Genomic DNA, 115,343 nt, shown 5'->3' with positions numbered 1-115,343 from the left:
CGCCACGGCCAGCAGCAAAAACGACAGGGGTCGCAGGCGTTGCCCTGGCGTTTTCAACTGTTCAATCAGCGTCAGCCGTAAATTATTACGCCAGATCAACAGGAGCGGCATCAGACTAACCAGTACCATCCACAGCATAAAATGGGTGCCAACCACTTCTTTCGACAGATCGGTATCCGTGGTCATCACCGAAGCAATAATGCCGTAGCCAATCACCACGTTAAAAAAACACATGTAATAGCTGGCAGCAACGGAAACCAGTAGCAGGATTGTCGCAGCAATGCGCCAGAAAATTTTCCCCCCCAGCGACAGCAAGCGCAACAGGAAGAAGGTCAGCAGTACAACCGCCACCACTTCTGTCGGAGCAGAAAGCCACTTTAACGCGCTGGGAGGAGTGACAAGGGAGTCAAAACGACGATAAAACACCGGGATATTGAGGAATATACCGATATAAAATGCCAGCAGAAATGACAGCTTCTGCTGGCTCAGTGACTTTATATAATTCATGCAACCTTTTCCCGGTGTAACTTAAACGATTTCCAGAAAAACCTGAGCGTTTATCAGACACTCCTGTTAAGTCTGCGTTCGAATCAACGGCGTTTTTTCAGCCGCGAGTGAATATTCAGGAAGATGCCGAGAACCGGAGAAAACCTTTCTCAACAGGCCACATAGTTAACCATATTAACGGAAATTAATCCGCTTAATCGTGTAATCAGTGCCAGCTGAGGATGTCATTGGGTGAGATACGCAGGGCAGCGAACGCTGCCCTGGTGAGGGCTTACTGTCAGTTAATGATATTCAGCGTCACATCAATATTGTTACGGGTAGCGTTGGAGTAAGGGCAAACGATATGGGCTGCATCAACCAGTTTTTTCGCTTCCGCTGCATCCATTCCTTCCAGATGAATATTCAGCTTCGCTTCAATACCAAAACCGGTTGGCAGTGGACCAATTCCCACTTCACCTTCAATATAGGCATCTTTTGGCATGGTAATTTTGTCGCGGTTAGCCACAAACTTCATCGCACCGAGGAAGCAGGCAGAATATCCGGCGGCGAACAACTGCTCCGGGTTGGTAACATCACCACCCGCACCCCCCATCTCTTTCGGCACGCCCAGCTTTACATCCAGCACGCCGTCAGAAGAGGTGGCGCGACCATCACGACCACCGGTCGCTTTTGCTTTTGCCTGATAAACAACTTTTTCTAAAGACATGGTAAGGCTCCTTCAGTCTTACTTGGTTTACGCGATTAAATCGTGTGCGATTTATATTAACTCAGTTTAAGTATAGAACTTTGTTCAACAATCTGCCGTCGGTTAGCCGTTAAGATGGTCGCGAAGCGTTTCAAGCTGCTGCCTGAGCAATTGCAACGTCGCCACATCGCTGGCGGCAGCACAGGTGACCGCTTCCGGGATACCCGTGGCCTTACTGCGTAACCGCTGGCCCTGCTCCGTGAGGGTCAAAACGACTTGCCGCTCATCTTTTCGGGAACGCTGGCGGTGAAGTAACCCCGCACTCTCCAGCCTTTTCAGCAACGGCGTCAGCGTGGCCGAATCCAGAAAAAGACGATCGCCAATCTGCGAGACCGTAACGTCATCACGTTCCCACAACACCAGCATCACGAGGTATTGTGGGTAGGTAATGTCCAACTGGCTCAATAGCTGCCGGTAGAGTTTATGCAGCGCCAGATTGGCGGAATAAAGCGCAAAGCAAAACTGTTGATCGAGCAACAGTGGCGCATCTTGTGCTTCTTTGTCATCTTTATCTGTAGTCATGCGTCAAAATATAAATAGCTCACTATATAATAGCAAGAAATTTATTCTGGAGGGAAAGGTGATGCATTCACTGGAAGATCGTGCCCGACGCTATGCTACTAAAGCGCACGCTGAGGCAGGCCAGCGTCGCAGGTACACCGACGAACCCTATATTGTGCACCCGGAGGCCGTGGTTGAACTGGTCAGAAGCGTGCCACACAGTGAGGCGATGCTTGCCGCCGCCTGGCTGCACGATACGGTGGAGGATACGCCAGGCACGCTCGGTGATATCCGTGCTCACTTTGGCGATGAGGTGGCAAATCTGGTCGGAATGCTGACGGATAATCATCTGCCAGAAATTAAAAACCGCGCCGCGCGCAAGGTTGAGCATTTTCGCCATACCGCGCTGGCCTCTGCTGAAGCACAGACCATCAAACTGGCGGATATTATCGACAACACCCGCTCGATTATTCAGTTTGATGCCGAATTTGCCCGCGTTTATCTGGTTGAAAAGCGTGTGCAGGTTTCCCTGCTCACCGATGGCGATGCCGGCCTGTGGCAGCAGGCGTCCACCATTATCGAAAAGGGCATTACTCAGCTAACGCAAGCCCCTTACCATATTTCCGCAGACTGGTTTACGCGCCAGCAGCAAAGATATGCGCTGGCTGACTAAGCCGCTCACGCACAAAAACCCGGCGTAACAACCGGGTTTCCAGCAGGCGGCGGTTAAAAACGTCCGCTAATGACATCCTTCTCGCCCTGAAGGACGGGGTTTTACAGCGAACCCAATACACCAACGCAGGGTTTATCAGGATTGCTTGTAAAAAATATCGCCGGACTCAGCCCTGATGATTTTGCCATCGGCCTGACTGAACAACACATAGTTGCCCCCCATATAGGTCCAGCTGGTGCCTTCGTCAGGTTTCGGCAGGTTACGGGTTTTCCAGTCAACGATTTCATACTTTTTAGTACGGTAGCGATCGGGTATCACGCTGCCGATAGTGAAATGCTGGAAGTCAGCATAAAAAGATTTAATTTCGTAAGGATTAGCCGGATCGGGGCGCTCCTGAGCGTCGCTGTCGGGATTCTGCATAGCCTGTGCCTGCGCGCCTGTTGACGAGCCTTTAGGGGTATCAGGATTGGTTGCCTCCGGGTTGCCGCCACTCTGATCGTCTGCCACCGCCGCAGGAGATGTGGCCACGGGCTGAGCCTGCTCACCTTCAGCACTGGCGATAAGTGGTACCGCGCCCATCAGCATGGCGGTGATCAAAACATACTTCGACTTGCTCATAGTTTCTCCAAATTGCACAGTGCCTTCCCGAAGGCGTATTCGCTGAATTCTACAAAATAATACGCTAAGTTTTTACTTTTTTGCTCACCAAAACACCGGAGGCGACATTGGCAGAACATTCCGCTGTAGAAGATAAAGCGTTCAGGGCCGAAAGAAACGCAAAAATTGTAAAGAAAGGCAGAATAAGCCTGAAATGACGCGTTGTCAGCGAATGCTGTGTGCGGGGCATCTTCTGGCAGCAGTACATACGCCACCGCCACAGATACCCGGCCCCTTTTTGCAGGAAGCAAGGGGCAAGGCTACCGTGGGATATGCCAGCGGCTCTGCAGATATTTTACTGCCTGTTCCGTCTGCGGTTGGTTTAAGTAAGCCTGCCGGAACAGTATCGCGCCAGAGACATCCGGCAGGCTGTCATTGACATCCAACTGCCTTTTCAGTTCAGGAACGCCTCCTGCAATACTCCAGTCTGGCTCTATGTCTGAGGGCGTACCCACTTTGTATAACGCGATGCCGATATATAAACGGGTATCCGTATTTCTCACCACATCCGACCACCATTTTGCCAGTATGTCATACCTGACAATTTTACGTCCGAGCGGCCAGTATAACTGCGGTGCGATATAGTCCAGCAAGCCCAGTTTCACCCACTGCCGGGTATCAGCGTAAGCGGTATCATAAGCAGGTCCCCCCCCCAGGGTATCCGACCCCAGCGGGTCATCCACCTTGTTTCGCCACACGCCCGCCGGACTGATACCTAATTCGACATGCGGTTTCAGTGCCCTGACTGCCCCGGAAACCTGCCTGACCATCAGCAAAGTATTGTTCCTTCGCCAGCTAGCCTTATCGGGAAAACCTTTGCCGTACTGCTGCCAGGTGGACCAATCCTGCAAAGGAGACAGTGGCGTTTCGTAGTAGAAATAATCGTCAAACTGGATCCCGTCAACAGGGTAATTTTTTACAATCTCAGTGACCACGTTGGTGATCCAGTTACGCACTTCGGGGATGCCGGGATCAAGTACAAAGCGCTCGCTGGCGGTACGTATCCACTCAGGATGAAGCGCATAGACACTGGACGGCGAAGTATGCAACGTATTCTTCAGGGCGGCTGCGCTTTCCGGGTGATTATTGAGTGACACGCGGTAGGGATTAAGCCAGGCGTGTACTTTAATCCCTCTTTTGTGGGCCTCGCTCAGCATCAGGGCCAGCGGATCATAGCCTGGGTCTTTGCCAATAACGCCGGTTAGCACGGCTGACCACGGCAGGATAGCGGAATGCCAGAGTGCAGTGCCATCCGGCTTCACCTGGAAAAATACGGTGTTAATACCGGTTTTAACCATCTTATCCAGTGCGTCAGTCAGCGCCTGTTTCTGCATCGCGATCCTGGCATTATCCGTTGCCGCGTTCAGGGACGCCGCCGGCGGCCAATCCAGTCCGGCAACCGTAGCAAGCCAGACTCCTCGCATGGGTTGTGGCGTTGAGACAGGCTGTACCGATTCAGGCAGTTGCACAGGTTTGGCTGGCTCAGGCGCCGATGAGCAACAGACCAGCGTCAGTAAACTCACCGTCAGCACCACCCGACGTAGTATTTTTGCCGTGGGCAATATTCGTCTCCTTTTTTTGCACGCTGCTCAGGTTGAGCGATATTTCTCGATCAGGGCACAAACAATAGCTTCAGTTTCCGCGTCAGCATTGCCGCTGATATCTGTCGGCCTGAAGTGCATCTGGAACGCAGTGATGTTTTTGCGCGTTTCCTCATCCAGCATGCCATTTTGCGGAATCTGGTCATAGCCATACTGTTTCAGTAGTGCCTGAAGGTTTTTAACATCCACGGGCGCGTATCCATCACGATCCGCCAGATAACGGGCGACAACATCCCGATCGGGCCATGCCCCAACGCCGATTGCTGCCAGTCGTTCCCAGGGAAAGAGTTTACCGGGGTCCTGTTTTCTGAGCGGGGCAATATCAGCATGTCCGACCACATTATCTGGCGTGATCTGATAGCGGTGAACGATATCTTTCGTCAACGCGGCAATTGCAGCAATCTGTTTTTCACTGAAAGGATACCAGGTACGCCGACCATCCAAATCATCCGTAAAGCCACGATTAACGATTTCGATACCAATCGAACTGTCGTTGAAATTACTCCTGCCATTCCAGTTGCTGACGCCAGCATGCCAGGCACGTTTATTTTCATCAACCAGTTGCAGAATCACAGGTTTGCCATTTTTAAATGTCGGGTCGTTCTGGATAAGATAATGCGCACTGACGTTCTCTTGCGTCAGTACGTTCAGAGAATGCTCATTATCCAGCGCTGTATAGTGCATTACCAGAAAACGCACCCTTTCATTCTGACCCACTGCTTTGGCAGCATGGCTGGCAAAATAACCGTCACGTTCCTCGATTATTGCTGGCTGTGTGGCACATCCGGTTAGCATTACTGCCAACACAGCCATCGCAATCGCCTTTCTCATGTTATTAATTTGTAATAAAGAAATGGATTGCCGCATAAAAACTCCCTTTATTTTTCCGAAAAGACCTTTTTGAACTAATTAATTTTGCAACGTCATCATATTTTATCCCTGCTTAATATTAAAAAATAACCCCCTTTATATATAAAATTTAAAAACAAAGTCACTTTTTTATTTCAGAGAAAACGCCATCAAAAACAGTAACAGCCCGTAAAAGATAAAATAAAAAACAGAAGAAAACCACAATAACAATGCAACCTAAAAGCCCCCCAGGATTAAATAAGTGTTAATTTATACTGACCACATATAATCGCACTAATCATAATAATTCCCCTGACGCATTCAGTTCTTTATATCCCAACTAAATAAGTGTTCCGAATAGTAAATCACATTGAGGGAACTCAGCCCGGATTGCGCGAATCTTTTCAATCGCCAAACCAAAACTAATCACCAACCGGACTGAGCAATGCCGATCATAGCACCCATACCCCGCAGTGAACGACGCCTTATGCAGAAAACGGTTCATAAAACCCGCGATAAAAACCACGCACGCAGGATGATTGCCATGCTGATACTCCCAGCGATGTCGCCAGGACGCTCTGCAGCGCACGTTCATCCGTCGGGCGATGGATTAACTGGTTCACACTTTACGGGCCGGAAGGTCTTAACTCGCGCTCACCAGGGCATGTGCGCCGCTGGCCATTTGGATCCACACCGGGACAAGAAAATGGCGGCAATCAATGTGGCACTCGCCAATTATTGTGCGGAGCATCCGGTATTTTATGAGGACGAGATGGACATCCACCTGTTCCCCAAAATCGGTGCAGACTGGCAGAGCCGTGGTCAGCAAAAGCGGGTGGTAACGCCCGGACAGAATGAAAAACATTACCTTGCCGGAGCGCTTCATACCGGTACTGGCCGGGTCAGCTATGTGGGCAGCAGCTGTAAAAGATCAGCACTGTTTATCAGCCTGCTGAAGCACCTGAAAACCACATACCGACGGGCAAAAACCATCACGCTGATGGTGGATAACTACATTATCCATAAGAGCGGAGAAACGCATCGCTGGCTGAAAGCGAATCCGAAATTTACGGTCGGTTTATTCGCCGTGGGTCAATTATATTGAACGATTGTGGCTGGCGTTACATGAACCCATAACCCGTAATCATCAGTGCCGCTCAATGTGGCAGTTGCAGGGCAAAATAGGCCACTTTATGAAAACAGCCTGTCCCTTTCCGGGAGGAAAGCATGGTCTGGCAAAAGTGTAGCGATATCAGGATCGCTTATTTAGGTATTTCCTGCCCCAGTATCAGGGAAAAGTATCACTACCATTAAGACAGCGCGTTATTGCCTGTGCGGATCGCACTGTGCCAGCGTCAGCTGATTATCAGTACCTCGGAAGTGTACTGGTCCCTCAGTGACAACAGCATGTCCCATTTTGACCTTATCGCGCTTTCGTTTCGCTGGCATCATGGCCTTACCCCCAGCGTTCAGGAGCCAGTAAATGCCATCAACGATACTTTTAGTGATTGACGCACAGCAATCCTTTTACCATCGTGGTTACCAGCAAGCCGCTGAAACACCAGCATTCGAACGCAGTTTAAGCGCACTGGTTGCTGGCTGTCAGAGGTGCCGTATCCCGGTGGTGGATGTGTTTCATGTGGAAGACCAGGGGCCGTTTTCACTGGCATCAGGATGGGTACAGCGATTGCCTTTTCTCACTCATCAGCCAGCAAAAACGGTCTACAAACGCGTCCATAATGCACTGACGGAATCAGGTCTGGAGCCGTGGTTACGCGAACAGCAGGTAAAACACCTGATTATCAGTGGACTGCGCACCGAACAGTGTTGTGAAACCACGGCACGGGTGGCGTCCGATCTGGGCTATAAGGTGACCTTTGTCACCGAAGCAACCCTGACGTTCCCCATTACGCACAATCATCTGACGCTGAGTATCAACGACCTGCGTCACCGTACTGAAAGTGTGCTGATTAATCGCTTTGCCGAAATCCGTCACGTTGACGAATGCCTGAAGGAGCTTGCCTGAGATGAAAACGCCAGTATGGTTTGTCACACTGCCCGGCGTAATGACGCTGGATCTTACCGGACCAGCAGAAACCCTGAAGCTGGCGGGCGATACCTTTTCACTGCGCTATATCGGCCCGGACGAAAAGGTGATGACCTCAACCGATATGATGATCGGCGGTATTGAGCCACTGCCGGAAAATTTGCCTGACGGCAGCCTGCTGGTGATCCCCGGCGTGTTTGATTCCAGCATCTGGTTTGACACGCCGCAGGCCGTGTTGGCCCGACACTGGCTGATGCGAATGCAACCCGCCATTCACGCCAGGCAGATAACCTTACTGTGCATCTGCTCCGGCTCTGTACTGGCCGCGCAAAGTGGCCTGCTGCACGGCATTCAGTGCACCACCCATCACGACGTGCTTCCCCGACTCAGCGCCGCAGAACCCACGGCGATAGTGAAGGAAAACCGGATATTTGTTGAAGATCGTGGAATATGGACCAGTGCCGGGATCACCACCGGCATCGACCTGTGCCTGCATCTGATCAACCGCCTGTGTGGCGCACAGATGGCGCTCAATGTGGCAAAAGAAATGGTGGTCTGGTTTCGTCGCTCTGGCGAAGATCCTCAGCTGTCACCGTGGCTACGCTACCGTGACCACCTGCATCCTGCCATCCATCGTGCTCAGGATCTGCTGATTGAACAGCCGGAACTGGGCTGGCAGTTAACTGAACTGGCGGCGCGGGTACATGTCAGCACCCGCCATCTGGCGCGTTTATTCCGGGTGCATCTGGGCATCAGCGTCCGGGAGTATCATCAACAGCTCAGGCTGGCGATAGCCCAGCAGGGATTACAGCAGGGCGAAAGCACAGAAAAAGCCGCCCTGGCAGCCGGATTTTCCTCTGCCCGTCAGCTGCGTCGTGCGCTGGAGCGCTGGCCAAACACGGCAACATCATCAGACACTCAGCTCACATAACGGCCGCTATCCAGCCGTCTTAGCCCGACAGCCAGTAACAAACTTCCCAGCAAGGTGAGGGTAAACACCAGCGGAATATCCAGCCACGGGCGGGTGGTGTTATCCAGATGGTGGGTTCGTATAAAGTGAATAAACAGCGCATGAAAGCCATAAATGGGCAGCGAATAGCGGGAAACCGTGGCCAACACCGGTAAAGAGCGCTGATTGAACATATTTTTAAACAGAACCAGCAGGCTGATGGCGGCAACAAATACCGTTGGGCCACAATAAACATACCATGTATCGGCAAATGCACCGTTTACGGCCATTTGCCTGCGGGTGCCCACGGCGATTACCACGACGCAGGCCATAAAGACTCCCCCCGCCAGCCAACTCAGGCTTCGTCTGTTGGTGTCCATGATACCAATGGCCCGACCAAACAGCGCATAAAGCACGTAATAGAAACTGTCACCGCTGAGCCAGAGATTCAGCGGCAGCCAGTGAAATGAACCAACCGACTGGTCAACGGTGTTGGGGTTGGCCAGCACCGCCAGGAAAAGCGTCACCACGGCCAGATAGCGTGCCCCCACGGGTTTGACCTGAATCAGTGGAGAAAGCAGGTAAATAATGATGATGGCGAAGAAAAACCACAGGTGGTAGAACACCGGCTTTTGCAGCAAATAGCGTAAAGACAGCCCGGCGTTAATGGGCGTCAGCCAGTGGATATACGCCAGGGCAACCGCACTGTAAAACAACAGACAGAGTATAATGCGCAAAAAATGACGCCGCTGGGCGCTTCGCTCACCAAAAAACAGATAGCCGGAAATCATAAAGAAGACAGGCACACAGACGCGCGACGCGGAATTCAGCAGGTTCGACAGACCCCAGCTGTGTTCTCCGATCAGCGTGCCGCGAGTCACGTACCAGGTGGTGGTATGGATCATAATCACCATCAGGCAGGCCACCCCACGCAAATTATCTATCCAGGCAATCTTATCCTTCATTACGTTTCCAGTGCGTTATCCCGATAGCTATGAGGGTAGCTTTTCGGAAAATATTCAACAACATCGGGTCACAGAAATTCGAAAAGATAACCATGACGGAAGAGATGCCAACTTAGCATTGACGGCAGGCTGACTATCCGGCGGTCAAAGGGTATACTGACGCCCACTTTTAAAACCGCTTAGCGTGCGAATTCAACATGCAAAAGTTTGATACCAAGACATTTCAGGGACTGATTCTGACCCTACAGGATTACTGGGCACAGCAAGGCTGCACCATTGTGCAACCGCTGGACATGGAAGTGGGTGCAGGAACGTCTCACCCAATGACCTGTCTGCGCGCTCTGGGGCCAGAGCCGATTGCCGCCGCCTACGTGCAACCTTCACGCCGCCCAACGGACGGCCGCTACGGCGAGAACCCGAACCGCCTTCAGCACTATTATCAGTTTCAGGTCATTATCAAGCCATCACCGGACAACCTTCAGGAACTGTACCTTGGCTCCCTGAAAGCGCTGGGGATGGATCCCACTGTCCATGATATCCGCTTTGTGGAAGATAACTGGGAGAACCCAACGCTCGGCGCGTGGGGTCTGGGGTGGGAAGTCTGGCTGAACGGGATGGAAGTGACACAGTTCACCTACTTCCAGCAGGTTGGTGGGCTGGAATGTAAACCCGTTACCGGCGAAATCACCTACGGTCTGGAGCGCCTGGCGATGTATATTCAGGGTGTGGACAGCGTATACGATTTGGTGTGGAGCGACGGCCCGCTGGGCACCACCACCTATGGCGATGTGTTCCACCAGAACGAAGTTGAACAATCCACTTACAATTTCGAATACGCCGATGTCGATTTCCTGTTTACCTGCTTCGAGCAGTACGAGAAAGAGGCGCAAAGCCTGCTGGCCCTGGAGAAACCATTGCCGCTGCCAGCCTACGAACGCATCCTGAAAGCAGGCCACACCTTTAACCTGCTGGACGCACGTAAAGCCATCTCTGTAACCGAGCGTCAGCGCTATATTTTGCGCATTCGCACCCTGACCAAAGCCGTAGCTGAAGCCTACTATGCGTCCCGTGAGGCGCTGGGCTTCCCGATGTGCAATAACAAGAAATAAGAGGCAGCCATGACTGATAAAACTTTTCTGGTGGAAATCGGCACCGAAGAGCTGCCGCCAAAAGCGTTGCGTAACCTTGCCGAATCCTTTGCTGCTAACGTTACCGCCGGGCTGGACGCTTCCGGTCTGAGTCACGGTGAAATAAGCTGGTATGCCGCGCCGCGCCGCCTGGCACTGAAAGTCGCAGACTTAAGCACCGCACAGCCGGATCGTGAAGTGGAAAAACGTGGCCCGGCCATCGCCGCCGCGTTTGATGCCAATGGTGTGGCGACTAAAGCCGCCGAAGGCTGGGCGCGTGGCTGTGGTATCACCGTTGACCAGGCGGAACGCCTGAGTACCGACAAAGGTGAATGGCTGCTGTATCGTGCTCAGGTGAAAGGTGAAAACGCCCGTGAACTGCTGCCCGAGATGATCGCTACAGCGCTGGCGAAGTTGCCGATCCCGAAACTGATGCGCTGGGGCGATTCCGATGTGCAGTTCGTTCGTCCGGTGCATACCGTCACGCTGCTATTGGGTGACGAAAGCATCCCCGCCACAATCCTGGGTGTTGATTCCGCACGCACCCTTCGCGGTCACCGTTTTATGGGCGAGGCGGAATTCACCATCAATGATGCCGATCAATACCCGCAGATCCTGCTGGAGCGCGGCAAAGTTCAGGCGGATTACGAAGTACGTAAAGCACAGATCAAAGCTGGTGTTGAAGCCGCTGCACGACAGATTGGTGGCGTTGCCGATCTCAGCGATGGTCTGCTGGAAGAGGTGACTTCACTGGTGGAATGGCCGGTGGTGCTGACGGCCACGTTTGAAGAAAGATTCCTCGCGGTGCCCGCCGAAGCGCTGGTCTACACCATGAAGGGCGACCAAAAATACTTTCCTGTCTACGACACGACGGGAAAACTGCTGCCAAACTTTATCTTTGTCAGCAATATCGAGTCAAAAGATCCACAGCAGATTATCGCCGGTAATGAGAAAGTGGTGCGTCCGCGTCTGGCAGATGCGGAGTTCTTTTTCAATACCGACCGCAAAAAGCGTCTGGAAGACAACCTGCCGCGCCTCGAAACCGTGCTGTTCCAGAAAGAACTGGGGACGCTGCGTGATAAAACCGATCGCATTCAGTCGCTGGCTGGGTGGATTGCCGGACAGATCGGTGGCGACATCAATCACGCAACCCGCGCGGGCCTGCTTTCCAAGTGCGACCTGATGACCAATATGGTGTTCGAATTCACCGATACCCAGGGCGTGATGGGAATGCACTATGCGCGTCACGACGGTGAAGCAGAAGACGTTGCCGTCGCCCTGAACGAGCAGTACCAGCCACGTTTTGCCGGTGACGATCTGCCTTCCAATCCGGTCGCCTGTGCGCTGGCGATTGCGGACAAGATGGACACCCTGGCAGGGATCTTCGGTATTGGCCAGCATCCGAAAGGCGATAAAGATCCGTTCGCGCTGCGCCGCGCCGCGCTGGGCGTGCTACGCATTATTGTTGAAAAAAATCTGTCACTGGATCTGCAAACGCTGACCGAAGAAGCGGTGCACCTCTATGGCAGTAAGCTGAGCAATACCGGGGTTGTCGATGACGTCATTGACTTTATGCTGGGCCGTTTTCGCACCTGGTATCAGGAAGAGGGTCACAGTGTGGACACCATCCAGGCGGTTCTGGCGCGCCGCCCTACCCGTCCGGCAGATTTCGACGCTCGCATGAAAGCGGTTTCGCACTTCCGCACGCTCGACGCGTCAACCACGCTGGCGGCGGCAAACAAACGTGTCTCCAACATCCTTGCCAAATCCAGTGAACCGCTGAATGAGAGCGTGCAGGCTTCACTGCTGAAGGAGAATGAAGAGATCCAGCTGGCGACTTACGTGTCGGCATTAAGCAGTAAGTTAGCCCCCTGGTTTGCGGAAGGCCGCTATCAGGATGCGCTGATCGAACTGGCGCAGTTGCGTACCGCCGTGGATAACTTCTTTGAGAAAGTGATGGTGAATGCAGAGGAGCGCGAAATACGGATCAATCGTCTGACGCTGCTGGCAAAGCTGCGTGAACTGTTCTTGCAGGTAGCGGATATCTCACTGTTACAGTAAGCAAAATATCTGCTCTCACGCGGACCCTGGTTTAACGGGTGGATGCTTATCCACCCGTTTTTTTACGCTCAAATCCAACCACGTGATAGCACCTTCGCTATAAACCGTCATCGGATAACCATCAAAATTCGTCGTCCCATCGATTTCAGTTCTGTCATTTAATGCAGCAGCTTACGGACCATTTTGAACGACCACCAGGAGAGGCCATCATGGCGAGAACTGTGGGAACTGTGGGAACTGTGGGAACTGTGGGAACTGTGGGAACTGTGGGAACTGTGGGAACTGTGGGAACTGTGGAGACGATAGCAGGCTATCAGCGACAACGGCAGCGAGAAGAAGGAACAAATGCGCCAACGGATCGGTCTTAATAAGGCTGAATTAGCCGGGCGTGGCAACCAGCCATACCCGGACAGACTAACAGATAAAATTACCCGGTGTGGGCGGCTTACTCAAAAAGCGGCACTGGCCGTTAACATCCCAGCAATTCACGGCTAAGGCAAGGATTCGATTGGATCAGCTGTAATAGCTTCTGCGCACTGCGCGAAGGTTTGCTGCGCATGGCTTCCCAACTTTTCACCGAAGAGGCGCTGACGCCACAGGCCCTGGCGAATTCATCAATATCCATACCGGTAATTTCACGGATGCGCTTTGGCTCGGCGATCGACACTTCTGCTTTTAATGCAGGCGTCGCCTGGATAACTTCTCTTGCTAACACAATATGTTCAAGGCTGGACAGCAACTCACCCATTGGATCTGTATGTTCCATATAGCACTCCTCATAAAGTCACGAAATGTGAAAAGCCAGAGGTATGAACCTGAGACTCAGGCTCGTAATACTGACGAACTTCAGCCTGAGAGCTCGCGGAAGAGGCAGTGCAGGGGGGTACGCCAGGAACTTAAGTATTAGATCAAAACAAGTGATTTGCGTCATATTTTTTGACTATTTTTCAACCTTGCTTTCGGGCCAGCGCTTATCTTATTAAAAGCCATACCTTTTGCGGCCGGACCTGCTTAACGGCGGGAAGCATTCCCGCCACCGACACAACGGATGTATCAGCCAGAGAGATAAAATATCCGATGGGCGGCATTCGATGGCATGAATAAAATTCTTCACGCCTCTTGCATCGATTCCCGTATCCTCGCATTGAGAGTTGGACTATTCTTTCAGGCGCGGCACTGACCGCCCATATTGCTCGCACGCTTTTCCATTACAGGAGTTACTTCCGATGACGACAGGCATTTCGCGCGTCTGGACACGTTTTTTCGTGCCGGTTCTCGCACTGTTTTTGGTTTTTCAGCTAACCGGCTGTGACAACAAAGACGCCGATCAACGCAAAGCGTTTATCGATTTTCTGCAAAATACCGTGATGCGAAGCGGTGAACATCTCCCCAGCCTGAGTGAAAGCCAGAAGCAGAATTTTGGCAATTACGTCAAGGACTACGCCATCATCTATGATTTTTCACAGCAGGTGAACCGTGCGGTGGATTCGGGCATAAAGCCCGTGATGGACGAATTAAACGCCATTCGCACCCCCCAGGATTACCTGACCCACCGTGATTCACTGCGCCAGACAAGCGGCTCACTGGGCGTACTGACTCAGCAGATCCAGACGGCGAAAACGCAGGCCGACAGCAGCAAAGCAGCGCTGAAACAGCCGGAAGATCTGAAAACGGTCTATGACAACGTGTTCAACAGAGTGGTGACCCAACCCGCCAACTCACTGCAACCTCTGCTGCCTGCCTTGCAGACGTTGAGTCAGGCGGCTGTCCAAACCGGTGATTTCCTGCAACAGCAGGGAACGCAGGTGACATTTAACGGTCAGACTATCCAGTTCCCCAGCCAACAGCAGGCCGACCAGTACAACGCGCTGATGAGCACCCTGTCGGCTAATGCTCAGGTACTGAACCAGGCGCAGAGCACGCTTCAGGCGGGATTCCAGTAATCCGGCAGGGCCGGAGCAATCCGGTCCCGCCCCTTTCACGGCCGCCAGTTCCCACGCTACCAACGGTTAATCACTGTGGACGATGGTACGCCTGGTCGGTGTTGAAGCTGGCTTAACGAATACACCACGCGTAAGGTATGACCACCACGGATGAAAAAACAAGGAAGGTACCACTATGGACGGACTCCTCTTTCCCTGCACGATATTCAGCACGCAAAAAAGGACAGACGACTACGGCGCTGAAGATATGCGCTGCGGTGATTTAAATGAGCACCAGCTAAAAACGCACTATCATCTGCCGGATATCTCTACCAGAGTTAACCCATACACTTACCAAAATCACCCCTTTCACCCAGCCACACTCTCGCTTTTATGGCTCACGCGGCGAAGGCACGAAGATCACTCGCCGGGAATGTGCCAGGATGTTGTTTGATGAGTTCCGTCATCTTTCACAGGCATTTTCTGTTTATGGTCCTTACAGACATCTGATCAAACAGATGATCACTCATATGCAGAACAATAAGGGCACGCCCTTCACCAGCATGTCTCTGGATGCGGCGTTGAAGGAACATATTTTAAATGACATGAGAGATAGCAGCTTCTTACTAAGGTTGAAAAAAGCTATAAAGACAAATATTGACTGGGATAATAAACTTTTTCTGGTAAAAAATAAGCAAAAATTAATTGATGCTATTCTGTATAGCAAACTACCTAAGTTTAATCGCTTTCAGGATAATTTTAACGGAATGGGTATAACCGTTCATGATACCTGGGCAACACAAGTTACCATTAAAAAAATACAGATTAATAATGACCGCTATCACGCGCTGATTCATTACAAGGTTCAGGATCATTTCGGTCTGGATAGTGATAATATTTTAAACTTAAAATTTAATCAGTTCCGTTTTTTTCGTATCTGGTTTGTTCTGCAACGATACAATCAGTTGGCTTTCAGACCTTTTATGACCAATATGCAAGCCACCGTTGAAATCACCGGAGAACGTAATGAAAAATAAAAAAATCCTTACGACATTATTTATGATCGGTGGCTTTACTTTCAGTTACTTACTTTGGTCTCTAATGCGCCCGGTTGAGATTGTAGCAATCCATCAGCAATTTGATACTTCATCAATACTGGTTAATAATTTCCCTCTTACTGACAGGGGTAAAATAAATTGGTGGCTAAATAATAAAGATATCTTAAAAGAAAAATATAGAATTCCTCAGGCAGACAGTAATGAGAGTTTCACTATGATCTTTTGGAAATTTGGCGAAGGCTATAAAGAAGAGGGAAAATATGACCGACTCTGCTTTGATGATATGAAAACAAAGAAAAACTGCATTGAAAAAGATCCGGTTTTCTCGGTCAACAACAGTAAAAACAGGGGGATCATATTTACTGTATATGACGGGACATACCATTTAAAAGAAAATGGCGAGATCATCAGCGTCAGGGATCAATAAACTGACAGACGCCCAGGGTTTCAGCCCTACCATTGATCAACTTTTAAAGCGGGCATAGCGATAATTAACAGACCGTAACGGTGCGATCGTCTCTGGTAATGGCCAACAGAACCGGCAGTTGAAGATAATTTGTGACGAATATCGCATATTTATAACAAAGCCAACAGAAAATATTGTGATGTAAATCACACTAAATCCTTTTTCTGTTTGTTTATTAATCAACAATATTATATTTATTACATATAAATGTGATGAAAATCACTAAAAACCCCCTGTCCCGACCTACCATATAGTGATCTGAATCCCACTTTATCTGCCAACTACGCAGGGAAAAATTCGCGTGTTAGAGTCCCCCTGCATACAGTGATATTGGCGGTAGTTTTCGCCGTAACGTTCCAGACAAAAATCAACGCGCTCTCTTATTGGTCAGCGCGTACTAATAAGGGGTGTCTTTTATGTCCTCATCAGATATCAGGATCAAGGTACAGAATTTTGGTCGCTTTCTGAGCAATATGGTGATGCCGAATATTGGGGCGTTTATCGCCTGGGGTATCATTACCGCGCTGTTTATTCCTACCGGCTGGTTGCCAAACGCCACCATGGCCAAACTGGTCGCCCCGATGATCACCTATCTGCTGCCGCTGCTGATTGGCTATACCGGTGGTCGCCTGGTCGGTGGCGATCGTGGTGGCGTCGTCGGCGCAATCACCGCCATGGGGGTGATTGTTGGGGCGGATATGCCGATGTTTCTTGGCTCAATGATTGCTGGTCCTCTTGGTGGCTGGGCGATCAAAACCTTTGACCGTAAGGTTGACGGTAAAATCAAAAGCGGCTTTGAAATGCTGGTGAACAATTTCTCTGCCGGTATCATTGGCATGCTGTTGGCGATCCTTGCCTTCCTCGCTATCGGCCCACTGGTGGAAGGTCTGTCGCATATTCTCGCCGCAGGCGTAAACCTGATGGTGCAAAACAACCTGCTGCCGCTGACCTCCGTCTTTGTGGAACCGGCGAAAATTCTGTTCCTTAACAATGCGATTAATCACGGTATTTTCTCGCCACTGGGGATCCAGCAGGCCAGCGAAGCAGGCAAGTCCATCTTCTTCCTGATCGAAGCCAACCCCGGTCCGGGAATGGGCGTGCTGATGGCTTATATGTTTTTTGGTCGTGGCAATGCCAAACAATCCGCAGGCGGCGCGGCTATCATCCACTTTCTCGGCGGTATTCATGAGATCTACTTCCCCTATGTGTTGATGAATCCACGTCTGATCATCGCCGTTATTCTTGGCGGCATGACCGGTGTGTTCACCCTGACCTTACTAAACGGTGGTCTGGTATCACCGGCTTCTCCGGGATCCGTGCTGGCCGTTCTGGCAATGACGCCAAAAGGCGCTTACTTCGCCAATATTGCGGCGATTTTCGCCGCTTTTGCCGTCTCCTTCGTTGCCTCGGCGCTCCTGCTGAAAACCAGCAAAGCCAAAGAGGATGACGATATTGAAGCGGCCACCCGCCGTGTTGACGAGATGAAAGCCAAGTCCAAAGGACAAACCGCATCAGCACACGGAATGAACAGCGACCTGAGCCACGTACATAAAATCATCGTTGCCTGTGATGCCGGTATGGGGTCAAGTGCCATGGGCGCAGGCGTGTTGCGTAAGAAAGTTAACGACGCCGGTTTGAGCGATATTTCCGTGACTAACACCGCTATTAATAACCTGCCGGGCGATGTGGATCTGGTGCTCACCCACCGTGACCTGACCGAGCGAGCCATGCGACAGGCACCCCATGCTCAACATATTTCGCTAACCAACTTCCTCGACAGCGCCCTTTACACCGATCTGACGTCCCGTCTGGTGGAGGCTAAACGCTCTGCAGGTCACCGGGAAAAGGTGTCTGCCGCGCTCAGTGACAGCGATGACAGCAGTCAGGATCACCTCTTCAGGCTGACCGCCAGCAATATCTTCCTTGGCAACCACGCGGCGGATAAAGAGCAGGCTATCCGTTTTGCCGGTGAACAGCTGGTTCGCGGTGGTTACGTCGAACCTGACTATGTACAGGCGATGCTGGCGCGAGAGAAACTGACATCAACCTATCTGGGCGAATCCATCGCCGTGCCACACGGCACCATCGAGGCAAAAGATCGCGTGCTGAAAACCGGTATCGTGTTCTGCCAGTACCCACAGGGCGTTCGTTTTGGTGACGATGACGATGACATTGCCCGTCTGGTGATAGGGATCGCCGCACGCAACAATGAGCATATTCAGGTGATCACCAGCCTGACCAACGCGCTGGATGACGAAAGCATCATCGCCAGACTGGCCAGCACCACTGACGTTCAGGAGGTGCTGGATCTGCTGTCCGGTCAGTCCCACGCTTAAGCAGATAAAACGTAGCTCCCCAGGGCCGGGCATGCCCGGCGCTTTCTTCGGGCCGGATTTGTCCGGCTTTATCGTTAATATGGGAAAAAAATCATGCAAGCTCTTCATTTCGGTGCCGGAAATATTGGCCGCGGTTTTATTGGCAAACTACTGGCGGACGCCGGTATTCAGCTGACCTTTGCCGACGTTAATCAGGTGGTGCTTGATGCGTTGAACCTGCGCCATGAATATCCGGTGCATGTGGTCGGTGAGCAGACGCAGGTGGATATGGTGCGTGGCGTGAATGCGGTGAACAGCGCCAGCGATGAGATTATCGCACCGATCGCAGAGGTGGATATTGTCACCACGGCGGTGGGTCCACAAATCCTGGAACGCATCGCCACGGGTATCGCGAAAGGTCTGATCGGCCGCTACGATGCCGCTAATCCCCGTCCGCTGAATATTATCGCCTGCGAAAACATGGTGCGCGGCACCTCGCAGTTAAAAGGCCATGTGATGCAGGCATTGCCGGAGCAATATCACGCCTGGGTTGAGGCTAACGTTGGCTTCGTTGATTCTGCCGTGGACCGCATCGTGCCACCTTCACAAGCAGGCAGCGACCCACTGGAAGTCACGGTAGAAACCTTTAGTGAATGGATCGTCGATAAAACCCAGTTTAAAGGCCCACTGCCGGATATCCCAGGCATGGAGCTGACCGATAATCTGATGGCCTTTGTTGAACGTAAACTGTTCACCCTGAATACCGGTCATGCCATCACTGCCTATTTGGGGCAGCTGGCAGGGCACAATACCATTCGTGATGCCATTCTCGATGAAAAAGTGCGTGCAACCGTGAAAGGCGCGATGGAAGAGAGCGGTGCGGTACTGATCCAGCGCTACGGTTTTACTGCCGACAAACATGCTGCCTACATCCGTAAAATCCTTGGTCGCTTTGAAAACCCTTACCTGAAAGATGATGTGGAGCGCGTTGGCCGCCAGCCGCTGCGAAAACTGAGCGCGGGCGACCGGCTGATCAAGCCCGTTCTTGGCGCGCGGGAATATGGCCTGCCGCACGACAACCTGGTCACTGGCATTGCCGCAGCCCTGCATTACCGTAGCAGTCAGGACCCTCAGGCGCGGGAGCTGGACGATCTGCTGGCCCGTCTGGGCGTGCAGGCCACACTGGCACAGGTATCAGGCCTTGAGGCAGACAGCGACGTGGTGGCCGCTGTGGTTAAGGCTTACCACGCTATGGCATAATGCTGGCGCTTCGGGCTGACGGGCGAACGGACAGGGTGCGGCTCAGCCAGCCATACCCTTCAGCGCGGTGGAACCGCAGGTTTTAGTACGATATGCAGGCGCTCATGGAACAACCACAGGCTTTTGAAAATCGGGTGCTTGAACGCCTGAACACCGGACGGACGGTCAGAAGCTTTCTGATCGCGGCAATGGAGCTGTTAAGCGAGGCAGTGAACCTGCTGGTCATTCAGGTCTTTCGCAAAGATGATTATGCGGTCAAATACGCCGTGGAGCCTTTGCTGCTGGGAAATGGTCCCCTGGGAGAACTGTCGGTCCGACTGAAACTGATTTATGGCCTTGGGGTGATCAACCGCAACGAATACGAAGATGCCGAGCTGTTAATGGCGCTCCGGGAAGCGCTGAATGACGATGGTAGCGAATACCGCTTTACCGATGACGAACTGCTTGGCCCTTTTGCTGAACTGCACTGCGTTACCGCCCTCCCCGCGCGCCCGGACTTATCCGGCGATGATACTGAGTTAAACACGATGCTCCAGCAACGCTATCAGCAGGTGGTACGCTCCACCCTGGTGCTGTCGCTGACTGAGCTTATCTCGCGCATCGGTCTCAGGCAGGCTTTTAAAAAGTAGCCAATGTGCTTTCCCTCACCATGTCGCTTTCGTGTATCCTTGCAGGAATAAATTCCATCACGGTAACGACAATGAAAGAACAAGTTCAGGCAGAAATCAGAAACCTCAGCGACAAGCTGGATGCCCTGACGCGCAAAGAACCTATGCTGCTGGAGTCCGGCGATGCTGAGAAGCTGGGCGAGCTGCTGAAAGAAAAAGAAAAGCTGGTGAATGAACTGGAGCGTTTACGCAACGCCCGCGAAGATAAGCTGAGTAAAGAGGCACAGAAGCTGAAACAGATGCCGTTCAGTCGCGCCATCACTAAAAAAGAGCAGGCCAATATGGGGGCACTGAAAAAAAGCGTGCGCGGGCTGGTGGTGGTTCACCCGATGACCGCGCTGGGCCGTGAGATGGGCCTGAAAGAGATGACCGGCTTTGCCAAAAGCGCGTTTTAATTTTCGCGGCAGTTAAACGCAACATGCCCGCCTCTGCGAAGGCGGACTTTTACTGACAGCTGGCTGATGAAACTTCACTCATTACCCCCCCCAGTTCCTGTCGGCTGCTTTTATGGCCGGGTGTGGATCACATCTGCAGCAACAGGAGGCCCGTCATATGGAAACCCTGCACTTTAATCAGACAGCAATCCTGTGCGAGGGGTGGAATGGGCAAAACCTGATGCAGGTGAACAGAAGCTCACAGCAATGATCGCGTCATCTGTTAATGGCATGGTGGTAGCCGATATACCTGGCAAGCGGGCAACCTGCGACATCTTCGTTTTACGCACCTGAATATGCCCGTCTTCTGGCATCAGAGAGCCACGATGCGGAATCCGGCCACAAAAGAATACGCGCGCGATTTTATCGTAATGCTGTCAATCAGATAAGGTGAGCCTGGGTTTTATAAGGCTTGTTACCTGCGGAAAGACATCAGAACAGCACCCGTTATTTTCTTCTGTGAGAGAGTGAATTCAGGGAGACAGATGCCCAGTAATAACCGATCTTTCAGCTTACTCATCGGGACAGCGGTGCCCTGTCAGTGACAGGCCACCGCGGCATAACAGGCTGAAGTCGCGCCGGATGGGAAAAGGGATGCTTCCCGCCGTCTCTCACGACGCGCCTGTGGTCTGTGAGATGAAGAAGGTATCGTTACCCGCTCGCACAACGCGGGCGTGAATAACTCGCTGACCGGGCTGACGCTCCCTTACTTCTTCGCGTATTTCGCTTCCAACGTGGCAAACCACGGTGCTACGAAGTCAGTGGACTCGCCCCAGCCCGGAATGATTTTATTCAGGCTGGCAACGTTAACCGGTTTGGACTGTCCGGCCAACTGCGCCTGAGAAATCGTTGCTGCTTTAAACTGATAGGTCGCCGGGGTGGTTTCGCCCGCAATCTTCTTCGCCACCAGGCGCATATTGATGGCACCGATCAGCTTGCTGTCCACCGCAACGGTCTGTTTCCACGGGCTGTTTTTCTCCTGCATCAGTTGCAAATCCTGATTGGAGACATCAATGCTGTAGAGTTTGATCTCGGTACGACCATTCTCCTGCAACGCTTTATAGGCACCCTGCGCGAAGGCATCCCAGGCCCCCCAGATAGCATCAATCTGGCCTTTGGGATATTTCGCGAGGATGGCACCAATCTTATTGGCGGTGTCACCCTGAACATCGGAGGAAACGGCGCCCACCGACTCCAGTTGATGGATGCCCGGATTATCCTTCAGCGTTTTCTCATAAACCACCTGCCGGCGCTCCATCGGAGGGAAGCCCGCCACCCACAGCTTTATAATGTTCGCCTTGCCGTTACTCTCTTTGATGAGTTGGTTCAGGGAGAGCTGAGCCAGGGAAACATCGTCCTGTGCGGTGGAGGTTACCCCCGCAACCGGCTGATTAATTGGGGTGTCAAAGACCGATACTTTAATACCCGCATCAGCAATACGCTTTACCAGCGCGGTCGAATAGGGATCTTTACCGTGCGACAGAATAATGCCGTCATATTTCTGGCTGATGGCCTGATTAACAAAATCCTGGAAGCGCGCATCGTCACCATTACTGAGGAAGGTGCTGACTTTAAAGCCCAGTTTGCGTCCCTGCTGAATCGCACCGGCAACAAACTGCGTGGTGTTATCGTCGGAGCCGAGGTTGCGGATCACCGCGATGCGCACCGGGCCCTGGTGGCCAGCAATGGCCGCGGGTACAGCCGCAGAGTCGGCAAAGGCAGGAACGGCGGTCAGCAGACTGATAGCCAGCAACGATGTGGTCAGTTTTTTCATTGTTATTTATACCCTGTCAGACGGTGTTAAACACTCAGCGACGCTGAATGTAAGTGATAGCCAGCGCAACAGCCAGCACCAGGCCTTTGATGATATCCATCGCATAGTAGGGAACGGAAAGCATCACCAGGCCGTTCTGCAACACGCCAAGAATAATGGCACCTACCAGCGTTCCCAGCGCATTCGGTTTACCCGAACCCGCAAGGGAAAAACCAATCCACGCGGCAGCGACCGCATCCATCAGATATCCCCCGCCCGCATTAACCTGAGACGATCCAATCCGGGATGCCAGCAGAATACCGCCGACCCCGGCCAGTAAAGAGGCCAGTAAATAGGCCAGCACGCGATAACGGTTAGTACGGATACCGGAGAGACGGGCCGCTTCCGGGTTGCCGCCAATCGCGTACATCCGGCGACCGTGTTTGGTCAGCGACAGGCCAAGCTGGACCAGTACGGTGACCACCAGCATGATAATAACGATAGTCGGCACCTGCCCCAGCAGGGAAAAGTCCGCCGGGATCGTGCCTTCAGCCATGTCACCACTGGGTAGCACCATGTTTTCCGTGATCGAGCCGCCGTAGCTGTAGGTCATCGCCACCCCCTGTACCACAAACAGGCTGGCTAATGTGGCTAACATGTCGGGAATTTTAAGCACCACAATCAGAAAGGCGTTAAACAGACCCACCAGTAAACAAAGCCCCAGCGTGATGATAATTGCTGCCGGAGTGCCGTATCCGTACCAGACGAACAGCGAAATCACCAGCGCGTTAGCCAGCGAGGCGGTGGAGCCAACGGACAGGTCGAATCCGCCAATGGTCAGCGAAATGGATACGCCAACGGCGATCACCGTCACAATGGCAATGGAGCGCAGGATGTTAATGATGTTGGCAGGCTCAAGAAAGCTGTCCGACGCGAGGCCAAACGCCGCAATAAGTGCCACAACGGTCAGCAACATGCCCCATTTGTAGAGAAATTCAAACAGCTGGTGACGCACAGACGTCGCCTTGCGGGTAAGTTCTTTGCTGCTCACGCAGGCGTTCCTCCGGTGGAATAAAGTAAAAGTGTTTCTTCATCAACGCTGTGTGCAGCCATTTCCGCCACGATGCGCCCGTCCCAGAGCACGCAAATGCGATCGCACAGGCCAACCAGTTCGGCAAATTCGCCGGAGGCATAAATCACCCCTTTTCCCTGACGGGCAAGACCATCAATCAGCGCAAACAGATCCGTTTTAGCTTTAATATCAACTCCTTTTGTCGGCTCATCAAAAATCAGCACGTCGGCGTCGTTGCGCAGCCATTTACCAATAGCCACCTTCTGCTGATTTCCGCCGGACAGGCGTCGCAGGATCTGCTCAGGTCCGGTGGTGCGCACTCCCAGCTTGCCTATCACCTCTTCCGCCCAGCGCCACGCCTGGCGATGGCCAAACAGGCTCCAGCGCGAAAAACTGTTATCGGCAGTGACGCTCAGGTTCATCACCACCGACTCATCAATAAAGACACCCTCTTTGCGCCGTTCTTCAGGGATCAGGGCCATACGATCCGCTACCGCCGCAGAAGGAGACGTCGGCTGCCACGGCTTACCATGCAGCTCACCTTTGTCGATGCGGCTGTTACTGGCACCAAACAGCGCTTTGCACAGCTCGGTCTTGCCCGCACCAGCCAGCCCGGCGATGCCCAGAATTTCGCCTTTACGCAGGGTCAGTGAAATATTGTGTAACAGCGCGTCATCGTGCAACCCTTCCACGCTGAGCAGCATCTCATCGCCACACGCGGGGCGGCGTGGCGGATAAATATCCTGCAACTGATGCCCCAGCATCTTTTCAACAATCTGCTCACCGCTCAGTGCGGCCATTGGTCCGGTTTCAATCAGGCGGCCATCGCGCAGCACCGTCAGCTGGTCACAAACAGCGCGCAGTTCGTGGATACGGTGAGAAATAAAAACCACGCCAATGCCACTACTTTGCAGGCGGCGTACCACGGTGAACAGGCGCTCACTTTCATGCTGGTCCAGCGGGGCGGTTGGCTCATCAAGAATCAGAAAGCGGCAGTGATGTGACAGTGCTCTCGCCAGCAGGATCTGTTGCTTTTCCGCCAGCGTGCACCGCTCAATACGTTGGCGCACATCCAGTACAATATCCAGCTGGGCCAGTAAGGCTTTGGCCTGTTGACGGATCCTGGCGCGATGAAAAAGCTGGCCACCGTCAGCCAGGCGATCCAGCATGATATTTTCTGCCACGCTGAGGCCAGGCACCAGCGCCACATCCACTTCCTGTTGCACCAGATGAATACCAAGCTGTTTGGCATCACGCGGAGAGCGAATGGACACCGGCTGGCCATCCAGCAGGATCTCGCCGGTGTAATGGTCATACGCGCCGGAAAGCACCGCCATCAGCGTCGATTTACCGGCACCGTTAGCCCCGGTCAGGGCATGGACTGAATGACCGCTAAGGCTGAAATCCACGGCACAAAGCGCTGAAAAACCGCCAAAAGCGATGGAAATGTGACGCATTTCAAGGCGATTAAGCGCGGTCATGGGCCTGTTTCTCTTACATTATCGACAACGGTGTCACACATTTTTTATGGAATTGTCACAACAGGCAACAAACGAAAGGGCATAAGCTAACACAAAATATTATTAGCCATCCAGACGCCCAGGTATTTAAGCAGCTAAAGCCAGTCAGTTGGCTTGCGGCAGCATAAACAGAGGTAAAAAAAGATACGGGCAGGATTTCTCCCGGTGGCAGGCGGGCAAAAAAAACCGGCGAAGCAGATTTCGCCGGTTATCGCTGAAGCTTAAAATTATTTGGCTGAAGCAAAGCGCGCAGCGGCTTCGTCCCAGTTAACCACTTCCCAGAATGCCTTAATGTAATCAGGACGTTTGTTCTGGTATTTCAGGTAGTAAGCGTGTTCCCACACGTCCAGACCCACGATCGGCGTACCGGACACGCCGGAGATGGCTTCACCCATTAGCGGGCTGTCCTGGTTGGCTGTGGAAACCACCGCCAGGCGGTCGCCTTTTTTCACCAGCCACGCCCAGCCGGAGCCAAAACGGGTCGCTGCCGCTTTTTCGAATTCCGCTTTGAATGCATCCACGCTACCGAAATCTTTCTCAATGGCCGCTTTCAGATCGCCACTCAGAGTGGTGCCGGTTTTCAGGCCTTTCCAGAAAAAGCTGTGGTTTGCATGACCGCCCGCGTTATTGCGCAGCACCGTTTTTTTGTCGGCCGGAATCTGGTCCAGTTTAGCGATCAATTCTTCAACCGGCAGGCTGGCGAACTCGGTTCCTTCCAGCGCGGCATTGGCGTTGTTGACATAAGTCTGGTGATGTTTGCTGTGATGGATTTCCATCGTCTGCTTGTCGAAATGTGGTTCCAGTGCGTCGTAAGCGTAAGGCAGGGATGGCAGTGAATAACTCATGTTCATCATCTCCATAATGGTTGGCGGTGGCGATATCGCCCCGCGTAAGCAGTCGGGTCATTATAGTTAAATAAATGTTCCCGGAAAGGGTAATCAATGCCCCGACCTTTATAAGGATATACGTTCAACAGACATCGCTCAGTAGCTGGCAGCAATGAATTATCCGGGAAAAGTGCTGACCATAACTTCACGACGCGGTTAAATTTTGAACGCTGCCTTGCAGAAAAGGCGCGCCCTGAACGCGCCACATGCGGCTCCCGACAGGGCACGGCCAGATAACAATAAATACCGCGATTTAACCCCGGTCATGCCTGTAGCCTGTACCATCAACCAATCGGTACCTGCGTCTTTTTTCTTTTTCTTTTCAGCATATCCCTGACGGCAGGTTCAGCGTATTTGGTGATAATCAGTGCCAGCAAATAAATGCCGATCACCACCGGAACCGGCATCAACATCATCAAATAATCATTATGAATATAATGTTGAAACTTAATCAGCAGGGCAATCATCAGATTTTCATGGATAAGATAGAGCGCGTAGCTGACAAAACCCACGGCGGTCAAAAATGACACGGAAAGCACTTTTTCTAGCCGGGTGGAGTAGAAGCTGGTAACAAATAAAATAAATGCCATCGCCAATGGGATTAGCACAGACAGCCCGGCGGTTTTGATGTAATAACTCAGATTAATAACCACCGCCAACAGTGTTAATACATAATAAAAGGCTTTATCCCGGTGATGCATTCGTTCATAAACCAGACACCCAACCATAAACCATGAATAATGTATAAAGCCAAACTTGGAAATAATATCAGCCAGCAAAGGATGTCCGGTCATTTTAATCGCGGATGCAGCGGATAAAGCCAGCATCGGCACAATCAAAGCAGGCAGGCAATATTTCCTTCCGACAGCATAATACACACCACCGATAATCAGGTAGAAAACGGCTTCGACATATAATGACCAGAACGACCCTTCCAGAGATTTAAACTCCAACCCACTGATCATCGACAAGGTTTCAGGGTTGGTAAATATCATTCCCGGAACCATGCTCATCAGCCCAGGGCTGCCTGCTGGTCTCTCAGGGAATAAGCCTGCCGTGCAGTAAACCAGCGTGCTGACAATAAGCATTGCAGGGAACAATCGCAGCCATCTTTTATGCAGAAATGATAAATAATTTTCCGACTTATCAAGCGTCATGAAAATAACAAAACCAGAAATCATAAAAAAAAAGCGGAACGCCAAGATAGCCAAATTCAAACAGCGGGAAATGCTTTGTCATGTTGACGTAATGCAGTTTTTCCGGCCATCTTGCCCAGGCATGAAAACCAATCACCAGCAGGATCGCCAGGCCTCTCATTCCATCAAGATGTTGAATTCTTTTCCGCAAAAAAATACCTCACCGGATTGTCAGTTACTGTAAATAACCTTCACGGTATCACCAGGGAAATGCTAAGTCCTATAAGCCTTAATCCTAAATAAAGACGGAACTGAAAATGATGCAGAACGCATGGTGCAGCTGGGCAGGGATGGTAATGGGAGGCAGTGCATTGCTGTTGGCGTTAACGCATTTTATGGTCGGTCCTTTCTCACCGCGACCTCCGCTTGAGACACGCGTTGCAACCAAAGTCGTCGCCATCAAAAATACCACTATCGCGGCATTGCAGGGAAAAGAGGTGATATCAGCGCCACTGACGCCCGCCTGGGACAGCGATCGTATTCTCTCTGCGGCAATCGCCGCACTTGCGACCGGCGCGATCATCCTGGGTATATCTGGCAGGCTGTTGCGTCACGAAAACTCAGGCGCCGCTACGCTGGCTGTCATGTTGGGCATCGCCACCGTTGCCTTGCAATTTGCGATAACGGCACTGGGTGTCATCCTGTTGCTGATCCTGATTGCGGGGATTTTTAGCGGATAACATCACCTCAGAGCTGAACAGAATTTCAGCGCTGAGGCGAATGATGGCGTAAACCAACCGGCGCTTATTTCCCCAAGGCGGCGAGGGATTTGTCCAGTGCGCTCACCAGCCAGTCAATGTCGCTCTCCTGAAACGCCAACGGTGGACGCAGTTTCAGGACATTGCCGTACGGACCAGCCACCGAGGTCAGCACATGGTTTTCACGCAGTTTTTCAGTAACATCAAGCGCCAGCGGTTTGTCCGGCGTTTTGCTCGCTTTGTCCGTGACCAGCTCAAAACCGATAAACAGGCCCGCACCACGCACATCGCCCACGCATTCGTATTTCTCTTTCAGCGTTAACAGTTCAGCCAGCAGTTTTTCCCCCACCATCCGGCTGTGCTCCTGAAGGCCTTCCTCTTTGATCACTCTCAGCACCGCCTGCGCCGCCGCCATCGCCACCGGGTTACCGCCAAAGGTGTTGAAATAAGGAATATCATCGCTGAATGCCGCCAGCACGTGGCTTTTCGCCAGCAGGGCAGAAACAGGGATACCGTTACCCATCGGTTTGCCGGTCGTGACGATATCAGGCACCACACCGTGGCGGGCAAAGCCCCAGAAAGCCTCTCCGGTGCGGGCAAAGCCAGGCTGGACCTCATCCGCGATAAAAATCCCACCGTTTTTATGTACCACATCGACTGCCTTTTTCAGGAAGCCTTTGGGTCCCGGAAGCACGCCGTCCGAGGAGAAAATCGAGTCGGCAAGAAAACCAGCGAATTTAATACCGTGTGCCGCCATATCGTCGATCTGTTTCTGGATTTCACCCGCAAACCAGTCGCCCAGATCCGGCGCATTGACGCGATAATGATCGGGTGGTGATACCAGTCTGGTGGTGGCTGCCAGCGGCTGTCCGCTGCCCAGCGCCGGTGACACACCGGAGGTTAAATCGCTGGTACCATGATAGGCTTCCTGGCTGACGATGATCCCGGTGCCGCCGCTGTAGGCACGCGCCACGCGAATTGCCAGGTCATTCGCTTCCGACCCGGTACACATGTACATTGCCCGATCGATTGCCGACGGCATGGTTGCCAACAATGCATCTGAGTAGTCGAGGATGCGCTGATGCAGGTAACGGGTGTGGGTATTGAGCTGCTGCATCTGCTGGTAAACCGCATCGATAACCGCCGGATGACAGTGACCGATACTGGCCACGTTGTTATAGACATCAAGATATTTATCACCGGCCGCGTCCCACAGATACTGGCCCTGACCGCGAACCAGATGTACCGGCTTGCGATAAAACAGGCGATAAGATTCGCCCAGCACTTTGCTGCGCTTGTCGGTCATTTTGCGAATATCAGCATTCAGCCCGGCAGCGTTTTCCGCGCGAAAGCTATTGGTATCCATGATGGTCGAACGTGTAGCCATAATCACTCCCGTTACGATTTGAGTCACTGTGAGCGTCAGGCCCGGTGGCCTGGTCTGCTGCCATCATGGCAAATTCTGTTAAAAATGCAACAAAATACACAAATGCAAAAAAATACACATGCAGATCGCTGAAATGTCAGTTAGGCTATCGTCATCCCGTCTGGCTAAGGAAAAAAAATGCTTCAGGAAACGCGCCTCCACCGAATTCGTGCACTGCTGACCACGCTCAACCACGTCAGTACCGAGCGGATTATCAGAGAGCTGGGTATCTCCCGCGAAACGGCCAGAAGGGACATTATTGAACTGGAAGCGCTCGGCGTGGCCAGGCGGGTGCACGGCGGGCTGATTGCGATGGATGCGGAACCGGAACCACCGCTGACCGTACGAAGTGAAGTCCGTGCAAAGGAAAAACGCGCCATCGCCCGTGCCGCCGCCCAGCGGCTGAAGCCGGGGCAAACGCTGTTTCTTGATGCCGGTAGCACCACCACCATGCTGGCGGAAGAGCTACGCACCATGGTGGGTCTGACCATTATCACCAACAGCCTGAATGCCGCGTTAACACTGAGCGCCGCCGAAGAACATGAGCCACTGAATAACAGCGTGATCCTGCTGGGTGGTGCCATGCTGGCGGGGGCAAAGGAAACCCGTGGTGAACTGACGGTAGATGAAATTTATCGCTACCGCGCCGATATCGCGATGATGTCACCGGTGGGTATCGACAGTAAAAACGGTGCCAGTAGCTTTCATCCGCATGAAGCAGCGATTGCCCGCGCAATGGCCCGACAGGCCAGCCAGCTTATTTTACTGGCCGATCACAGTAAACTGGGCCTGACCAGCAGGCTCAATTACGCAGCTATCAGCGATGTCGCCACGCTGGTGACCGACAGCGGCGCGTCTTCACTCCCGGCATTCGCTGCCCTGGAGAAAGTATTGCCGCTGGTGATCATTGCTTAGAGCCTGGGCCACAGGGCGTTATTGTTGCAGACACCCCGGACACGCACAGCACGGAGACAAATGCTTGCCGGAAGTAAGCGGAGCGAATAAACCGCGGAATACGGGAGGATTTCAGGCGCTGTCCAGGGGCAGAATGGCAAGTAAACCAGTCCTGACAGGCCAGGCTCTTAATCAGAGAAAGGCGATGGCTGAAATATCTCAGGACCGACGATAAAAAATAATGTCCAGACCACATTAATGCCCTCTTAAGGTACTGATATGACGGGCAGTATTTATTTCCCGCATCTAAAAAATCAAAACAACCCCAGTCAGGGAGATAAATTGGGGGGGATGACAGGTCGCAGCATTTGGAAAAAAATAAATGATTGCATCCACTTTTATATAAGACGCTGAGGATGGCTGTAAATCGTCGCCCGCCCTGGTTTACTGAAACCCACCAGCGTCAGATTGCTGCGTTCGGCCACCTCCACCGCCAGCGAGGTGGCTGCGGAGACGGCAAACAGGATCTCAACCCCACACAAGGCAGATTTCTGCACCATCTCATAGCTTGCCCGGCTTGAGATCAGCACCGCGCCCTGCTGCCAGTCGCTATGCTGACTACGTTTTCCCAACAGTTTATCCAGCGCAACATGGCGACCAACATCTTCACAACCTCCCGCCAGATTTCCGTCCGGCATAACCCAGGCCGCCACATGAGTGCAGCCGGTCAGTTGCCCTACCGGCTGGTAGACGCTGAGCTGCGCCAGTGCCCGGTCCACCTCATTAAGAGTAAAGGTCTGGTTGAACGGCAGGGGCACAATGGGTTTGCCAATCTCCTGCAACTGCGTCACACCACACACGCCGCAGCCGGTACGCCCGGCAAGCGCCCGTCTCTGTGCTTTCAGTGCCATAAAACGTCGGCTGGACAGCGCAACCTGTACTTCAATGCCACCACTGGCAGAGTGAATATCAATGCCGTAAATATCATCCGGGCAAGCAATGATGCCTTCGGACAGAGAGAAACCGACAGCAAACGCCTCCAGATCTTTTGGCGTCGCCATCATCACCACATGAGAGATGCCGTTATAAACCAACGCGACCGGCACCTCATCTGCCAGCCAGTCCTCACTGGCTGACGAAAGGGCACCACGATGCCAGACGTTAATCTGGCTCAACCCTTTGCTTTCACCTATGTTCTTTCGAATTTTTACCATTATCGCACCCACCAGCCAGCGCCTGTATAAAGCCAGAAAACGCGGTGTAACCGCAGGCGTCTTCTCTGTGTTGTTATTCTGAACCCGCAACTGAAGTACCACAAAAAAAATCTTAAAATGAGGCAAAACCAGGAAGTCAGGCTGCGCGGGCGCTATAATTCCAGTCTGATGACACCGGTTACGGGTGGTCAGACTGCCGTTGGCAGCCCGTTATGGCAAGGTTTCACCGCGCCGCTGGTTATACCAGCACACGGACCAGGCCCCATTCACTCATGGCAACTGACACGACAGGAAACTATCCCTGATGACCATTCGCATTATCCCACAGCAACCGCTGGAAGAAGGCGACCAGAACACCACAGAGAGGGTCCCGCCATTACTTTTTCCACGGTTGAAAAATATGTATTCACGCCGCGCGGCGCGTCTGCGTCAGCTGGCGGATAAAAATCCGCTGGGTGACTATTTGCGCTTTGCCGCGGTTATCGCCACGGCTCAGGAAATTGTGCTGTATGACCATCCTCTACAGATGGAGATGCGCACGTATCTGGATAAAACCTCAGGCCAGGGCAAACCGCCACTGGATATGCACTCATTGCCACGCGACAAACACTGGCAGCGCTTGCTACATTCGTTGATTGCGGAGCTGAAACCAGAGATGACCGGACAGGCGCTGGCGGTGCTGGAAAATCTGGAGAAAGCGCCGGCACAGGAACTGGAAGCCATGGCCTCTTCCCTGTTCGCCAGTGATTTCAGCACCATTAGCAGCGATAAATCGCCGTTTATCTGGGCAGCACTGTCGCTCTACTGGGCACAGATGGCAGCACTGCTCCCCGGCAAAACTGATGTGGTATTTGGTGAACAGCGCCAGTTCTGTCCGGTATGTGCCAGCGTACCGGTTTCCGGTGTTATCCATATGGATGCAGGCGCATGTTATCTGCACTGTAATCTGTGCGAAAGCGAGTGGTATATAGCGCACGACAGATGCAGTAACTGTCACCAGACCGGAGATTTGCATCGTTGGGCGCTGGATAATGAGAAAAACGCCATCACGGCGGAAAGCTGTGGTGACTGCGGCACTTACCTGAAAATGTTTCTTCAGGAGAAAAATCCGGCGGTGGAACCCGTCGCGGACGATTTGGCTTCGCTGATACTTGACGCCCGTATGGAGCAGGAAGGATTTTCACGTAGCAGCCTGAATCCTTTTCTTTTCCCTGGAGAATAAGTCTTACTCATCATCATAAACTGGACGGCTGGCTTCGGTCAGGCAGGAGAAGCATAACGTGAAGCTCATCGGTAGTAATATCAGCCCTTTTGTACGCAAAATTGCCGTTATCCTGCTGGAAAAAAACATTTCGTTTGAGTCTGTCATTGAATCCCCGTGGACAAATGAAAGCCACATCCCGCAATATAATCCGCTGGGTAAAATTCCGGTGCTGGTAACAGGGCCAGAGGAAATCTGGTATGACTCTCATATCATTGCCGCCTGGCTGGAACAGCAATACGGCACACCTGCCCTGCTGCCATCAGAGAAACTGGCGGCGCTGAAAGTGTTACAGTTGCAGGCGCTGGCAGACGGGGTGGGTGATGCGGCGGTACTGCTGTTGCGTGAGCAAATGCGCCCGGCAGAGACACAGCTGGAGGAACAGTTACTCCGCCAGCGTGGCAAGATCGGGCGTGGTCTGGACGCGCTGGAGAAAGAAGCCGACAGCGGTTTGCTGCTGAATACTGATGCAATTAACCTGGCCGATATCGCGACCGCCTGCGTCATTGGCTATATGAATTTTCGTCATATTTCGCCCGGCTGGCACGTTGGCCGTCCGGCGCTGGTTAGGCTTATGGAAAAAATGTTCGCCCGCGAGAGTTTTGCCCGGACTGCACCTGCCCAGGCATAATCATCACCTTTATTGCAGTATGTGACCGATTGGCCTTCCGGTTGTTTAATCTGGCCTGATGAAAAGGAGTTTTTCTGTGCAACGTTGCGGCTGGGTGACCCAGGATCCCATTTATCTTACCTATCACGATAGCGAGTGGGGCGTCGTCGAGAGAGACTGCGACAAACTGTTTGAAATGATCTGTCTGGAAGGACAGATGGCAGGGCTGTCATGGCTGACAGTACTGAAGAAACGGGAAAATTACCGGCGGGCGTTTCATCACTTCGACCCGGAGAAAATCGCCGCCATGGGTGAGGCCGATGTGGAACGACTGATGCAGGACCGTGGCATCATTCGCCACCGGGGGAAAATTTGCGCGATTATCGCCAACGCTCAGGCACTGCTGAAGATGAAAGCCTCCGGCGAAACCTTCAATGGCTTTGTCTGGCAGTTTGTTGCCGATCAACCGCAGGTGCAGCGTTACGCCGATCACCGGATGGCCCCCACCTTCAGTCCGGCTTCCGATGCGTTGTCAAAAGCATTGAAAAAACGCGGATTTAAGTTTGTCGGCACCACCACCTGCTACTCTTTTATGCAGGCATGTGGCCTGATTAACGATCATACCACCAGCTGTTTTTGCCACCCTGATAATCAGTAACCCACGTTTTGTCTCACCGATCTGGGGGAACAGACACAGTACTTTATGTTGGCTCGCTCTTTGCCATTTCCCGGTCGTGGTCATCTGAATGGTGCCAGCCCTTACAACGTTTAACATGCTTAATGATGCAAAACAGGAAGAAAAAATGAAACCTTCTGTGGTGCTTTACAAGACCTTGCCGGACGACCTGCGCTCACGGCTGGATGAACATTTTAACGTGACTGAAATCAACGGGCTGACGCCAGCAAATATCAGCCAGTATGCAAATGCCCTGCAACAGGCGGAAGGACTGCTGGGCTCCAGTGATAAAATTGATGCGTCGCTGCTGGCGAAAATGCCCAGGCTGCGTGCGGCTTCCTCCATTTCAGTTGGCGTTGATAATTTCGATATTACGGCGCTGAACGAACGCGGCGTGCTGTTGATGCATACTCCCACCGTGCTGACAGAAACCGTTGCCGACGCCATGATGGCGCTGGTATTAGCCAGCGCGCGCCGCGTGGTTGAGGTAGCGCAAAGAGTAAAAGAAGGCAAATGGCAAAACGATATCGACACTAACTGGTTTGGTATCGACGTGCATCATAAAAAGATGGGAATTCTGGGGATGGGACGTATCGGCATGGCGCTGGCGCAACGTGCACATCTGGGATTCAGCATGCCGATTCTTTACAACGCCCGTAAACATCATGAGGAAGCTGAACGGCGCTTTAATGCCACCTGGTGTAGCCTGGATACGCTGCTGGAAACGTCCGATTTTTTATGTATCTGCCTGCCGCTGACCGCAGAAACACATCATCTGGTTGGCCGGCAGCAACTGGCCAAAATGAAGCCGTCCGCCGTATTGGTTAACGCCGGTCGCGGCCCGGTTGTTGATGAAGACGCGCTGATTAGCGCCCTGAAGGAGAAGGCGTTGTATGCCGCCGGGCTGGACGTGTTCGACAAAGAACCGCTGCCAGCCACATCACCGCTACTGACAATGCCGAACGTAGTGGCACTGCCACATATTGGTTCCGCCACGCATGAAACTCGCTACGGCATGGCAAGAGACGCCGTCGATAATCTGATTGCCGCACTCAGTGGCAACGTGGACAAAAACTGTGTTAATCCTCAGCTATTATCTTAGTCTGCACGAGACAGTCTCCGATACAGATAAAAAATCAGTTATCTCTGGCACTGTGTCAGAATGCATATGGCCACGTTGATCGACAGTGGCCATTTTTCTGTACTTAGCGCGCCAGCCAGCCGCCATCAACTGCGATGGTATAGCCATTGATATAATCTGACGCAGATGACGCCAGGAACACCGCAGGCCCTTTAAGATCTTCCGGCAGTCCCCAGCGGGCAGCCGGAATACGCTCAAGGATCTCCGCATTACGTTTTTCATCTGCCCGCAGCATTTGCGTATTGTTGGTCGCCATATAGCCTGGCGCAATGGCATTGACATTAACGCCATGCTTCGCCCACTCATTAGCCAGTAAGCGGGTGACACCCATCACCGCACTTTTGGAAGCGGTATAAGAAGGAACACGAATACCGCCCTGATAAGAGAGCATTGACGCAATATTAATGATCTTCCCGCCGTGGCCCTGTTTGATGAACTGACGGGCAACGGCCTGCGACATAAAGAAGACGGATTTGATATTCAGATTCATCACATCATCCCAGTCTTTTTCGCTGAAGTTGATCGCATCTTCACGGCGGATAATGCCGGCATTGTTGACCAGAATGTCTATTTTGCCGAATTCAGCCAGCGCACTGGTCAGTAAACCTGCGATACAGTCAATATTGCCAAGATCGGCCGTCAGGCTAAGGAAGCGGCGGCCAAGCGCCGAGACTTTTTCGATGGTTTCACGTGGTTCAACAATATTGACGCCGACGATATCACAACCCGCCTCTGCCAGGCCCAGCGCCATCCCCTGTCCAAGTCCGGTATCACATCCCGTGACCAGCGCCACCTTTCCGTGCAGCTCAAATGCGTTCAAAATCATCTTAATAACCTCTGAAATCTTTATGGAAGACCGCGTAGCGCAGCCCTGTTTCGGAGGGGTACTATAACCAGGCCAGATCGGCAGTAACTGTGATCGATATCGTACAAATTCAATTTTGAACGATTGTTCTTATAAAAAAGAAATGCCATTTCATTTTTATAAAAAATAATGTTTTCAGATCTGGAATTATGCCAAAGAGATGTTAAAAACAACCCAACATAAAACTAACAAAAGTCCCGCTCTGTTCCTGCCAGCAGGTCACATATCGCCTCGCCGTGGATTGCATCAGGCCGTCGCTAACGTTAAGGTTAACCTCCCCTTGAATAACAAACAGTTAACACGCTATGCGCTTTTCCGCCTTCGGTGATAAATTTACGCGCCATTCAGGTATTACCCGCCTGATGGAGGATATGGGTGAAGGATTACGTTCGCCAGATGCAGTGATGCTGGGCGGTGGCAATCCCGCACAAATCCCGGCAATGAATGACTATTTTCAGCAGCTGTTGCAGGAGATGCACCACCAGGGCAAGTTGACTGAAGCGCTGTGCAACTACGATGGGCCTCGTGGAAAAAGTACGCTACTGACGTCACTGGCCACACTGCTGCGCAACGAGCTGGGGTGGCAAATCGGTCCGCAAAATATTGCGTTAACCAACGGCAGCCAGAGCGCTTTTTTCTATCTGTTCAATCTGTATGCCGGACGCAGAGCCGATGGCAGCAAAAAACGTGTACTCTTCCCGCTCGCCCCGGAATATCTTGGCTATGCCGATGCCGGTCTGGATGAAGACCTGTTTGTTTCTGTCCGGCCAAATATTGAGATGTTGCCTGAAGGCCAGTTCAAATATCACGTCGATTTCGGGCAGCTGGAGATTACCGACGATACTGGCCTGATCTGCGTATCGCGACCCACCAATCCAACCGGCAACGTCATTACCGATGATGAACTGATGAAGCTGGACAGGCTGGCACAACTTCATCAGGTCCCGTTGCTGATTGACAATGCCTATGGCGTCCCCTTTCCCGGCATTATCTTTACTCAGGCGCGCCCGCTGTGGAATCCAAATATTATCCTGTGTATGAGTCTTTCCAAACTGGGGCTGCCGGGTTCTCGCTGTGGCATTATTATTGCCAATGAAAAAGTCATCACTGCCATGAGCAATATGAACGGGATTATCAGTCTGGCTCCCGGTAGTATTGGCCCGGCTATCGCCAATGAAATGATCAAACGTGGCGATCTGCTACGGCTGTCAGAGCAGGTGGTAAAACCCTTTTACCAACGGCGGGTGACTGAAACGATGGCTATTATTCGCCGCTATTTACCCGCGGACCGCTGCCTGATCCATAAACCTGAAGGCGCGATCTTCCTCTGGCTGTGGTTCAAAAATCTGCCGGTGACCACTGAGGTGCTGTACCAGCGTCTCAAGCGCCGTGGTGTGCTGATGGTTCCGGGGCATTTCTTTTTTCCCGGACTGAGCCAGGAGTGGTCGCATACGCAACAATGTATGCGTATGAATTATGTCCCTGACAGTGAGAAGATTGAACGTGGCATTGCGATTCTGGCGGAAGAAATAGAGCGTGCGCATCAGGAGGGCTAAAGCCTGTGCCCGGAATACCGCATCACAGGCCTGTTCGCCCGTGATGATACGGTGAAGCGTGAACGAACCCGACGACATCCAGTCATACAGGTATCTGAATGATAATGGCAATAGCCGGCATGGCGATATCCATTTGCAGACAGATAAAAAAACAAAACCCCATGCAATAACATGGGGTTCGTCATCATTATTGCGCGGCAGAAAAAGGTTTATTTAACAATCTCAATGCGGCGAGGTTTATTCGCCTCAGGAACCACACGTTCCAGGTCAATATACAGCAAACCATTTTCAAGTCTGGCATCACGGACATTCACATGCTCGGCCAGCTGGAACTTACGCTCAAAGTTGCGCTCAGCAATCCCCTGGTACAGGTAGGTTTTTTCCTGTTGTTCTTCGGGATGCGCGCCCCGGACGGTAAGCATGTTATCGTGAGAGGTAATATCCAGTTCGCTCTGCGCGAAACCGGCCACGGCAATGGTGATGCGGTAGTGGTTTTCTGCTACCAACTCAACATTGTAAGGAGGGTAGCCGCCGTTACTTTGTCCCTGATTGGATTCAAGTAAGTTAATCAGGCGATCAAAACCAATTGAAGAACGATAAAGTGGGGCAAGATCAAAACTACGCATTTCATTACTCCTGATAATCAGCAAGATGGACGGTAAAGGCCCTCCACTCAGGACAGGCCATCAGTCAACAGGCTGTACCCTTACGGCGTACGATTGTGTGACCTGATACTGAAATGGTGACAAACAGTCGGCTTTCAAGCGTGGGTGATATAATTTTTTTAACCCACATGCCATGAATGACATACACTCTGGTGAAAATCATCGGTGCCGGGTGTATACGTTCTGACCAGGTAAGCGCTGTTTTTTCATGCAGACTGCGAGAATAAATCAGGCTGGCCCTACTGTGACCGAAGGAATGATGAATATGATAGCCATGAAAAATTATTACTTCGCTGGTTTGTTGGCTGGCCTGGCGCTGGCTGGCACCAGCGGGTGCTCCAGCTTTATGTCCCATTCAGGACCCGATCAGGGATACTATTCCGGTACCCGAGCCAGCGCCAGGGTAATCGCTGACAGTAACAGTGGCTGGGTGATGCGCCCGCTGGCAGCTATCGATCTGCCTTTTTCTGCCGTGTTGGATACGCTGCTGCTGCCCTGGGACTATTACCGCTCCGGCAGTGATAAGGCGGCAGATTCGCCCCATGAACGCGTGCGCCGCAGCGAACAACGCAATCATACCGATGAGAGCCTGTCTCATGCTGCACCGCTCCAGGGCACTGTAGCGCAACAGCATTAATCACCGAGCACGTCGGCAATAAAGATCTGCCGAAAACCGTTAACACAGCGCATATAGGCAACATATTTTCCGTCCGGTGAACATACCACCGCGTCTGCCACCGGCGGCGTGTTGGTTCGGGCCGTCAGTCGCCGCATGTTGCCGCTGCCGGTTTCGCAAAGCATGACGCTGTTGTCATTAATCAACGCCACCGACTGACCATCCGGGTGCCAGCTAAAAGCCGACTGGATGTCGCAAGCTGCATGACTTATCTGCCGGGGTTGACCGCCCGTCGGCGCAATCGTCCACAGCTGCACCACGCCCGCATCATCTTTCATCAGAAACGCGATTGATCGACCATCAGGTGAACTGCGAAGCCAGTGACGAGGCGTGGTAACCAGCCCCGGATAAGTCCGCTGGTGGGTGAAGGTCAGCCTGCGTTGTTTTATCCCTGCGGGAGGTGCGGGCAGGGTATCAACGGTGCCTTCAATAGGCTTGTCATCCTGCAATGCATAATCGGTTAACTTTTCGGGTAAATCGACAATAAAAACTTCAGACACTTTTTCGCCACGGATGCCGATCGTGTCACCAATAAAGGCCAGCGCCCAGCGCTGTCGGTGACCGTCTTTTTTCATATAGCCTTCTGTGCCCACCCAACCTTCTTCAAAAGCACGGTTAATCTCGTCGCTGCCGGGCCTCGGCGAGCGGGTCGTGTGGCTGACCAGCACGCAAAAAAAGCGTCCATCGTATTCCCGTGGATGGCTTTTGGGCGGACAGACCGGGCGCAATGGAACCGCCACACCAACATTGCGCCGATCTTCTTCTGCTGCCAGCTGATGCATCAGGTGATCATTGTAAGTAAAACTCAGCCGCGAGCCATCCGGGCTAAAGACATGAACATGAGAACCACCGCGCAAAGCACCCACGGTGAAAGGCGGCGTGATATCACAGGCATCCATATTTTCCGCCAGGCCATTTTGCACAATCACCCCACGCCGGTGATGAAAGTCATACTGCCACTGCGCGTCGGGGTGCTCAGGGCCATGAATAAAAACGTAGCGTGGTGGCAGATCGGAACTGGTGGTAATCACGCCAATATGGGCGCCGTTACCAGCCTGATATAACACTTCCGTCTGGCCGCTGAGGTTGACCCGCTCAACGGTCAACCCGTCAAACGTAGCCGTGTCTGAACGGACGTCATAAACCAGCCAGTGGCTGTCTGCCGTCCAGACGTTGATATTAGTGAGCTGATGGTTACGGGAGTCAAAAGTAAGCTGGCGTTCGGTCATGGTGTTTATCCCCGGCAGTGTCTGCTCTGCCAAGGGTAATGCATTCAGCGGCTTTCCGGTACTGCGCAATGGCAGGACCGTCACTTTAGCCCGGCACCGTTACAACGATGTTTTACAGAACGAACGTCTCAATAGCGTGAGCAACGCCATCTTGCTGGTTGGTTTTGGTGATAAACTGCGCGGCAGATTTAACAGATGCAATGGCATTTCCCATCGCCACGCCCGTTCCGGCAAAATCCAGCATCGCCAGATCGTTTTCCTGATCGCCGATTGCCATCACTTCCTCTCGCACCAGACCAAGACGCTCGGCCAGTATTTTTACGCCCGCACCTTTATTGACCTGCCTGTGAAGGATCTCCAGATAATAAGGTGAGCTTTTCATAATCGTATAACGATCGTGAGCTTCCTGGGGGATACGCCCGATGGCATCATTGAGTATCTCTGGCGGATCGATCATCATTAGCTTTGGAAAAGTGGCAGACCGATCCATCTCTTCAACGCTTCGATAGCGCAATGGAATACCGGTCAGAAAGGATTCGTGCACGGTGAACTCACTGATGTCTTTATTCGCAGTAAACAACAGCGATTTGGTTAGTGCCTGAAAATGTACGCCCAGTTCACGGGACAGCTTCTCAAAATAGCGGTAGTCGTCATAATTAAGGGTCACTTCAGCCACACAGTCACCGGTTGCGGCTTGCTGAACCAGCGCACCGTTATTAGTAATGCAATACTGGCCCTCCTGCTGTAAATCCAGTTCAATCAGGTAGCGTAACACGCCAATAAATGGACGCCCGGTTGCCAGCACAATAGCCACGCCTTTATCACGGGCAGCACGGAGCGCTTCTTTCACCCGTGGCGTAACCTCGTGCTGAGGATTTAACAGAGTGCCATCCATATCAATCGCTATCAGTTTTATCGCCATAAAATCCTCATCAGTTTGTTGTTCGCCAGCAGCTAAATCAGCGTCCCAAATAGTAGATCAACCGCAGAGAACTCAGTCCGGTTTGTGCGTTATGAACCATCGCCAAACCAACCGGGCTGAGCTTTGCCGATCATAACACCCATACCCCGCAACGAACGACGCCTGCCGCAGAAAATGATCCGCGTTGCCCGGTGCGGCGCAAAGCTACGCCTGCACCGTGGATCCGTGGCCCACACAAAGACGAAAAGATGGCGGCGACAAATTCTGCCATGACACATGGGTAGCCTGGAACATCCGGTGGTTTACGAAAATGAAAAGTGGATATCCGTCTTCAATACGCTCATGATAGCTGATTATTCATAAGAGCAGAGAAACGCTGCATTGGCTGAAACAGCACCCGCCGTTCAGGATAATTTATCAGCGCGTTTACTCGCCGCGAGTCAACCACGTTAGACCCCTGTGGCAGCCGCGAAAGGTACCTTCAACAGGAATCATCAGTGCCGATCAATACGGCAATTGTTGAAAAAGATACGCCGCTTTATAAACACCGTCGTCCCTTTCCCAGGAAGCAAAAAAGGGCTGACAAAAGCGTAGTGGTATCAGGAGCACTTATTTAGCACGATTCAACTGATATTGACCAGCATCATTACAACAAAACATTATTTACAATAATACGTTAGAAATATTACTTAAATATATAACAATTAATTTAAAGCATCATTAAATCACATTAATGTCAAAAAAAACCATTAAAAAGTGGTACAAAAAAGGTATTTAAGCGTAAAGTAACCGACACAACTATAACAACGGATACGTTCAAAAACCGCTGTGGACATTGGCCGTCGATACTTTCAGAGCAATACTTAAGATCAGCATCAACTGTAGTAAATTTCACGGAGGAAAAATGAATATTCTGATTATTAGTGAAGATAATTATTTTATTATTGGCCTGATTAACCTGATTAATCAGGCCTGGATTATTACCCATCCAGGCAATCATCCTGTTTATATGATTGCTGATGAAAAACGTTCACTGCTCAAACCTGACATCATCATTTCTGATATCTGTCATGTTAAGAGCGCTGGCAGAAAGGTTTCCAGGGACTATGCGAAAGTAAGCCGCCATGTATCGCTGAACCTTATGACAAACTGCCGTAAAAAACCCGGTCACCTGTGCCTTGAGCATCAGGTGCGCCTGGAAAAAAAACACGCTAACAGAGAGTTACGGAAGCTTTTCAAAAACGCTAATTCACCGGTTTACTCCCCACGCTCTTTAGGAAAAAATAGCTGTGGTCAAACAGCCGATATTACACTCAGTAAGCAACAGGCGATGGTGGTGCAATATATTCGCGAGGGATTATCGCTGACAGATATATCTCGCCGCACCAGTCTGAGTGTGAAAACCATCAGCACTCACAAGCGGGCAATAATGCGTAAGTTTGGTATGAAAAACAACAGTGAGTTTTATCGTTATACACTTGAAGGGGTTATTTTACGCTGAGTCAACAGAAAAATTAACTACCAATTAACATATAAAAAAACAACCGTTATAATTTTTACAAAAAATCGCTTCTCTCACAGAGGGAGGAATACTTCTGCACATTTTTAACTAAAAAGTGTATTTCAGACATTTTGTTGAAAATAAAAAATCTCCCCAATATCCCCCCGGTTATCTGTGGCATAAAAATTCACCTGCATAGCAGATGGTATTGATTGCGCCCCACAGGGGCGTACTTAGCTCTGACTCTGAGAGCTTTCGCTTCAGACTTCTTTTAAACGAAGTTGGCTTTCTTCCTGTTCATGCTTTTCCTGATACTTCACCTGTTTCCTGATCATCTCTTCGTCTGTACCTACGGTTTCTACGCAGTAGCCTCGCGCCCAGAAGTGGTTTCCCCATAATTTATTCTTCTCGGATACGGGGATTTACTGAACAGCCGTTTTACCTTTTAAATGACCAGTGACATGCGAGATTGAACGTCGCGGCGGCACTTTTATCAGCAAGTGAACATGATCCAGCGCCACCACCTCTATCCTGAACTGTTCATTCGAAATCCTTGTCTGCCTGTAAACCTCCCTGCCTGGATTATTCCTCAGAATGCGGAACCCATATCTGGGTGTCCATACGGTGTGATATTGACAACACCACAGCACATGCGATGGTCTCTGGGATCCACTCATGGTTAAATCCTTATCAGTTTTGGGGATAACAAATTCGGATTTTCCCATGAGTAGCATTACTGGCAGAGCCAATTTGTTGCTGACCACCTCCACAGGTGGTGGTGTTTATTTGCGCATAAAAAAATCCAGACTCAGCTCACTGAATCTGGATTTTTCCTCAGCGCCAGCCGCCCCCTGCTGGCACAATAACCGGTTAAATATCGATGTTCGCCGCTTTAAGCGCATTCTCTTCAATAAAGGCACGACGGGGCTCTACCGCATCGCCCATCAGTGTGGTGAACAACTGGTCAGCTGCAATGGCGTCTTTAACGGTGACGCGCAACATACGACGGCTGTCAGGGTCCATGGTGGTTTCCCACAGCTGCTCCGGGTTCATCTCACCCAGTCCTTTATAACGTTGAACTGATAAACCACGACGCGACTCCTTAACCAGCCAGTCCACCGCCTGCTCAAAAGACGTTACTGGCTGGCGACGCTCACCGCGCTCAATAAAGGCGTCCTCTTCGATCAGACCGCGAAGTTTCTCACCCAGCGTACAGATCTTGCGGTATTCCCCACCCAGTACAAATTCACTGTCCAGCGTGTAGTCAGTATCCACACCGTGAGTACGAATGCGCACTACAGGTTCGAAAATATTCAGTTCGCGGTTTTCGCGCACCACTCCCACGTAAGTACTGCCATGCTGTTCTTTTTCATTCAGCTGTGTAACCAGTCCATTAATCCACTGCTCTACAGACGCCTGTGCGGAAAGATCGCTCAGGGTTGCGTAGTCGATCAACGCATTCAGCAGCGCAACCGGATAACGACGCTCCATACGCTTGATCATTTTGCGTGCACTGTTGAATTCCGCTACCAGGCTTTCGAGTGGTTCCCCCCCCAGCGGCGGCGCATCGGCATTGGTGTGCAGCGTTGCGCCATCCAGCGCGATGGCGATTTGGTACTGATCCATCGCATCACCATCTTTAATATACTGTTCCTGCTTACCTTTTTTCACCTTATACAACGGTGGCTGAGCAATAAAAACGTGGCCTCGCTCAATAATTTCTGGCATCTGACGATAGAAAAACGTCAGTAACAGTGTACGGATATGTGAGCCATCGACGTCCGCATCGGTCATGATGATAATGCTGTGATAGCGCAGTTTGTCCGGGTTATATTCATCACGGCCAATGCCACAGCCCAGCGCGGTGATCAACGTAGCCACTTCCTGTGAAGCAAGCATCTTGTCAAAGCGCGCCTTCTCCACGTTAAGGATTTTTCCTTTCAGCGGCAGAATGGCCTGATTTTTACGGTTACGTCCCTGCTTGGCTGAGCCACCTGCAGAATCACCCTCCACCAGGTAAATTTCTGACAGGGCCGGATCGCGCTCCTGGCAGTCCGCCAGTTTTCCCGGCAGGCCGGCCAAATCCAACGCGCCTTTACGGCGAGTCATCTCACGCGCACGGCGGGCTGCTTCACGGGCACGGGCGGCATCAATAATCTTACCTACCACGGTTTTCGCATCGCCGGGATTTTCCAGCAGATACTCTGCGAGCAACTCATTCATTTGCTGCTCAACGGCAGATTTCACCTCAGAAGACACCAGCTTATCTTTGGTCTGCGAGGAGAATTTAGGGTCCGGCACCTTCACTGACACAACCGCAATCAGGCCTTCACGCGCATCGTCACCGGTCGCGCTGACCTTGGCTTTTTTGCTGTAGCCTTCTTTGTCCATGTAGGCATTCAGGGTCCGGGTCATTGCAGCACGGAAACCGGCCAGATGAGTACCGCCATCGCGCTGGGGGATATTGTTAGTGAAGCAGTAAATATTTTCCTGAAAACCATCATTCCACTGCAATGCCACTTCCACACCGATACCGTCTTTCTCGGTGGAGAAATAGAAGACGTTAGGATGAATAGGGGTTTTATTGCGGTTCAGGTATTCAACAAAGGCTTTAATGCCACCTTCATAATGGTAGTGATCTTTCTTGTCGTCACGTTTGTCTTCAAGTTTGATTGAGACGCCGGAGTTCAGAAATGACAGCTCACGCAGGCGCTTAGCCAGAATTTCATATTCAAAGTCAGTGACGTTAGTAAAGGTTGCATGGCTTGGCCAGAAACGCACCCGCGTGCCAGTCAAATCGGTTTCACCGGTCACGCTCAGCGGAGCCTGCGGCACACCATGAACGTAAATCTGCTGGTGTACCTTGCCTTCACGACGAATGGTCAGCTCCAGTTTCTCCGACAGGGCGTTAACCACGGAAACCCCCACGCCATGCAGGCCACCGGATACCTTATACGAGTTGTCATCGAACTTACCGCCCGCATGCAGTACGGTCATGATCACTTCGGCCGCGGATACGCCCTCTTCTTCATGGATTCCGGTCGGAATACCACGACCATCATCCTGAACAGAAACAGAGTTATCTGCATGAATGGTAACCATAATATCTTTACAGTGGCCGGCGAGTGCTTCGTCAATGGCGTTATCCACGACCTCGAATACCATATGATGCAGACCGGTGCCGTCATCCGTATCGCCGATATACATACCAGGGCGCTTGCGTACCGCATCCAGCCCTTTCAGAACTTTGATACTTGAGGAGTCATAATTCGACATCAACGTTTCTCGCTCGATTAATCTTCAGGTTGAACGGCTATTTTACCTTGTTCTACGTGGAACATCTTGCCCTTTTCGTCAGACATGTCGAACACATGTCCGGCATCAATTGCGCTGACAAAAACCTGGGCATGAGTGGCTTTCAACCGCGAGGCCAGCAGTTGGCGACGCGTTTCATCCAGCTCAGAGGCAAAATCATCTATCAGATACAGGCAACGACGCCCGCTCTGTCGTGTAAGAAACTCACCCTGTGCCAGTCTCAGGGCACACATCAGCAGTTTTAACTGGCCACGGGACAGGAGATCTTCGACCGGTGTACCGTCGGCACGAATACGAAAATCTGCCTTATGAGGCCCGCTGGCAGTGTAAGTCAACGCTCTGTCACGCTCAAACTGACGCTCCAACAGCTCGCTGTAGTCGGTTTCTTTATCCCAACCACGCTGAAAGGAAAAACTTAACGCAAACTCCGGTAAAAACTGGGCACAGGTGGCACTGATATCCGCTGCAATAGCGTCACTGTAAGCGGCGCGCCAGCGGCTCAACTGCTCAGCCAGCGGTGCCAGCTCCAGATCCCATGCGCGAATTTGCTGATAACGTGAAACCTGACGCAGCGCGGCATTTCGCTGTTTAAGCAGACGCCGGAGATTACTCCAGGCATTAAAAAACCCAGGCTCATTGTGGAAGCAGCCCCAGTCGATATAGGCACGACGGTATTTAGGACCACCGTTTAGCAGGGTAAACCCTTCTGGCGTAATCAGTTGCATCGGCAGCATCTGGGCCAGCTCAGCCACTTTATGACCGTCAGTACCCGCAATGCGTACCTTGCTGTCGCCCGCACGATTTTTGGTCAGGCCAACGCTGGTTTCGTGTTCTGCGCCGTCAATTCGACCATGCAACACAAACGCATCCTGGTCATGGCGGATCACTCTGCCAGCCTGCAAACTGCGGAACGCCCGGCCGTGACCAAGCGTATAGATAGCTTCCAGCACGCTGGTTTTACCGCTGCCGTTCGCGCCCACCAGAAAATTGAAACCGGGTGCCAGCGCCAGGTCCGCGTTTTCGATATTACGAAAATCTTTGATAAGCAGGCGGGTTAAAGCCATAAGTAGGTGGTCCAGTACAAATATTACAAATACGGCTTTGTTCTGTAAACGTGGCGATACAGAATCAGGGCGTTAACGGCGCAGACAGTTTTTGGGTGCAGCCAGCGCGCAAAAAACGGAGCGTACACAAAGTACGTGAGAATTTTACGCACTGCCCAATCCCAAAATGGCAAGTGAGTTAGCCCGCCAGATTATAACCTCATAGGCATAACGACATAGGCCGCGCTCTGGCTGGCAGCATCTTCAATCTGCACGCTGGAAACAGAATCGGTCAGCAGCAGGCGGACATTTTCACACTTCAGCGCGTTGAGCACATCCAGCACATAGCTGACATTAAAACCAATTTCCAGATCCGTACCATCATAGGAAACGTCCAGAATTTCTTCCGCCTCTTCCTGTTCTGGGTTATTCGCGGTGATCTTCAGCTGATTTTCACTGATATATAAGCGAACGCCGCGAAACTTCTCATTTGAGAGAATGGCCGCCCTGGCGAAAGCCTGTTTAAGCAGATCGCAACCGGCACTCAGGGTTTTATCGGGATTTTTAGGCAAAACGCGACGATAATCAGGGAAACGGCCATCAACCAGCTTCGAGGTGAAGATAAAGTCACCGACATGAGCGCGGATATTGTTGCTGCCAATCTGCACCTGCAGCGGCGTGTCCCCACCATCCAACAGACGTACCAGCTCAATCACACCTTTGCGTGGCACAATCACTGAATGATTTGGCAGTGATTGCCCCACCGGCATTGAACACACGGCAAGGCGATGTCCATCGGTCGCCACGGTGCGCAGTTCTTCGCCTTCGGTTTCAAACAGCATTCCGTTCAGATAATAGCGAACATCCTGGTGAGCCATTGAGAACTGCGTCGCCTCAATCAGGCGCTTCATGGTGGCCTGCGGCAAGGTAAACTCCACTTCGCTTTGCCAGTCATCCAGGTTAGGGAAGTCACTGGCCGGAAGCGTCGAAAGCGAAAAACGGCTGCGGCCTGAGCGCACAAGCATTCTTTCACCTTCGAGGATCACCGTAATATCCGCCCCTTCAGGCAGACCGCGACAGATATCAAAAAATTTACGCGCCGGAACGGTGGTGGCGCCAGGCTGGTGATCCCGCGTCAGGGCGACACGGGCGACCATTTCCATTTCTAAATCGGTTCCGGTCAGTAGCAGGCTGCCTTCGTTAACCTGTAGCAGTAGGTTGCCGAGGATCGGTAAGGTTGGACGTCCGCCCAGCGGGCTACTGACCTGCTGTAACGGCTTAAGTAAATGCTCGCGTTCTACAATAAATTTCATAGTGTCAGGAGGATAATGTTCTGATTAGATTTGAGAAATCTTCTTTAATATCGTGACTTTCCTCACGCAGCTGCTCAATTTTACGACAGGCATGCAGCACGGTTGTATGGTCACGACCCCCGAAAGCATCACCGATTTCCGGCAAGCTGTGATTGGTCAGCTCTTTCGCCATCGCCATTGCCATCTGACGTGGGCGGGCGACAGAACGCGAACGACGTTTGGAGAGCAGATCCGCCACTTTGATTTTGTAATATTCGGCAACCGTTTTCTGAATATTATCTATTGTGACCAGCTTTTCCTGTAGCGCCAGCAAGTCGCGTAACGCTTCACGAACAAAATCAATGGTGATAGCCCGGCCGGTAAAGTTGGCGTTGGCGATAACCCGGTTTAGCGCCCCTTCCAGTTCACGCACATTGGAGCGCAGACGTTTGGCAATAAAGAACGCCACTTCACCCGGCAAACGAATATCGTTTTCGTCGGCTTTTTTCATCAGGATCGCAACGCGGGTTTCCAGCTCCGGCGGCTCAATGGCCACCGTCAGGCCCCAACCAAAGCGGGATTTAAGACGATCCTCCACCCCATTAATCTCTTTCGGGTAGCGATCTGATGTCAGAATGATCTGCTGGTTGCCTTCCAGCAACGCATTAAATGTATGAAAAAACTCTTCCTGGGATCGTTCTTTATTGGCAAAAAACTGAATGTCATCGATCAGCAGGGCATCCACAGAGCGGTAGTAACGCTTAAACTCTTCAATGGCATTGTTTTGCAGTGCTTTAACCATATCCTGCACAAAGCGTTCGGAGTGCATATACACCACTTTAGCATTCGGCTTGCGGGCCATGATGCCATTGCCAACCGCATGCAGCAGGTGGGTTTTTCCGAGGCCCGTACCACCATAAAGGAATAAAGGATTGTAAGCACCGCCAGGATTGTCCGCGACCTGACGCGCTGCCGCGCGAGCCAGCTGATTAGATTTACCTTCCACAAAATTGTCAAAGTTGTGTTTGGTGTTGACGTTTGATCGATAGGAAAGCTCCGCCGGTGCTGGCGTGTTGTCCCAGCTTGGACGCAGGGGTGCCGGACGTGTGCCCACCGCCGGCGCATTGGTATTTGTACTGGCCGTTACTGGCTGGCTGATCTGACGCGTGACCGGTTTACTGCCCACTTCAAAACGCAACAGCGGGGCATCAACCCCGCAAAAATCATTCAGCAATCCATTGATATTATTGAGATATTTATCACGTACCCAATCGAGCACAAAGCGATTTGGTGCATACAGGGCCAGCGTATTGTCGTTCAATTCAGCCTGTAATGGACGGATCCACATGCTGAATTCTGTGGCAGGTAGCTCATCCTGCAAACGGGCAAGACACTGTTGCCAAAGCGTAAGTGACACGGCGAACTCCACTCGAAAAAATTCGACAAGAAAAAAGACGCTGAAGCGATAAATTCATCATTGTTGACGCATGCAGATGAAACACATACGAACCGCTATCTGCGGTTTCTCCGCCGCTGACCGATCGGGACGATCGTTCACGGGAGGGCGGATCATAGCGCAAAGCGCAACAGAGATCTTCACTTTCTGGCCGGTTTTGATCCAATTTATCCACAGGCCAGCGAACGCAGGATTCGTTCAGGTTTTTTCATTGAAGAGAGAGGATCGACTCTGTTTTTGCCGCACTGCGGCATCCCACTCACACACTTTGCGTACTATTATTGCCAGAGGATCACAGTAAGATCGAGTGCGATCCTTGCGCTTTGTCACAGACCCCGTATAATTCGTGCCCCGGCGTGTTGCGCTCTGGCCCATTCCGGCTGGTTTTGCAGTCGAAAGGGATATACCAGACGCGGTGTTTGAAACACGAAGTAAATTGACTCCGGGTTGTACAATTATTACAATCCCGCCTCTTTATTAAAGATACACTGAGGCGTCGGTCGGTTTTCTGACCATCCAGCGCGTCAACAAGTGAAATTTTCCAAGTTTAGGTAGAAATCGCCATGAAACGCACTTTTCAACCGTCCGTACTGAAACGCAACCGTTCACATGGTTTCCGTGCCCGTATGGCAACAAAAAATGGTCGTCAGGTTCTGGCACGTCGTCGTGCTAAAGGCCGTTCACGTCTGACCGTTTCTAAGTAATAAAAGCTAACCGCTGAGTGGTTAAGCTCGCATTTCCCAGGGAGTTACGCTTGTTAACTCCCACTCATTTCACTTTCGTCTTCCAGCAGCCGCAAAGAGCCGGTACGCCGCAAATCACCATTCTCGGCCGCCTTAACTCGCTGGGGTATCCCCGCATCGGTCTTACCGTCGCCAAAAAACATGTTAAACGCGCGCATGAACGCAACCGGATCAAGCGATTGACCCGTGAGAGTTTTCGTCTGCGTCAGCATGAGCTACCCGCCATGGATTTCGTGGTGGTGGCTAAAAAAGGCGTGGCCGACCTGGATAATCCCGGACTGATGGAAGCGTTGGAGAAAATATGGCGTCGTCACTGTCGCCTGGCTCGCGGCTCCTGATTGGACTGATCCGCGTTTACCAGCGCGTTATCAGCCCTCTTCTGGGACCCCACTGTCGTTTTCATCCAAGCTGCTCGCAATATGGTATTGAGGCATTGCGCCGGTTTGGCCTGATAAAAGGCAGTTGGTTGACGATAAAGCGCGTATTAAAATGCCACCCTTTGAACCCGGGTGGCGACGATCCGGTGCCGCCAAATAACCATTGATACCAGAGAACATTAACGATGGATTCGCAACGCAATCTTTTCCTCATCGCTTTTTTGTTCGTGTCTTTTATGCTCTGGCAAGCCTGGCAGACGGACCACGCTCCGCAGCCTCTGCAAACCCAGACCACGCAAAACACGACAGCAGCCGGCGATAACGCAAATCAGGGCGTTCCTGCCAGCGGCCAGGGCAAAACGATCACCGTTAAGACTGATGTCCTGTCTTTACAGATCAATACTCGCGGTGGCGATATTGAGCAGGCACAGTTGCTGACTTACCCGGATAAGCTGGGTTCCGATCGCCCTTTCCAGTTGCTGGAAAACACGCCGGGCTTTCTGTACCAGGCACAAAGTGGTCTGACCGGACGTAATGGTCCCGACAACCCAGCCAATGGCACTCGCCCACTTTTTACCACGGCTCAGGACAACTTTGTGCTGGCAGAAGGGCAAAGTGAACTGCGTATTCCAATGACTTACACCGCAGAAAATGGCGTAACCTGGACAAAAACATTTGTTCTGAAACGTGGTGAATACGCGATCGGTGTAGATTATCAGATTAACAACACCACGGCGCAGCCGCTGGAAGTGGCGATGTTTGGTCAGTTGAAACAGACCATAGATTTGCCTAAACATCGTGATACCGGCAGCAATAACTTTGCGTTACATACTTTCCGTGGTGCGGCTTACTCCAGCGGTGAGACTAACTACGAGAAGTACAAGTTCGACAAAATCAGCGGTAATGAGAATCTGAATGTCAGCACCAACAATGGTTGGGTAGCAATGCTTCAGCAGTATTTCGCCACCGCATGGGTGCCACACACTACCGGCAGCAATACACTCTACACCGCCAACCTGGGTAACGGCATTGCGGCTATCGGCTATAAATCTGCTCCAGTGACGGTTGCCGCCGGTTCACAGCAAAATCTGGCTGCCACGCTGTGGGTTGGGCCAGAAATTCAGGATAAAATGGCGGCCATTGCGCCTCATCTTGATTTGACCGTCGATTACGGCTGGCTGTGGTTTATCTCTCAGCCGCTGTTCAAACTGCTGAAGTTTATCCACAGCTTTATTGGTAACTGGGGCTTCTCCATTATCATCATCACCTTTATCGTTCGTGGCATCATGTACCCGCTAACTAAAGCACAGTACACTTCGATGGCCAAAATGCGCATGCTGCAACCAAAAATTCAGGCAATGCGTGAGCGTCTGGGTGAAGATAAGCAGCGAATGAGCCAGGAGATGATGGCGCTGTATAAAGCAGAGAAGGTAAACCCGCTGGGTGGGTGTCTGCCGCTGGTTATCCAGATGCCTATCTTCCTTGCGTTGTACTATATGCTGATGGGTTCCGTTGAACTGCGCCATGCGCCGTTTGCCTTGTGGATCCATGATCTTTCAGCACAGGACCCGTACTACATTCTGCCAATCCTGATGGGCGTGACGATGTTCTTCATCCAGAAGATGTCTCCGACTACCGTCACCGACCCAATGCAGCAGAAGATCATGACCTTTATGCCAGTGATCTTCACCGTGTTCTTCCTGTGGTTCCCATCTGGTCTGGTGCTGTACTACATCGTCAGTAACCTGGTGACGATTATTCAGCAGCAGCTGATTTATCGCGGTCTGGAAAAACGTGGTTTACACAGCCGTGACAAGAAGAAAGCGTAATTTGTGACGCTTTAACACAATCGTTATCATAAGGCGGTCACCTGACCGCCTTATTTTTTGCCGCAATAAAGAGAGTTAAACATGAATCACAGCGAAACCATCGTAGCTCAGGCAACCCCACCAGGTCGCGGCGGGGTGGGTATCCTGCGTGTTTCCGGGCCAAAAGCAGCAGAGGTTGCACAGTTGCTGCTGGGCAAACTTCCACGCCCCCGCCATGCCGATTATCTGTCCTTTCGGGACAACAATAACCTGACGCTGGATCAGGGAATTGCACTCTGGTTTCCTGCCCCTAACTCCTTTACTGGCGAGGATGTGCTCGAACTACAGGGACATGGCGGTCCGGTTATCCTTGATTTGTTGCTGAAACGCATTACGACAATCCCTGGCGTGCGCATTGCACAACCGGGTGAGTTTTCCGAACGGGCTTTCCTGAATGATAAACTTGACCTTGCCCAGGCAGAAGCAATTGCCGATCTGATCGATGCCAGTTCGGAACAGGCAGCCCGTTCCGCGATAAACTCCTTACAGGGGGCTTTTTCACTGCGTGTGAACAATCTGGTGGAAGCACTTACTCACCTGAGGATCTACGTCGAGGCGGCCATTGATTTCCCGGATGAAGAGATCGACTTTCTGTCAGACGGAAAAATAGAAGCCCAACTCAATCAGGTTATCGTTCGTCTTGATGAAGTTCGCGGCGAAGCGCGTCAGGGAAGCCTGTTGAGAGAAGGAATGAAGGTTGTCATCGCTGGTCGCCCGAATGCCGGTAAATCCAGCCTGCTCAATGCGCTGGCGGGTCGTGATGCGGCCATCGTTACCGATATCGCCGGAACCACGCGTGACGTGCTGCGTGAACATATCCATATTGATGGCATGCCACTGCATATTATCGATACTGCCGGACTGCGTGAGGCGAGTGATGAGGTGGAACGCATTGGCATAGAACGGGCATGGCAGGAAATAGAGCAGGCCGATCGGGTATTGTTTATGGTGGATGGTACCACTACCAGTGAAACCGAACCGGCGGCAATCTGGCCAGACTTTATCGCCCGTCTTCCCGCCTCGTTGCCCATTACCGTGGTGCGTAATAAAGCCGATGTTACGGGTGAAACGCCCTCAATTTCAGAAGTGAATGGCCACTCACTTATTCGCCTTTCCGCCCGCTCAGGTGATGGAATCGAGGTATTACGCAACCATTTGAAAACGAGCATCGGCTTTGCCGGAAATACAGAGGGGGGCTTCCTGGCCCGCAGACGTCATTTGCAGGCTCTGGAGTTAGCATGCACTCACTTACTTCAGGGCAAGGAACAGCTGTTAGGGGCCAAAGCCGGAGAGCTGCTGGCTGAAGAGTTACGCGCCGCCCAACAGGCACTAAGTGAAATAACCGGAGAATTTAGCTCAGATGATTTACTGGGCCGCATCTTCTCCAGCTTTTGCATCGGCAAGTGACGCTGCGTCGTAAGCGTCCACTCACTACCACTAATCCCGCATAGCTAACTGTTAGACGGGATTTTTGTTTCATTGCTGCCAATCCGTTCCACGTGGCTGTCCGGCGATCCCTGGCGTGTAAGTGCTGCGCTGACGAAGTTTGGTGAAAAATGGCACAATAAACACCTTTAACAAGTTAATTTAACAAACCGTTTAACCATTAATCAGCAATTACACTTAATTATCATAGTGGTAGAGCCAGTCAAAATAATCATCCTGAGGATACTCAGGCCCTCCAATCCACCCCGTCCTCCGTGGACGTTATAACAGCTTCATACCGGCATTTTGTGCTTCACGCTTACGCGCGTGTTGCGTCAAGGATAGCCAGAGACAACTCTTCTTTCATTACGTTAACTGGACCGGCGGGAGCATTTGAACAGAAACTTACGGTTTCATTCTCTGTGGAGCATTTAAACCATAATTTCCTGACTGTGGCCTAAGAATGTTTGGATGCCGACAACCAACGGTACAGCGTTGGTACAGATACGCCGAGGTCTTTAGCTACCTCCCTGGGAAGGATACCGCTGGTTAATAATTTTTTGGCAGATACAATTTTTCGGCGGGTCATTTTAGGTTTTCGCCCACCTTTACGACCAGGTTGCTTGCTGCATCAAGCCCGACACGGGTTCGTTCGATGATAAACTCTCGCTCCATCCCGGCAAAGCTGACCATCACATGGAAGAAAAAACGCCCCGCCAGTGTTCCGGTATCAATAGTATCTTACTGCAATCCAGGAGAAACTTTGTATTTGCTTGACGGGATTCTGTAAAATAACACCATTCTGAAAATCAATCAGCATATTACAGATACTCACGGTGATAGCGAAATAATTACTGCACTGTGTTATCTGCCTGGCTATTACTTTATACCACGGATAAGAGACTTTAAACATCAACAACTCTACAGGGCTAACCGTTTAGTTAATTATGTTTTTTTTACACCATTAATGAATAAAACGGTAGATCTGGATATTATTGAGGAACAATCGGATGCGGTGATTCATGTATCGCAATCTCTCAAAAAACGTACAGCACCTGCCCATGTCATCACAGAGCGGCTCACCAGCTATTTTCCATTTGATCCTCTTTCTAAGGCGTTTACCAATCTGGCTCGCCTGATCAAGCCGGAATATATTCTGCGCTATATGACCGTTCAGGATTTACGTCGTACAGTTCAGCTCAATAAAACAGAATACCGAAATAATTTACTCAGATAGATATTTTTTCGAGCCAGGGATAATTCACGACCGATGATTATGAAGAGATCATAAATAAGGCCAGCGTCTTGAGTTTAGTATCTAATGTAACCCTGTATTGGAACACATCGAGAATAATAAATATTGTTAGCGGGTTATGTAAAAATAAGAAAATTACAGATAATGAGGTGTTAGCATATATCTCTATACTCCCTGTAAACATATATTACCAAATGGCACTTATTTTGTTGCTGGAGAACCTTACGGTGCGGAGTCTGCCTAAATGGCAAACCGTAAGCTACTGTTCGAGTGCCCCGCTGATCCAATATTTCCTCTCAGCTATTTTCTGCGGCCTGTCATTTCTGACTAAGAGTCGTTTCTTGATAGCCTCTCACCCTGAAATTTGCAATCATTGTAATTTTTCGCAATCTCATACATGAAAATTATTGATGAACTTAACAAATAGGGAAAAAAATGCCAATAAATCCTGTCAGACATAATACCGTAGTGCCTGTGAATGACATACGGCAAGAGCGGATAGAATTAAGTAAACTTAGAAGCAGTCTGTCGCAAAAGATCTCAGATATTAAAAATAGCGCAACTGAAAAAAATAAATCTATTGCCGTGCATAAAAATAATATTGCCGACAACCAGTCATTACTTAAAAGTCTTCATTCAGTCTCAGCAAAAAATGGTGAGAACGCCACTGTACGACTGAAAAAAGATCATTTTAAATATGGTCAGGCGAGTAACATTTTAAAAAAGATGTTACATGGTAGCCGTTATCAGACTGAGCGCGAAGCAGCAGTCAAAAAAATCAATGCTCAAGGGAGTACCGTATCTGCCGGAAAGGTGATAAAAACGCTACAGACAAGAATTGATAGCACCTTAAGTGAGGTTCATGAGCTAAAAACAGAGGTCGCCGGTTATGATAAGAAAATTGATAATATCGAGGCGATAAAATATGGCATAGAGAAAAAATTAGACAATCTTACTAAAATTGAAACCAATGCAAAAAAAGCTGATGAAAAAAACCACAGTGCCCGACAAAATTTTTCCATGATCTATCAAAGTAATGTGGGATGCAAAGCGCTCAACGTTGAGGCGCGTCATCAGTTTGGCAACACCCCCTTAGCAGGCAAAGTGAGCGGGAGTAAAGTCGTTGAAGAATACCGCAGGGTTCATGGTTATGAGATTTTTAGCCGTGGTAATAAGGCACTTGAATCAACTATTAAGGCAAATTGTAGCGATCTGAATGAACTGGTTAAAACGGGCGCTAAAGCATGGTACACCCCGACAGAGAAAAATATAACAACTTACCGCGGGCAAGGAATGACACAGAGCGGGATTAACACGTTAATTTCACGATTTAACGCCGATGAACATAACAAAACTGAAACCGTGTATATCCTTGGGCAATTCTTCTCGACATCCAGATCTGTAAATGTTGCTAACGATTTTGCAAACCGTAGTCAGGATGATGCAAAAGTCATATTTAAGGTGAAGGGCAATAGCAGCAACGGGTTATCCATCCCAGGCGGCCTGTCATTTGAGAATGATGAGAGCGAAAAACTGTATTCTCCGCTGGCGAATTTCAAAGTTACAGCCGTATCCAAAGCATCGTCGAATACTTACCATGTCGCGTTAGAGGAAGTCACGAAGGTTGACAGGGCGCTGATCCTGCCTTATTAACTGATAAAAAGGTGTGAACGTAGCGCCCTTACAAGGCGCTACGTTCACAAAAAGAATGAAACCGTAAGTTTCGGCTCAAATGCTCCTGCAGGTCCTTTATGCAAAATGCAAGACACCTACAACTGGAGATGCCTTCACCACGGAAGGGTGAAAGTGCCATTTTGGGTTTGCAAGGTAACATCGCCGCTTGATCTTATCCGTCAACCGTGGATACGGGGCTGAGTGAGTCAACTCTCAACCTGAGATGACTCACATGCCAAACTCCGTATCAACCAGAAAAGCCACGAAATCATCACAGGCATGAATTTCGCAACGAGTCTCCGAATCGGTATTGCCCGCTGCGGCACGTGAAATCTGTTTGTATGAATCCCAGCGCTGTAGCTGCCAACAGCAAATCACCGCCTCAGAACGTCAAAGTGTGTAGCCGCTGAAAATGTCCGGCTCAAACGCCAGCTGGCTGAACGGGACGAGGAGCTGGCCATTTTCCACAAGGCAGCGACATATTTCGCGAAGCGCCTGAAATGAAGTCTGTCTTTATCGAAAAACACCGGACAGCGTTCAATATTAAACCATGTGTCCTGTACTTCCGGTTGCCCGCAGCCACTGGTATGCCTGGTATCTTCGTCGTTGTCAGAAGTGGGCGCGTCAGGATGTGTATACCTAAATGCATTATTACCATCCGCCAAAATGGTGAGTGGCAGATAAAAACAGCCAAAGGCTGGCTTCACAGCAGCCTGAACAGGTCACGGTTTTTTGTTGATAACTGGCAGGCAACCTGATGATAATTACATCTCTGCACAGTAAAACACCGTCGGTAACAGTTTTCGATAACCGCATGGTATCAAGCAAGTGAGAGCCATGTACTATAAGCACCACCGCCGTTAAGACCAGGAATAATAGTATTTCTAAATAGCGGTTCCGAATAGTAGATCACTGGGTAATAAGTGATGATTGCTTCATTAATTCTGACGACAACTTTGAGGCGTTGATAGTACCGGCTTTCGTTGTGGAAAGCGGACTATCCCTTGTGCCACAGGGCTTTCGTAAAGTGTAGCGGTATCAGGAGCCGTTATTTAGTCCAGACACTCCGATAAGCCCTGATATTTTTATCAGAGGGATAATTAAAGTATTACTGTATTTTCTACAACAGACGGTGATATTATTTTGTCATAAAAATACAATTAAAAATTATCATATAAATCACCACAATAAGAAATCGTCTTTCTGATTAACACCAAAAACATCACAATAAAAAACAACGGTATAATTTCATAAAAATAAAAATCCGTCCAATGATAATAAATGTTATTTTATCCATTAACTGCCTTACAACAGATAGCTATTAATTACTATGTAAAAATTATCATTAGATAATCTGATTAGCATATGCAGAACGTTTAAAAAATTATTAACAATCTATTTTTTTAAAACTGATTGATATATCATTTAGCACTAAAAAACCATTAATCTAACATTACCTTTTTAGTTTTGGTAAAAATTATGTATCAGCCATTTTTTCTTAAAAATGTGATCGACAACCCGTTATAAAAATACAGACTCACTCATATGACATTATCAGCTACTTCATTTGACAGACTATTTACACCGTTCCCTGCTTTTCATCAGAAAGATATTTCTTGTCCGAAATTACTCCCTGTGCAGCAAAGTTGCGTGATATTTGTTAAGGGAATTCTTACAATAGTTGCAATGTTTTTTAATCATTTTCACGGAGCGACAGATGGCAAGTCACTTTGCGCGATGGCCCCTGATTGGTGCCAGCATCCGTACCTACCGACTCCCCTCTTCTGTGGTTAATCCCCCCCTGATATTGACTGAGCGCAGAAAGGCCAGATACCTGGCAGCACGTTCATTACTGGCGGAACTGATGTGGCGGGTTTATGGCATTCCTCAACTTCCCAGTTTGGCGATCTCATGCAATGGTCGACCCCACTTTGCCGATCCTGAACTGCCCGATTTCAGCATTGCTTATGCTGGTAATATAGTGGGTATTTTACTGGCAGAAGAACGCGGCAAAACCGGTCTGGATATGGAGATTGTTCGTACTCACAGTCGCCAGACGCTGGAGCAGCAGGCTCTCAAATTTTCCTCAGGGGAAAAAGCCTGGATTAAAGCGCAGTCAGATCCTAACGAAGCAGCCACACAGTTGTGGGCACTTCGTCAGAGCGTACTGAAATTGACAGGGGAAAAAGAGCAGGGGAACGATTCCCTGCGACTGCATCCGGCTTCAGGAAGGTTACGTTTAGAGACATCCGCTGATATTCAGGTCATTTCCGATGTCGAGCCGCTGATAATCTGGTCCTGTGCCCTGTCGCCCGGAGATGTACAATTACATCTCTGGGAATTCAATGGTGCCGAACACTGGAAGCCACTGAAAGATATCCAGATATCAGCAAGGAATATGGAACCACAGATGCTGCGTCTGACCAACCTGCACAAATAGTGTCAATAACAGACAGAAAGAAAGAAATCAGGCCGGAGAGGTCCGGCCCGAAAATCATGAATTAATGAGCGTCAATAAAAACAATTTTCAGAATAAACAGCAGCGCCACAACCACCACGCAGGGGCTGATTTCACGCCAGCGGCCCGTACCCAACTTCATCACACAGTAAGAGATGAAGCCAAGCGCAATGCCTTCCGTGATTGAAAAGCTGAACGGCATCATTGCCGTGGTCACAAACGCAGGCACTGCTTCGGTCAGATCGTTCCATTCAACACGCGCAAGACTCGAAGTCATTAACACACCAACATAAATCAGTGCACCCGCGGCAGCATAGGCAGGAACCATACCCGCCAGCGGTGACAGGAACATCACCAACAGAAACAGAAGACCGGTTACTACCGCGACCAGGCCGGTACGACCACCGACCGAAACGCCAGATGAACTTTCAATATATGCGGTAACCGATGAGGTGCCGATATAAGCACCCGCCACTGAACTGACGCTATCAACAAACAGCGCCTGCTTCATACGAGGGAAAGTACCCTTCTCATCGGTCAGACCCGCTTTATCCGTTACCCCAATCAAGGTTCCTGAGGAGTCAAAGAGATTAACCAGCATAAAAGAGAAAATAATACCGGCCATACCCACATTGAAGGAACCCGCCAGATCCACCTGACCCAATATTGAGTTCATGCCGGTCGGCATGGAGAACACGCCGCTGTATTTCACATCGCCAAGTGCCAGCCCGATCAGCGTGGTGACAACGACGGAAACCAGTACCGCGATATGAACATTACGTGAGGCAAGGATGGCAATGATAAAGAAGCCCAGCGCTCCCAGCAAAACAGGGTGAGATGTCAGATCGCCCACCGCAACCAGCGTGTCTTTGTTTGGCACCACAATTCCGGCATTTTTCAGGCCGATTATCGCAATAAATAATCCGATGCCTGCGGTAATTCCTACACGCAGACTGACCGGAATATTGGCGATCATCCAGTAACGCACACGAAAAAGCGTCAGCAGCAGCAATCCTAAGGCACCCCAGAAGATCGCCCCCATGCCAACCTGCCAGGAAATGCCCATGGCACCCACCACCACAAAAGCAAAGAACGCATTCAGCCCCATTGCTGGCGCCAGCGCAACGGGCAGGTTAGCCACTAACCCCATCAGGATACTGCCTCCGGCAGCAATCAGGCAGGTAGTGACAAACACGGCCTGAGTATTCATCCCAGCCACGCCGAGGATTTGAGGGTTTACAAAAACGATATAGACCATCGTCAGAAAGGTGGTGAAGCCCGCAATCACTTCGGTACGAACGGTCGTACCATGTTGCTGTAATTTGAAGATCCGCTGTAGTAGACCAGAATTATTCATTATAAGGTTCCAAAAATGGAGAAAATTACCGTCGGCTATCCTAACCGATAATTTTTAATTTGGTAGACTTTCACCGCAGATTGCCACAGTGAAGCGCACCAGCAGTAGCATATTAAATGCGTGGCGAATATATTTTTCAGCTTATTTTTTGTGAAATAAACGCAAAATGGCGTATTAATAGTCAGAATGCAGATATAAAAAAGAATATTTATCTGTAACAGGAAGGGTAAATGCTGGTGTCGTAATAATCACCACGACGACACCAGCCGGAGATAATTTAAAGAGAAGATATATCAAACGGCATCAGTTTTTGCTCAACCCATCAATGCCGTCAGGAAACATTGTCTCAGGAGTTATTAGGCGGGCACGGCAGACCGTCATCACAGGCCGGATTGATTCGTAAACCCGTTCTGGAACGGGCAGCGATCTTAATTTGAGTCGCATCATTGCCGATCATTGTGGCAGTTTTGTTACTTTCCTGAACCAGCGTCTGCTGGTCTTTAACCTGGGAAGCAAATGCGTTCACATCAGAGGAAGCCATAGCCTGAAGGCTGAAGAAAGTAACGCTGGCTACCGCGAGAGTTTTAATTGCAGATTTTGCAAATTTGCTATTCATATCATCTTATCCTGTAGAAAGTTTACTTTGAGTGATGTCAGTCAGCCTTCATCCTGCTGACTGTCATTTTCGGAAAGTCCAATCTTCAAAAATAACTGTCCTGTAAAGCTGCCAATCTTTCCTACAAAAAACAGATGCTATCTTATCTTTTCCTTTACATTAATAACAATCAGGCAATCCCTACACGGCGGGTCATCTTTTTCGGGTAATACTTCAGAAGCTACCCCTTTACGGAATAATGATAATCATTCCGTTGCCATAAGAAATTTTGGCTTAGCCTCAACCAATTGAACCACACAACCTTAATCAACACGCCGGAATATTATCCGTCTGCGACGGGTAAGAAACCTCCGCAACCAGGCCACGCATACCACGACACAGGATATGTAAAAGGGAGAGGAACGTAGCACGCCAGCGGCGTGAGCGGCGCTGCTGCACCGCTTCGGGGGTTTGCATGACCTGAGCTCCGCTTTATACTCTGCTCCCATGTACATCCCCCGCCCCGCCAAACTCCTCTTCACCGTCGATGACGGCTGGAACCGCTACCTCGAAAAACACGGCGACAACATCAGCCAGTGGACCCGCCTCTCCGTTGAGCGCATGCTCGCCTGTGGCACCTGCGCCATGGGCGTCCGCCGTTACTGTTGCGCCTCGCCGGACTGCACACACTCCCGCTTCTTCTGCCAGAGCTGCAAGTCAAAGGCCTGCAGCGCATGTGGCATGAAATCACCTGAGTAATGGATAGCCGAACAGCAGCACGTCCTGCCGGAGTGTGAATGGCAGCACATCACCTTTACCATGCCCCACCTGCTGTGACCCTTCTTCAGCAATAACTGGCCCCTGCTCAACGACCTGTTCCGCTGCGCCACCCGTGCCATGCTGAAGTGGGCGCGCCGGCAGGGCATCGAAGTGGGTATCTTCTGCGCGCTCCACACCTACGGCCGGCAGCTCAATCAGCATCCGCACATCCACGTCTCCGTCACCCGCGGTGGACTTGACGTTAAGCACGGCGTCTGGCGCAGCCTTTTCTTCAGAAAGAAGGCCGTTGAGGAAATCTGGCGGGGTGCCGTTATCCGCCTGCTGCGCGGCAGCTATGAGCGGGTCAGTCCCGGCACCCTGCCGGGACTGGGGCATATCCGCGACGGGGAGCGGTGGCGGCGTTACCTGAAGGCACAGTATGGCCGGCACTGGAAGGTACACTTCGCGAAGAAGACCGGGGAGCCTGGCACAGCGTGAAATACCTGGGACGCTACCTGAAACGGCCGCCGGTGTCGGCTTCACGACTGCGACACTACGCCGGTGGTGCGGTGGTCCACCACTACCTCGATCACCGCACGGGGAAACATAAACGCCAGGTGCTGAGTCAGGAAGAGATGATCGGGCGCTATATCAGCCATGTTCCGGCGCGGCATTTTAAGATGGTGCACTACTCCGGCTTTCTGGCCAACCGCAGGCGGGGCACGCTGCTGCCGAAGGTTTACGAAGCGCTGTCGATGACGGTCGGGAAAAACCGAAACGCCCCGGGTTCGCGGTACTGATGAAAGGCTTCCTGGGCACAGATCCGTACCAGTGTATCCTCTGCAAAGGCCGGCTACGTTTTGCCGGCGCGGTGGCGGGTGAACACGCCACAAAAATGCTCTCTGACAGGCTGCATCAGATGGCGAAAAAACGATGGCTGCGGATGCCTGAGCAGGCTCGGTACACCTGAAAAACAGGTTTCAGATTAAAATTACGGCGAAGATGGCATTTTTATCACAAAACTCATGTTGATCCACGCCATATCTGGTATGGATCGTGTCGCTTTCTATGGTCAGGTAATCCTAAAAGAAGTGATTCAGATTCCTAACCATGAACAGAAACTTACGGTTTCACTTTTTGTGGGGTATTTAAACCGTAAATTCATGCATGTGTATGCAATTTAAGAATGCTTTTATGCCGGTAACGTGGTTTTTCGCACGGTTGACGCTCAAACCCCTTTACCACCTTCGGCCATTTGCAACAGTGCCCCTGCGGCGTGTTATGTTCTTTTTTACATTACGAAACAAAATTACCACATAACATTATCATTCCATGTGTAAGGTCAGTGTCAGTTTTCAATCGATGGCACTGGCTCATGACCCAGTGACAATTTCTCTCTCATCTATGACTGACACTAGCCAGGAGGATCCTGTGGAAAAATTCACGAAAAGAACTAAATCCCAGTTGGGATATATTCCGGACATCCCGGACATTCGCGACTTTCATTATCGGCCAGATGAAACCCTTATGCGTCAGTTGCCGTCGTCAGTCGACCTGACGCCCGCATTTCCGGTTTATAATCAGGGCCGGATTGGTTCCTGCACCGCAAATGCCCTGGCTGGTGCCGTACAATATGAAAGAGCAGCACATGATGAATCGCCGGACTTTATCCCCTCACGCCTGTTCATTTACTACAATGAGCGAGTCATTGAAGGCAGCGTGGATTACGACTCCGGGGCGATGCTGCGTGACGGGATAAAGACACTGCACAAAGTCGGTGTATGCCCGGAAGAAAGATGGCCGTATGACGACACCTCGTCGGCCCATGACGGTGGAGCATTTCCTGCGGAGGCTCCTGCAAGGAAGAAACCCAATGCCGCATGCTATCAGGAGGCATCCGGTTACGTCATTACCCATTATGAACGCGTCCATCAGGATCTCACACACTTGAAAACCTGCCTTGCCGGTGGGACACCCTTTGTGTTTGGGTTTATCGTTTATGACAACTGGATGAACAACACCCACCCCCCCGCTACACAAATCCCGATGCCCGGCAAGGAAGACAAGCCTGTTGGGGGACATGCCGTCCTGTGCGTCGGATATGATGACAGCACACAGCTGTTCCGTATTCGCAACTCATGGGGAGAGGACGTCGGAGACAGGGGATATTTTTTTATACCATATGACTATCTGACCCGGCATCAGCTGGCCAGTGATTTCTGGGTTATCTATGCGGTCAGAAACTGAGGCTGGGATATGATTCTGGTTCTCACAAATCCTCGTTTTTTGTAACGCCAGTTGTCGGCAGTTATCGCAGCTACCCGGTCACTACCCAAACCGTAAGTTTCTGCGCAAATGCTGGCTCTGTCGCATTAAGGATCGGTCAGGTAATACGACGTTTTTCAGGAGATTTCCTGACCATGACTCTGATCCGAAAAGCCTTCAGTCGCCTGCATTACCCCGTCGATATTATCGCGCTGTGTGTCCGCTGGTACCTGGCATACTCACTCAGCCTGCGTAATCTGGAGGAAATGATGGCAGAGCGTGGTATCACTGTTGATCATTCCACGCTGCACCGGTGGGTCATCCGCCTTGTGCCGCATCTGGATAAGGCGTTTCGCCGTCACAAACGTACAGTGGGCCGCCGGCGGCGAATGGATGAAACCTACATCAGAGTCAGAGGGCAGTGGAAATACCTGTACCGGGCGGTTGATACTGATGCTCAGACCATCGATTTTCTGCGAACGGTGAAGCGTGATGCGGCAGCCGCCCTGCGTTTCTTTCGGAAGGCCATCCGGCACCATGGTGAACCGGAGGTGGTGACCATCGATAAAAGCGGCGCGAATACGGCAGCGTTGGCCACACCCAACGCCGGTAAATCAGCAGATGAAAGCATCAGGGGCAGACAGAGTAAGTACCTGACCAACCTGGTGGAGCAGGATCACCGTAACATCAAACGAAGGATAAAACTGATGACGGGATTCAAATCATTCCGGCGTGCGCAGACTGTCCTTGCGGGTATTGAGCTGGTACACATGATACGCAAGGGTCAGTATGGTCATACGGACGGGGACGGATTGTCCCCGGCTGAACAATTTTATCTGTTGGCTGCCTAAAAACAGGCAGCTCAGATCTCATCATCTTCACTCCGTTAACGCGACAGAGCCCCTGCCAGCCTTTCACGTTATTCAGAATTTTTCCCGGAAACCGATATGCCGCTTTACTGTTACGGCGCGGGGAGAGATAAAAATCGATGGTGCGGCCTTTACTGTCAACAGCACGGTACAGATAAGCCCATCGGCCGTTAACTCTGATATAAGTTTCATCGAGATGCCAAGAGCAGAACCCTGAAGGGTTACGCCAGTACCAGCGCAGCCGTTTTTCCATTTCAGGCGCATAACGCTGAACCCAGCGGTAAATCGTGGAGTGATCAACGTTGACACCGCGTTCGGCCAGCATCTCCTGCAGTTCACGATAGCTGATGCCGTATTTACAGTACCAGCGCACCGCCCACAGAATGATGTCGCGCTGAAAATGCCGGCCTTTGAATGGGTTCATGTGCTGCTCCGTCAGCAAAAGGTGACGATGAGTTTATCACCTTCAGATTTTTACAACAGTGCCGACAAGAAACCGTAAACACCGGCGTTGACATGCCGGGGAAGCCCTTATAATACAATAATTTTCGATATCCAAACTGACCCCGGAAAGATCAATTTTTCGCCTCTGAGCCCCCTGCTTTATGCGGCCTTAAAAAGTTTGAAATTCCTAGACGTGAACCATCGAGTAGTCATACGCTTTTCCCATTGTAGAAAGCATGTGCAGCCGCCTTGCAAGTCTTTTCGTAGAAATTATCCGCATCGTCGATGGTATATCCGGCACCGACAAAACATCCACGAGCCACCTCTTGCAAACTATGCCGGATACCGGAAGCGTCGGCATAAACAGAATTGATGCTTCCGATCAGCGCTATAACGTCCGATTTCGACATGCTATTTTCACTGCTCATCAAGCGGGCGTGATTGATACAGGCCGCTGCATTGGCACACGTAAAAGAATCGCCAAAACCGGAACTGTCTTCGAAACCATCGAACTTATCGTTGACTTTGAAGTGCGCCAGCGGCATGTTCTCAATATTTTTTGAATTGATCATAGGTTTCATGTCTTCCAGTGCTTTCGGATCGTTTTTCAGTCTCCACTGATGAAAACATGTTTCGAGTTTATGCAAGACTGGACCCATTATGCTGGTATTTCTGGTTAAGAGGCTTTTATCAGGATCCTCGAACATCAGACTTTGGTCCAACTTAAGGGCCTCTTCAGAAGAAAGTAGACCATGTATACTCAGCATTTTCATGATGACTTTTTCTGCATGTCCCCAATACTGATCGTGGGCATATACCTGACGCAGGTTCAGGATAGCTTTACCAGCGATTAGCTGCGTTTTTTCATCAAGAGTGGTGCTTTCTGCCAGCCTAGCCTCAAGCTCATTAACGCATTGCCGTGGACTCAAACCTTTTTCGTCGCAGGCCTTTTGGAAATCGGCATAGCACTTCAGCACAAACGGATGCATGATGGAGCGAGAAGCGTAACCGGTAGAACCACTCTCTTTGTTGGGTACACCCGATAACGAATACTTCCCCTTACTATCGTACAAAGGACTCTTGGTCAGATCAGGATCTTTAGGAATAAAAGCTGGTTGGTATCTTGCGATATTTTCCGCTTTGATCCGCTCACCCTTGAGACATGCGAGCGATGTTGCCACTGATTGGTGGGACTGCTTGGTATCGACCATTTTGCTAAGATATATGCGGGTAGCAGACCGATAATCGCTCATTGTTAGAAACTGGTTGCAACCGACCCGCCGGATCATAACATTGGGGCGCAAGTCTTGTGCTTGGCGGTTGCTATCAAACTGCTCATAGCGTTGAATATGCTCTTTCGCCTCATTGGTCGCCTTGTCCAACCTTTCATTACTGGTGAAACCTTGTTTTCCATCGTGTAGCGAAGTGGTGGAAAGGAAGAAATGATTTGTCACTCGGTCGTATGCATAAGCGGTAGCCGCAAGGCCCAGAACGTACTTCATTGGCCGCAAATTCCCATTACGCATGCCATCGCCGCCTTGTTGTTGGCCTTGTGATATGCTCTCCTTCTGAACTGCTGGATATGTATTTTGGGTTGATGTCATTGCTTTCGTAGCAGTAGTCAAGCTCGAGCCTGTTACGCAAGATTTTTGACTCTGGGCGGCTTTCGTAAGTTCCAGGGTAGAGTTAGTTAGCTGAGTGGAAAATCGTATAGTGGGAAACCGCATAACCCCTCCATAACTGCCTGACTGGCAAGCAAACTGTTGTTTAAAAGATGTCTGGAACTGTGCTGCTTCGCTTGAAACCTGTAACAGCAGATAGTAGATCACGATAAAAACGATTGAATTTATCTTGAGTGTAACAATGGCTTGACCAGTTCCGACAGCAAAGGCCGCACCATTGATTTTTATCTCTCTCCGCGTCGTAACAGCAAAGCGGCATATCGGTTTCCGGGAAAAATTCTGAACAACGTGAAAGGCTGGCAGGGGCTCTGTTGCGTTAACGGAGTGAAGATGAGGAGATCTGAGCTGCCTGTTTTTAGGCAGCCAGCAGACAAAATTGTTCTGCTGACGACAATCCTTCGCCAGCTGGATGATGACGCTGCCCTTTACGGTACTGTTGCAAAAATCTGCAGGTGGTAAACTTCCTCCCCCTTTTTTGCTGACGGAGCAGCACATGAACCCATTCAAAGGCCGGCATTTTCAGCGTGACATTATCCTGTGGGCTGTACGCTGGAACGGTAGCACGCCTGCGGCGTGCCAGCTACGATCGAGTCAATCCCGGCAAGCTGCCCAACCTCGGGCATATCCGCGATGAGAAACAGTGGAAACGCTACCTGCAGGCGCAATATCAGCGCCACTGGAAGGTCCACTTCGCCAAAAAGACCCGCGGGGCCTGGCGCAGCGTAAAATACCTGGGCCGATACCTGAAACGGCCGCCGGTCGCGGCGTCGCAGTTGCACCATTACCGCGGCGGCTCGGTGGTGCACCAGTACTACGACCACAACACGCAGCAACACAAACGTCAGAAACTAAGCCAGGAGGAGATGCTGTGGCGTTACATCAGCCACATCCCGTCTCGACACTCTAAAATGGTGCGTTACTACGGTTTTCTGGCCAACCGTAAACGCGGCACGCTACTGCCAAAGGTCTACGAAGCGCTGGAGATGACACCGCGCGAGAAACCGCAGAAGCCGGTTTTCGCGGTGCTGATGAAAGCCTTCCTGGGTACCGACCCGTACCAGTGCATCCTGTGCAAGGGCCGACAGCGTTTTGCCGGCGCAGTGGCGGGCGATCACGCCACCAAAATGCTCTTTGACAGGCTGAATCGGATGGTGAAAAAACGATGGCTTCAGACCCCGGATTTGGAAAAGTGCGCCTGAAAAATGGATTTTAGATGAAAAACACAGTGTTTTTGCGCATTACCCTGCGACAGCCATCACCATATGGGGAGTTCCTTCGCCTAAGTTCATGGTTAGGAAACTCAAAAAGGACCGATTGAGTTTCCTAACCATGAACAAATTATGGCCAGCCAGGCTGGCCATAAAGGAGATCAGACAGGCAGTTTTCCGTTGTTATTATCGTCGGTGAGCAACTTATCGAGCTGATCGCCTCCAAGGTGACGAAAATCCTGACCTTTCACAAAATAGAAAATAATTTCACAAATATTCTGACAGCGGTCACCAATGCGCTCAATCGCCCTTGCACAGAACAGGGCGGTCAGAACGCTGGGTATCGTACGCGGATCTTCCATCATATGGGTCATCAGCTGCCGCACAATGCCCTCATATTCCTGATCCACCTTCTTATCTTCCCGGTAAATTTCAATGGCGGCACTAAGATCCATCCTTGCGAAAGCATCCAGCACATCATGCAGCATCTGGATAGTGTGATAGCCCAGCGATTCCAGACTGACCAGCAGTGGCTGATGCTGTTGACCAAATTTCTCCAGCGCGGTACGGCTGATTTTTTCCGCCACGTCACCAATACGTTCCAGCTCTGAGATGGTCTTGATAATCGCCATTACCAGTCGCAGGTCGCTGGCGGCAGGCTGGCGTTTGGCAATAATGCGTACGCAGGCTTCGTCAATGGAGACTTCCATCATGTTGACTTTCTGATCGCCGTCAATTACCCGCTGTGCCAGCTCACCATCCTGATTATGCATTGCCACAATGGCGTCGGTCAGCTGCTGCTCCACCAGCCCACCCATGATCAGCACCTGGGTGCGAATATGCTCCAGCTCGGCGTTAAACTGCCCGGAGATATGTTTATTCAGATTCAGGTTATCCATTTTGCTCTCCAGTCAACTCAACCGTAGCGGCCGGTAATATAGTCTTCGGTTTGCTTCTGATACGGCTTGGTAAACAGCGTGTCAGTATCGCTAAACTCAATCAGTTCACCCAGATACATAAAGGCCGTGTGGTCGGAACAACGTGCCGCCTGCTGCATGTTATGCGTCACAATAACCACGGTGTAATCCTGCTTCAGCTCGGTGATTAATTCTTCAATACGCCCGGTCGAGATGGGATCCAGCGCCGAACAAGGCTCGTCGAGTAGCAGCACTTCAGGACGAATAGCAATACCGCGGGCAATACACAACCGCTGTTGCTGGCCACCGGAAAGGCTGTAACCACTCTGATGCAGCTTATCCTTTGTTTCGGTCCAGAGAGCGGCTTTACTCAACGCCCACTGGACGCGTTCATCCATGTCAGCACGGGAGAGCTTTTCAAACAGACGAACGCCGAAGGCGATATTGTCGTAAATGGACATTGGAAAGGGTGTCGGCTTCTGGAAGACCATACCCACGCGGGCGCGTAACAGGGCAATATCCTGGCTGGCGGTCAGGATATTTTCACCGTCCAGCAAAATCTCTCCTTCCGCCCGCTGCTCAGGATACAGCGAAAACATTTTGTTAAAAGTACGCAGCAGGGTGGATTTACCGCAGCCAGACGGGCCAATAAAAGCCGTCACCTGGTTCCTGGCAATGTCCAGATTGATATTCTTCAGCGCGTGGAATTTTCCATAGTAGAAGTTCAAATCGCGAACCTGAATCATCTTAGCGGAATTGTTGTCAGCCATTCTCTTTCTCGCTTATTTACGCCGCAGCCGCCGCGTATCTCAATTAATGTTTGCTTTTTGCAAAGATCACGCGCGCCAGAATATTCAGCAACAGCACGCAAACGGTAATCAGCAATACTCCCGCCCAGGCGAGACTCTGCCACTCAGCAAAAGGACTCATGGCAAATTTAAAGATGGTTACCGGCAGGTTAGCCAGCGGCTGCATCATGTCCGTGCTCCAGAACTGATTGGACAACGAAGTAAACAGCAACGGTGCCGTTTCCCCGGCGATACGCGCTACCGCCAGCAGGACGCCGGTCAAAATGCCCGATACAGATGCTTTCAGGGTAATGGCTGAAATCATCTTCCATTTTGGCGTTCCCAAGGCATAAGCGGCTTCACGCAGGCTGTCAGGCACCAGTTTTAGCATGTTTTCAGTAGTACGGATGACGATAGGGATCTGTAGCAGCGCCAGTGCAATAACCCCGGCCAGACCAGAAAAATGCTGCATCCGGGCCACCACCAGCGTGTAGACAAACAGCCCGACCACAATAGAGGGCGCGGAAAGCAGAATGTCGTTGATAAAACGAATCACCTCCGCCAGCCAGGATTTACGGCCATATTCCGCCAGATAGATCCCCGCCATAATCCCCAGCGGCGTTCCCAGTACGGTTGCCCAGAGGATCATCAGTCCACTGCCGACCAGGGCGTTTGCCAGCCCGCCACCGGCCGTATTGGGCGGCGGCGTATTTTCAGTAAACAGCGACAGGCTCATGCCATCAAAACCACGGGTTACGGTTGCCCAGAGGATCCAAATCAGCCAGAACAGACCAAACGCCATGGTCAGTAAGGAGAGTGTCAGCGCGATACGGTTTTTAAAACGCCGCCACGCCTGCATTTTGCGGCGTGAGGCGGCCAGTTCAGCCCGCGCCTGGAGTTCCATGATGGTCATGAACACGCTCCTTCACTTTTTGCCAGCCTGAGGATCATCAGTTTGGAACAGGCCAGCACAATAAAGGTAATAACAAACAGGATAAGCCCCAGCTCCATCAGCGCCGCCGTGTGAACACCGGATTCTGCTTCAGCAAATTCATTCGCCAGTGCCGACGTAATACTGTTGCCCGGCATAAACAGCGATGCGCTGTCGAGCTGATAAGTGTTGCCGATGATAAAGGTCACCGCCATAGTTTCCCCCAGCGCACGACCAAGCCCCAACATCACACCGCCAATCACGCCATTTTTGGTGAACGGTAACACGATGCGCCAAATAACTTCCCAGGTCGTACAGCCAATACCGTAAGCGGACTCTTTCATCATTACCGGCGTCTGTTCAAACACATCACGCATCACAGAAGCAATATAGGGGATGATCATAATCGCCAGAATTATCCCGGCGGCAAGAATGCCAATGCCAAATGCCGGACCGGAAAATAACGCGCCGACAATGGGAATGTTTGACATCAGCTCGCCAAGCGGAGTCTGGAAGTAAGTGGCAAACAGCGGGGCGAAAATAAACAATCCCCACATGCCATATACGATGCTGGGGATCGCCGCCAACAGTTCAATGGCCACGCCAAGAGGACGACGCAACCAGTTCGGTGCCAGTTCGGTCAGAAACAACGCGATACCAAAACTGACCGGTACGGCAATAATCAGTGCAATGATGGAGGTGACAATCGTACCGTAGACAGGAACCAGCGCGCCAAATTGCTCGTTGGGGGCATCCCATGTTTTGCTCCACAAGAAAGCGAAGCCAAACTTCTGCATACTGGGCCACGAAGAGAAAATGAGCGAAACAATAATGCCACCGAGGAGAAACAGTACGATCAGCGCTGCCAGTTTAACCAGCGCCCCGAAAATAATGTCACCCTGTTTGCCGGGGGCTTTAAATGTCGGCCTGGTCTTAGCCATAAAATTCCCGATGTTGAAAGTGTCAGGGCGGCATTGCTGCCGCCCGGAAGTAAGAACCGAATCTGTCGCGCTCTGAAGAGCTTAGTATAATGCTTTACCGGCGCTGTCTTTTACGTTGGTTTTCCAGGCGGCACGGATTTGTGAAACCACGGAATCAGGCAGAGAAGCGTAGTCCAGACTGTTGGTAGTTTTGCCACCGTTTTTATATGCCCAGTCAAAGAACTTCAGCACGGCTTCGCCTTTCTCAGCACTTGCCTGCACTTTGTGCACCAGGATAAAGGTGGTGGAAGTGATTGGCCAGGCATTATTTCCTTTCTGGAAAGTCAGATCCTGGGCGAAGGATTTGCTCCAGTCTGCACCTTTTGCCGCATCGCTGAAACTTTGCTCGCCGGGTTCCACCGCTTTACCATCGGCATCAACGAGTTTGGTATAAGCCAGATTATTCTGTTTGGCATAGGCGTACTCAACATAGCCTATTGAGCCGGGCAGACGCTGTACAAAAGCCGCCACGCCATCATTCCCTTTACCGCCCAGACCGGTTGGCCAGTTTACGGTATTGCCCTTACCAATTTTGCTGTTCCAGTCACTGTTCACTTTTGACAGATAGCTGGTGAAGACAAAAGATGTGCCGGAACCATCTGCACGGCGCACCACATTGATGTTGCTGTCTGGCAGTTTCACGCCCGGATTCAGTTTAACGATCGCCGGGTCGTTCCATTTTTTAACCGTGCCAAGATAAATATCACCTACGGTTTTACCATCAAGGATAAGCTGGCCTGATTTGATACCAGGGATATTAACCGCCAGCACCACGCCGCCGATGACGGTTGGGAACTGGAACAGACCATTTTTAGTTAAATCCTCTTCTTTCATTGGCGCATCGGAGGCACCAAAGTCGACCGTTTTAGCAATGATCTGCTTAACACCGCCGGAAGAACCAATTCCCTGATAATTAACCTGCGCCCCGGTCACTTTGTTGTAATCGGCTGCCCACTTGTTATAAACGGGTGCTGGGAAAGTACCGCCCGCACCGGTCAGATTAGTCGCAGCCATTGCTGAAACGGCGGTCAGAGAAAGAGCAACTGCCACACAACGAGCCACAGTTTTATGCATCAGAGTCATGTTCCCTCCAGGGGATTAAAATTCAGGCTTTATACCGTTTTAATATCTATAAGGATTGCTGCTGGAGGCAAAATAGGACAGTTTGATGACAGTAAAATGTAGTCTGTATGACAGTTTTGTGACAGAGAGCAAACTGACAGCCTGAGTGAGTTTTGACAGCAGATCGGCGCTGGCAAAAAGTCGCTTTGTCCGGGAAACCTTATCGGGGCCAGAAATCTGGCCCCGTAGTGAGTTACTCGACGGTAACCGATTTAGCGAGGTTGCGTGGCTGATCCACATCGGTTCCCTTGATCAGGGCAACATGATAAGAGAGCAGTTGCAGTGGCACCGTATAAAAAATGGGTGCGATTATCTCTTCCACATGAGGCAGCGAGACAATGCGCATCCCGTCGCTGTTGCTGAAACCCGCATCCTGGTCTGCGAAGACATACAGCAGGCCGCCACGGGCGCGTACTTCTTCAATGTTTGACTTCAGTTTTTCCAGCAGCTCGTTATTAGGTGCGATAACAATTACCGGCATATCAGCATCAATCAGCGCCAGCGGACCATGCTTCAGCTCGCCTGCCGCATAGGCCTCCGCGTGAATATACGAAATCTCTTTCAGCTTCAACGCACCTTCCAGTGCGATGGGATACTGATCGCCACGGCCAAGGAACAGCGCATGATGCTTATCAGAAAAGTCTTCTGCCAATGTTTCTATCAGCTTGTCCTGCGACAGCATTTGCTCAATACGGCTTGGTAATGCCTGAAGCCCGTGAACAATATCATGCTCAATTTGCGGGTCCATCCCCTTCAGACGACCAATTTTTGCCACCAGCATCAGCAACACGGTTAACTGCGTGGTAAAGGCCTTAGTGGAAGCAACGCCAATTTCCGTTCCCGCTTTGGTCATCAGGGCCAGATCGGATTCACGCACCAGCGAGGAACCGGCTACATTACAGATAGCTAACGATCCCAGGTAGCCAAGCTCTTTTGAAAGGCGAAGTGCAGCCAGCGTATCCGCTGTTTCACCCGACTGTGAAAGCGTAATCAACAGGCTGTTGCGGCGCACCGCTGATTTGCGATAGCGAAACTCCGAGGCAATCTCCACGTCACAGGGTAGATTAGCCAGTGCCTCAAACCAGTAGCGGGAAACCATGCCAGAGTTGTAAGAAGTACCACAGGCGACGATCTGAATATGCTCGACCTGCTCCAGTAATTGGCTGGCATGCGGCCCCAGCTCAGAAAGATCGACTTCACCGTGACTGAAACGCCCGCTAAGGGTGTTTTTGATCGCCATCGGCTGCTCGTAAATCTCTTTTTGCATATAGTGGCGATAAATGCCCTTATCGCCCGCATCGTACTGCGCGTTGGATTCGATTTCGCCGCGCTCTACCTTGTCACCACGGCGATCAAAAACCGCCACTTCACGACGCGTAATTTCAGCGATATCGCCTTCTTCCAGATAGATAAAGCGTCGCGTTACGGGCAGCAGTGCCAGCTGATCTGAGGCAATGAAGTTTTCCCCCACGCCACGGCCAACAACCAGTGGGCTGCCTGAGCGAGCGGCCACCAGCACCGAGGGATCGCGACTGTCGAGGATTACCATGCCATAGGCACCCCGCAACTGCGGAACAACGCGCTGCACCACCTCACGCAATGAACCTCCCTGTTGCTGCTCCCAGTGAATCAGGTGAGCAACCACTTCGGTATCTGTTTCTGAGGAAAAATGGTAACCACGGCTAATGAGCAGCTCACGCAGCGGTTCATGATTTTCGATAATGCCGTTATGAACAATAATGATATGTTCAGAGATATGGGGATGGGCATTAGCTTCCGAAGGTTCTCCGTGCGTAGCCCAGCGCGTATGCGCAATCCCGGTTCCACCCGCCAGCAAGGTGCTTTCTGCCGCTTCCGCCAGTTTCTGCACTTTTCCCAGCCGTCGCAAGCGGGTCACTTCGCCCGTGGTGGTAACAACCGCCAGCCCGGCAGAATCATAGCCCCGATATTCGAGACGGCGTAATCCTTCCAACAGGATTTCAGCGATATCACGTTGCGCTACTGCACCTACAATTCCACACATATTGTTTTTCCTGAGAAAATGGTCCACTGACCATTAACCTTGTCTTCTGACCTGATTATTCCGGTCTGTGCCGGTTCCCCGAGCCTTGTAGAGAGTGGGGATTATCGTTATTTACTGCCGTGGAGTGAAAGTACCACCCATTGAACAAAAACAGCGTTCACTGCCAGAAATTATTTTTTCTTCACTGGTCGTTGCCAGCCCGTCTTCAGATGTTGATCTTTGCGGTTATACAACAACCCCTCTGCGGTGACATCCTTCATTACTGTCGTGCCCGCTGCGATGGTGACGCCTGCAGCAACGGTAACCGGCGCAATAAGCTGAGTGTCAGAACCAACAAAGACGTTATCGCCAATCACCGTCAGCGATTTATTGGCACCGTCATAATTGCAGGTGATCGTCCCTGCACCAATATTGACATTAGCACCAATTTCCGCGTCGCCCAGATAACTGAGATGACCCGCTTTCGATCCCTTACCCAGTGACGCCTTTTTCATCTCCACGAAGTTACCTACGTGCGCCCCTTCAGCCAGGCTGGCGCCCGGACGCAAACGGGCAAAAGGGCCTACCGTGCAGGCCGACGCCAGCTCAGCATTTTCCAGTACGCTATAGGGGCTGATTTCACAGTCATCACCGATGACACAGTTTTTCAGCACACAGCCGCTAGCGATTTTAACGCGGTGTCCCAGCGTGACCTTACCTTCGATAATCACGTTGGTATCAATTTCCACATCACGACCACACTGCAACTCGCCTCTCAGGTCAAAACGGGCGGGATCTTTCAGCATCACACCGCTTAACAACAGTTTATCAGCCTGTTGAGCCTGATAAACGCGCTCAAGGGTCGCCAGTTGCAGACGATTGTTTACCCCGTCGGCTTCCGAGCGGTGGGAAGGTTGTACCGTTTCGGTTTTTTGACCTTCCTGATGAGCAAGCGCAATAATATCAGTGATATAATATTCGCCCTGAGCATTATGATTGTTCAGCTTACTCAGCCAGCGCTTCAAATCCGCGCCGTTAGCCAAAAGGATACCGGTGTTAATTTCACGAATGTTTAGCTGTTCTGGCGTGGCATCTTTCTGTTCCACAATGCCTGTCACAGAACCATGCTCACGGATGATACGGCCATAACCGGCAGGGTTATCCACAACTATCGTCAGTAGCGCAATTCCGCCTTCTGGTTTCGCACCGTGCAACCTTTTAAGTGTGTCCGGCGAAATCAGTGGCACATCGCCGTAGAGCATCAGAATATCTTCATCATCAGAAAAATGTGGTGCCGCCTGCTGCATCGCATGGCCAGTTCCCAGCTGCTCTGCCTGTAAAATCCAGTTAAGCGAGGGTTCCATCAGGGTGGCTTTCAACTGCTCCCCGCTGTGACCATAAACAAGATGGACTCTGTTCGCTCCAACATCTTTCGCAGCATCAATAACGTGCTGTACCAGCGGCTTACCCGCAAGGAGATGAAGAACTTTAGGAAGATCGGAGTACATACGGGTCCCCTTGCCTGCTGCAAGGATCACCACACTCATCGCGCTGTTTGACATAGACATCCTGCTTCTGATTTTCTGACAATCTGCTTTCACGGCAAAAAGTAAACCCATAATGCGGCAAAAATACTACTTCTTTTACCGTTAAAAAATACTTTCCTGAGGACGAAACGGACACTATTACTGGCTGTGTCCACGGTTTTGTCCGGTGTTGGCATGATAGCACCAAAGCTCAACCCATCCTTACCGATGTGACGTTTTCTGGCAACCAATGAAGGTCCATGCGTCAGAAAGAAGATCGGAGCAGCAGGCCGCTGGAAAGAAGCACAGCTTTTGCTGTGCTACAGAAATCAGACCCGTAACCTTCAGATAACCGGACTCTGCGAACGTATTTTGATTCGGCATAAACTAAAAATGCTCCCGAAGGAGCATTTTTCAAACGCTATAACCGTATGACCTGCTAAAGCGCAATCCACTCTTTGCCCCATGGACCGGTGGTGGCTTCAAGACCAGGCTCCTTACCAACAGAGTAGAAATTAGCCTTGTAGTTAGCACCTTTATGCGAGACTAAATCGGCCGACTGATAAGTGGTTGCCGCATTCCACAATGGATAATCAGCAGGTTCGTCTGGCACAACCGGTACTTCAGGATCTGAAGGTTTACCTGCATCCGTAGAAGACACAATCAGTTTATAAACCGTCTCGTCGCGATTACCTTTTGCATCAGAGAGTGACAGAACAACCGTTACCACCGTATCCGTTGTCACCACGGGTAGTATGATTTCCGTTTGCTGTGCCTGCGGTGAAACGATATTCAGCGCACCCGTTGATGACCACAGATAACTGGTCGCATGGGTTGATTCCTCGGCTGAGAACAATAATGAACCGCCAGACAGCGCCTTCATGGTGATAACCGCCGTTGGTGTAGTATCTTTGCCGGGGTCTACTGGGTCTACTGGGTCTACTGGGTCTACTGGGTCTACCGGGTCTACCGGGTCTACCGGGTCTACCGGCTGCTCACCATCGATGTTGATACCTTTAAAGTAGAAAGGTGACATATCGATATTCTGTTGAACAATCGGGCATCCCATACCTTCACGGCCCGCATTTACCAGCAAACCATTGTCATTATCAATAGTCCAGGTAAACAGGCCACCGAGGCCTTTCTCAATAACATAACGCGCCTTTTCACGCACGGTGCGAGGTGTATCAATAGAATGGAACACTTTGGAAGTCGGGCTGTACAGGTAGTCCGCACAGGCTTCATCATCGGTATAAACGTTAAAACCATTGCGACCAGACTTATTTTCCAGATCCAGATAATTATTGATGATGTCATACCATTCAACACACCCGGATTCAAACGTACCAACAGTCGTACCGCTGCCGTCGTAGGTACCTTTCAGTGGAGAGAAAGAGGATATTTCGCCACCTTTGGCACTACGTGAATAGCCTGCATAACCAATATTGATGGCTTCAGGATCGACGCCCAGCTCCAGCAAATACTCTACGGCTTCTTCCAGGCTGTAAGCTGTGTTAGACGTTTTATAGATACCAGCATGGTGATCAAGTCCATCTGCCCAGGGAGTACCAAAGAAGTCATAGGTCATCAGGTTGATACCATACAAACCAACTTTCAGCAGATCTTTGACATTGGAATATTGCAATACTTCCACATTAGCTGAAGAGGCAATACTGATTTTTACATGGCTCATGCTGTTAGCTGCCAGAGCCTTGTTCAGGGTATCGATCAGTTTGACATAGTTTTCACCATCTTCTGGCCCGTGAGGATTACCAGCGCCAGGTGCATTTGGGTATTCCCAGTCGATATCGATTTCAGAGAACATAGGGAAGCGTTTGAAGAAATCAATAATACTGGCAACCAGCGTATCAATGGCGCTCTGGGTTTTCGCCAGCTCGTGAAACGCATCGCTCATGGTCCAGCCACCGAGGCTGAAAGAAAGTGCCAGATCGTGGCCCTGTGTTTTAGCTTTCTTCTGCAAATCACGCATTGCGCCCAGTACACCCTGTAAATTAGGGTGATCCTGATAGAAGCAGTCCTCCTCAGTATCGGAACCAACGCTGCCCGCACCGAAACCGAACGCTTTCCAGCCGCTGAAACCACAGTTGATATAGGACTGACAGTCACCCCATGGATCCAGGATGGTCATTTCATTGGTCTTTTTCAGGGTTTGTCGGGCAGCCTGATTAATTTTTTCTTTGTTGGCACCGTTATCACCCACAATACCGGTAAAACCAAAAATGATTTTATCGTAAGCGGTCGGATCCAGCAGGGTGATATCAATCCCACGACCACGGCTGGCTTTATCAATGTCACCAGTACGACTAACCTGGCGCTGATCGTAGTGTGCCCAGTCGGTGTAGTAACCAAACAGTTTTGGTTTGTTGGCTGTGTTATATTTATTATAAACACGTTTCGCTACCCGACCTGAAGTATAGCTATATTCGGAAGTATTGGTCGCAGGATTAAATTTATCTTTATCGTAAGACTGCTCAGTATATTTATCACTCTGTATTAATTTACTCATTATTAGCCCTTATGTAGTTATTTAAAATTTAGCCACCAACCGTTGTGGCTGACGACAATAAAAATCTCACACAAACCCGAAATATATCCAGTGAGTAATAAAGAATAATATCCATAAATACAGCAAGAATAGTGAATAATAAAAATAACCTTATAATTAAGATAATATATTTTATATAAAATCATTATCTGAACATGAAAAGTAAATAAAGGGTAAACAAGTCCTGTCAGCATCGTGCCATTACAAAGTCATGAAAATCTCCACAAACTTAGTCTGAGTGCCGTTTTTTTGCTGGAAGGAACTATTTTTTACAATCCAGTCAGTAATAATTAATGCCCTGGAGGGTGTTTCCAGCTGATATATTTAACTATGTAATTAACCCATTAAATAGAGAATATGATTAATTTCATATTTTTAATAATTACCTTTTTACCTGGTGTGCTTTAAAAAATAGTGAGAGGTTTTATTTTTTTATGCACAAATTAAAAAACACTATAAGTAAGGTTAGAACATGAGTGAAGAGATTGAACTGGGTAATAACATCTTCCTGTCAGAAGAAAATAATTATCTGACAAACAAAAATATTAAATTATCAATAGGTGAAAAAGAGAAACGGTTACTCAGTTATTTTCTTCAACACCCAAATATCGAACTGACAAAGCAAGAACTCATTAATACTATCTGGGAACACCGTGCAGCCACAATAGATGACGCTAATCTCACCCAGCTTATTTATAAAGTACGCAGGGATTTATCAACGGTGGACATGAAAAGTTGTATTAAAACGATTCCGGGTAAAGGTTATGTTTACATACCAAAAAAAGTAAAAAAGACCAAATTATCACCAGCACCTATTAGTAATAAAACAGCATTTATTATTTATTCAAGCTTAGTTATCATTATATCTGTCATAATGTTATGTATTATTCTTTCCAGTCTTTATCAACCTTAAAAACAAGACTGATAAAAACGAAAGGCAGTGGCTGCGATGCCCAATACCATACTACCTAAAAAAAAAGCCAGTCAGCTTACTGACTGGCTTTTCTGCAACGTAAACCTGAATTACATCGCTTTTCTGGTCAACTCAATCACACGTAATTTAGCGATCGCTTTAGCCAGCTCAGCCGACGCATTGGCAAAGTCCACATCACCGTGAGAGCTGTTCATATGCTCTTCAGCTTTGCGTTTTGCTTCCAGTGCGCGGGCTTCATCAAGGTCAGTGCCACGGATAGCCGTGTCAGCCAGCACGGTTACCGCGCCTGGCTGAACTTCCAGCACGCCGCCGGAGAGATAAATATACTCTTCTTCGCCCTGCTCTTTAACGATGCGAACCATTCCAGGTTTAATGGCGGTCAGCAACGGCGCGTGACCGGGGAAAATCCCCAGTTCACCTTCGCTGCCTGACACCTGAATTTTCTGTACAGTGCCTGAGAACATCTGCTGTTCTGCGCTGACAACATCCAGGTGATAAGTCGTAGCCATAATTAACCTCCAGGGAAACCGTTATTACAGTTTCTTCGCTTTTTCGACGGCTTCTTCGATGGAACCTACCATGTAGAAAGCCTGCTCTGGCATATGGTCGAACTCCCCTTCCATGATGCCTTTAAAGCCACGGATGGTATCTTTCAGCGACACATATTTACCTGGAGAACCGGTAAAGACTTCTGCCACGAAGAACGGCTGGGAGAGGAAACGCTGCATCTTACGAGAGCGAGCTACCACCAGTTTATCTTCTTCAGACAGTTCGTCCATGCCAAGGATAGCAATGATGTCTTTCAGTTCCTGATAACGCTGGAGCAGAGACTGGACGCCACGAGCCACCTCGTAGTGTTCCTGGCCAACAACCAGAGGATCCAGCTGACGACTGGTGGAATCCAGTGGGTCAACCGCCGGGTAAATACCCAGAGAAGCAATCTGACGGCTCAGTACCACAGTTGCATCCAGGTGGGCAAAGGTGGTGGCTGGTGACGGGTCAGTCAGGTCATCCGCAGGAACATAAACGGCCTGTACAGAGGTGATAGAACCGGTTTTGGTTGAGGTGATACGTTCCTGCAGAACGCCCATCTCTTCCGCCAGCGTTGGCTGATAACCTACCGCAGAAGGCATACGGCCCAGCAGTGCCGAAACTTCAGTACCGGCCAGGGTGTAACGATAGATATTATCGATGAACAACAGAACGTCACGACCTTCGTCACGGAACTTCTCCGCCATGGTCAGACCGGTCAGCGCGACGCGCAAACGGTTTCCCGGCGGTTCGTTCATCTGACCATAGACCAGAGACACTTTGTCGATAACGTTCGAGTCGGTCATTTCGTGGTAGAAGTCGTTCCCTTCACGGGTACGCTCGCCCACACCGGCAAACACGGAGAAACCTGAGTGCTCGGCCGCAATGTTACGGATAAGCTCCATCATGTTAACGGTTTTACCCACACCCGCACCGCCGAACAGACCCACTTTACCGCCCTTGGCAAACGGGCACATCAGGTCGATTACCTTGATCCCGGTTTCCAGCAGCTCCTGCGAGTTAGACTGATCTTCGTAGGAAGGTGCAGAACGGTGAATAGCCCAACGCTCTTCTTCACCGATGTCGCCTTTCATATCAATTGGCTCACCCAGCACGTTCATGATACGGCCAAGTGTTGCTGTTCCAACAGGAACTTCAATTGGGTGCTCAAGGTCAACGGTTTCCAGACCGCGCTTCAGGCCGTCGGACGAACCCATAGCGATGGTACGAACCACACCGCCACCCAGCTGCTGCTGGACTTCCAGCACCAGACGGGCATCACCATTTTTAACCTCAAGGGCGCTGTACACTTGTGGTACTGCGTCCTGAGGGAACTCGACGTCCACCACGGCGCCGATTACCTGGACAATCTTTCCAGTAGCCATCTTGAATCCTCTACCTAATTCGTTTACACCCTGCTCACTTGAAGCTGCAGCGGTGTTAGCTGCAGCTCCAATTGCTTGGGTATACCTGGTTAAACCGCGGAGGCCCCACCGACAATCTCGGTAAGTTCCTGGGTGATGCTGGCCTGACGAGCTTTGTTGTAAACCAACTGAAGCTCTTTGATCAGGTTTCCGCCGTTGTCGGTCGCAGCCTTCATCGCCACCATACGTGCGGCCTGCTCGCTGGCCAGGTTTTCCACAACACCCTGGTAAACCTGGGACTCGACGTAGCGACGCAACAACGTATCCAGCAGCGCTTTCGGGTCCGGTTCATACAGGTAATCCCAGGTGCTTTTCTTCACCACACCTTCATCTTCATCTGCTGGCGGCAAAGGCAGCAGCTGGACAATTTGCGGTGACTGGGACATGGTGTTGATAAACTTATTGCTGACAACATAAAGCTTATCGATACGGCCTTCATCGTAGGCTTGCAACATCACTTTCACCGGACCAATCAGATCAGAGAGGGCGGGTTTATCCCCCATTCCGGTAACCTGCGCTGTCACATTGCCACCGACTGAACTGAAAAACGACAGGCCTTTTGAGCCAATAATCGCCAGTTCACTCTCAACACCTTTATCAGACCAGGCCTTCATATCAGCCAGCAATTTTTTGAACAGGTTAATGTTCAAACCACCACAAAGCCCGCGGTCGGTAGACACGACCAGGTAGCCGACGCGCTTAACGTCACGCTCATCCAGGTAAGGGTGCTTGTACTCCAGATTCCCTAACGCAATGTGACCAATCACTTTGCGCATGGTCTCTGCATAAGGACGGCTGGCCGCCATGCGTTCCTGCGATTTACGCATTTTGGAGGCGGCGACCATTTCCATCGCTTTGGTGATCTTTTGCGTATTCTGGACGCTTCCGATCTTACTACGTATCTCTTTTGCGCCGGCCATAAGCTTCTCCTCAAAGCCTTGCGGCCTGCCCCTTAAAGGGCAAGCCGCCAGACATTACCAGGACTGGGTTTTCTTGAACGTTTCGAGGAGAACTTTCAGCTTCTCTTCGATCTCGTTGTTGTAGTTACCAGACTGGTTGATTTCAGCCATCAGCTCGGCATGGTCACGATCGGCGAAGGCCAGCAGAGCGGCCTCGAAGCTGCCGATTTTCGCCAGCTCTACGTCGTTCAGGAAGCCACGCTCGGCCGCAAACAGCACCAGACCCTGCTGCGCTACGGACATCGGCGCATACTGTTTCTGTTTCAGCAACTCGGTCACTTTCTGACCGTGACTCAACTGTTTACGGGTTGCTTCATCCAGATCGGACGCGAACTGAGAGAACGCCGCCAGTTCACGATACTGTGCCAGCGCGGTACGAATACCACCGGACAGTTTCTTGATGATCTTGGTCTGTGCAGCGCCACCAACACGGGATACGGAGATACCTGGGTTAACGGCCGGACGAATACCGGAGTTAAACAGGTTGGTTTCCAGGAAGATCTGACCATCGGTAATCGAGATTACGTTGGTCGGAACGAACGCGGAAACGTCGCCAGCCTGAGTTTCAATAATTGGCAATGCGGTCAGTGAACCTGTTTTCCCTTTCACTTCACCGTTGGTAAAACGCTCAACATAGTCGGCGCTCACACGGGAAGCACGCTCCAGTAGACGGGAGTGGAGGTAGAACACGTCACCAGGGAACGCTTCACGGCCCGGCGGACGACGCAGCAACAGGGAAACCTGACGGTAAGCAACGGCCTGTTTGGACAGATCGTCGTACACGATCAGCGCATCTTCACCGCGGTCACGGAAGTATTCACCCATGGCACAACCCGCATACGGAGCCAGGTACTGTAGCGCCGCAGACTCAGACGCGGTAGCCACAACCACAATGGTGTTAGCCAGAGCGTCGTGCTCTTCCAGTTTACGTACCACGTTAGCGATGGTAGAGGCTTTCTGACCGATAGCCACGTACACACACTTGATGCCGGAATCGCGCTGGTTGATGATCGCATCGATCGCCATTGCGGTTTTACCGGTCTGACGGTCACCGATAATAAGCTCACGCTGGCCACGGCCGATAGGGATCATCGCATCCACTGACTTGTAGCCCGTCTGCACAGGCTGGTCAACGGACTGACGGTCGATAACGCCCGGTGCAATCACTTCGATTGGCGAGAAGCCATCGTTGTCAACTGCGCCTTTACCGTCAATCGGTGCACCCAGGGTGTTCACCACGCGGCCCAGCAGGCCTCGGCCAACCGGCACTTCCAGGATACGGCCAGTACACTTGACCTTCATGCCTTCGGCGAGGTCAGCGTAAGGGCCCATCACGACTGCACCAACGGAGTCGCGCTCCAGGTTCAGTGCGATTGCGTAACGGTTGCCCGGCAGGGCGATCATTTCACCCTGCATAACATCGGCCAGGCCGTTTACGCGGATAATACCGTCACTGACGGAAACAATAGTACCTTCGTTGTGAGCTTCGCTCACCACATTGAACTGAGCAATGCGCTGCTTGATCAGTTCGCTGATTTCGGTGGAATTCAGTTGCATATGCTCCAGTCCCCTTAAGACTGCAAGGCGTCTGCAAGACGCTCAAGACGGCCGCGTACGCTGCCATCAATGACCATATCACCCGCACGGATGATTACGCCTGCCATTACAGACTTATCAATTTTGCAATTCAGCTTAACTTTGCGTGACAGACGTTTTTCCATAGCGGCGCTGATTTTCATCAGCTGTTCGTCACTCAATGTTGTGGAAGAGATTACCTCGACATCTGCGGTCGCATCATGTGCGGCGCGGAGCTGGATAAACTGAGCCAGAACATCTTTCAGTGCTGGTAAACGTTTGTTTTCAGCCATCACCTTGATCAGGTTCTGACCAGCTTCGTCCAGTTGCGGACCGCAGATAGCGATAAACCGTGCAGACAGCGCTTCCGGCGCAAGCGCGCCGGAAAGGAGTTCTGCTACCTGTTCATTACTGGCTACCCCGGCAGCGAACGACAGCATCTGCTGCCAGCTATCGACATTCTGATGCTCAACGGCAAAGTCAAAAGCTGCTTTGGCGTAGGGGCGAGCTACAGTGGTAAATTCAGACATCAGCCCCTCCCTCCTTACAGTTCAGCGACCAGTTTATCAACGATGTCGCTGTTAGCAGCTTCATCCACGGAACGTTCAATAATTTTCTCGGCACCGGCAACTGCCAGCATAGCGACGCGCGATCGCAGCTCTTCACGTGCACGTTTGCGTTCGGCTTCGATTTCAGCCTGCGCCTGAGTGACGATCTTGTTACGTTCAGCCTCAGCTTCAGCTTTTACTTCGTCCAGGATTTGCGAACGACGCTTGTTAGCCTGTTCGATAATAACCTGAGCTTCTTCTTTCGCTTTTTTCAGCTGGTCGGACGCATTAGCCTGAGCGAGATCCAAATCTTTTTTGGCACGTTCAGCGGAAGCAAGGCCTTCAGCAACTTCTTTCTGGCGCTTTTCGATAGCAGCCATCAGCGGCGGCCATACGTACTTCATGCAGAATGCGACAAACAGGATGAACGCGATAGCCTGGCCGAGGATTGTTGCGTTAATGTTCACAGCACAATGCCTCTTGTTAAGTTAACTTTTCTCTGCCGGTAACCCGGCAGAAGCCGTTCATCGCTAAACACAAGGTATAACGATGAACCCTCTGTTTACGCGACAGCAAACATCACATACAGACCTAAACCAACAGCGATCATTGGGATAGCATCCACCAGACCCATAACAACAAAGAACTGCGTACGCAGCAGAGGGATAAGATCCGGTTGACGCGCAGCACCTTCCAGGAATTTACCTCCAAGAATGCCGATACCGATAGCAGCACCGATTGCCGCTAAGCCCATCATCACAGCGGCAGCCATGTACAGCAGATCCACATTCAGGTTTTCCATGACAGTCTCCAGTTTATTTCAGTTATAACGCAGTAGTGTTGATAAAAAATCAATGCTCTTCAGATGCCATCGACAGATAGACAATCGTTAAGACCATGAAAATGAAGGCCTGTAGCGAAATGATCAGGATGTGGAAAATGGCCCATGGCACATTCAGAACCCACTGTGACCACCACGGCAGCAGACCGGCAATCAGGATAAAAATCAATTCACCCGCATACATGTTCCCGAACAGTCGCAGACCAAGAGAAACCGGTTTTGACAACAGGCTTACGCCTTCAAGGATCAGGTTGATCGGAATGAAAATTGGGTGATTAAAAGGTTGCAGAGTCAGCTCTTTAGTAAAGCCGCCAATGCCTTTCATTTTGATGCTGTAAAACAGAATCAAAATAAATACGCCAAGCGCCATCGACAGAGTGATGTTAACGTCCGCTGAAGGCACCACGCGCAACGATGGCAGGCCCAAATATTTCTCACCAATGGTTGGCAACAAATCAATAGGCAACAGGTCCATAAAGTTCATCAGAAAGACCCAGACAAAAATTGTCAGGGCCAGCGGGGCGATAAGTTTGCTCTTGCCGTGATACATGTCACGCACGTTAGCGTCAACGAAATCAACCACTAACTCAACAACCGCCTGGAGTTTTCCCGGCACGCCGCTGGTGGCTGATTTTGCAACTTTGCGAAACAGCACCAGGAACACCAGCCCCAGCACCACAGAGAAAAACATGGAGTCGATATTTAGTACCCAGAACGACGGAGCGTCGTGCGGATTCACCAGCTCGAAGGTACGCAGGTCAAGCTGAAGATTCTTCAGATGATGACCTATGTATTCCTGCGGCGTAGAGATTTCTCCTGCAGCCATGATGCCTCTTACCCTTTATTGTTAATTACAGCCGGCGCGATAATTTGCATCATCAGCACCGATAACCAGGCCATTCCCAGCGGAATAAACGCCGCCTTAAACACGCCCAGCGCCACGATGAGAACAAGCATAGTAACGGAAACTTTCAGCGCTTCACCCAGCGCAAAAGTCCAGGCAAGCCGCCCCGTCACTTCATGCCCTGCCCGGTGGCGCCAGGCAAAAATCATAAACAACACGTTTGGCAGCCAGGCCGCCAGCCCACCCACAATCGCGGACAAGCCCCAGGTCAGATCTTTAACGGTACAGAGCGCGCCGATTACGACAAAAGTCACCAGCTGAAGTACCAGCACGGTCCGGGCAAATTTCACTTTGTAAAGAGACACTGACATGACGCAAAAATCTCCAGCCCTTCTGGGGTATGTCGCGTGTCGTATAAAACTGCCTTTGCTCTGTTGAGTCAAGCAGCAAAAAACGAGCAAATTATACGGTGCGCCCCTGCGATTTCAATGGATAAGTAACGAAAAGGTGAACAATTATTTAAATTTCTTACGCGATGCCTGTTTTCCAAAACGGTCATCAACCGTAACTGGAAGAAAAATGAAGGCAAATATCAATAAACCTGGCCAGTAAAGCGTGTCAAAGATCACATTTCAGCAATATAATACAGTTTGCAAAGATGAGAATAATCTTAGATTAATTAAAGAAAAAAAATATTTTTACCATTATTTTCAGTTAGTTAATAAACATAAATTCAGGAAATACAATTATTTTCATAACAACATGCATACTGACATAGTTGACAACGATTTAATCTTTTCTGCTCCACGACTATTTAAGGTTTTCAGCAGGTATATTTACCAGGGTGACTATTTAAGAGAAGATAATGACGTCATGATGTGATAATCATGATAATACAATGTAAAAACAAAGTTAATAATCAATAATCCAGTCTGGTAATTTCAATCGGTCATTTTAACTTTTCAAAAACAAACCACCGCCCAAAATAATTATAAAAAAAGCATAAAATCCTACTTTTTCAGTCAGCGCGTGATGACTAACAATCCATCCATGATTTTTTTATGCAAAAAAGTCACCTTAAGTAACTAAATTCTAGTAACAACCTGGTCACTTAACGCCAGCATCTGCGTTGTTTATCACTGACAGATTCACTATAAAAACCAGACAAACGGTGACTGGAATACAGACCTCAGTCAGTTTGGCGGATTGATCATCACCAGATGGCGCTCACCTTCCAGATGCGGAACCGATAACTTCAGGACGCGATTAAGCGTAAAGCCGCCGGGCAGAGCTGATATTTCACCTTCAGGAATAACGCCCTTAAGCGCATAAAACATCCCGTTTTCCGCCGGCAGATGATGACACCAGTTAAGCATATCGTTCAGTGAGGCGAATGCACGACTGATCACGCCATCAAAGGGAGGTTCAGCATCAAAATCCTCCACACGGCTTTGTACCGGAGTAATGTTGCTTAGCTGTAACTCGTGCTGCACCTGCTTTAAAAATCGTATCCGTTTACCCAGACTGTCCAGCAGGGTGAAATGAGCGTCAGGGCGGACGATAGCTAAGGGTACGCCTGGCAGTCCAGGGCCTGTTCCCACATCAATAAAGCGATTTCCCCTTAAATGGGGCTCCACCACAATACTGTCGAGAATATGGCGAACCAACATTTGTTCCGGGTCGCGCACAGAAGTCAGATTGTAGGCCTTGTTCCATTTGTGCAGCAGGGCTACATAGTCCAACAGTTGGCTTATTTGTTGATCGGACAACGCTATTTCAGCTTGTTTAAGTAGGGCAGAAAGTTTATTAATCACAATAACTTCCGTGACAATGAGATGAAGAGGCGACGGGTACTCGCCCCTGAACAGATAATCAGGATCCTGAGGTAGCGATCAGGCACTTTTACGCAAAAGTCCCTGTTTTTTCAACCAGATCAGTAAAATCGATATTGCCGCAGGTGTGATCCCGGATATGCGCGAAGCCTGACCAATAGAGACTGGCTTATGATCGTTGAGTTTGGCTTTCACCTCGTTGGAAAGACCATTGACCTGTTGGTAATCAAGATCCGCCGGTAACAGCGTGTTCTCATTACGAAGATGGCGGTCAATCTCTTCCTGCTGGCGGGCGATATAACCTTCATACTTCACCTGAATTTCCACCTGCTCTGCCGCCTGGGGATCATTCAACGCGGGGGCAAATGTGCTCATCGTCATCAGTTGCTGATAGGTCATCTCGGGACGACGGAGAAGATCTTCGCCGTTGGCTTCTTTGGTCAGTGCCGTACTTAGCGTACGGTTTATTTCCTCAATGGATTCAGACTTTGGATGGACACGGATGTCACGCAGTCGTTGACGCTCCTGCTCAATACTTTCCAGCTTCTCGTTGTAGCGCGCCCAGCGGGCATCATCCACCAGACCCAGCTCGCGTCCTGCTTCAGTCAGGCGCAAATCAGCGTTATCTTCACGCAGCATCAGACGATATTCCGCCCTGGAAGTGAACATGCGGTACGGTTCTTTGGTTCCCAGCGTACAGAGATCGTCAACCAGCACGCCAAGATACGCCTGATCGCGACGTGGCGACCAGCTGTCTTTATCCGCAGAAAGGCGGCCAGCATTAAGGCCAGCCAGCAACCCTTGCGCAGCGGCTTCTTCGTACCCGGTGGTGCCATTAATCTGTCCGGCAAAAAACAGCCCCTGAATAAACTTGCTTTCCAGCGTTGGCTTCAGATCCCGCGGATCGAAGAAATCATATTCAATGGCATAGCCTGGACGAACGATCTTCGCATTCTCCATGCCCTGCATTGAGCGGACAATCTGCATCTGAACATCAAATGGCAGGCTGGTGGATATGCCATTTGGATAAACTTCATTCGTGGTCAGCCCTTCCGGTTCCAGAAAGATCTGATGTGCATTGCGATCGGCAAAACGCATCACTTTATCTTCAATTGAAGGACAGTAGCGGGGGCCGATTCCTTCAATCACCCCGGCGTACATCGGGCTGCGATCGAGGTTATCGCGGATCACCTGATGCGTTTTTTCGTTAGTGTAGGTGATGTAACAAGGTATCTGCAGTGGGTGCTGTGCCGCATTGCCCATAAATGAGAACACGGGAACGGGATTATCGCCGTGTTGTGGAGCCAGTACGCTGAAATCAATGGTTCTGGCATCGATACGAGGAGGGGTTCCTGTCTTCAGGCGACTTACACGCAGCGGAAGTTCACGCAAACGACGGGAAAGGGCAATCGAAGGGGGATCGCCTGCACGACCACCGCTGTAATTATCCATGCCAATGTGGATTTTACCATCCAGGAAAGTCCCAACGGTCAGCACAACCGCTCTGGCGCGAAATTTCAACCCCATCTGGGTCACAGCACCTGCCACACGATCGTTCTCAACAATCAGATCCTCAACCGCCTGCTGGAAGATCATCAGATTAGGCTGGTTCTCCAGCGCTGTGCGCACAGCCTGCCGGTAGAGCACGCGATCCGCCTGAGCACGGGTGGCCCGCACCGCCGGGCCTTTGCTGGCGTTTAGTATCCTGAACTGGATGCCTGCATGGTCTGTAGCCTGCGCCATCAGTCCACCAAGCGCATCCACTTCTTTAACCAGATGTCCTTTGCCAATTCCCCCGATCGCCGGATTACAGGACATTTGTCCAAGCGTATCAATATTATGGGTTAAAAGCAGGGTTTGTTGACCCATTCGGGCTGACGCCATGGCGGCTTCCGTGCCCGCATGACCGCCACCGATCACGATGACGTCAAAAGGATCTGGATAAAACATGGTGCTTGACCTCGCGGCTGTGCGATTGAGAGTGAGCTGTCTGAGGCCGAGGATTCTACTCAACTTTAGACGATGGTGAAAGTGCAGGGTCTGGTGTGTATTAAAAAGAAGATCTTTTTTATTTAAAGATCTCTTTGTTAGATCTTCTATTAGGATCGACGATCTCTGTGGATAAGCCCTTTTTCCTGAAGACGATCATTGGCTTAAGAAGGATCATTAGCTGTGTAAGATCGGTGATCCAGCGGCGTATAATCTGGGATCAATTCCCCCTTTTATTCACAGGTACTGGCGAGACATACACTTATTATTGGGATAACAACCGGTTATTACCGTGAATTGAGCATAGTTATCCACAATTATTTGCCTGAAAAAGCGGCGGAACAGGGCATAATTTACAAAACTCCTGCGATTTTTCACCTGTGCTCCCGCCGGAAACGCGACGATCCGGCGGTCCAGGATCCTCAACTCAACAGCGTTTTCCAGTTTTCCACCCACTCCTCGGCCGGATCCTCAGGGATCTCATGCTCCAGTACATCAATATCCAGACGATCGCCCAGCCGTTTCGCGCCACAGGCGGTCAGCAGACGATCCATCTTGTCTATTGCACCACAGAACAGATCGTATTCACGATTACCAATGCCCATGGCACCGTAACGAACCCGGCTCAGATCGGGTTTGTTCTCTTCTATTTCATCGAACAGGGGTTGCAGATTATCCGGCAGGTCGCCAGCACCATGGGTAGAGGTCACTACCAGCCATGTTCCCTCAGCGGAAAGCTCACTCAGTTCGGGACCGTGTAATACCTCTGTTGAAAAACCGGCTTCTTCTAATTTCTCCGCCAGCATCTCAGCGACGTATTCGGCGCTGCCCAAGGTGCTACCGGTGATTAAGGTGACGTTGGCCATAAAAGGCTCCCTGTGCGTAAAGGCGATTATTGTACGCTGTGATCAGTCTGGGATCTACCTGTGGAAAAGTGCGGCTTTTTTATCAGGTACAGGGCGTAACCACAGCTTATCCGGTTGTGGATAATTTTGCGCACAGATCAGGGCTTGATCGCGCGTGAAATTGGGTTCTGCAGGGATATCAGGGTCTCGGTAGACTGGATTTCGTCAATAGTCTGGATCTTGTTGATGAGCACCTGTTGTAGGGCATCGATCGAGCGGCACATTACCTTAATAAAGATGCTGTAGTGGCCGGTGGTGTACCAGGCTTCGACGACTTCTTCAAGCGCATCCAGCTTTGCCACCGCTGCGGGATAATCTCTCGCGCTTTTCAGGATAATGCCGATAAAGCAGCAGACGTCATAACCCAGCTGTTTGGGATCGATTTCCACACGCGTGCCCTTGATGATGCCAGCCTGCTTCATTTTCTCCACGCGGACGTGAATGGTGCCGGGGCTGACGTTAAACTGCTTGGCCAGTTCAGCATAGGCAACGCGGGCATTATCCAGCAGTGCGTTCAGAATGCTTCGATCGAGATCGTCGGGTTGAAGATTATCTGCCATAAAGGCTCCTGAATTGATGATTATTCAATATATCAGGGATAATGTGCAGGAAATAAAGTTAGGAGGCAATAAAAACAGTTTATCCGCTGATTAAGCCACCGCGAGTGTAAAAATATTTAGTTAAAAAACGTGATGTCAGCTAATTTCAATTCTTCTTTGTAATTGATTTAATTAAAATAAAATAATATTTTTTTAGGTGGGGATTATTTTCATTCTTTGATAATTAGAAAGAAGACTGTCAGTGCCATGCCATGTACATTAATAGGTTAATACTGGAAGGAGGTTGTTTTTTTCTTTCTTGCGGCCGTTTTTATACTTCACCATTTAATGGCAATTGAATATTTTTAAAGCATAAATAAAAGAGTACGGCAAGGCTATCTTCTGAGGTTGATGAGGATATTACGCCGAACTTACAGGGAAAATAGCCAGCGTCATGGCCTGGTCTACGTTGTTCATGGCTGACCATATGGAGCATGGTCGAGTTATTAACCCCGGCCCACAGCACACGACGAAAAATTTACAATGTTGCGGAGTCACTGCCTTTGTATTTGTCGATATTCACGACGTTAATTCATCAGCTCACGGAGACACAGGAATTGAAAATAAGGAAACAGGCGGAAAATGAGCGTCTGCTCGTTACGCTATTACGTTCGGTGCAAAAATAAAAGGCAGCATCGCTTTTGTGACGGTATAAAAAGATGTCAACAGTATGCGGAAAAAACAAAGCTGGTAGCTGCAAAGGCACAGTTATGGTAATTGTCGAACCGCTAATCTGCTGATTTAAACACCGCGAACAGGTCAGATATTCACCGTAATTTCAAATAAGGTGCCAGAAATATTTATTTCTGGCACCTTCTCCTGCCCTGCTTACGCGATGAAAAGCCCTATCGCTTACGCCACACCGTCAGCTGCGCGACCGTATGCTGATATTTGCGGGCCGTCTCGCGGATCACAAAAGGCACATCCTGCGGCGCGGCAATCTCTTCAAAGTCCGCCGCCAGCAACCGCTGTAACGCCTGATAAGTGCTCAGTGCTTCGCCGTTTTCACGCACGCCACCCAGCCAGTTTTCTTTTGGCGTGTACTCTTCAAGCCAGGTATAAGGCGAGGAGAGCATCAGTATGCCACCGACATTGAGCATTCTGGTGATGTCCTGCAAAAACCGCTTAGGCTGACGCAGCCTGTCAATCAGATTAGCTGCCAGCACCAAATCATAACCATCCTGCTGTGGCTTCAGATTACAGGCATCACCCTGCACAAAATGAATCCGGCTGGCCTGCTCTGCGCCCAGCGCAAAATCTTTTAGCCGCACCTGACGGTATTCAACCAGATCGCCCTCTTCCTGCGTCACATAGCGAAAATCTTCGCCGCCGGTCAGTTGAAGGGCGACATCGATAAAGCGGGCCGAGTAATCCATACCCACAACCTGCTCAAAGTGACGGGCCAGTTCAAAGCTTGCACGACCGGTAGCACAGCCGATATCCAGCGCGCGGCCTCGCTTTTTGGTCATCCGGCAGGCAATCTCTACCAGTGCGGTGGCATAGTTCGCCGTGCCAAAGTATTCAGGCCCGTACTGGAAATCGAGATACTGCGAGACCATGCTGTCGGTTTCATAAGGATTGACCGACATCATTTCCTGATGGCTGGAAACGACATAGCGAAAACCCGCGTGTTGAAAGAAATGCCTGCGAAAAGCATAGCGCGATGATTTCAGCGCTTCGTTGCCGGTGGAAATCCAGCTTCCGCCTTTGATCAGCGCGTGTTTTCCGTCAAAGGTGGGTGTGGAAAAATCATCGTACAGAGGATGAACCTTAAAGCCTTCCAGACCGTTGATTGGCGTGGTGGTCCACTGCCAGACGTTGCCAACCAGATCAAAAAAGTCGCCCTGCGCAAAACGATCCACCGGGCAGGAAGATGCCCACCAGGCCAAATTAATATTCCCTGGCGCTTCATTCCAGCTGGTCTGATCGCCGGGAAGCTGTTCCCGCAGCAGCAGCCATTCTGCTTCGCTGGGTAACTGGATGGATTTACCGGTTTCATCAGCTTTCCAGCGACAGAACGCGGCGGCTTCCAGCTGATTGACTTCAACTGGCCAGTCCCACGGCATCGGCACTTCTTCCGTCATCAGTCGCAGTTTTAGCTGCTCTGGCTTTTCCGGTGTTCCTGTCCAGAATGTGGGCATGGTCGCCTGAGCAAAATTACGCCAGCCCAGGCCTTCCTCATCCCACCAGCGATCGTTCTGATAACCGCCCGCGGCGATAAATTCAAAATATTCCGCGTTGCTGGTTAACATCTGGCTGGCTTTGAAAGGGTTAACCTCACTGACCAGTGTGCCGTATTCGTTATCCCAGCCATAGGTATCGTCGGTTTTACCCTGCGTAACGCGGGCACCTTCCACTGCAATCAGCTTGTTATCCGGCACGGAACTACGTTCATGGCGGGCGTCATGACACGCAGGCCAGTGCGGTTGCGGTTTCACCCACGCCAGCGGTAACTGGCGGATCAACACGCTGGAGGTTTCCAGATGGATGCGCTCATGCTCGATCCCCATCAGTACAACCCATGCCGGACTGTCCCAGCTGATGGGCAGGGTAAGGGGCATCTCCTTAATAAAGGTTTCCACCCGCTGGCGCACTTTGCCACGGTAATCACGCAGTTCAGAAAGCGTTGGCCAGCAATAGTGGCTGGTATTCAGATCGTCCCAGCTCATCTCATCAACGCCGATGGCCATCATTGCTTCAATGTTGGCATCAATCCGTTCTGTTATCAGGCCCCCTGCCATCAGCTTATTAATGTAAAACGTTGCGGTGTGGCCATAGTAGAATACCAGCGGGTGGCGTAGCGGAATCGCTTTGTTATAGTACGCTTTTTCATCACTCAGGCAGTCGAACAGGCTTTCATAAAGCGTCCAGGTCTGGGTGAAGTAAGTGAGGAGTTCCTGGCGTTTTTTTTCTGGGCTGCTGCCGTTAAGTAGCAGCGTCCGGGTGGGCGCGGGAAGCCCTGATACTGTAGTTTGCGATAGTGTTGCCACGTCGTGCTCCTGGTATGCCTGTTGGCTGAAACATAGTTATGACTATAGCAAACAAGCATTGCCATATTGTTGCTAAAGAAAACTATCGCTGCCAGCGGCGAAGCAGACGGCTTTTCAGCCCGGTATCGAAGCGCCAGATATGGTTAAAAATGCGCATAATGGCAGGTTTTCCGTGATCGGACAGCGCAACCGCATGAAAGCGTTGCTGGCGTTCTGACTGGTGCTGTTTGACGTGTTTCACCACCTCATCCGGCAGGCGTTGGGCAATAAAATCAGAGATGATCACCGCATCGGCGTCATACCATTGTGACGTTGAGAGCTTTTTCAGCACCGCGTCCAGGCAGGCCGCCAGATCGGTTCCGCCACGAAAGCGCTGGCTGAGAAAACGGATAGCCTGAGCAATACCGTCGGCGGCGGTCAGTTCATACCCCACCACGTCATGGGCGAACAGCATAACGTAACAGCGGCGGTTGTCCGCCAGCGCCACTTTCAGCAAGGCCAGACAAAAAGCTTTGGCACAGCGTTCATTGAACCCGCCCATTGAGCCTGAGGTATCCACGCAGACGATAAATGGTCCGCGTGGCTGTTCTTCATGCTGTTGGTGGCTGACCGGGCGCTGGGTGACTTTCTCATGCCAGCCTTCCCCTTCCAGTCGATAGGTGATCAGCCGTTTTTCCACCAGCCGGCGGTAAAATTCCATCTCCAGATCGCTGATACCCAGCGTCGCCAGTTCAGGCGGCAGCAGACGCAGGATATCATCGCTCTGATGTAGCCCATTCACCTGTTCGGGCACGCTGGAGGGTTCACGCACCAGCTGGTGGAAGGCCTCCAACGGCGTATCTTTTGCCAGCACTGCTTTAGCCTCGCGGCTGTGACCGAGCTGCTCTGCCAGCTTCTGTAACATGGGTTGCTGTGCCAGAAAATCACCGTATTCCACCATCAGCTGATAGTCGCTGCGTTGAAGCGGGCTGCTGGTCAAATCCCACAGGCGGCCGGCGGCGGCCTCGTTACCGTCTGACAGCACCGGAGCTAGCTGTCCGCTCATTGCCAGACGTTGTTGTAGTTCGGTCAGTAGTGCTTCCCGCTCGTCATCGAGTAACTGCTGATTAAGGGATAAGGTTTGCAGCGTCAGACTCAGCCGCCAGCGTTGCAAAAACAGGATCTGTTGCGGCCCACTGAGTGAATAAGCCGGAGAGACATCCGCCAGGAGATCGCTGGCTTTTTCGGCAAAGGGGGAGTGATGGTGTTGCAGGTAGCTCATCACCTCCGGCAGTTTCAGACAGAATGCCTGTAGCTCCAGCCGTTGACACTGTTGAAAGAGAGAGAATTCGCCGGCCATATCGTCCGGCACGGCTGTGGTTTTGAACTGTTGCTGAATTTTGGCTTTCCAGTTCGGCAAATCCTGCATCAGGGCTTTTTTCAGGCCGGGGAATTTTTCAAAGAAGATCGCCAGCTGCGGACTGGCCAGCAGCACCAGCATCAGTTCTTCAATCAAATCGTTTTCACTGACAGCCAAAAAGGCACTCAGTGTATCCAGCGAAATCACTTGCGTGCCTGCTTCAGTTGTTCAGCAACCTGTTGCAGGCTCTCTTCAATCCTCGCCAGCCAGTCATCACTGATAAACAGGCAGCGCTGATATTGACTGAACAGCGTGCGCTGGCGGTGCAGCTGACTTTCCACCTCATCCAGTGCCTGCACAATCTCTTCCGGCAGCTCGTTCCGCTGCTGGCTACCGGGCAACATCAGCCGGGAAGCCAGCAAACTGACATCCCGTACTGTCAGACAGTCGTTGCTGTCAATGTGAAGATCCAGCGGTTGGGCAAAACCAATACCATTCAGTTTGCCGCGTATCTCGCCCCCTTTCTGTAACCAGTGCTGTAACTGCTCACGGGCGATAACCACATGCGTAACCTGCAAGTCGCGCAACAGCAACGTTTTTTGCAGCATCAGCGTCAGCGTGTCGTCAGCCAGCGTGGCCGGCAATTCAAAATGGGGTTTACGGCTGAACATGCTGCCATGTTTTTCCAGCCGGATAGCCTGTGCGGCGCTTTTTTCCTGTTGCAGTGCGACGCGACGCGAGGCTATTTGTTGCAGGCTTATCAGCATTGGCTGTTGTTGCCAGGCCTGCTGTGTGATTAGACTATCGATTTCACCATCGAGAAGCTTCATAGACGCCACATCGTGCCACAGGCAGTCTTTCAACAGGATCACATCAATGGGCGCGATGGCGCTGCGGCCACTGTAAAAGGCACAGGCCTGCAACAGGTGGATGGCTTTTTTCCAGCGGCGATCGGAAATATAAGGGGCGTCGGCTTTGCCTTCCAGCTGCTGACGCAGCTGAAAAATCAGCTCAAAAACCTCATCCGGCAGAACAACCTGGGCGATGCCTTTCTGCCACTCTTCGTACTCTTCATCGCTGATACACAGCGAATCTGCTACCGGATTACTGTCGTCCTGCGGGTGGGTTAGCATACTTTTGAAATTCTGCTTCTCATGCACGTTATCCAGCCACAGTCGGACGAGCATCCTGTCGTAAAGCGCTTCCAGGCCACTTTCGGCTTCCGGCAGTTCGTTGGATGCGGTGACCAGCAGACGCATCGGGATTTTTTCTTCAACATCACCGTTACGAAAACGCCGTTCGTTGATGGCGGTAAGCAGCGTGTTGAGAATGGCCGGCCCGGCTTTCCAGATCTCATCAAGAAACACAATTTCCGCATCGGGCAGATAGCCTTTAGTCAGCCTCTGATAGCGTCCCTCATCTTTCAGCGCCTGAATGGAAAGCGGACCAAACACCTCTTCTGGCGTGGAGAAACGGGTCATCAGATACTCAAAAGCGCGTGAATGTTGAAACGCGAATTTCAGGCGCCGGGCAATCAGGCTCTTTGCAATGCCGGGCGGGCCAAGCAGAAAGACGCTTTCGCCACTGAGCGCCGCCAGAAGGCAAAGGCGAATGGCATGGTGCCTTTCATAAAGTCCCTTTTCCAGCGCATTACTGAGGCGAGCGATTCTTTCCGCAAGTAAGTGGGACTGAGGCATGGTTAATCATTCATCCTTTTTGACAGCAGCATTCTGATTGGTGCATTCACAGGCAAGTGCCAATACGGTTGCTTATGATGCTTGAAAGTCCTGATAAGCGTCAGCTTTTTTCTTTACAAAGGATGACTCAGGACAGTGAAGTTTTATTTGCTAATGTAATTAAAGATAGGTATTCGTAATGAATCGTGCATACTGTGCGCTTTTGACGTCCTGCCCGGTGGTAAACAATCCGGCAAATTCCAGTTCCAACAAAAGATTAGTCTATGAGTTCTGAAAAAAAGCAATCTCTTGGTACCGTCACCTTAGCCGCTATTGGCGTGGTGTATGGCGATATTGGCACCAGCCCTTTATATACCCTGCGCGAATGCCTTTCCGGGGAGTTTGGTTTTGGTGTTGAGCACGATGCAGTCTTTGGCTTTCTTTCACTGATATTCTGGCTGCTGGTGCTGGTTGTTTCACTGAAATATATCAGTTATGTGATGCGTGCCGATAATGCCGGAGAAGGCGGTATTTTGACGCTGATGTCGTTGGCCGGCCGTAATACCGGCGCCAGGGCTACGGCGGTGCTGGTGATCATGGGGTTGATTGGCGGCAGTTTTTTTTACGGTGAGGTGGTGATTACGCCTGCCGTTTCCGTGCTTTCCGCGATTGAAGGACTGGAAATTGCCGCGCCGAATCTGGATGCTTACATTGTGCCAATGGCGATAGCGGTACTGACGCTGCTGTTTATTATCCAGAAACATGGAACCGGTATTGTCGGCAAGCTGTTTGCGCCGGTGATGCTGTTATGGTTTATCGTGCTGGCGGTGCTGGGCGCCCGTGGGATTATGGCTAATCCTCAGGTGCTTCAGGCGCTTAATCCGTTTTGGGCAGTGCATTTCTTCTTTGAGTATAAAACCGTCTCCTTTTTTGCCTTGGGGGCGGTGGTACTGGCTATCACCGGGGTGGAAGCCTTGTACGCGGATATGGGGCATTTTGGTAAACTGCCTATTCGTCTGGCCTGGTTTTCGGTGGTGGTGCCTTCGCTGGTGCTCAACTACTTTGGTCAGGGGGCATTGCTGTTGAAAAATCCGCAGGCGATCAAAAACCCGTTTTTCCTGCTGGCCCCTGACTGGGCATTAATCCCGCTGCTGATCCTCGCCACCCTGGCGACGGTGATCGCCTCTCAGGCGGTTATTTCCGGTGTGTTCTCCCTGACCCGCCAGGCGGTGCGCCTGGGGTATCTGCCGCCAATGCGTATTGTGCATACCTCGGAAGAAGAATCCGGGCAGATCTATATCCCGGTGATTAACTGGCTGCTGTTTTTCTCGGTAGTTATTGTTATCGTTGGCTTCAAACATTCCAGCAATCTTGCTGCCGCATACGGTATTGCGGTGACCGGTACGATGGTGTTGACGTCGATCCTGTGTACCACCGTGGCGATTAAAAACTGGCACTGGAATCGCTATCTGGTGCTGTTGATGCTGATGGTTATGCTCTGTATTGATGTTTCCCTGTTCTCGGCAAACCTGGTAAAAGTGTTCTCAGGGGGGTGGTTGCCGCTGACCCTGGCGCTGATGATGTTTATCGTTATGACCACCTGGAAAAGCGAGCGTTTTCGGCTGTTGCGCCGGATGCACGAGCACGGCAATTCTCTTGAGGCGATGATTGCCTCGCTGGAAAAATCCCCGCCGGTTCGGGTGCCGGGAACGGCGGTTTACATGTCCCGGGCGCTGAACGTCATCCCTTTTGCCATGCTGCATAACCTCAAACATAACAAAGTCCTGCATGAGCGTGTTGTGCTGCTTACCCTGCGTACGGAAGATGCGCCTTATGTTCATAATGTGCGTCGGGTGACCATTGAGCAGCTTTCCCCGACGTTCTGGCGGGTGGTGGCAAACTATGGCTGGCGTGAAACGCCAAATATGGAAGAGATTTTCCATCGTTGTGGGCTGGAGGGACTGAACTGCCGGATGATGGAAACCTCGTTCTTTATGTCGCATGAATCGCTGATTATTGGCAAACGGCCCTGGTATTTGCGGCTGCGTGGCAAACTTTTCCTGATGCTGCAGAAGAATGCCCTGCGTGCGCCCGATCAGTTTGAAATCCCGCCAAATCGGGTGATCGAGCTGGGAACTCAGGTTGAGATTTAAGGATTTATAAAACCTCAGATTACGTAACGGCCGGTGGTTGCGCCTGGAACACTGGCCGCTCATAAAGACGCAAAAAACCAGCCCGTCTCTCACCTCCCATGGCGCGAGACGCATTAGTACCGGTCGATGTTCCCCGCGCTGTTGACTTCAGAGTGATTACCAGCTGATATTTACGGCAAACCCACCTTCCTGACGGTTCGTAAACCTCACCTGCATCCCGTGCAGCCTGGCTATCTGGCTGACGATGGACAGACCCAGGCCGCTGCCGTTTTTCTCCTGTCCGGGGGGCCGGTAGAAACGCTCGCCCAGCCTGTGCAAAGCCTCCGTACTTACCCCGGCACCATTGTCCACTATCTCAATTCCCCGCAGGGCCAGCTTCAGTTTAACGTTGTTGCCCGGCTGGCTGTAGCGAATGGCGTTATCCAGCAGGTTACGTATCATCAGCGACAGTAGCAGCTGGTTGCCAGATCGGATTACCGGCGTGTCCGGTGCAGCCAGCATGAGTTCCACACCTCCCGACCTTGCGCTGGCGTAGTGATCCACTACCGCCTGTTGCAGCAGTGGTTGCAGATCCACCGGCTGTTTCTCCAGCTGTTCGCCGCTTTCGAGTCTGGAGAGCGTCAGCAACTGATCCACCAGCCGCGTCGCACGGTCGATTCCCTCATCCAGATTAGTCAGGGCATGATGACGCATGGCCCGATCGTCGTGTGCCAGCTGCGCCACTTCTGCCTGTACTTTCAGCGCGGCCAGTGGGCTCCGCAGCTCATGGGCGGCATCCGAAGTGAAGCGGCGCTCGCGCACCAGCATCTCACCAATCCTGGCGAACAGGGCATTCAACTCTTCCAGTAGCGGACGGACTTCCTGCGGCACCCGCTTCTGGTGCAGCGGCGAACCGTCATCCGGCGAGCGTTGGCGAAGCTGATGGGCGATCCTTTTCAGTGGCGCCAGTTCGTGCGTTACCAGCCAGAACAGCAGTAACAGCATGATCGGCAGGGCAATCAGCCACGGTACAAGGTTGGTGCGTACGATATCTCTGGTCATATCATTGCGGTATTCCCACTCCTGACCGACCAACACCAGATAACGCTTATCCGGCGTGCTGAGCCATACCAGTCGCCACAGGTCATCGTCACCCTTCAGCTTGCCGTCGGTAAACCCGTCGCGGCGGTAGTCAAACTGGAAATCTTTGCCGTTGTCTCCGTCATTCATCACCATCCTGCCGTCAGGAGTGAATACGGCAAAAGCCAGCGCGTCGTCATCCTGCTCACCATGATGATGTCTCAGCATCTTTTTGCTTTTCGGCAGCGTCAACGGCTGGCTGTTCATCTGCTCCGGGTTCATCGTCGCCAGACGTTTGGCGAACAGCATTTGCTGCGTATCAAACAGTTTGTTGATGTTGTGCCTGGTTTGCCACCAGGATCCCAGACTCGCTGCTCCCCAGCAGATCAGCGTCAGCAGAATAAATCCCAGCATCAGCCGCAGGCGTAAACTCAGACGGCGCAAAGCGGCTCTCCCAGCGTGTAGCCCACACCGTGTACCGTGCGGATAAACTGGCTGCCCAGTTTTTTACGCAGGTGGTGGATATGCACTTCAACGACATTGCTGGAGACATCATCGTCCCAGCCATAAAGTTTCTCTTCCAGCTGGGCGCGGGTCAGCACACGACCGGGATTCATCAGGAACAATTCCAGTAGCGCCAGTTCGCGTGCCTTCAGGGGCAGCGGCTTACCGCTAAGCGTAACCGTGTGCGACCCGGTTTCCATGACTAGCGCGCCATGGCTGAGTGTGGGCAGAAGCTGCCCGTGGCGGCGGCGAATCAACGCCTGCAACCGCGCGGCGACTTCACTGAGGGCAAAAGGCTTGCAGAGATAGTCATCGGCGCCCTGTTGCAAACCGGCAACCCGCTGCTCAAGCGCATCTCTTGCTGTCAGGACAAGCACCGGTTCATCGCGGCCCTGTTGCCGCCACTGGCACAGGATTTCCAGGCCATCAATGCCGGGCAGACTGAGATCCAGCACCACTGCATCGTAAGGCGCAGCGGACAACGCATGCTTTCCTTGCAGGCCGTCGGTAAACCAGTCAACGCTGAAACCCATTTTGACCAGTCCGGCCCGGATGCCGTCGCCAATCAGCCGATCGTCCTCAATGACTAAAATTCGCATAGTAAATTCCTTCTGTAGATACGGCTTTATACGAGACAGGGTTGCCGTTTGTATACCCACGATCGACGGAAATCGCGTTTTTTCGACAAAATTATCAAATAAAATCCGGGGATAAATCGCGTTAAGATCCCGTTAAGAATATCTTGTTTTAATCCGTCGTGAAGAACACGTACTTACTCCAAGGAAAAAGGTGAACAACATGAAAAAAACCGCTGCTTTACTGGCCATTGCCGCTCTGGTTTCCACTCCTGTTCTTGCTGCCCAGACCGGTGGCTTCAGCGATCCTGCTGCGCCAGCGGCTTCAGCTCAGACAGGGGGCTTTGTCGCCACCAATGGTGCACTGACTACCGTAAAACAGGCGCAGGATATGAGTGATGATGCCTGGGTGATCATGCGTGGAAATATTGACAAGCGCGTGGGTGATGAAGAATACCTGTTCCGCGATGCCACCGGCTCAATCAAGGTTGAGATCGACCACAAGCGCTGGAACGGACAGACCGTTACGCCATCAGATAAAGTTGAACTGCAGGGCAAGATCGACAAAGACTTCAACTCGGTTGAAGTGGACGTTAAACAGATCCGTAAAATTCAGTGATGGTGCTAACCCGCCGGATTTTTCAACATCGCAACCAAATGCATCACGGCGGGTGAACGTTCGAGCCGTTGCCAGGCAAGAGCGATATCGGAGTGAAGCACCGCATCATTGATCTGATGAAGGGTCACGCCGGGATGACTGATACAGCACAGAGACTCCGGCACGATGGCAAAGCCAAATCCGGCGGCGACCATGCTCAGTGACGAAGAGATTTGCGGCGATTGCTGACCTCTGTGAGGAGAGAACCCCGCCCGCAGACAGGCGCTCAACACCAGTTCATACAGGCTGGGTGTAACCTCCCGTGGAAACATAATCAGCTGTTCATTCGCCAGCTGCGCCAGTGACAAACTGGGCTGTGCACCCAGTTTGTGGCCAGCAGGCAGCGCCGCCAGCATTTTTTCCGTGGCAATTACTTTCAGATTGAACGCGTTGCTGCTCTCACAGGGTAAACGAACAAACGCAGCATCCAGCAGCCCATCCTGCAAATCCTGCATCAAAGCCGCCATATTCTCTTCGCGGGTCAGCAGCTCCATTTCGGGATAACGCACCTGAAAATCACGTAGCAGGGTAAAAACCGACGCGTGAAAGGCCACTGAACTGGCAAAGCCCAATGACATCTGCCCGCAGACACCGCGTGCAATTCCTTTCGCTTTCTCCAAAGCATGACTGCTCAGCTCCAGAATCTGACAGGCATCATGATAAAACGCTTCTCCTGCCGGCGTCAGCTCAACACTACGGGTCAGCCTTTTCAGTAATGGCGTACCGATCTCTCGTTCCAGACGAAGGATCTGCTGGCTTAACGGCGGCTGAGAAATATTCAGCATTTCAGCGGCGCGCGTGAAGTTATGGGTTTGCGCAACCGCGACAAAGTAACGCAGATGACGAAGCTCCATATCAAATACGTCTCAAAGTGAAGGTCTTTTTATATTGGTCTTCACAACTGAATCGAGTCAACATCAGGTTAATAATTCTTAACATTTAACCTGCGAGGCAGACGATGAAACATTCTGTAACCGACTGTTTATGTGAGAAACAGCTGATCTCAACGGTTGCTGAAATCCGCAAGCACAAGCCAGAAAGTGTTATCTATCAGACCTCTTTGATGAGTGCGCTGCTAAGTGGCGTATACGAAGGCAGTATCACCGTGGCCGATTTGTTGAAAAAGGGCGATTTTGGTTTGGGGACATTCAACCAACTGGACGGTGAGCTGATTGCCTTTGACAGCGAGGTTTATCAGCTGCGTTCCGACGGTAGTGCAAGAGAAGCAGGTAGCCAGCAGAAAACGCCGTTTGCGGTGATGACGTTTTTTCAGCCGCAGTATCGCTATCATTTTGCCTCTCCCACCGGTCGTGAGGCCATCCATAAAAGGATCGACAGGGAGCTGCCGTCAGACAATCAGTTTTGCGCCCTGCGCATTGATGGTCACTTTTCGGCGGCGCTGACCCGCACCGTTCCCTGTCAGCACCGACCTTATCGCTCCATGCCGGAAGTGCTGGGCCAGCAGCCCAGGTTCCATTTCAGCCAGCGTAACGGCGTGCTGATCGGTTTTCGCACGCCGCAATATATGCAGGGGATCAATGTGGCAGGTTACCACGAGCATTTCATCACCGATGATCGCCAGGGGGGGGGCCATCTGCTCGATTACCAGCTGGAAGAAGGCACCCTGACTTTTGGTGAAATCAGCAAGCTGGTGATCGATCTTCCCAATGACAGCGATTTCTTACGAGCCAACCTGACCCCTGAGAATCTCGATTCTGCCATCCGTTCCGTTGAAAGCTAAGCCTGAGGAGTTAATGATGAAAAACCCAACCGATAGCACACTCTGGCTGCACGGCGCTGATTTAGTCGTCGCTCAGCTGGAAGCCCTGGGTGTGAAACAGGTCTTTGGTATTCCGGGAGCGAAAATCGATAAAGTTTTTGATTCGCTACTGGATTCCGGCATTCAGACTATCCCCGTCCGCCATGAAGCCAATGCGGCTTTTATGGCTGCTGCGGTTGGTCGACTCACCGGCAATGCCGGGGTGGCACTGGTTACCTCCGGGCCAGGCTGTTCCAATCTGGTAACCGGTATGGCCACCGCCACCAGCGAAGGCGATCCGGTGGTGGCCCTGGGCGGGGCGGTGAAGCGAGCCGACAGCGCCAGGCTGGTCCATCAAAGTATGGATACCGTTTCCATGTTCCGCCCGGTCACCAAATATGCCGTTGAAGTAACGGACTCTGGCGCACTGGCTGAAGCGATCTCGAATGCGTTCCGTCATGCGGAACAGGGGCGTGGTGGTGGAGCATTTGTCAGTTTGCCACAGGATATTGTCGATCAACCCGTCACCGGTAGCCTGCTTACCTGCAAGGGACACGTGTTGTTAGGTCCCGCACCTGATACTACGATTGACGCTGTTGCCGGACAAATAGCGCAGGCCAAAAATCCGGTTCTGTTGCTGGGCCTGATGGCCAGCCAGCCGAAAAACAGCGATGCCATCCACCGGCTACTAACCCGTAGCCACATTCCGGTCACCAGCACCTACCAGGCGGCAGGGGCGATCAGACAGGAGCATTTTCCCCGCTTTGCTGGTCGCGTTGGCCTTTTTAACAACCAGGCCGGTGACAGACTGCTGCGGCAGGCTGACCTGATTATCACTATCGGCTACAGCCCGGTGGAATATGAACCGGCAATGTGGAACAGCGGCAACGCCACGCTGGTACATATTGATGTGTTACCAGCGGATACGGATAACTGCTATTTACCGGATGCTGAGCTGGTGGGGGATATCGCCTCAACCATCGATAAGCTGGCCGCGCGGATTACGGCACCTTTACAGCTCAGTTCGCAGGCGGTTGCTGTTCTTGACGATCGCCAGCAGCAGCGAAAACTTCTGTCACTACAGGGCCAGCACCTTAATCAGTTTGCCCTGCATCCGCTGCGTATCGTTCGCGCCATGCAGGATATCATCGACAATGACATCACGCTGACGGTGGACATGGGCAGCTTCCATATCTGGATCGCCCGCTATCTTTACTGCTTCCGCGCCCACCAGATCATGATCTCTAACGGTCAGCAAACCATGGGCGTGGCTCTGCCCTGGGCGATAGGTGCGTGGCTGGTGGATCCGGGCCGGAAAGTGGTGTCGGTTTCGGGTGACGGTGGATTTCTCCAGTCAAGCATGGAACTGGAAACGGCGGTGAGACTGAAGGCCAACATCCTGCACATCATATGGGTAGACGGGGCCTACAACATGGTGGCGATGCAGGAGGAGAAGAAATATCAGCGTGTTTCCGGGGTAAAATTCGGACCGGTAGATTTCAAAGCCTATGCCCAGGCATTTGGTGCCGCAGGTTTTGCGGTGGAGAGCGCGGCTGAGCTGGAACCCACGTTGCGCAAAGCGATGGATGTGCAGGGACCTGCGGTAGTCGCGGTGCCGGTGGATTATGCCGACAACCCGATGCTGATGGGCCAGTTGCACCTTAGCCAGATTCTGTAATAACCGTTCAGGGAGTGGAAAATGAAAGCGAAAGTAGCCTTAGTGACCGGCGGCGGCCAGGGCATTGGTAAAGCGATTGCCCTGCGCCTGGCAAAAGATGGCTTTGCCGTTGCGGTGGCGGATTACAACAGTCAGACGGCGCGCCAGGTGGCAGATGAAATTGCCAGTGCGGGCGGCAAAGCGCTAGCCGTGACGGCGGATGTCTCTAAACGCGATCAGGTGTTTGCCGCAGTTGGGCAGGCACGCAAAGAGCTGGGTGGGTTCGATGTCATTGTGAATAACGCCGGTGTGGCACCGACCACGCCAATCGAAGAGATTACCGAAGTGATGGTCGATAAAGTCTACGACATTAATATCAAAGGGGTGATCTGGGGCATGCAGGCGGCGATCGAAGCGTTTAAAGCGGAAGGACACGGCGGCAAGATTATCAACGCCTGTTCGCAGGCTGGCCATGTCGGCAACCCGGAGCTGGCGATTTACAGCTCCAGCAAGTTTGCCGTACGCGGCCTGACGCAAACCGCAGCCCGCGATCTTGCCCCGGCAGGAATAACCGTGAATGCTTACTGCCCCGGTATTGTTAAAACGCCGATGTGGGAAGAGATCGATCGTCAGGTTTCCGCTGCAGCAGGTAAACCACTGGGCTATGGCACGTCAGAATTTGCCAAACGCATCACTCTGGGGCGTCTGTCCGAGTCGGAAGATGTCTCTGCCTGCGTCTCGTTTCTCGCCGGTCCTGACTCTGATTACATGACCGGGCAGTCCCTGCTGATCGACGGTGGTATGGTGTTTAATTAAATCCTCACTTCACCGGTCAGTTAGCGCTGACCGGTCTCCTTATTTCGTCCGCTTACATCAGCGAAACGTTTCGATAACGATCACAGTTTTATCTTTTGTTGGTTGTTTTCCCCTGACGGTTTCCTAAACTCCCGATGAACGAAACGTTTCGCTGTCGAGTGGAAAATGAAAAAAGGCACGTTACTGAATTCTGAAATCTCGTCGCTGGTTTCCCGTCTGGGACATACCGACAGCCTGGTGATTGGCGATGCGGGTCTGCCGGTTCCGGCCGGGCCGCAGCGTGTCGATCTGGCGCTGATGAAGGGTATTCCCGGTTTTATGCAGGTCGTCCAGGCGGTGACCGAAGAGATGCAGGTGGAAAGTGTCATCATTGCGGAAGAGATGAAAACGCATAACTCTCTGATTCATCGCGATCTGCTTGCTCTGCTCGATTTACTGCAACACCACCAGGGAAACACCATTCATATTCAGTACGTCACGCATCATCAGTTCAAACAACAAACCCAGTCCAGCCAGGCAGTGATCCGCAGCGGCGAATGTTCTCCCTATGCGAATATCATCCTCTGTGCGGGGGTGACTTTCTGAGGCCGTCATGCAACCGTTATTGCAATTACAAGGCATTGATAAATCTTTTCCCGGCGTGAAGGCGCTTTCCGGGGCGGCACTGACCGTTTACCCCGGCCGCGTGATGGCGCTGGTAGGGGAAAATGGCGCCGGAAAATCTACCATGATGAAGGTGATGACCGGGATCTACACCCGTGATGCCGGTTCCATTACCTGGCTGGGTAACGAAGTTTCATTCAACGGGCCAAAAGCCTCTCAGGAGGCGGGAATTGGCATTATTCATCAGGAACTCAACCTGATCCCGCAGCTCAGCATTGCGGAAAATATCTTCCTCGGGCGTGAGTTTGTGAACGGTGTTGGCCGTATTCAGTGGAAGAGAATGCACGCTGAAGCGGATGTGCTGTTGAAGAGGCTCAATCTGCGCTTCAGCAGCCACAAGCTGGTGGGTGATTTGTCGATTGGCGATCAGCAGATGGTGGAGATCGCTAAGGTACTGAGTTTCGAGTCGAAAGTGATCGTGATGGATGAACCGACCGATGCACTGACCGACAGCGAAACCGCGTCACTGTTTCACGTGATCCGTGAGCTGAAAGCGCAAGGCTGTGGCGTTGTCTATATCTCTCACCGCATGAAAGAGATTTTTGAAATCTGCGATGACGTGACGATTTTCCGCGACGGGCAGTTTATTGCCGAGCGGGCGGTCGACACTCTGGATGAAGATTCGCTGATTGAGATGATGGTAGGGCGCAAACTCGAAGAGCAGTATCCGCGTCTCAATAAAGCGCCAGGCGACGTTCGTCTGCAGGTGGAGCACCTCAGCGGGCCGGGTGTCGCGGATGTCAGCTTCTCGCTCCGCAAAGGTGAAATTCTGGGTGTGGCTGGTCTGATGGGCGCGGGCCGCACTGAGCTGATGAAGGTACTGTACGGCGCGCTGCCGCGCAGCGCTGGCAGCGTAATACTTGACGGCAAGAGCGTGCAGACGCGTTCGCCGGAAGAAGGGCTGCAGAACGGCATCGTCTATATCTCTGAAGACCGTAAACGTGATGGGCTGGTGCTGGGGATGTCGGTGAAAGAGAACATGTCTCTTACCGCGCTGGACTACTTCAGCCACAGCGGCGGCCGCCTGAAACATGCGGCAGAGCAGCTGGCCGTCAGCGACTTTATCAAACTGTTTAACGTTAAAACGCCGTCGATGAACCAGCCAATTGGCCTGCTGTCGGGCGGAAATCAGCAAAAAGTCGCTATCGCCCGTGGACTGATGACCCGACCCAAGGTGTTGATCCTCGACGAGCCAACCCGCGGCGTGGACGTGGGGGCAAAAAAAGAAATTTATCAGTTAATCAATCAGTTCAAAGAAGAGGGGCTGAGCATCATCCTGGTCTCCTCGGAAATGCCGGAAGTGCTGGGCATGAGCGATCGCGTACTGGTGATGCATGAAGGCCGCCTGAGCGGTGATTTCCCGATTGAACAGGCCTCGCAGGAAGTGCTGATGGCGGCGGCAGTAGGTAAGCAACATAGCGTGGAGCTGGCATAACAATGAGTACCCAATCCCTTCAAAGCACCCGTTTTTTCAGCAAGGGCTGGCTGCTGGAGCAGAAGTCACTGATCGCGCTGATCGTGCTGATCGCCATTGTCTCAAGCATGAGCCCGAACTTCTTCACCCTGAACAATATGTTCAACATCCTGCAACAGACCTCAGTTAACGCCATTATGGCGGTAGGGATGACGCTGGTTATTCTGACTTCAGGCATTGACCTGTCGGTAGGCTCGCTGCTGGCGCTGACCGGTGCGGTGGGCGCCTCTCTGGTTGGTCTGGAAGTGAACGCGCTGGTGGCCGTTGCGGCTTCTCTGGCGCTGGGTGCCGCGATCGGTGCAGTGACTGGCACTATCGTGGCGAAAGGCAAGGTTCAGGCCTTTATCGCCACGCTGGTGATGATGATGCTGTTGCGCGGTGTCACCATGGTCTACACCAACGGCAGCCCGATCAACACTGGCTTTAATGACAATGCCGATCTGTTTGGCTGGTTCGGTATTGGTCGTCCGCTGGGGATCCCAACGCCAGTCTGGCTGATGGCGGTAGTCTTCCTTCTGGCCTGGTACATGCTGCATCACACCCGCCTGGGCCGCTACATCTATGCGCTGGGTGGCAATGAAGCGGCCACCCGTCTGTCCGGGATCAGCGTTAATCGCGTCAAAATTATCGTATATGCCCTGTGCGGCATGCTGGCCGCGCTGGCAGGGACCATTGAGGTTGCCCGTCTCTCCTCGGCTCAGCCGACAGCTGGAACGGGTTATGAACTGGATGCCATTGCGGCGGTGGTGCTGGGCGGCACCAGTCTGGCAGGCGGCAAGGGACGCATTATGGGGACGTTAATCGGGGCGTTAATTCTCGGTTTTCTCAACAACGGACTCAACCTGCTCGGCGTTTCGTCTTACTACCAAATGATCGTCAAAGCTGTAGTGATTTTGCTGGCGGTGTTGGTGGATAACAAAAGCAGTAAATAACTCTCCCCTACAGGAATTTATGATGAAAATGACCAAACTGACAGCCCTTGCCGTTCTGCTCGGCACCACGCTGAGTGCAAATGCCATAGCGAAAGACACCATTGCACTGGTGGTTTCCACCCTGAACAACCCGTTCTTTGTCTCGCTGAAAGATGGCGCGCAGAAAGAAGCCGACAAGCTGGGCTATAACCTGGTGGTGCTCGATTCACAGAATAATCCGGCGAAAGAGCTGGCTAACGTGCAGGATCTGACCGTGCGTGGCACCAAACTGCTGCTGATTAACCCAACGGATTCTGATGCAGTAGGCAACGCGGTGAAAATGGCTAATCAGGCCAACATTCCGGTGATCACCCTTGATCGCGTGGCGGCACAGGGCAAAGTGGTTAGCCACGTCGCCTCGGATAACCGTTTCGGCGGTAAAATGGCTGGTGATTACATCGCGAAGAAACTCGGCGATAACGCCAAAATTATCGAACTGTCAGGCATTGCCGGAACCTCAGCCGCCCGTGAGCGTGGTGAAGGTTTTAAAACGGCGGCAGATGCGCATAAATTTGTGATCCTTGCCAGCCAGCCAGCCGATTTCGACCGCACCAGGGGGATGAACGTGATGCAGAATCTGTTGACTGCGCACCCGGACGTGCAGGCGGTGTTTGCCCAGAACGACGAGATGGCGCTCGGCGCAATGCGTGCGTTGCAAACGGCGGGTAAATCTGATGTGCTTGTTGTTGGTTTTGACGGCACGGCCGATGGCGTAAAAGCCGTTGAAGGCGGGAAACTGGCGGCGACAGTGGCTCAGCAGCCAGAGAAAATCGGCGCTATCGGCGTGGACACCGCAGATAAGGCCCTGAAGGGCCAGAAAGTGCAGGCGATCAATCCGGTTGAACTGAAACTGATGACTAAATAAATCAGCATGGCTCGCGCTACTTCCCGCTGGTGGCGCTTTTTGAGATGACACGCAATGAAAAAAACCGGCAGGCTGGCTGTTCTTGGCAGCATCAACGCAGATCATATCCTCAACCTGTCCCGGTTTCCGCGTCCCGGTGAAACGGTGATTGGCAGGCATTATCAGGTGGCTTTCGGCGGCAAGGGCGCTAATCAGGCGGTGGCCGCCGGACGCAGTGGTGCGGATATCGCTTTTATTGCCTGCGTGGGCGAGGATGATATTGGTCAGCGCATTCGTCAACAGCTGGCTGAAGACAACATCAATGTGGCGCCAGTTGAAGTGGTGGCTGGCGAATCCACCGGCGTGGCGCTGATTTTTGTTAACGCTGAAGGTGAAAACAGTATTGCCATCCATGCCGGGGCGAATGCGGCTCTGTCCCCGGCGCTGGTGGAAAAATATCAGCAAACTATTGCTGATGCTGACGCACTCCTGATGCAGCTGGAATCTCCGCTGGAAAGTGTGCTGGCGGCGGCGAAAATCGCCCGTCAGCATCAGACGCTGGTTATCCTTAATCCGGCTCCGGCAAGAGTGCTACCTGAAAAACTGCTGGCACTGGTTGATATCATTACCCCAAACGAAACCGAAGCGGAAATGCTTACCGGTGTGTCGGTTAAATCTGATGAAGATGCCGCGCGTGCAGCCGGGATACTGCACGAAAAAGGTATCGCCAGCGTACTGATTACGCTGGGTAGCCGAGGCGTGTGGCTGAGTGAAAAGGGGCATGGGCAGCGTATTGCCGGGTTTACGGTTCAGGCCGTTGACACTATTGCCGCAGGAGACACCTTTAATGGTGCACTGATGGCTGCCTTGCTGGAAGCAAAGCCGATGGAACGCGCGGTACGTTTTGCCCATGCGGCCGCAGCCATTGCCGTGACGCGTCCTGGTGCCCAGCCCTCTGTGCCGTGGCGTGCTGAAACCGACCATTTTTTGCAGCAACAGGAGTAGGCCGTGGCAACGATGAAAGATGTGGCGCGGCTCGCGGGTGTTTCAACGTCAACGGTTTCCCATGTGATTAACAATAATCGCTTTGTCAGCGAAGGCGTGCGGGAAAGAATCACTGCGGCAATAACCCAATTGAATTACGCCCCCTCGGCGCTGGCCCGTAGCCTGAAACTCAACCAGACCAGAACCATCGGCATGTTGCTCACTGCCAGCAGCAACCCTTTCTATGCAGAGGTGGTACGCGGCGTGGAACGCAGCTGTTTTGAACGTGGCTACAGCCTGGTGCTATGCAACACCGAGGGGGATGAGGCGCGAATGAACCGCAGCCTGGAGACGCTGTTGCAAAAACGGGTTGATGGGCTGCTGATCATGTGTACCGAAAGCCATATCCCTTCGGCAGACATGCTCAGTCGCTATCCCTCTATACCGTCCGTGATGATGGACTGGTCGCCCTTTGAGGGCGGCAGCGACATTATTCAGGACAATTCACTGTTGGGGGGTGAAATGGCCACCCGTTATCTGATTTCACGCGGCTATACGCGGATTGCCTGTATTGCCGGTCCTCAGGATAAAACCCCGGCACGGATGCGCCTTGAAGGTTTTCAAAAAGCGATGAAAGATGCCCGCTTGCCTGTCCCGCCAGACTACGTGGTCAGCGGTGACTTTGAATTTCAGGGTGGTTATAGCGCAATGAAACAGTTACTGACCATTAATCCTCTGCCGCAGGCAGTATTCACCAGTAATGATGCTATGGCAGTAGGGGTTTACCACGCGGTATTTCAGGCTGGCCTGTTGGTGGGGCGGGATATTGCGGTGATCGGTTATGATGATATCGAACTGGCCCGCTATATGACACCGCCGCTCACCACCATCCACCAGCCGAAGGATGCACTGGGGGAACTGGCGATTGATACGTTAATTCATCGGCTCGCGGACCCCGGTAACAGCAAGCAGTTACTTGTGCTGACACCGGAACTGGTTGAACGGGATTCCGTTGTGGGCATTTAACCCCGTTTTGCGCGTTTTTCCCGGTTGGTGATTAAATGTCGGCCATCTGCCGGTTTTAGCAGCATAAAGACCAGACCGGAAAATATGGTGATCACGCCCATCGTCAGGAATGTTGCATGAAATTGTTGTACGGTGGTGATATCAAAATTCTCATAAAAACGTAGCACTGCTGCACTGACGGCTACGCCAAAGCTAATCGCGAGTTGTTGTGTCACGGCAAGCATACTGTTACCGCTGCTGGCATTACCGTCGTTCAGATCGGCCAGCGTGATGGTGTTCATCGCGGTGAACTGAGTCGACATGGCCATCCCTAAAATAAACAGTGGTATCAGCAAGAAGACCAGCCCCATTGGTGGTGTTTGTAGCGCAAAACTGGCAATCAATACGCCGATAATTACGCTGATCCATACCAGTGTTTTTCGATAGCCAAACCAGCGCAATACCTGTGTTACTGTCGATTTCGCCAGCAGCGATCCAAGGGCCGTTGGAGCCATCATGCAGCCAGCCAGAATGGCTGAATAGCCAAAGCCAATCTGAAGCATCAGTGGCATCAGGAAGGGAACACAACCGGTTCCAAGACGGGAGGCAATATTGCCCAATATACCTACGGAGAAGGTCCGGGTTTTAAACATCGGTAACGGAATGAGCGGAGTGGGATGACGTCGCGCATGTAGTATATAAAGAATAAGTAAAAGAATGCCGCCTGCCGTAACGGCCAGTGCAATGCTGGTGGTCACGATCTTTTCACCGAATAATTCTATTCCGCTGGAAAGCAACACCAGTCCAAAGCCAAAGAGCATAAAGCCTGTCAGATCGAAACGGCGTTTAGGGGTAATAAAATCAGGCATATATTTGCGGGCGTAGATAATACCTAATATCCCCATTGGGATATTAATCAGGAAAATCCAATGCCAGGTTGCATAGGTAACCAGCAGACCCCCAAGCATCGGTCCCAGTACCGGGCCAATCAAGCCGGGCATAGTGACGAAATTCAGCACAGGTAGCAGCTCACTGCGTGGATAGGCCCGTAATAATGCCAGCCTGGCTACCGGCATCATCATCGCGCCACCGATCCCCTGCATTATCCTGAAAGCAACCAGCATAGTCAGCGAGCCAGACAGCGCACAGGCCAGCGAGCCAAGCGTAAAAAGCATCACCGCGATGATAAAGACTTTACGGGTACCAAAACGGTCGGCCAGCCAGCCGCTGACTGGGATCAGCATCGCAACGGTGAGGGTGTAACTGATAACGGCGGACTGCATCGCCAGAGGAGAACGCTCAAGGCTGTTCGCAATAGCGGGAAGCGCAGTATTCAGTATCGTGGCATCCAGTGCCTGCATAAAGAAAGCCATGGCTGCGATCCACGGAAGTCCGGCCATACTGCGCGCCGATTTAATCATTGGGCATCCTTTTCATTTATTCAGGTAGCGGATACGGCTAATGGATAAAGGATAGCACCGGGTAGGCAGGTATCATGTTGCTTAAAAAGGGTTTCAGGGGTGATCCGATGTGGAAATATACTGGCAGCGATGGCTTTTTAACCTAAAGGTGAAAAAAACAGCGGTTGCCAGATTTTTTATAATAAACACTTGTCAGTCGTCACAAACTCCCTATAATGCGCCACCACTGACACGGAACAACGGCTTACGGGTCGCCGGGTTAAGAGGTTCAGCACGCTGAACCGCCGGAGCAACTTCTTCTCAAAAAGACGTTGACTCTGAAGGAGGAGA

The 115,343-nt window shown here is 51.3% G+C and carries 98 protein-coding genes and 11 pseudogenes (1 of these 109 running past the window's edge); 50 read left to right on the top strand and 59 right to left on the bottom strand.

From position 1 onward, the window contains the following. The 3 genes from eptB to EB241_RS06655 form a co-directional block, all read right to left on the bottom strand. Positions 1-507 carry the 5' end (the start) of a kdo(2)-lipid A phosphoethanolamine 7''-transferase gene (gene eptB / locus EB241_RS06665; RefSeq protein ID WP_124232425.1) on the bottom strand. The gene continues 1,194 nt to the left of window position 1, outside the view, so the window shows 507 of its 1,701 coding nt (coding positions 1-507); the start codon lies at positions 505-507; its stop codon lies off the left edge, out of view. A gap of 277 nt (positions 508-784) precedes the next feature. Beyond that, complete coding sequence (locus EB241_RS06660) at positions 785-1,213, bottom strand: organic hydroperoxide resistance protein (protein ID WP_124232424.1); 429 nt, start codon at positions 1,211-1,213, stop codon at positions 785-787. A 102-nt stretch (positions 1,214-1,315) separates the two neighbouring features. Beyond that, positions 1,316-1,774 (bottom strand): MarR family winged helix-turn-helix transcriptional regulator, encoded by a 459-nt coding sequence (locus EB241_RS06655; RefSeq protein WP_124232423.1) that lies wholly within the window; start codon positions 1,772-1,774, stop codon positions 1,316-1,318. A 61-nt stretch (positions 1,775-1,835) separates the two neighbouring features. Between EB241_RS06655 and EB241_RS06650 the strand changes: the two genes are divergently transcribed. After that, the gene (locus EB241_RS06650) at positions 1,836-2,426 is read left to right on the top strand and encodes an HD domain-containing protein (protein ID WP_124232570.1); all 591 of its coding nucleotides are present in this window, start codon (positions 1,836-1,838) and stop codon (positions 2,424-2,426) included. A 135-nt stretch (positions 2,427-2,561) separates the two neighbouring features. Here EB241_RS06650 and EB241_RS06645 read toward each other — a convergent pair whose 3' ends face one another. From EB241_RS06645 to EB241_RS06635, 3 genes are all read right to left on the bottom strand, one after another. After that, a complete protein-coding gene (locus EB241_RS06645) occupies positions 2,562-3,044 on the bottom strand; it encodes an RcnB family protein (protein ID WP_124232422.1) in 483 nt (160 codons plus the stop codon). A 299-nt stretch (positions 3,045-3,343) separates the two neighbouring features. Further along, complete coding sequence (locus EB241_RS06640) at positions 3,344-4,645, bottom strand: glycoside hydrolase family 10 protein (protein ID WP_407644258.1); 1,302 nt, start codon at positions 4,643-4,645, stop codon at positions 3,344-3,346. Between the two features lie 27 nt (positions 4,646-4,672). Then, on the bottom strand, positions 4,673-5,515 hold the full coding sequence (locus EB241_RS06635) for an N-acetylmuramoyl-L-alanine amidase (protein WP_199737328.1): 843 nt from the start codon (positions 5,513-5,515) through the stop codon (positions 4,673-4,675). A gap of 463 nt (positions 5,516-5,978) precedes the next feature. Here EB241_RS06635 and EB241_RS06630 point away from each other — a divergent pair. The 3 genes and pseudogenes from EB241_RS06630 to EB241_RS06620 all read left to right on the top strand — a co-directional run bounded on the left by EB241_RS06630 (position 5,979) and on the right by EB241_RS06620 (position 8,511). After that, positions 5,979-6,780, top strand: a pseudogene (locus tag EB241_RS06630) (IS630 family transposase). Between the two features lie 236 nt (positions 6,781-7,016). Further along, positions 7,017-7,559, top strand: a complete 543-nt coding sequence (locus EB241_RS06625) for an isochorismatase family protein (protein WP_124232420.1) — start codon at positions 7,017-7,019, stop codon at positions 7,557-7,559. A 1-nt stretch (position 7,560) separates the two neighbouring features. Then, entirely contained in the window at positions 7,561-8,511 is a 951-nt protein-coding gene (locus EB241_RS06620) for a GlxA family transcriptional regulator (RefSeq protein ID WP_124232419.1), read from the top strand. Here EB241_RS06620 and EB241_RS06615 read toward each other — a convergent pair. Continuing rightward, the gene (locus EB241_RS06615) at positions 8,499-9,494 is read right to left on the bottom strand and encodes an acyltransferase (protein ID WP_124232418.1); all 996 of its coding nucleotides are present in this window, start codon (positions 9,492-9,494) and stop codon (positions 8,499-8,501) included. The two genes, EB241_RS06620 and EB241_RS06615, sit on opposite strands and share 13 nt — an antisense overlap. 197 nt (positions 9,495-9,691) lie before the next feature. On the opposite strand from EB241_RS06615, the gene glyQ reads away from it, so the two are divergent. After that, positions 9,692-10,603 (top strand): glycine--tRNA ligase subunit alpha, encoded by a 912-nt coding sequence (gene glyQ / locus EB241_RS06610; RefSeq protein WP_124232417.1) that lies wholly within the window; start codon positions 9,692-9,694, stop codon positions 10,601-10,603. A 9-nt stretch (positions 10,604-10,612) separates the two neighbouring features. Next, entirely contained in the window at positions 10,613-12,682 is a 2,070-nt protein-coding gene (glyS, locus tag EB241_RS06605) for a glycine--tRNA ligase subunit beta (protein ID WP_124232416.1), read from the top strand. A 469-nt stretch (positions 12,683-13,151) separates the two neighbouring features. Here glyS and EB241_RS06595 read toward each other — a convergent pair whose 3' ends face one another. Then, positions 13,152-13,448, bottom strand: a complete 297-nt coding sequence (locus EB241_RS06595) for an HTH-type transcriptional regulator (protein ID WP_124232414.1) — start codon at positions 13,446-13,448, stop codon at positions 13,152-13,154. A 460-nt stretch (positions 13,449-13,908) separates the two neighbouring features. On the opposite strand from EB241_RS06595, the gene EB241_RS06590 reads away from it, so the two are divergent. The 7 genes and pseudogenes from EB241_RS06590 (at position 13,909) to EB241_RS06560 (ending at position 20,766) form a co-directional block, all read left to right on the top strand. Then, a complete protein-coding gene (locus EB241_RS06590) occupies positions 13,909-14,625 on the top strand; it encodes a DUF3053 domain-containing protein (protein WP_124232413.1) in 717 nt (238 codons plus the stop codon). 175 nt (positions 14,626-14,800) lie between these two features. After that, a pseudogene (locus tag EB241_RS06585) lies at positions 14,801-15,641 on the top strand (YPO3983 family protein). Further along, a complete protein-coding gene (locus EB241_RS06580) occupies positions 15,631-16,089 on the top strand; it encodes a DUF943 family protein (RefSeq protein ID WP_124232412.1) in 459 nt (152 codons plus the stop codon). Before EB241_RS06585 ends, EB241_RS06580 begins: the two are co-directional and overlap by 11 nt. Positions 16,090-16,544: 455 nt before the next feature. Then, on the top strand, positions 16,545-18,464 hold the full coding sequence (locus tag EB241_RS06575) for a PTS mannitol transporter subunit IICBA (RefSeq protein WP_124232411.1): 1,920 nt from the start codon (positions 16,545-16,547) through the stop codon (positions 18,462-18,464). A gap of 93 nt (positions 18,465-18,557) precedes the next feature. Beyond that, positions 18,558-19,703 carry a mannitol-1-phosphate 5-dehydrogenase gene (gene mtlD / locus EB241_RS06570; RefSeq protein WP_124232410.1) on the top strand — a complete coding sequence of 382 codons (1,146 nt, stop codon included), beginning with the start codon at positions 18,558-18,560 and terminating at the stop codon, positions 19,701-19,703. A gap of 104 nt (positions 19,704-19,807) precedes the next feature. After that, on the top strand, positions 19,808-20,332 hold the full coding sequence (locus EB241_RS06565) for an MltR family transcriptional regulator (protein ID WP_324129704.1): 525 nt from the start codon (positions 19,808-19,810) through the stop codon (positions 20,330-20,332). A 71-nt stretch (positions 20,333-20,403) separates the two neighbouring features. Continuing rightward, positions 20,404-20,766, top strand: coding sequence for a YibL family ribosome-associated protein (locus EB241_RS06560; RefSeq protein WP_124232408.1), 363 nt, complete (start codon positions 20,404-20,406; stop codon positions 20,764-20,766). Between the two features lie 745 nt (positions 20,767-21,511). Here the strand turns inward: EB241_RS06560 and EB241_RS06555 are convergent. The 6 genes from EB241_RS06555 to EB241_RS21370 all read right to left on the bottom strand — a co-directional run bounded on the left by EB241_RS06555 (position 21,512) and on the right by EB241_RS21370 (position 27,384). Beyond that, positions 21,512-22,579: a sugar ABC transporter substrate-binding protein gene (locus tag EB241_RS06555; RefSeq protein ID WP_124232407.1), complete on the bottom strand. Its 1,068-nt coding sequence runs from the start codon at positions 22,577-22,579 to the stop codon at positions 21,512-21,514. A 34-nt stretch (positions 22,580-22,613) separates the two neighbouring features. Then, a complete protein-coding gene (locus EB241_RS06550; protein ID WP_124232406.1) occupies positions 22,614-23,609 on the bottom strand; it encodes an ABC transporter permease in 996 nt (331 codons plus the stop codon). Beyond that, positions 23,606-25,111 carry a sugar ABC transporter ATP-binding protein gene (locus EB241_RS06545; protein ID WP_124232405.1) on the bottom strand — a complete coding sequence of 502 codons (1,506 nt, stop codon included), beginning with the start codon at positions 25,109-25,111 and terminating at the stop codon, positions 23,606-23,608. Before EB241_RS06545 ends, EB241_RS06550 begins: the two co-directional genes overlap by 4 nt. A gap of 266 nt (positions 25,112-25,377) precedes the next feature. Further along, positions 25,378-25,995 (bottom strand): superoxide dismutase [Mn], encoded by a 618-nt coding sequence (gene sodA / locus EB241_RS06540; RefSeq protein WP_124232404.1) that lies wholly within the window; start codon positions 25,993-25,995, stop codon positions 25,378-25,380. 326 nt (positions 25,996-26,321) lie between these two features. Next, positions 26,322-27,194, bottom strand: coding sequence for an acyltransferase family protein (locus tag EB241_RS06535; protein ID WP_233592548.1), 873 nt, complete (start codon positions 27,192-27,194; stop codon positions 26,322-26,324). Next, positions 27,184-27,384 (bottom strand): hypothetical protein, encoded by a 201-nt coding sequence (locus EB241_RS21370; RefSeq protein WP_233592547.1) that lies wholly within the window; start codon positions 27,382-27,384, stop codon positions 27,184-27,186. Before EB241_RS21370 ends, EB241_RS06535 begins: the two co-directional genes overlap by 11 nt. 106 nt (positions 27,385-27,490) lie before the next feature. Between EB241_RS21370 and EB241_RS06530 the strand changes: the two genes are divergently transcribed. Then, positions 27,491-27,913, top strand: coding sequence for a hypothetical protein (locus EB241_RS06530; protein ID WP_124232403.1), 423 nt, complete (start codon positions 27,491-27,493; stop codon positions 27,911-27,913). Positions 27,914-27,977: 64 nt separating this feature from the next. On the opposite strand, the gene EB241_RS06525 is transcribed toward EB241_RS06530, so the two are convergent. Then, positions 27,978-29,318, bottom strand: coding sequence for an aspartate aminotransferase family protein (locus EB241_RS06525; protein ID WP_124232402.1), 1,341 nt, complete (start codon positions 29,316-29,318; stop codon positions 27,978-27,980). Between the two features lie 177 nt (positions 29,319-29,495). Here EB241_RS06525 and EB241_RS06520 point away from each other — a divergent pair, with 177 nt between their 5' ends. Continuing rightward, positions 29,496-30,272 (top strand): DeoR/GlpR family DNA-binding transcription regulator, encoded by a 777-nt coding sequence (locus EB241_RS06520; protein WP_124232401.1) that lies wholly within the window; start codon positions 29,496-29,498, stop codon positions 30,270-30,272. 377 nt (positions 30,273-30,649) lie between these two features. Here EB241_RS06520 and fdhD read toward each other — a convergent pair whose 3' ends face one another. Further along, positions 30,650-31,465, bottom strand: coding sequence for a formate dehydrogenase accessory sulfurtransferase FdhD (gene fdhD / locus EB241_RS06515; RefSeq protein ID WP_124232400.1), 816 nt, complete (start codon positions 31,463-31,465; stop codon positions 30,650-30,652). Positions 31,466-31,769: 304 nt separating this feature from the next. Here fdhD and fdhE point away from each other — a divergent pair, with 304 nt between their 5' ends. From fdhE to ghrB, 4 genes are all read left to right on the top strand, one after another. Further along, positions 31,770-32,687: a formate dehydrogenase accessory protein FdhE gene (gene fdhE / locus EB241_RS06510; protein WP_124232399.1), complete on the top strand. Its 918-nt coding sequence runs from the start codon at positions 31,770-31,772 to the stop codon at positions 32,685-32,687. 58 nt (positions 32,688-32,745) lie between these two features. Further along, the gene (locus EB241_RS06505) at positions 32,746-33,357 is read left to right on the top strand and encodes a glutathione S-transferase (protein WP_124232398.1); all 612 of its coding nucleotides are present in this window, start codon (positions 32,746-32,748) and stop codon (positions 33,355-33,357) included. A gap of 76 nt (positions 33,358-33,433) precedes the next feature. Beyond that, positions 33,434-33,994, top strand: coding sequence for a DNA-3-methyladenine glycosylase I (locus EB241_RS06500; protein WP_124232397.1), 561 nt, complete (start codon positions 33,434-33,436; stop codon positions 33,992-33,994). 145 nt (positions 33,995-34,139) lie between these two features. Beyond that, a complete protein-coding gene (gene ghrB / locus EB241_RS06495) occupies positions 34,140-35,114 on the top strand; it encodes a glyoxylate/hydroxypyruvate reductase GhrB (protein WP_124232396.1) in 975 nt (324 codons plus the stop codon). A gap of 103 nt (positions 35,115-35,217) precedes the next feature. Here ghrB and kduD read toward each other — a convergent pair whose 3' ends face one another. Continuing rightward, positions 35,218-35,979 carry a 2-dehydro-3-deoxy-D-gluconate 5-dehydrogenase KduD gene (gene kduD, locus EB241_RS06490; RefSeq protein WP_124232395.1) on the bottom strand — a complete coding sequence of 254 codons (762 nt, stop codon included), beginning with the start codon at positions 35,977-35,979 and terminating at the stop codon, positions 35,218-35,220. Positions 35,980-36,323: 344 nt separating this feature from the next. On the opposite strand from kduD, the gene EB241_RS06485 reads away from it, so the two are divergent. Beyond that, the gene (locus EB241_RS06485; protein WP_124232394.1) at positions 36,324-37,574 is read left to right on the top strand and encodes a valine--pyruvate transaminase; all 1,251 of its coding nucleotides are present in this window, start codon (positions 36,324-36,326) and stop codon (positions 37,572-37,574) included. A 209-nt stretch (positions 37,575-37,783) separates the two neighbouring features. Here EB241_RS06485 and ibpA read toward each other — a convergent pair whose 3' ends face one another. Continuing rightward, a complete protein-coding gene (ibpA, locus tag EB241_RS06480; protein ID WP_124232393.1) occupies positions 37,784-38,200 on the bottom strand; it encodes a small heat shock chaperone IbpA in 417 nt (138 codons plus the stop codon). Positions 38,201-38,504: 304 nt separating this feature from the next. On the opposite strand from ibpA, the gene EB241_RS06475 reads away from it, so the two are divergent. After that, positions 38,505-38,876, top strand: a complete 372-nt coding sequence (locus EB241_RS06475) for a YceK/YidQ family lipoprotein (RefSeq protein WP_124232392.1) — start codon at positions 38,505-38,507, stop codon at positions 38,874-38,876. Here the strand turns inward: EB241_RS06475 and EB241_RS06470 are convergent. Together EB241_RS06470 and yidA are read right to left on the bottom strand one after the other, a co-directional pair. Beyond that, entirely contained in the window at positions 38,873-40,144 is a 1,272-nt protein-coding gene (locus EB241_RS06470; protein ID WP_124232391.1) for a DUF3748 domain-containing protein, read from the bottom strand. The two genes, EB241_RS06475 and EB241_RS06470, sit on opposite strands and share 4 nt — an antisense overlap. Before the next feature lie 112 nt (positions 40,145-40,256). Next, positions 40,257-41,066 (bottom strand): sugar-phosphatase, encoded by an 810-nt coding sequence (gene yidA / locus EB241_RS06465; protein ID WP_124232390.1) that lies wholly within the window; start codon positions 41,064-41,066, stop codon positions 40,257-40,259. 352 nt (positions 41,067-41,418) lie between these two features. Between yidA and EB241_RS21365 the strand changes: the two are divergent. Together EB241_RS21365 and EB241_RS06455 are read left to right on the top strand one after the other, a co-directional pair. Further along, positions 41,419-41,660: pseudogene (locus EB241_RS21365) on the top strand (IS630 family transposase); the annotation flags it as partial. A gap of 310 nt (positions 41,661-41,970) precedes the next feature. Then, complete coding sequence (locus EB241_RS06455) at positions 41,971-42,567, top strand: helix-turn-helix domain-containing protein (RefSeq protein ID WP_124232388.1); 597 nt, start codon at positions 41,971-41,973, stop codon at positions 42,565-42,567. A 260-nt stretch (positions 42,568-42,827) separates the two neighbouring features. Here EB241_RS06455 and tnpA read toward each other — a convergent pair. The 5 genes and pseudogenes from tnpA to dnaA all read right to left on the bottom strand — a co-directional run bounded on the left by tnpA (position 42,828) and on the right by dnaA (position 49,634). Continuing rightward, a pseudogene (gene tnpA, locus EB241_RS06450) lies at positions 42,828-43,244 on the bottom strand (IS200/IS605 family transposase). A 193-nt stretch (positions 43,245-43,437) separates the two neighbouring features. Next, positions 43,438-45,843 carry a DNA topoisomerase (ATP-hydrolyzing) subunit B gene (gene gyrB / locus EB241_RS06445; RefSeq protein WP_124232387.1) on the bottom strand — a complete coding sequence of 802 codons (2,406 nt, stop codon included), beginning with the start codon at positions 45,841-45,843 and terminating at the stop codon, positions 43,438-43,440. 17 nt (positions 45,844-45,860) lie between these two features. Next, complete coding sequence (gene recF / locus EB241_RS06440) at positions 45,861-46,946, bottom strand: DNA replication/repair protein RecF (RefSeq protein ID WP_124232386.1); 1,086 nt, start codon at positions 46,944-46,946, stop codon at positions 45,861-45,863. Between the two features lie 191 nt (positions 46,947-47,137). Beyond that, positions 47,138-48,238, bottom strand: coding sequence for a DNA polymerase III subunit beta (gene dnaN, locus EB241_RS06435; RefSeq protein WP_124232385.1), 1,101 nt, complete (start codon positions 48,236-48,238; stop codon positions 47,138-47,140). Between the two features lie 4 nt (positions 48,239-48,242). Beyond that, the gene (dnaA, locus tag EB241_RS06430; protein WP_124232384.1) at positions 48,243-49,634 is read right to left on the bottom strand and encodes a chromosomal replication initiator protein DnaA; all 1,392 of its coding nucleotides are present in this window, start codon (positions 49,632-49,634) and stop codon (positions 48,243-48,245) included. Between the two features lie 602 nt (positions 49,635-50,236). On the opposite strand from dnaA, the gene rpmH reads away from it, so the two are divergent. From rpmH to mnmE, 5 genes and pseudogenes are all read left to right on the top strand, one after another. Next, the gene (rpmH, locus tag EB241_RS06425; RefSeq protein ID WP_003849659.1) at positions 50,237-50,377 is read left to right on the top strand and encodes a 50S ribosomal protein L34; all 141 of its coding nucleotides are present in this window, start codon (positions 50,237-50,239) and stop codon (positions 50,375-50,377) included. A 17-nt stretch (positions 50,378-50,394) separates the two neighbouring features. Then, positions 50,395-50,754, top strand: a complete 360-nt coding sequence (gene rnpA / locus EB241_RS06420) for a ribonuclease P protein component (RefSeq protein ID WP_124232383.1) — start codon at positions 50,395-50,397, stop codon at positions 50,752-50,754. Then, a pseudogene (gene yidD, locus EB241_RS06415) lies at positions 50,718-50,976 on the top strand (membrane protein insertion efficiency factor YidD). The gene rnpA and the pseudogene yidD overlap by 37 nt, the downstream one beginning before the upstream one ends. A gap of 2 nt (positions 50,977-50,978) precedes the next feature. Next, positions 50,979-52,622, top strand: coding sequence for a membrane protein insertase YidC (gene yidC, locus EB241_RS06410; RefSeq protein ID WP_124232381.1), 1,644 nt, complete (start codon positions 50,979-50,981; stop codon positions 52,620-52,622). Between the two features lie 81 nt (positions 52,623-52,703). Further along, on the top strand, positions 52,704-54,068 hold the full coding sequence (gene mnmE, locus EB241_RS06405) for a tRNA uridine-5-carboxymethylaminomethyl(34) synthesis GTPase MnmE (protein WP_124232380.1): 1,365 nt from the start codon (positions 52,704-52,706) through the stop codon (positions 54,066-54,068). Positions 54,069-54,543: 475 nt separating this feature from the next. On the opposite strand, the pseudogene EB241_RS06400 reads toward mnmE, so the two are convergent. After that, positions 54,544-54,827: pseudogene (locus tag EB241_RS06400) on the bottom strand (helix-turn-helix domain-containing protein); the annotation flags it as partial. Between the two features lie 58 nt (positions 54,828-54,885). Here EB241_RS06400 and EB241_RS21070 point away from each other — a divergent pair. The 4 genes and pseudogenes from EB241_RS21070 (at position 54,886) to EB241_RS06380 (ending at position 59,455) form a co-directional block, all read left to right on the top strand. Then, positions 54,886-55,323: a Tn3 family transposase gene (locus EB241_RS21070; RefSeq protein ID WP_199737326.1), complete on the top strand. Its 438-nt coding sequence runs from the start codon at positions 54,886-54,888 to the stop codon at positions 55,321-55,323. 453 nt (positions 55,324-55,776) lie between these two features. Beyond that, positions 55,777-56,994: an ADP-ribosyltransferase domain-containing protein gene (locus EB241_RS06390; RefSeq protein ID WP_124232379.1), complete on the top strand. Its 1,218-nt coding sequence runs from the start codon at positions 55,777-55,779 to the stop codon at positions 56,992-56,994. A gap of 253 nt (positions 56,995-57,247) precedes the next feature. Beyond that, positions 57,248-57,643 (top strand): annotated as a pseudogene (locus EB241_RS21360) (IS3 family transposase); the annotation flags it as partial. 1,089 nt (positions 57,644-58,732) lie between these two features. Continuing rightward, entirely contained in the window at positions 58,733-59,455 is a 723-nt protein-coding gene (locus EB241_RS06380; protein WP_124232377.1) for a 4'-phosphopantetheinyl transferase family protein, read from the top strand. 61 nt (positions 59,456-59,516) lie between these two features. Here EB241_RS06380 and EB241_RS06375 read toward each other — a convergent pair whose 3' ends face one another. From EB241_RS06375 to EB241_RS20875, 3 genes are all read right to left on the bottom strand, one after another. Then, positions 59,517-60,830, bottom strand: coding sequence for an NCS2 family permease (locus EB241_RS06375; protein ID WP_124232376.1), 1,314 nt, complete (start codon positions 60,828-60,830; stop codon positions 59,517-59,519). Between the two features lie 346 nt (positions 60,831-61,176). Next, complete coding sequence (locus tag EB241_RS06370) at positions 61,177-61,446, bottom strand: hypothetical protein (protein WP_124232375.1); 270 nt, start codon at positions 61,444-61,446, stop codon at positions 61,177-61,179. Positions 61,447-61,752: 306 nt separating this feature from the next. Next, positions 61,753-61,902, bottom strand: coding sequence for a hypothetical protein (locus tag EB241_RS20875; protein WP_158612388.1), 150 nt, complete (start codon positions 61,900-61,902; stop codon positions 61,753-61,755). A 30-nt stretch (positions 61,903-61,932) separates the two neighbouring features. Here EB241_RS20875 and EB241_RS21940 point away from each other — a divergent pair. The 3 genes and pseudogenes from EB241_RS21940 to EB241_RS06355 all read left to right on the top strand — a co-directional run bounded on the left by EB241_RS21940 (position 61,933) and on the right by EB241_RS06355 (position 65,300). Continuing rightward, positions 61,933-63,154, top strand: a pseudogene (locus EB241_RS21940) (IS91 family transposase). A gap of 461 nt (positions 63,155-63,615) precedes the next feature. Then, the gene (locus EB241_RS06360) at positions 63,616-64,431 is read left to right on the top strand and encodes a C1 family peptidase (protein ID WP_233592545.1); all 816 of its coding nucleotides are present in this window, start codon (positions 63,616-63,618) and stop codon (positions 64,429-64,431) included. Positions 64,432-64,604: 173 nt separating this feature from the next. After that, complete coding sequence (locus EB241_RS06355; RefSeq protein ID WP_124232373.1) at positions 64,605-65,300, top strand: IS6 family transposase; 696 nt, start codon at positions 64,605-64,607, stop codon at positions 65,298-65,300. 52 nt (positions 65,301-65,352) lie between these two features. Here the strand turns inward: EB241_RS06355 and EB241_RS06350 are convergent. Continuing rightward, positions 65,353-65,691 (bottom strand): annotated as a pseudogene (locus tag EB241_RS06350) (IS6 family transposase); the annotation flags it as partial. On the opposite strand from EB241_RS06350, the gene EB241_RS21345 reads away from it, so the two are divergent. Beyond that, complete coding sequence (locus EB241_RS21345; protein WP_233592563.1) at positions 65,611-65,820, top strand: hypothetical protein; 210 nt, start codon at positions 65,611-65,613, stop codon at positions 65,818-65,820. The pseudogene EB241_RS06350 and the gene EB241_RS21345 overlap by 81 nt on opposite strands. A 151-nt stretch (positions 65,821-65,971) precedes the next feature. On the opposite strand, the gene xopAG is transcribed toward EB241_RS21345, so the two are convergent. Beyond that, the gene (gene xopAG / locus EB241_RS06345; protein ID WP_324131145.1) at positions 65,972-67,264 is read right to left on the bottom strand and encodes a XopAG/AvrGf1 family type III secretion system effector; all 1,293 of its coding nucleotides are present in this window, start codon (positions 67,262-67,264) and stop codon (positions 65,972-65,974) included. A gap of 378 nt (positions 67,265-67,642) precedes the next feature. Here xopAG and EB241_RS06340 point away from each other — a divergent pair. Next, positions 67,643-67,747 (top strand): annotated as a pseudogene (locus tag EB241_RS06340) (IS6 family transposase); the annotation flags it as partial. 248 nt (positions 67,748-67,995) lie between these two features. Further along, a pseudogene (locus tag EB241_RS06335) lies at positions 67,996-68,643 on the top strand (IS91 family transposase); the annotation flags it as partial. 170 nt (positions 68,644-68,813) lie between these two features. On the opposite strand, the gene phoU reads toward EB241_RS06335, so the two are convergent. The 8 genes from phoU to EB241_RS06295 all read right to left on the bottom strand — a co-directional run bounded on the left by phoU (position 68,814) and on the right by EB241_RS06295 (position 79,445). Further along, positions 68,814-69,551, bottom strand: a complete 738-nt coding sequence (phoU, locus tag EB241_RS06330; RefSeq protein ID WP_124232372.1) for a phosphate signaling complex protein PhoU — start codon at positions 69,549-69,551, stop codon at positions 68,814-68,816. A gap of 17 nt (positions 69,552-69,568) precedes the next feature. Continuing rightward, positions 69,569-70,339 (bottom strand): phosphate ABC transporter ATP-binding protein PstB, encoded by a 771-nt coding sequence (pstB, locus tag EB241_RS06325; RefSeq protein ID WP_124232371.1) that lies wholly within the window; start codon positions 70,337-70,339, stop codon positions 69,569-69,571. A gap of 43 nt (positions 70,340-70,382) precedes the next feature. Then, a complete protein-coding gene (gene pstA / locus EB241_RS06320) occupies positions 70,383-71,270 on the bottom strand; it encodes a phosphate ABC transporter permease PstA (RefSeq protein WP_124232370.1) in 888 nt (295 codons plus the stop codon). After that, positions 71,267-72,229: a phosphate ABC transporter permease PstC gene (pstC, locus tag EB241_RS06315; RefSeq protein ID WP_124232369.1), complete on the bottom strand. Its 963-nt coding sequence runs from the start codon at positions 72,227-72,229 to the stop codon at positions 71,267-71,269. Before pstC ends, pstA begins: the two co-directional genes overlap by 4 nt. An 81-nt stretch (positions 72,230-72,310) precedes the next feature. Further along, complete coding sequence (gene pstS / locus EB241_RS06310; protein WP_124232368.1) at positions 72,311-73,351, bottom strand: phosphate ABC transporter substrate-binding protein PstS; 1,041 nt, start codon at positions 73,349-73,351, stop codon at positions 72,311-72,313. Between the two features lie 232 nt (positions 73,352-73,583). Further along, positions 73,584-75,413 (bottom strand): glutamine--fructose-6-phosphate transaminase (isomerizing), encoded by a 1,830-nt coding sequence (glmS, locus tag EB241_RS06305; RefSeq protein ID WP_124232367.1) that lies wholly within the window; start codon positions 75,411-75,413, stop codon positions 73,584-73,586. 170 nt (positions 75,414-75,583) lie between these two features. Beyond that, positions 75,584-76,954 carry a bifunctional UDP-N-acetylglucosamine diphosphorylase/glucosamine-1-phosphate N-acetyltransferase GlmU gene (gene glmU, locus EB241_RS06300; protein ID WP_124232567.1) on the bottom strand — a complete coding sequence of 457 codons (1,371 nt, stop codon included), beginning with the start codon at positions 76,952-76,954 and terminating at the stop codon, positions 75,584-75,586. 403 nt (positions 76,955-77,357) lie between these two features. Next, a complete protein-coding gene (locus EB241_RS06295; protein WP_124232366.1) occupies positions 77,358-79,445 on the bottom strand; it encodes a glycosyl hydrolase family 18 protein in 2,088 nt (695 codons plus the stop codon). A gap of 511 nt (positions 79,446-79,956) precedes the next feature. Between EB241_RS06295 and EB241_RS06290 the strand changes: the two genes are divergently transcribed. Then, on the top strand, positions 79,957-80,397 hold the full coding sequence (locus EB241_RS06290) for a winged helix-turn-helix domain-containing protein (RefSeq protein WP_124232365.1): 441 nt from the start codon (positions 79,957-79,959) through the stop codon (positions 80,395-80,397). A gap of 110 nt (positions 80,398-80,507) precedes the next feature. On the opposite strand, the gene EB241_RS06285 is transcribed toward EB241_RS06290, so the two are convergent. From EB241_RS06285 to ravA, 16 genes are all read right to left on the bottom strand, one after another. After that, positions 80,508-80,927, bottom strand: coding sequence for a F0F1 ATP synthase subunit epsilon (locus EB241_RS06285; RefSeq protein WP_124232364.1), 420 nt, complete (start codon positions 80,925-80,927; stop codon positions 80,508-80,510). Between the two features lie 24 nt (positions 80,928-80,951). After that, positions 80,952-82,334 carry a F0F1 ATP synthase subunit beta gene (gene atpD, locus EB241_RS06280; RefSeq protein WP_124232363.1) on the bottom strand — a complete coding sequence of 461 codons (1,383 nt, stop codon included), beginning with the start codon at positions 82,332-82,334 and terminating at the stop codon, positions 80,952-80,954. Between the two features lie 89 nt (positions 82,335-82,423). Continuing rightward, entirely contained in the window at positions 82,424-83,293 is an 870-nt protein-coding gene (gene atpG / locus EB241_RS06275; protein ID WP_124232362.1) for a F0F1 ATP synthase subunit gamma, read from the bottom strand. 54 nt (positions 83,294-83,347) lie between these two features. After that, complete coding sequence (atpA, locus tag EB241_RS06270; RefSeq protein WP_124232361.1) at positions 83,348-84,889, bottom strand: F0F1 ATP synthase subunit alpha; 1,542 nt, start codon at positions 84,887-84,889, stop codon at positions 83,348-83,350. A 14-nt stretch (positions 84,890-84,903) separates the two neighbouring features. Then, positions 84,904-85,437 carry a F0F1 ATP synthase subunit delta gene (atpH, locus tag EB241_RS06265; protein ID WP_124232360.1) on the bottom strand — a complete coding sequence of 178 codons (534 nt, stop codon included), beginning with the start codon at positions 85,435-85,437 and terminating at the stop codon, positions 84,904-84,906. A gap of 14 nt (positions 85,438-85,451) precedes the next feature. Then, positions 85,452-85,922, bottom strand: coding sequence for a F0F1 ATP synthase subunit B (gene atpF / locus EB241_RS06260; RefSeq protein WP_124232359.1), 471 nt, complete (start codon positions 85,920-85,922; stop codon positions 85,452-85,454). Positions 85,923-86,017: 95 nt separating this feature from the next. Next, a complete protein-coding gene (atpE, locus tag EB241_RS06255) occupies positions 86,018-86,257 on the bottom strand; it encodes a F0F1 ATP synthase subunit C (protein ID WP_124232358.1) in 240 nt (79 codons plus the stop codon). Positions 86,258-86,306: 49 nt separating this feature from the next. Then, on the bottom strand, positions 86,307-87,122 hold the full coding sequence (gene atpB / locus EB241_RS06250; RefSeq protein WP_124232357.1) for a F0F1 ATP synthase subunit A: 816 nt from the start codon (positions 87,120-87,122) through the stop codon (positions 86,307-86,309). A gap of 8 nt (positions 87,123-87,130) precedes the next feature. Continuing rightward, positions 87,131-87,511, bottom strand: a complete 381-nt coding sequence (gene atpI / locus EB241_RS06245; RefSeq protein ID WP_124232356.1) for a F0F1 ATP synthase subunit I — start codon at positions 87,509-87,511, stop codon at positions 87,131-87,133. Between the two features lie 822 nt (positions 87,512-88,333). Next, a complete protein-coding gene (gene rsmG / locus EB241_RS06240) occupies positions 88,334-88,954 on the bottom strand; it encodes a 16S rRNA (guanine(527)-N(7))-methyltransferase RsmG (RefSeq protein WP_124232355.1) in 621 nt (206 codons plus the stop codon). A gap of 78 nt (positions 88,955-89,032) precedes the next feature. Further along, positions 89,033-90,922, bottom strand: a complete 1,890-nt coding sequence (gene mnmG / locus EB241_RS06235; protein ID WP_124232354.1) for a tRNA uridine-5-carboxymethylaminomethyl(34) synthesis enzyme MnmG — start codon at positions 90,920-90,922, stop codon at positions 89,033-89,035. A gap of 461 nt (positions 90,923-91,383) precedes the next feature. Continuing rightward, on the bottom strand, positions 91,384-91,827 hold the full coding sequence (gene mioC, locus EB241_RS06230) for an FMN-binding protein MioC (protein WP_124232353.1): 444 nt from the start codon (positions 91,825-91,827) through the stop codon (positions 91,384-91,386). A 137-nt stretch (positions 91,828-91,964) separates the two neighbouring features. Next, positions 91,965-92,426 carry a transcriptional regulator AsnC gene (gene asnC / locus EB241_RS06225; RefSeq protein WP_124232352.1) on the bottom strand — a complete coding sequence of 154 codons (462 nt, stop codon included), beginning with the start codon at positions 92,424-92,426 and terminating at the stop codon, positions 91,965-91,967. An 884-nt stretch (positions 92,427-93,310) separates the two neighbouring features. Then, complete coding sequence (gene ovoA / locus EB241_RS06220; protein ID WP_124232351.1) at positions 93,311-95,455, bottom strand: 5-histidylcysteine sulfoxide synthase; 2,145 nt, start codon at positions 95,453-95,455, stop codon at positions 93,311-93,313. An 82-nt stretch (positions 95,456-95,537) separates the two neighbouring features. After that, on the bottom strand, positions 95,538-97,001 hold the full coding sequence (viaA, locus tag EB241_RS06215) for an ATPase RavA stimulator ViaA (protein WP_124232350.1): 1,464 nt from the start codon (positions 96,999-97,001) through the stop codon (positions 95,538-95,540). Beyond that, positions 96,998-98,491 (bottom strand): ATPase RavA, encoded by a 1,494-nt coding sequence (ravA, locus tag EB241_RS06210; RefSeq protein WP_124232349.1) that lies wholly within the window; start codon positions 98,489-98,491, stop codon positions 96,998-97,000. The genes viaA and ravA overlap by 4 nt, the downstream gene beginning before the upstream one ends. A 263-nt stretch (positions 98,492-98,754) precedes the next feature. Here ravA and kup point away from each other — a divergent pair, with 263 nt between their 5' ends. Continuing rightward, positions 98,755-100,623 carry a low affinity potassium transporter Kup gene (kup, locus tag EB241_RS06205; RefSeq protein ID WP_124232348.1) on the top strand — a complete coding sequence of 623 codons (1,869 nt, stop codon included), beginning with the start codon at positions 98,755-98,757 and terminating at the stop codon, positions 100,621-100,623. Between the two features lie 156 nt (positions 100,624-100,779). Here the strand turns inward: kup and qseC are convergent, their stop codons facing one another. Next, positions 100,780-102,126 carry a quorum sensing histidine kinase QseC gene (qseC, locus tag EB241_RS06200; protein WP_124232347.1) on the bottom strand — a complete coding sequence of 449 codons (1,347 nt, stop codon included), beginning with the start codon at positions 102,124-102,126 and terminating at the stop codon, positions 100,780-100,782. Further along, positions 102,114-102,785, bottom strand: coding sequence for a quorum sensing response regulator transcription factor QseB (qseB, locus tag EB241_RS06195; RefSeq protein ID WP_124232346.1), 672 nt, complete (start codon positions 102,783-102,785; stop codon positions 102,114-102,116). Before qseB ends, qseC begins: the two co-directional genes overlap by 13 nt. A 199-nt stretch (positions 102,786-102,984) precedes the next feature. On the opposite strand from qseB, the gene EB241_RS06190 reads away from it, so the two are divergent. Then, positions 102,985-103,380 carry a YgiW/YdeI family stress tolerance OB fold protein gene (locus tag EB241_RS06190; protein ID WP_124232345.1) on the top strand — a complete coding sequence of 132 codons (396 nt, stop codon included), beginning with the start codon at positions 102,985-102,987 and terminating at the stop codon, positions 103,378-103,380. A 5-nt stretch (positions 103,381-103,385) separates the two neighbouring features. Here EB241_RS06190 and EB241_RS06185 read toward each other — a convergent pair whose 3' ends face one another. Continuing rightward, complete coding sequence (locus tag EB241_RS06185; protein ID WP_124232344.1) at positions 103,386-104,273, bottom strand: LysR family transcriptional regulator; 888 nt, start codon at positions 104,271-104,273, stop codon at positions 103,386-103,388. 104 nt (positions 104,274-104,377) lie between these two features. Here EB241_RS06185 and budA point away from each other — a divergent pair, with 104 nt between their 5' ends. The 9 genes from budA (at position 104,378) to rbsR (ending at position 113,613) form a co-directional block, all read left to right on the top strand. After that, positions 104,378-105,160, top strand: a complete 783-nt coding sequence (gene budA / locus EB241_RS06180; RefSeq protein WP_124232343.1) for an acetolactate decarboxylase — start codon at positions 104,378-104,380, stop codon at positions 105,158-105,160. A gap of 16 nt (positions 105,161-105,176) precedes the next feature. Beyond that, a complete protein-coding gene (gene alsS, locus EB241_RS06175; protein ID WP_124232566.1) occupies positions 105,177-106,856 on the top strand; it encodes an acetolactate synthase AlsS in 1,680 nt (559 codons plus the stop codon). Between the two features lie 21 nt (positions 106,857-106,877). Further along, complete coding sequence (locus tag EB241_RS06170) at positions 106,878-107,651, top strand: (S)-acetoin forming diacetyl reductase (protein WP_124232342.1); 774 nt, start codon at positions 106,878-106,880, stop codon at positions 107,649-107,651. 165 nt (positions 107,652-107,816) lie between these two features. Continuing rightward, entirely contained in the window at positions 107,817-108,236 is a 420-nt protein-coding gene (rbsD, locus tag EB241_RS06165; RefSeq protein WP_124232341.1) for a D-ribose pyranase, read from the top strand. A 7-nt stretch (positions 108,237-108,243) separates the two neighbouring features. Beyond that, positions 108,244-109,749, top strand: a complete 1,506-nt coding sequence (gene rbsA, locus EB241_RS06160) for a ribose ABC transporter ATP-binding protein RbsA (RefSeq protein WP_124232340.1) — start codon at positions 108,244-108,246, stop codon at positions 109,747-109,749. Positions 109,750-109,751: 2 nt separating this feature from the next. Beyond that, a complete protein-coding gene (gene rbsC / locus EB241_RS06155) occupies positions 109,752-110,720 on the top strand; it encodes a ribose ABC transporter permease (protein ID WP_124232339.1) in 969 nt (322 codons plus the stop codon). Positions 110,721-110,742: 22 nt separating this feature from the next. After that, positions 110,743-111,624, top strand: a complete 882-nt coding sequence (rbsB, locus tag EB241_RS06150; protein WP_407644257.1) for a ribose ABC transporter substrate-binding protein RbsB — start codon at positions 110,743-110,745, stop codon at positions 111,622-111,624. 54 nt (positions 111,625-111,678) lie between these two features. Continuing rightward, positions 111,679-112,608: a ribokinase gene (gene rbsK / locus EB241_RS06145; RefSeq protein ID WP_124232338.1), complete on the top strand. Its 930-nt coding sequence runs from the start codon at positions 111,679-111,681 to the stop codon at positions 112,606-112,608. Between the two features lie 3 nt (positions 112,609-112,611). Further along, on the top strand, positions 112,612-113,613 hold the full coding sequence (gene rbsR / locus EB241_RS06140) for a ribose operon transcriptional repressor RbsR (RefSeq protein WP_199737318.1): 1,002 nt from the start codon (positions 112,612-112,614) through the stop codon (positions 113,611-113,613). Here the strand turns inward: rbsR and mdtD are convergent. After that, complete coding sequence (mdtD, locus tag EB241_RS06135) at positions 113,610-115,013, bottom strand: multidrug transporter subunit MdtD (RefSeq protein ID WP_124232337.1); 1,404 nt, start codon at positions 115,011-115,013, stop codon at positions 113,610-113,612. The two genes, rbsR and mdtD, sit on opposite strands and share 4 nt — an antisense overlap. Positions 115,014-115,343 lie beyond the last annotated feature (330 nt).

It is taken from the genome of Erwinia psidii, from assembly GCF_003846135.1.
Taxonomy (GTDB): domain Bacteria; phylum Pseudomonadota; class Gammaproteobacteria; order Enterobacterales; family Enterobacteriaceae; genus Erwinia; species Erwinia psidii.
The sequence above is the reverse complement of the archived record's forward strand: the minus strand, read 5'-3'. Positions and strand labels throughout refer to the sequence as shown.

Coding starts and splice junctions, on each gene's coding strand:
- EB241_RS06660 (WP_124232424.1), bottom strand. CDS start 1,213: ATGTCTTTAGAAAAAGTTGTTTATCAGGCAAAAGCAAAAGCGACCGGT.
- EB241_RS06655 (WP_124232423.1), bottom strand. CDS start 1,774: ATGACTACAGATAAAGATGACAAAGAAGCACAAGATGCGCCACTGTTG.
- EB241_RS06650 (WP_124232570.1), top strand. CDS start 1,836: ATGCATTCACTGGAAGATCGTGCCCGACGCTATGCTACTAAAGCGCAC.
- EB241_RS06645 (WP_124232422.1), bottom strand. CDS start 3,044: ATGAGCAAGTCGAAGTATGTTTTGATCACCGCCATGCTGATGGGCGCG.
- EB241_RS06635 (WP_199737328.1), bottom strand. CDS start 5,515: ATGAGAAAGGCGATTGCGATGGCTGTGTTGGCAGTAATGCTAACCGGA.
- EB241_RS06625 (WP_124232420.1), top strand. CDS start 7,017: ATGCCATCAACGATACTTTTAGTGATTGACGCACAGCAATCCTTTTAC.
- EB241_RS06620 (WP_124232419.1), top strand. CDS start 7,561: ATGAAAACGCCAGTATGGTTTGTCACACTGCCCGGCGTAATGACGCTG.
- EB241_RS06615 (WP_124232418.1), bottom strand. CDS start 9,494: ATGAAGGATAAGATTGCCTGGATAGATAATTTGCGTGGGGTGGCCTGC.
- glyQ (WP_124232417.1), top strand. CDS start 9,692: ATGCAAAAGTTTGATACCAAGACATTTCAGGGACTGATTCTGACCCTA.
- glyS (WP_124232416.1), top strand. CDS start 10,613: ATGACTGATAAAACTTTTCTGGTGGAAATCGGCACCGAAGAGCTGCCG.
- EB241_RS06595 (WP_124232414.1), bottom strand. CDS start 13,448: ATGGAACATACAGATCCAATGGGTGAGTTGCTGTCCAGCCTTGAACAT.
- EB241_RS06590 (WP_124232413.1), top strand. CDS start 13,909: ATGACGACAGGCATTTCGCGCGTCTGGACACGTTTTTTCGTGCCGGTT.
- EB241_RS06580 (WP_124232412.1), top strand. CDS start 15,631: ATGAAAAATAAAAAAATCCTTACGACATTATTTATGATCGGTGGCTTT.
- EB241_RS06575 (WP_124232411.1), top strand. CDS start 16,545: ATGTCCTCATCAGATATCAGGATCAAGGTACAGAATTTTGGTCGCTTT.
- mtlD (WP_124232410.1), top strand. CDS start 18,558: ATGCAAGCTCTTCATTTCGGTGCCGGAAATATTGGCCGCGGTTTTATT.
- EB241_RS06565 (WP_324129704.1), top strand. CDS start 19,808: ATGGAACAACCACAGGCTTTTGAAAATCGGGTGCTTGAACGCCTGAAC.
- EB241_RS06560 (WP_124232408.1), top strand. CDS start 20,404: ATGAAAGAACAAGTTCAGGCAGAAATCAGAAACCTCAGCGACAAGCTG.
- EB241_RS06555 (WP_124232407.1), bottom strand. CDS start 22,579: ATGAAAAAACTGACCACATCGTTGCTGGCTATCAGTCTGCTGACCGCC.
- EB241_RS06545 (WP_124232405.1), bottom strand. CDS start 25,111: ATGACCGCGCTTAATCGCCTTGAAATGCGTCACATTTCCATCGCTTTT.
- sodA (WP_124232404.1), bottom strand. CDS start 25,995: ATGAGTTATTCACTGCCATCCCTGCCTTACGCTTACGACGCACTGGAA.
- EB241_RS06535 (WP_233592548.1), bottom strand. CDS start 27,194: ATGACGCTTGATAAGTCGGAAAATTATTTATCATTTCTGCATAAAAGA.
- EB241_RS06530 (WP_124232403.1), top strand. CDS start 27,491: ATGATGCAGAACGCATGGTGCAGCTGGGCAGGGATGGTAATGGGAGGC.
- EB241_RS06525 (WP_124232402.1), bottom strand. CDS start 29,318: ATGGCTACACGTTCGACCATCATGGATACCAATAGCTTTCGCGCGGAA.
- EB241_RS06520 (WP_124232401.1), top strand. CDS start 29,496: ATGCTTCAGGAAACGCGCCTCCACCGAATTCGTGCACTGCTGACCACG.
- fdhD (WP_124232400.1), bottom strand. CDS start 31,465: ATGGTAAAAATTCGAAAGAACATAGGTGAAAGCAAAGGGTTGAGCCAG.
- fdhE (WP_124232399.1), top strand. CDS start 31,770: ATGACCATTCGCATTATCCCACAGCAACCGCTGGAAGAAGGCGACCAG.
- ghrB (WP_124232396.1), top strand. CDS start 34,140: ATGAAACCTTCTGTGGTGCTTTACAAGACCTTGCCGGACGACCTGCGC.
- kduD (WP_124232395.1), bottom strand. CDS start 35,979: ATGATTTTGAACGCATTTGAGCTGCACGGAAAGGTGGCGCTGGTCACG.
- EB241_RS06485 (WP_124232394.1), top strand. CDS start 36,324: ATGCGCTTTTCCGCCTTCGGTGATAAATTTACGCGCCATTCAGGTATT.
- ibpA (WP_124232393.1), bottom strand. CDS start 38,200: ATGCGTAGTTTTGATCTTGCCCCACTTTATCGTTCTTCAATTGGTTTT.
- EB241_RS06475 (WP_124232392.1), top strand. CDS start 38,505: ATGATAGCCATGAAAAATTATTACTTCGCTGGTTTGTTGGCTGGCCTG.
- EB241_RS06470 (WP_124232391.1), bottom strand. CDS start 40,144: ATGACCGAACGCCAGCTTACTTTTGACTCCCGTAACCATCAGCTCACT.
- yidA (WP_124232390.1), bottom strand. CDS start 41,066: ATGGCGATAAAACTGATAGCGATTGATATGGATGGCACTCTGTTAAAT.
- EB241_RS06455 (WP_124232388.1), top strand. CDS start 41,971: ATGAATATTCTGATTATTAGTGAAGATAATTATTTTATTATTGGCCTG.
- gyrB (WP_124232387.1), bottom strand. CDS start 45,843: ATGTCGAATTATGACTCCTCAAGTATCAAAGTTCTGAAAGGGCTGGAT.
- recF (WP_124232386.1), bottom strand. CDS start 46,946: ATGGCTTTAACCCGCCTGCTTATCAAAGATTTTCGTAATATCGAAAAC.
- dnaN (WP_124232385.1), bottom strand. CDS start 48,238: ATGAAATTTATTGTAGAACGCGAGCATTTACTTAAGCCGTTACAGCAG.
- rpmH (WP_003849659.1), top strand. CDS start 50,237: ATGAAACGCACTTTTCAACCGTCCGTACTGAAACGCAACCGTTCACAT.
- yidC (WP_124232381.1), top strand. CDS start 50,979: ATGGATTCGCAACGCAATCTTTTCCTCATCGCTTTTTTGTTCGTGTCT.
- mnmE (WP_124232380.1), top strand. CDS start 52,704: ATGAATCACAGCGAAACCATCGTAGCTCAGGCAACCCCACCAGGTCGC.
- EB241_RS06390 (WP_124232379.1), top strand. CDS start 55,777: ATGCCAATAAATCCTGTCAGACATAATACCGTAGTGCCTGTGAATGAC.
- EB241_RS06380 (WP_124232377.1), top strand. CDS start 58,733: ATGGCAAGTCACTTTGCGCGATGGCCCCTGATTGGTGCCAGCATCCGT.
- EB241_RS06375 (WP_124232376.1), bottom strand. CDS start 60,830: ATGAATAATTCTGGTCTACTACAGCGGATCTTCAAATTACAGCAACAT.
- EB241_RS06370 (WP_124232375.1), bottom strand. CDS start 61,446: ATGAATAGCAAATTTGCAAAATCTGCAATTAAAACTCTCGCGGTAGCC.
- EB241_RS20875 (WP_158612388.1), bottom strand. CDS start 61,902: ATGCAAACCCCCGAAGCGGTGCAGCAGCGCCGCTCACGCCGCTGGCGT.
- EB241_RS06355 (WP_124232373.1), top strand. CDS start 64,605: ATGACTCTGATCCGAAAAGCCTTCAGTCGCCTGCATTACCCCGTCGAT.
- xopAG (WP_324131145.1), bottom strand. CDS start 67,264: ATGAAGTACGTTCTGGGCCTTGCGGCTACCGCTTATGCATACGACCGA.
- phoU (WP_124232372.1), bottom strand. CDS start 69,551: ATGGATAACCTGAATCTGAATAAACATATCTCCGGGCAGTTTAACGCC.
- pstB (WP_124232371.1), bottom strand. CDS start 70,339: ATGGCTGACAACAATTCCGCTAAGATGATTCAGGTTCGCGATTTGAAC.
- pstA (WP_124232370.1), bottom strand. CDS start 71,270: ATGACCATCATGGAACTCCAGGCGCGGGCTGAACTGGCCGCCTCACGC.
- pstC (WP_124232369.1), bottom strand. CDS start 72,229: ATGGCTAAGACCAGGCCGACATTTAAAGCCCCCGGCAAACAGGGTGAC.
- pstS (WP_124232368.1), bottom strand. CDS start 73,351: ATGACTCTGATGCATAAAACTGTGGCTCGTTGTGTGGCAGTTGCTCTT.
- glmS (WP_124232367.1), bottom strand. CDS start 75,413: ATGTGTGGAATTGTAGGTGCAGTAGCGCAACGTGATATCGCTGAAATC.
- glmU (WP_124232567.1), bottom strand. CDS start 76,954: ATGTCAAACAGCGCGATGAGTGTGGTGATCCTTGCAGCAGGCAAGGGG.
- EB241_RS06295 (WP_124232366.1), bottom strand. CDS start 79,445: ATGAGTAAATTAATACAGAGTGATAAATATACTGAGCAGTCTTACGAT.
- EB241_RS06290 (WP_124232365.1), top strand. CDS start 79,957: ATGAGTGAAGAGATTGAACTGGGTAATAACATCTTCCTGTCAGAAGAA.
- EB241_RS06285 (WP_124232364.1), bottom strand. CDS start 80,927: ATGGCTACGACTTATCACCTGGATGTTGTCAGCGCAGAACAGCAGATG.
- atpD (WP_124232363.1), bottom strand. CDS start 82,334: ATGGCTACTGGAAAGATTGTCCAGGTAATCGGCGCCGTGGTGGACGTC.
- atpG (WP_124232362.1), bottom strand. CDS start 83,293: ATGGCCGGCGCAAAAGAGATACGTAGTAAGATCGGAAGCGTCCAGAAT.
- atpA (WP_124232361.1), bottom strand. CDS start 84,889: ATGCAACTGAATTCCACCGAAATCAGCGAACTGATCAAGCAGCGCATT.
- atpH (WP_124232360.1), bottom strand. CDS start 85,437: ATGTCTGAATTTACCACTGTAGCTCGCCCCTACGCCAAAGCAGCTTTT.
- atpE (WP_124232358.1), bottom strand. CDS start 86,257: ATGGAAAACCTGAATGTGGATCTGCTGTACATGGCTGCCGCTGTGATG.
- atpB (WP_124232357.1), bottom strand. CDS start 87,122: ATGGCTGCAGGAGAAATCTCTACGCCGCAGGAATACATAGGTCATCAT.
- atpI (WP_124232356.1), bottom strand. CDS start 87,511: ATGTCAGTGTCTCTTTACAAAGTGAAATTTGCCCGGACCGTGCTGGTA.
- mnmG (WP_124232354.1), bottom strand. CDS start 90,922: ATGTTTTATCCAGATCCTTTTGACGTCATCGTGATCGGTGGCGGTCAT.
- mioC (WP_124232353.1), bottom strand. CDS start 91,827: ATGGCCAACGTCACCTTAATCACCGGTAGCACCTTGGGCAGCGCCGAA.
- asnC (WP_124232352.1), bottom strand. CDS start 92,426: ATGGCAGATAATCTTCAACCCGACGATCTCGATCGAAGCATTCTGAAC.
- ravA (WP_124232349.1), bottom strand. CDS start 98,491: ATGCCTCAGTCCCACTTACTTGCGGAAAGAATCGCTCGCCTCAGTAAT.
- kup (WP_124232348.1), top strand. CDS start 98,755: ATGAGTTCTGAAAAAAAGCAATCTCTTGGTACCGTCACCTTAGCCGCT.
- qseB (WP_124232346.1), bottom strand. CDS start 102,785: ATGCGAATTTTAGTCATTGAGGACGATCGGCTGATTGGCGACGGCATC.
- EB241_RS06190 (WP_124232345.1), top strand. CDS start 102,985: ATGAAAAAAACCGCTGCTTTACTGGCCATTGCCGCTCTGGTTTCCACT.
- EB241_RS06185 (WP_124232344.1), bottom strand. CDS start 104,273: ATGGAGCTTCGTCATCTGCGTTACTTTGTCGCGGTTGCGCAAACCCAT.
- budA (WP_124232343.1), top strand. CDS start 104,378: ATGAAACATTCTGTAACCGACTGTTTATGTGAGAAACAGCTGATCTCA.
- alsS (WP_124232566.1), top strand. CDS start 105,177: ATGAAAAACCCAACCGATAGCACACTCTGGCTGCACGGCGCTGATTTA.
- EB241_RS06170 (WP_124232342.1), top strand. CDS start 106,878: ATGAAAGCGAAAGTAGCCTTAGTGACCGGCGGCGGCCAGGGCATTGGT.
- rbsD (WP_124232341.1), top strand. CDS start 107,817: ATGAAAAAAGGCACGTTACTGAATTCTGAAATCTCGTCGCTGGTTTCC.
- rbsA (WP_124232340.1), top strand. CDS start 108,244: ATGCAACCGTTATTGCAATTACAAGGCATTGATAAATCTTTTCCCGGC.
- rbsC (WP_124232339.1), top strand. CDS start 109,752: ATGAGTACCCAATCCCTTCAAAGCACCCGTTTTTTCAGCAAGGGCTGG.
- rbsB (WP_407644257.1), top strand. CDS start 110,743: ATGAAAATGACCAAACTGACAGCCCTTGCCGTTCTGCTCGGCACCACG.
- rbsK (WP_124232338.1), top strand. CDS start 111,679: ATGAAAAAAACCGGCAGGCTGGCTGTTCTTGGCAGCATCAACGCAGAT.
- mdtD (WP_124232337.1), bottom strand. CDS start 115,013: ATGATTAAATCGGCGCGCAGTATGGCCGGACTTCCGTGGATCGCAGCC.